Origin of the sequence: Methylobacterium sp. Leaf113 (genome assembly GCF_001423325.1) — a bacterium.
Taxonomy (GTDB): domain Bacteria; phylum Pseudomonadota; class Alphaproteobacteria; order Rhizobiales; family Beijerinckiaceae; genus Methylobacterium.
The window spans coordinates 1-115,091 of the sequence record NZ_LMNJ01000009.1; the positions used below are offsets into that span (position 1 = coordinate 1).

Annotated in this window: 94 protein-coding genes, 1 tRNA gene, 1 other RNA gene, 2 pseudogenes and 1 riboswitch; of the genes and pseudogenes, 55 read left to right on the forward strand and 43 right to left on the reverse strand. The window is 67.8% G+C overall.

Translation table 11 applies throughout. From position 1 onward, the window contains the following. Positions 1-333: 333 nt before the first annotated feature. The 7 genes from parE to ASF60_RS07845 all read right to left on the reverse strand — a co-directional run bounded on the left by parE (position 334) and on the right by ASF60_RS07845 (position 12,072). A complete protein-coding gene (gene parE, locus ASF60_RS07815) occupies positions 334-2,394 on the reverse strand; it encodes a DNA topoisomerase IV subunit B (RefSeq protein WP_056183017.1) in 2,061 nt (686 codons plus the stop codon). A gap of 254 nt (positions 2,395-2,648) precedes the next feature. Then, a complete protein-coding gene (locus ASF60_RS07820; RefSeq protein WP_056183019.1) occupies positions 2,649-4,616 on the reverse strand; it encodes a PhoX family protein in 1,968 nt (655 codons plus the stop codon). 92 nt (positions 4,617-4,708) lie between these two features. Continuing rightward, positions 4,709-5,827 carry an alpha/beta hydrolase family protein gene (locus ASF60_RS07825; protein ID WP_244478365.1) on the reverse strand — a complete coding sequence of 373 codons (1,119 nt, stop codon included), beginning with the start codon at positions 5,825-5,827 and terminating at the stop codon, positions 4,709-4,711. Positions 5,828-6,273: 446 nt separating this feature from the next. Continuing rightward, positions 6,274-9,066, reverse strand: a complete 2,793-nt coding sequence (gene topA / locus ASF60_RS07830) for a type I DNA topoisomerase (protein WP_056183023.1) — start codon at positions 9,064-9,066, stop codon at positions 6,274-6,276. A gap of 158 nt (positions 9,067-9,224) precedes the next feature. After that, complete coding sequence (locus tag ASF60_RS07835; RefSeq protein ID WP_056183026.1) at positions 9,225-11,132, reverse strand: AI-2E family transporter; 1,908 nt, start codon at positions 11,130-11,132, stop codon at positions 9,225-9,227. Between the two features lie 124 nt (positions 11,133-11,256). Further along, complete coding sequence (locus ASF60_RS07840) at positions 11,257-11,640, reverse strand: response regulator (protein ID WP_056183028.1); 384 nt, start codon at positions 11,638-11,640, stop codon at positions 11,257-11,259. A gap of 204 nt (positions 11,641-11,844) precedes the next feature. Beyond that, positions 11,845-12,072 (reverse strand): hypothetical protein, encoded by a 228-nt coding sequence (locus ASF60_RS07845; protein WP_056183242.1) that lies wholly within the window; start codon positions 12,070-12,072, stop codon positions 11,845-11,847. Between the two features lie 257 nt (positions 12,073-12,329). Between ASF60_RS07845 and ASF60_RS07850 the strand changes: the two genes are divergently transcribed. The 4 genes from ASF60_RS07850 (at position 12,330) to ssrA (ending at position 14,391) form a co-directional block, all read left to right on the forward strand. Beyond that, a complete protein-coding gene (locus tag ASF60_RS07850) occupies positions 12,330-13,502 on the forward strand; it encodes a zinc-dependent alcohol dehydrogenase (RefSeq protein ID WP_056183031.1) in 1,173 nt (390 codons plus the stop codon). Positions 13,503-13,684: 182 nt separating this feature from the next. Continuing rightward, complete coding sequence (locus tag ASF60_RS07855) at positions 13,685-13,876, forward strand: hypothetical protein (RefSeq protein ID WP_056183034.1); 192 nt, start codon at positions 13,685-13,687, stop codon at positions 13,874-13,876. Beyond that, on the forward strand, positions 13,857-14,207 hold the full coding sequence (locus tag ASF60_RS07860; RefSeq protein ID WP_200935904.1) for a hypothetical protein: 351 nt from the start codon (positions 13,857-13,859) through the stop codon (positions 14,205-14,207). Before ASF60_RS07855 ends, ASF60_RS07860 begins: the two co-directional genes overlap by 20 nt. A gap of 56 nt (positions 14,208-14,263) precedes the next feature. After that, positions 14,264-14,391, forward strand: a transfer-messenger RNA (tmRNA) gene (gene ssrA, locus ASF60_RS26145). A 372-nt stretch (positions 14,392-14,763) separates the two neighbouring features. Here the strand turns inward: ssrA and ASF60_RS07865 are convergent. Further along, positions 14,764-15,447 (reverse strand): hypothetical protein, encoded by a 684-nt coding sequence (locus tag ASF60_RS07865; RefSeq protein WP_056183038.1) that lies wholly within the window; start codon positions 15,445-15,447, stop codon positions 14,764-14,766. Positions 15,448-15,527: 80 nt separating this feature from the next. Next, positions 15,528-15,914: a hypothetical protein gene (locus tag ASF60_RS07870; RefSeq protein WP_056183249.1), complete on the reverse strand. Its 387-nt coding sequence runs from the start codon at positions 15,912-15,914 to the stop codon at positions 15,528-15,530. A 468-nt stretch (positions 15,915-16,382) separates the two neighbouring features. On the opposite strand from ASF60_RS07870, the gene ASF60_RS07875 reads away from it, so the two are divergent. Next, positions 16,383-16,459 (forward strand) — tRNA-Arg (locus tag ASF60_RS07875). A 462-nt stretch (positions 16,460-16,921) separates the two neighbouring features. Here the strand turns inward: ASF60_RS07875 and ASF60_RS07880 are convergent. From ASF60_RS07880 to ASF60_RS07900, 5 genes are all read right to left on the reverse strand, one after another. Continuing rightward, positions 16,922-17,176, reverse strand: coding sequence for a hypothetical protein (locus tag ASF60_RS07880; RefSeq protein WP_056183041.1), 255 nt, complete (start codon positions 17,174-17,176; stop codon positions 16,922-16,924). 163 nt (positions 17,177-17,339) lie between these two features. Then, positions 17,340-17,705 (reverse strand): hypothetical protein, encoded by a 366-nt coding sequence (locus ASF60_RS07885; RefSeq protein WP_056183045.1) that lies wholly within the window; start codon positions 17,703-17,705, stop codon positions 17,340-17,342. A 98-nt stretch (positions 17,706-17,803) separates the two neighbouring features. Continuing rightward, positions 17,804-20,950: an efflux RND transporter permease subunit gene (locus tag ASF60_RS07890; RefSeq protein ID WP_056183048.1), complete on the reverse strand. Its 3,147-nt coding sequence runs from the start codon at positions 20,948-20,950 to the stop codon at positions 17,804-17,806. Between the two features lie 25 nt (positions 20,951-20,975). Then, positions 20,976-22,697, reverse strand: coding sequence for an efflux RND transporter periplasmic adaptor subunit (locus tag ASF60_RS07895; RefSeq protein WP_056183054.1), 1,722 nt, complete (start codon positions 22,695-22,697; stop codon positions 20,976-20,978). 90 nt (positions 22,698-22,787) lie between these two features. Next, on the reverse strand, positions 22,788-23,294 hold the full coding sequence (locus ASF60_RS07900; RefSeq protein ID WP_443136744.1) for a hypothetical protein: 507 nt from the start codon (positions 23,292-23,294) through the stop codon (positions 22,788-22,790). Between the two features lie 354 nt (positions 23,295-23,648). On the opposite strand from ASF60_RS07900, the gene ASF60_RS07905 reads away from it, so the two are divergent. After that, complete coding sequence (locus tag ASF60_RS07905; RefSeq protein WP_056183061.1) at positions 23,649-25,229, forward strand: multicopper oxidase family protein; 1,581 nt, start codon at positions 23,649-23,651, stop codon at positions 25,227-25,229. Between the two features lie 83 nt (positions 25,230-25,312). On the opposite strand, the gene ASF60_RS07910 is transcribed toward ASF60_RS07905, so the two are convergent. After that, entirely contained in the window at positions 25,313-25,516 is a 204-nt protein-coding gene (locus tag ASF60_RS07910; protein ID WP_056183064.1) for a DUF2934 domain-containing protein, read from the reverse strand. 108 nt (positions 25,517-25,624) lie between these two features. Continuing rightward, a riboswitch (cobalamin riboswitch) is annotated at positions 25,625-25,828 on the forward strand. Positions 25,829-26,296: 468 nt separating this feature from the next. Between ASF60_RS07910 and ASF60_RS07915 the strand changes: the two genes are divergently transcribed. From ASF60_RS07915 to ASF60_RS24305, 6 genes and pseudogenes are all read left to right on the forward strand, one after another. Further along, positions 26,297-28,411 carry a TonB-dependent receptor gene (locus ASF60_RS07915; RefSeq protein WP_056183250.1) on the forward strand — a complete coding sequence of 705 codons (2,115 nt, stop codon included), beginning with the start codon at positions 26,297-26,299 and terminating at the stop codon, positions 28,409-28,411. Further along, on the forward strand, positions 28,411-29,874 hold the full coding sequence (locus ASF60_RS07920; protein ID WP_056183068.1) for a PepSY domain-containing protein: 1,464 nt from the start codon (positions 28,411-28,413) through the stop codon (positions 29,872-29,874). The genes ASF60_RS07915 and ASF60_RS07920 overlap by 1 nt, the downstream gene beginning before the upstream one ends. Before the next feature lie 332 nt (positions 29,875-30,206). Next, positions 30,207-30,641: a transposase gene (locus tag ASF60_RS25120; protein ID WP_200940929.1), complete on the forward strand. Its 435-nt coding sequence runs from the start codon at positions 30,207-30,209 to the stop codon at positions 30,639-30,641. Positions 30,642-30,659: 18 nt separating this feature from the next. After that, positions 30,660-31,121: pseudogene (locus ASF60_RS25125) on the forward strand (IS1595 family transposase); the annotation flags it as partial. Continuing rightward, entirely contained in the window at positions 31,118-31,342 is a 225-nt protein-coding gene (locus ASF60_RS24300) for a hypothetical protein (protein ID WP_156633938.1), read from the forward strand. The pseudogene ASF60_RS25125 and the gene ASF60_RS24300, both read left to right, overlap by 4 nt. Before the next feature lie 408 nt (positions 31,343-31,750). Beyond that, positions 31,751-32,332 (forward strand): hypothetical protein, encoded by a 582-nt coding sequence (locus tag ASF60_RS24305; protein WP_156633940.1) that lies wholly within the window; start codon positions 31,751-31,753, stop codon positions 32,330-32,332. Between the two features lie 65 nt (positions 32,333-32,397). Here the strand turns inward: ASF60_RS24305 and ASF60_RS24310 are convergent, their stop codons facing one another. Further along, positions 32,398-32,721: a hypothetical protein gene (locus ASF60_RS24310; RefSeq protein WP_156633941.1), complete on the reverse strand. Its 324-nt coding sequence runs from the start codon at positions 32,719-32,721 to the stop codon at positions 32,398-32,400. A gap of 336 nt (positions 32,722-33,057) precedes the next feature. On the opposite strand from ASF60_RS24310, the gene ASF60_RS07930 reads away from it, so the two are divergent. Further along, positions 33,058-33,405, forward strand: coding sequence for a hypothetical protein (locus ASF60_RS07930; protein WP_056183073.1), 348 nt, complete (start codon positions 33,058-33,060; stop codon positions 33,403-33,405). Positions 33,406-33,599: 194 nt separating this feature from the next. On the opposite strand, the gene ASF60_RS07935 is transcribed toward ASF60_RS07930, so the two are convergent. The 4 genes from ASF60_RS07935 to ASF60_RS07950 all read right to left on the reverse strand — a co-directional run bounded on the left by ASF60_RS07935 (position 33,600) and on the right by ASF60_RS07950 (position 35,780). Then, positions 33,600-33,851 (reverse strand): hypothetical protein, encoded by a 252-nt coding sequence (locus tag ASF60_RS07935; RefSeq protein WP_056183076.1) that lies wholly within the window; start codon positions 33,849-33,851, stop codon positions 33,600-33,602. Further along, positions 33,841-34,116, reverse strand: coding sequence for a hypothetical protein (locus tag ASF60_RS07940; protein WP_244477045.1), 276 nt, complete (start codon positions 34,114-34,116; stop codon positions 33,841-33,843). The genes ASF60_RS07935 and ASF60_RS07940 overlap by 11 nt, the downstream gene beginning before the upstream one ends. A gap of 106 nt (positions 34,117-34,222) precedes the next feature. Next, positions 34,223-35,098: an SDR family oxidoreductase gene (locus ASF60_RS07945; protein WP_056183079.1), complete on the reverse strand. Its 876-nt coding sequence runs from the start codon at positions 35,096-35,098 to the stop codon at positions 34,223-34,225. 88 nt (positions 35,099-35,186) lie between these two features. Continuing rightward, positions 35,187-35,780, reverse strand: a complete 594-nt coding sequence (locus ASF60_RS07950) for a phosphatase PAP2 family protein (RefSeq protein WP_244478367.1) — start codon at positions 35,778-35,780, stop codon at positions 35,187-35,189. A 551-nt stretch (positions 35,781-36,331) separates the two neighbouring features. Between ASF60_RS07950 and ASF60_RS07955 the strand changes: the two genes are divergently transcribed. Then, positions 36,332-36,994, forward strand: a complete 663-nt coding sequence (locus ASF60_RS07955) for a DUF2147 domain-containing protein (RefSeq protein ID WP_056183086.1) — start codon at positions 36,332-36,334, stop codon at positions 36,992-36,994. 84 nt (positions 36,995-37,078) lie between these two features. Here ASF60_RS07955 and ASF60_RS07960 read toward each other — a convergent pair whose 3' ends face one another. Then, a complete protein-coding gene (locus tag ASF60_RS07960; RefSeq protein WP_056183090.1) occupies positions 37,079-38,305 on the reverse strand; it encodes a serine hydrolase domain-containing protein in 1,227 nt (408 codons plus the stop codon). 72 nt (positions 38,306-38,377) lie between these two features. Then, positions 38,378-38,872 carry a DUF427 domain-containing protein gene (locus tag ASF60_RS07965; RefSeq protein WP_056183094.1) on the reverse strand — a complete coding sequence of 165 codons (495 nt, stop codon included), beginning with the start codon at positions 38,870-38,872 and terminating at the stop codon, positions 38,378-38,380. Between the two features lie 125 nt (positions 38,873-38,997). On the opposite strand from ASF60_RS07965, the gene otsB reads away from it, so the two are divergent. The 11 genes from otsB to ASF60_RS23490 all read left to right on the forward strand — a co-directional run bounded on the left by otsB (position 38,998) and on the right by ASF60_RS23490 (position 49,806). After that, entirely contained in the window at positions 38,998-39,753 is a 756-nt protein-coding gene (gene otsB, locus ASF60_RS07970; RefSeq protein ID WP_056183098.1) for a trehalose-phosphatase, read from the forward strand. A gap of 66 nt (positions 39,754-39,819) precedes the next feature. Then, positions 39,820-40,830, forward strand: coding sequence for a glucokinase (locus ASF60_RS07975; protein WP_056183101.1), 1,011 nt, complete (start codon positions 39,820-39,822; stop codon positions 40,828-40,830). 65 nt (positions 40,831-40,895) lie between these two features. Then, entirely contained in the window at positions 40,896-41,609 is a 714-nt protein-coding gene (locus ASF60_RS07980) for a DUF2459 domain-containing protein (RefSeq protein WP_200940936.1), read from the forward strand. Positions 41,610-41,695: 86 nt separating this feature from the next. Continuing rightward, positions 41,696-43,222 carry a Do family serine endopeptidase gene (locus ASF60_RS07985; protein WP_056183253.1) on the forward strand — a complete coding sequence of 509 codons (1,527 nt, stop codon included), beginning with the start codon at positions 41,696-41,698 and terminating at the stop codon, positions 43,220-43,222. A gap of 159 nt (positions 43,223-43,381) precedes the next feature. After that, complete coding sequence (locus ASF60_RS26080) at positions 43,382-43,696, forward strand: aldo/keto reductase (protein ID WP_338011500.1); 315 nt, start codon at positions 43,382-43,384, stop codon at positions 43,694-43,696. 102 nt (positions 43,697-43,798) lie between these two features. Continuing rightward, on the forward strand, positions 43,799-45,094 hold the full coding sequence (locus ASF60_RS07990) for an aminotransferase class I/II-fold pyridoxal phosphate-dependent enzyme (protein ID WP_056183107.1): 1,296 nt from the start codon (positions 43,799-43,801) through the stop codon (positions 45,092-45,094). A gap of 193 nt (positions 45,095-45,287) precedes the next feature. Beyond that, complete coding sequence (locus ASF60_RS07995) at positions 45,288-45,698, forward strand: hypothetical protein (RefSeq protein WP_156633945.1); 411 nt, start codon at positions 45,288-45,290, stop codon at positions 45,696-45,698. Positions 45,699-45,750: 52 nt separating this feature from the next. After that, entirely contained in the window at positions 45,751-46,278 is a 528-nt protein-coding gene (locus ASF60_RS08000) for a hypothetical protein (protein ID WP_056183112.1), read from the forward strand. Between the two features lie 9 nt (positions 46,279-46,287). After that, positions 46,288-47,157 (forward strand): 3-deoxy-8-phosphooctulonate synthase, encoded by an 870-nt coding sequence (kdsA, locus tag ASF60_RS08005; RefSeq protein WP_056183115.1) that lies wholly within the window; start codon positions 46,288-46,290, stop codon positions 47,155-47,157. Between the two features lie 178 nt (positions 47,158-47,335). Next, positions 47,336-47,665 carry a hypothetical protein gene (locus ASF60_RS08010; RefSeq protein WP_082504229.1) on the forward strand — a complete coding sequence of 110 codons (330 nt, stop codon included), beginning with the start codon at positions 47,336-47,338 and terminating at the stop codon, positions 47,663-47,665. Positions 47,666-47,880: 215 nt separating this feature from the next. Beyond that, on the forward strand, positions 47,881-49,806 hold the full coding sequence (locus tag ASF60_RS23490) for a Hint domain-containing protein (RefSeq protein WP_244478369.1): 1,926 nt from the start codon (positions 47,881-47,883) through the stop codon (positions 49,804-49,806). A gap of 29 nt (positions 49,807-49,835) precedes the next feature. On the opposite strand, the gene queF is transcribed toward ASF60_RS23490, so the two are convergent. Continuing rightward, positions 49,836-50,300 (reverse strand): preQ(1) synthase, encoded by a 465-nt coding sequence (gene queF, locus ASF60_RS08020; RefSeq protein ID WP_056183122.1) that lies wholly within the window; start codon positions 50,298-50,300, stop codon positions 49,836-49,838. Positions 50,301-50,433: 133 nt separating this feature from the next. Between queF and ASF60_RS08025 the strand changes: the two genes are divergently transcribed. From ASF60_RS08025 to ASF60_RS08035, 4 genes are all read left to right on the forward strand, one after another. Continuing rightward, complete coding sequence (locus ASF60_RS08025) at positions 50,434-50,637, forward strand: hypothetical protein (protein ID WP_056183260.1); 204 nt, start codon at positions 50,434-50,436, stop codon at positions 50,635-50,637. Between the two features lie 244 nt (positions 50,638-50,881). Then, complete coding sequence (eno, locus tag ASF60_RS08030) at positions 50,882-52,171, forward strand: phosphopyruvate hydratase (RefSeq protein WP_056183125.1); 1,290 nt, start codon at positions 50,882-50,884, stop codon at positions 52,169-52,171. Positions 52,172-52,263: 92 nt separating this feature from the next. After that, positions 52,264-52,704, forward strand: a complete 441-nt coding sequence (locus tag ASF60_RS23495; RefSeq protein ID WP_082504231.1) for a thiol-disulfide oxidoreductase DCC family protein — start codon at positions 52,264-52,266, stop codon at positions 52,702-52,704. A 54-nt stretch (positions 52,705-52,758) separates the two neighbouring features. Continuing rightward, positions 52,759-53,412, forward strand: a complete 654-nt coding sequence (locus ASF60_RS08035) for a DUF1345 domain-containing protein (protein WP_056183128.1) — start codon at positions 52,759-52,761, stop codon at positions 53,410-53,412. A gap of 6 nt (positions 53,413-53,418) precedes the next feature. Here ASF60_RS08035 and ASF60_RS08040 read toward each other — a convergent pair whose 3' ends face one another. Then, on the reverse strand, positions 53,419-54,468 hold the full coding sequence (locus ASF60_RS08040; protein WP_082507812.1) for an endonuclease/exonuclease/phosphatase family protein: 1,050 nt from the start codon (positions 54,466-54,468) through the stop codon (positions 53,419-53,421). Positions 54,469-54,575: 107 nt separating this feature from the next. Between ASF60_RS08040 and ASF60_RS08045 the strand changes: the two genes are divergently transcribed. The 4 genes from ASF60_RS08045 to ASF60_RS08060 all read left to right on the forward strand — a co-directional run bounded on the left by ASF60_RS08045 (position 54,576) and on the right by ASF60_RS08060 (position 61,059). After that, positions 54,576-55,955, forward strand: coding sequence for a pentapeptide repeat-containing protein (locus tag ASF60_RS08045; RefSeq protein WP_056183131.1), 1,380 nt, complete (start codon positions 54,576-54,578; stop codon positions 55,953-55,955). A 35-nt stretch (positions 55,956-55,990) separates the two neighbouring features. Continuing rightward, complete coding sequence (locus ASF60_RS08050) at positions 55,991-56,761, forward strand: potassium channel family protein (protein ID WP_056183135.1); 771 nt, start codon at positions 55,991-55,993, stop codon at positions 56,759-56,761. Positions 56,762-57,058: 297 nt separating this feature from the next. Further along, complete coding sequence (locus ASF60_RS08055) at positions 57,059-60,043, forward strand: response regulator (RefSeq protein WP_056183138.1); 2,985 nt, start codon at positions 57,059-57,061, stop codon at positions 60,041-60,043. A 71-nt stretch (positions 60,044-60,114) separates the two neighbouring features. Next, positions 60,115-61,059, forward strand: a complete 945-nt coding sequence (locus ASF60_RS08060; protein ID WP_056183141.1) for an aspartate carbamoyltransferase catalytic subunit — start codon at positions 60,115-60,117, stop codon at positions 61,057-61,059. Between the two features lie 18 nt (positions 61,060-61,077). Here ASF60_RS08060 and purN read toward each other — a convergent pair whose 3' ends face one another. Next, the gene (gene purN, locus ASF60_RS08065) at positions 61,078-61,734 is read right to left on the reverse strand and encodes a phosphoribosylglycinamide formyltransferase (RefSeq protein ID WP_200940933.1); all 657 of its coding nucleotides are present in this window, start codon (positions 61,732-61,734) and stop codon (positions 61,078-61,080) included. Next, a complete protein-coding gene (gene purM / locus ASF60_RS08070) occupies positions 61,734-62,801 on the reverse strand; it encodes a phosphoribosylformylglycinamidine cyclo-ligase (RefSeq protein WP_056183146.1) in 1,068 nt (355 codons plus the stop codon). The genes purN and purM overlap by 1 nt, the downstream gene beginning before the upstream one ends. Positions 62,802-63,030: 229 nt before the next feature. Here purM and ASF60_RS08075 point away from each other — a divergent pair, with 229 nt between their 5' ends. The 4 genes from ASF60_RS08075 to ppx all read left to right on the forward strand — a co-directional run bounded on the left by ASF60_RS08075 (position 63,031) and on the right by ppx (position 69,053). After that, positions 63,031-64,122, forward strand: a complete 1,092-nt coding sequence (locus ASF60_RS08075; protein ID WP_056183147.1) for an AI-2E family transporter — start codon at positions 63,031-63,033, stop codon at positions 64,120-64,122. 6 nt (positions 64,123-64,128) lie between these two features. Then, complete coding sequence (locus ASF60_RS08080; RefSeq protein ID WP_056183266.1) at positions 64,129-64,893, forward strand: hypothetical protein; 765 nt, start codon at positions 64,129-64,131, stop codon at positions 64,891-64,893. A gap of 139 nt (positions 64,894-65,032) precedes the next feature. Then, entirely contained in the window at positions 65,033-67,468 is a 2,436-nt protein-coding gene (locus ASF60_RS08085; protein ID WP_056183150.1) for an RNA degradosome polyphosphate kinase, read from the forward strand. Between the two features lie 37 nt (positions 67,469-67,505). Then, complete coding sequence (ppx, locus tag ASF60_RS08090; RefSeq protein WP_082504239.1) at positions 67,506-69,053, forward strand: exopolyphosphatase; 1,548 nt, start codon at positions 67,506-67,508, stop codon at positions 69,051-69,053. A 58-nt stretch (positions 69,054-69,111) separates the two neighbouring features. Here ppx and ASF60_RS26085 read toward each other — a convergent pair whose 3' ends face one another. Continuing rightward, positions 69,112-69,390 (reverse strand): hypothetical protein, encoded by a 279-nt coding sequence (locus tag ASF60_RS26085; protein ID WP_156633947.1) that lies wholly within the window; start codon positions 69,388-69,390, stop codon positions 69,112-69,114. Between the two features lie 449 nt (positions 69,391-69,839). Between ASF60_RS26085 and ASF60_RS08100 the strand changes: the two genes are divergently transcribed. After that, positions 69,840-70,595 (forward strand): class I SAM-dependent methyltransferase, encoded by a 756-nt coding sequence (locus ASF60_RS08100; protein ID WP_056183155.1) that lies wholly within the window; start codon positions 69,840-69,842, stop codon positions 70,593-70,595. A 19-nt stretch (positions 70,596-70,614) separates the two neighbouring features. Here the strand turns inward: ASF60_RS08100 and ASF60_RS08105 are convergent, their stop codons facing one another. Then, positions 70,615-72,060, reverse strand: a complete 1,446-nt coding sequence (locus ASF60_RS08105) for an acetamidase/formamidase family protein (RefSeq protein WP_056183158.1) — start codon at positions 72,058-72,060, stop codon at positions 70,615-70,617. 200 nt (positions 72,061-72,260) lie between these two features. On the opposite strand from ASF60_RS08105, the gene ASF60_RS08110 reads away from it, so the two are divergent. Continuing rightward, positions 72,261-73,706, forward strand: a complete 1,446-nt coding sequence (locus ASF60_RS08110; protein WP_056183162.1) for a helix-turn-helix transcriptional regulator — start codon at positions 72,261-72,263, stop codon at positions 73,704-73,706. 131 nt (positions 73,707-73,837) lie between these two features. Here ASF60_RS08110 and ASF60_RS08115 read toward each other — a convergent pair whose 3' ends face one another. The 4 genes from ASF60_RS08115 to ASF60_RS08130 all read right to left on the reverse strand — a co-directional run bounded on the left by ASF60_RS08115 (position 73,838) and on the right by ASF60_RS08130 (position 81,708). Next, positions 73,838-76,660 carry a bifunctional transaldolase/phosoglucose isomerase gene (locus ASF60_RS08115; RefSeq protein WP_056183273.1) on the reverse strand — a complete coding sequence of 941 codons (2,823 nt, stop codon included), beginning with the start codon at positions 76,658-76,660 and terminating at the stop codon, positions 73,838-73,840. 223 nt (positions 76,661-76,883) lie between these two features. Continuing rightward, entirely contained in the window at positions 76,884-78,959 is a 2,076-nt protein-coding gene (gene tkt, locus ASF60_RS08120; RefSeq protein ID WP_056183165.1) for a transketolase, read from the reverse strand. A gap of 53 nt (positions 78,960-79,012) precedes the next feature. Then, the gene (locus ASF60_RS08125) at positions 79,013-80,929 is read right to left on the reverse strand and encodes a glycoside hydrolase family 15 protein (RefSeq protein WP_056183276.1); all 1,917 of its coding nucleotides are present in this window, start codon (positions 80,927-80,929) and stop codon (positions 79,013-79,015) included. Between the two features lie 164 nt (positions 80,930-81,093). After that, the gene (locus ASF60_RS08130) at positions 81,094-81,708 is read right to left on the reverse strand and encodes a hypothetical protein (protein WP_156633949.1); all 615 of its coding nucleotides are present in this window, start codon (positions 81,706-81,708) and stop codon (positions 81,094-81,096) included. Positions 81,709-81,942: 234 nt separating this feature from the next. Between ASF60_RS08130 and ASF60_RS08135 the strand changes: the two genes are divergently transcribed. The 10 genes from ASF60_RS08135 (at position 81,943) to cysG (ending at position 95,919) form a co-directional block, all read left to right on the forward strand. After that, positions 81,943-82,530: an ANTAR domain-containing response regulator gene (locus tag ASF60_RS08135; protein WP_056183170.1), complete on the forward strand. Its 588-nt coding sequence runs from the start codon at positions 81,943-81,945 to the stop codon at positions 82,528-82,530. 13 nt (positions 82,531-82,543) lie between these two features. After that, positions 82,544-83,554 (forward strand): ABC transporter substrate-binding protein, encoded by a 1,011-nt coding sequence (locus ASF60_RS08140; protein ID WP_056183173.1) that lies wholly within the window; start codon positions 82,544-82,546, stop codon positions 83,552-83,554. A gap of 409 nt (positions 83,555-83,963) precedes the next feature. Next, positions 83,964-85,253 (forward strand): CmpA/NrtA family ABC transporter substrate-binding protein, encoded by a 1,290-nt coding sequence (locus ASF60_RS08145; protein WP_056183176.1) that lies wholly within the window; start codon positions 83,964-83,966, stop codon positions 85,251-85,253. Beyond that, positions 85,253-86,134, forward strand: a complete 882-nt coding sequence (gene ntrB / locus ASF60_RS08150; RefSeq protein WP_056183178.1) for a nitrate ABC transporter permease — start codon at positions 85,253-85,255, stop codon at positions 86,132-86,134. The genes ASF60_RS08145 and ntrB overlap by 1 nt, the downstream gene beginning before the upstream one ends. 10 nt (positions 86,135-86,144) lie before the next feature. Next, the gene (locus ASF60_RS08155) at positions 86,145-86,939 is read left to right on the forward strand and encodes an ABC transporter ATP-binding protein (protein ID WP_056183181.1); all 795 of its coding nucleotides are present in this window, start codon (positions 86,145-86,147) and stop codon (positions 86,937-86,939) included. Between the two features lie 17 nt (positions 86,940-86,956). Next, the gene (locus tag ASF60_RS08160; protein WP_056183184.1) at positions 86,957-88,177 is read left to right on the forward strand and encodes an NAD(P)/FAD-dependent oxidoreductase; all 1,221 of its coding nucleotides are present in this window, start codon (positions 86,957-86,959) and stop codon (positions 88,175-88,177) included. 10 nt (positions 88,178-88,187) lie between these two features. Further along, a complete protein-coding gene (locus ASF60_RS08165) occupies positions 88,188-89,978 on the forward strand; it encodes a NirA family protein (RefSeq protein WP_056183187.1) in 1,791 nt (596 codons plus the stop codon). Then, complete coding sequence (locus tag ASF60_RS08170; RefSeq protein WP_056183189.1) at positions 89,975-91,576, forward strand: sulfite reductase subunit alpha; 1,602 nt, start codon at positions 89,975-89,977, stop codon at positions 91,574-91,576. The genes ASF60_RS08165 and ASF60_RS08170 overlap by 4 nt, the downstream gene beginning before the upstream one ends. 137 nt (positions 91,577-91,713) lie before the next feature. Further along, positions 91,714-94,386 carry a nitrate reductase gene (locus ASF60_RS08175; protein ID WP_056183192.1) on the forward strand — a complete coding sequence of 891 codons (2,673 nt, stop codon included), beginning with the start codon at positions 91,714-91,716 and terminating at the stop codon, positions 94,384-94,386. Between the two features lie 39 nt (positions 94,387-94,425). Further along, positions 94,426-95,919, forward strand: coding sequence for a siroheme synthase CysG (gene cysG / locus ASF60_RS08180; protein WP_056183195.1), 1,494 nt, complete (start codon positions 94,426-94,428; stop codon positions 95,917-95,919). Between the two features lie 55 nt (positions 95,920-95,974). Here cysG and ASF60_RS08185 read toward each other — a convergent pair whose 3' ends face one another. Further along, complete coding sequence (locus tag ASF60_RS08185) at positions 95,975-96,934, reverse strand: hypothetical protein (protein WP_056183198.1); 960 nt, start codon at positions 96,932-96,934, stop codon at positions 95,975-95,977. A gap of 124 nt (positions 96,935-97,058) precedes the next feature. On the opposite strand from ASF60_RS08185, the gene ASF60_RS08190 reads away from it, so the two are divergent. From ASF60_RS08190 to ASF60_RS08200, 3 genes are all read left to right on the forward strand, one after another. Then, positions 97,059-97,418, forward strand: coding sequence for a metalloregulator ArsR/SmtB family transcription factor (locus ASF60_RS08190; protein ID WP_056183201.1), 360 nt, complete (start codon positions 97,059-97,061; stop codon positions 97,416-97,418). 140 nt (positions 97,419-97,558) lie between these two features. Continuing rightward, positions 97,559-98,140 carry an SCO family protein gene (locus ASF60_RS08195; protein WP_056183204.1) on the forward strand — a complete coding sequence of 194 codons (582 nt, stop codon included), beginning with the start codon at positions 97,559-97,561 and terminating at the stop codon, positions 98,138-98,140. A gap of 68 nt (positions 98,141-98,208) precedes the next feature. After that, on the forward strand, positions 98,209-99,093 hold the full coding sequence (locus ASF60_RS08200; protein ID WP_056183207.1) for a dihydrodipicolinate synthase family protein: 885 nt from the start codon (positions 98,209-98,211) through the stop codon (positions 99,091-99,093). A gap of 12 nt (positions 99,094-99,105) precedes the next feature. On the opposite strand, the gene ASF60_RS08205 is transcribed toward ASF60_RS08200, so the two are convergent. Beyond that, the gene (locus ASF60_RS08205) at positions 99,106-100,968 is read right to left on the reverse strand and encodes a glycosyltransferase family 2 protein (RefSeq protein ID WP_338011501.1); all 1,863 of its coding nucleotides are present in this window, start codon (positions 100,966-100,968) and stop codon (positions 99,106-99,108) included. Positions 100,969-101,115: 147 nt separating this feature from the next. Between ASF60_RS08205 and ASF60_RS08210 the strand changes: the two genes are divergently transcribed. Next, a complete protein-coding gene (locus ASF60_RS08210; protein ID WP_443136745.1) occupies positions 101,116-101,934 on the forward strand; it encodes a transporter substrate-binding domain-containing protein in 819 nt (272 codons plus the stop codon). Here ASF60_RS08210 and ASF60_RS08215 read toward each other — a convergent pair. Then, entirely contained in the window at positions 101,931-102,770 is an 840-nt protein-coding gene (locus ASF60_RS08215) for a LytTR family DNA-binding domain-containing protein (RefSeq protein ID WP_200940934.1), read from the reverse strand. The genes ASF60_RS08210 and ASF60_RS08215 overlap by 4 nt on opposite strands. Positions 102,771-102,907: 137 nt before the next feature. Here ASF60_RS08215 and ASF60_RS08220 point away from each other — a divergent pair, with 137 nt between their 5' ends. Next, entirely contained in the window at positions 102,908-103,930 is a 1,023-nt protein-coding gene (locus ASF60_RS08220; protein WP_056183213.1) for an alpha/beta hydrolase family protein, read from the forward strand. A gap of 243 nt (positions 103,931-104,173) precedes the next feature. Here the strand turns inward: ASF60_RS08220 and ASF60_RS08225 are convergent, their stop codons facing one another. Further along, a complete protein-coding gene (locus ASF60_RS08225; protein WP_244478370.1) occupies positions 104,174-105,295 on the reverse strand; it encodes an MFS transporter in 1,122 nt (373 codons plus the stop codon). A gap of 406 nt (positions 105,296-105,701) precedes the next feature. On the opposite strand from ASF60_RS08225, the gene ASF60_RS08230 reads away from it, so the two are divergent. Further along, a complete protein-coding gene (locus ASF60_RS08230) occupies positions 105,702-107,375 on the forward strand; it encodes a lysine--tRNA ligase (RefSeq protein WP_056183219.1) in 1,674 nt (557 codons plus the stop codon). Between the two features lie 310 nt (positions 107,376-107,685). On the opposite strand, the gene ASF60_RS08235 is transcribed toward ASF60_RS08230, so the two are convergent. The 7 genes and pseudogenes from ASF60_RS08235 to ASF60_RS08265 all read right to left on the reverse strand — a co-directional run. Next, positions 107,686-108,549, reverse strand: a complete 864-nt coding sequence (locus tag ASF60_RS08235; protein ID WP_056183222.1) for an SDR family NAD(P)-dependent oxidoreductase — start codon at positions 108,547-108,549, stop codon at positions 107,686-107,688. Between the two features lie 13 nt (positions 108,550-108,562). Then, a complete protein-coding gene (locus ASF60_RS08240) occupies positions 108,563-108,742 on the reverse strand; it encodes a DUF1328 domain-containing protein (protein WP_056183226.1) in 180 nt (59 codons plus the stop codon). Between the two features lie 74 nt (positions 108,743-108,816). Beyond that, the gene (locus tag ASF60_RS08245) at positions 108,817-110,136 is read right to left on the reverse strand and encodes a chloride channel protein (protein ID WP_056183285.1); all 1,320 of its coding nucleotides are present in this window, start codon (positions 110,134-110,136) and stop codon (positions 108,817-108,819) included. A gap of 157 nt (positions 110,137-110,293) precedes the next feature. Next, the gene (locus ASF60_RS08250; protein WP_082507817.1) at positions 110,294-111,754 is read right to left on the reverse strand and encodes a deoxyribodipyrimidine photo-lyase; all 1,461 of its coding nucleotides are present in this window, start codon (positions 111,752-111,754) and stop codon (positions 110,294-110,296) included. Between the two features lie 418 nt (positions 111,755-112,172). Next, a complete protein-coding gene (locus ASF60_RS08255) occupies positions 112,173-113,285 on the reverse strand; it encodes a TRAP transporter substrate-binding protein (RefSeq protein ID WP_056183229.1) in 1,113 nt (370 codons plus the stop codon). Positions 113,286-113,495: 210 nt separating this feature from the next. Continuing rightward, the gene (locus ASF60_RS08260; protein WP_244477060.1) at positions 113,496-114,554 is read right to left on the reverse strand and encodes a branched-chain amino acid ABC transporter substrate-binding protein; all 1,059 of its coding nucleotides are present in this window, start codon (positions 114,552-114,554) and stop codon (positions 113,496-113,498) included. Between the two features lie 287 nt (positions 114,555-114,841). Beyond that, a pseudogene (locus tag ASF60_RS08265) lies at positions 114,842-115,091 on the reverse strand (polysaccharide biosynthesis/export family protein); the annotation flags it as partial.

The window sequence follows — 115,091 nt, forward strand, 5'->3', positions numbered from 1 at the left end:
AACAACAACCGCAACGCCGGCGTCTACGCCTACGACACCAACAACGTCCTCTACCGCCAGCCCGGCTTCTCCAACCGCAACAGCGGCACCGAGTTCGCCGTCGTCCGCGCCGGCCTGAACTACAAGTTCGGCTCGTACTAGGACCCGATCCGGCGGCATCTCGCGCGACCCATTCGGGTCGCGCGAGACTTCCTCCAACAAGAAAGCCCGGCCTCGCGGCCGGGCTTTCTTGCGTCTAGCCTCTTCTTCCGTCTGAACCCCAGCGAACGAAGGCGCCGACCGATCACCGGCCGCGCCCCTCCGGAGGTCCGGACGGGCGGGCACAATCCATCCTCAGATGTCGAGTTCCGCCCCGTCGGCGAAGGCGGCACGTTCGGAAATGAAGGTGAAGCGGGCCTCGGGCTTGTTGCCCATCAGGCGCTCGACCGCATCGCCGGTGGAATCGCGCGCCTCGTCCAGGACCTCGACCCGCAGCAGCGTACGCTTCTTCGGGTCCATGGTGGTCTCCTTCAGCTGCGCCGGCATCATCTCGCCGAGGCCCTTGAAGCGGCCGATCTCGACCTTGCCGTTCTTGAACACCGTCTTGATCAGCTGGACCTTGTGATCGTCGTCGCGGGCATAGGCGGTCTTGGCGCCCTGGCTGATCCGGTAGAGCGGCGGGATCGCCAGGTAGAGGTGTCCGCGATCGATGAGCTTGGGCATCTGCCGGTAGAAGAACGTGATCAGCAGCGAGGCGATGTGGGCGCCGTCGACGTCGGCGTCCGTCATGATGATCACCTTCTCGTAGCGAAGGTCTTCCGAGCGGTAGCCGGTGCCGGTGCCGCAGCCGAGCGCCTGGGTCAGGTCGGAAATCAGCTGGTTGGCGCCGAGTTTGTCGCGGCTGGCCGAGGCCACGTTCAGGATCTTGCCGCGTAAGGGCAGGATCGCCTGGGTGGCGCGGTCGCGCGCCTGCTTGGCCGAACCGCCGGCCGAGTCACCCTCGACGATGAAGATCTCCGAGCCGGCCATGCCGGCCTTGGAGCAGTCGGCGAGCTTGCCCGGCAGCCGCAGCTTGCGGGTGGCGGACTTGCGCGCAACCTCCTTCTCCTGCCGCCGGCGCAGGCGCTCCTCCGCCCGGTCGATCACCCAGTCGAGGAGCTTGTTGGCCTGGGCCGGGGAGGCGGCGAGCCAATGGTCGAAGGCGTCGCGGATCGCGGTCTCGACGATGCGCGAGGCCTCGACGGTGGCGAGCTTGTCCTTGGTCTGGCCCTGGAACTCGGGTTCGCGGATGAACACCGAGAGCATCGAGGCGCAGGTCGCCATCACGTCGTCGGTGGTCACCGCAGTCATGCGCTTGGCCTGGCCGACGCGCTCGGCATGCTCGCGCAGGGCCCGCAGCAGGGCGACGCGCAGGCCGCTCTCGTGGGTGCCGCCCTCGGCGGTCGGAATGGTGTTGCAGTAGGAGGCCGAGACACCGTCGTCGGTGACCATCCAGGCGACGGCCCATTCGAGGGAGCCGTGCCCGCCCGGCTTGGTGATCTTGCCCGAGAAGATCGCGTCGGTGACGAGTTCCTTGCCCTCCAGATCGCGGGCGAGATAGTCGCGCAAGCCCCCGGGGAAGCGGTGCACGGTCTCGGCCGGCACGTCGTCCAGGCCCTCCAGCAGGGCAGGAGCGCAGCGCCAGCGGATCTCGACTCCGCCGAACAGGTAGGCCTTGGAGCGCGCCATCTTGAAGAGGCGGCGCGGGTCGAACTTGAGAGCGCCGAAGATCTCGGCGTCGGGATGGAAGCGGACCCGCGTCCCGCGCCGATTCTGCACCCGGCCGACGGTTTCCAGCGGCCCCTGCACATGTCCGCGCGAAAAGGTCTGGCGATAGAGGGTCTGGCTGCGGGCGACCTCGACCTCGAGTTCGTCCGAGAGGGCGTTGACCACCGAGATGCCGACGCCGTGCAGACCTCCGGATGTCTCGTAGACCTTCGAGTCGAACTTACCGCCCGCGTGCAGGATGGTCATGATGACCTCCAGGGCGGACTTGGTGGGGTATTTCGGATGCGGATCGACCGGGATGCCGCGGCCGTTATCGGTGACCACGAGGTGGCCGCTCTCCTCCAGCTCCACCTCGATGAAGCTGGCATGGCCCGCCACCGCCTCGTCCATCGAATTGTCGATCACCTCGGCGAAGAGGTGGTGCAGGGCGCGCTCGTCGGTGCCGCCGATATACATGCCGGGGCGGCGGCGCACCGGCTCCAGCCCCTCCAGCACCTCGATGTCGGAGGCGTCGTAGCCGGCTTCCGCCGAGACGGGCGGAAGCGGCGCCACGGCGTCGAGCTTGCGTCGCTCGGCGGGTTTCGAGGCAGGGGGCTTCGGCACGGGAGGCTTGCCGCCGGCGAAGAGATCGCGTGCGGGGTCGCTCACCGGAGCGCCTCGCGCCGGGGATGGTGCGGCCGCGGGCTTCGCGGACCGGATCGCAGAGGGAGACCGTGCAGCATTCGCCTTCATCCTCTCACCATACCGGAACAAACCGGAAACAGAAAGGGGTTCCCGTCTCGCAGGGGCTGGGGCTCGGAGCCTCCGCCGCACGAAACGTACCACCCCATGACATGGTATGGGGGTGGTTAAGAAGGCCTCACCGTGGCGGAGCCGCCTTACGGGCGGGACAGCCCGATCTTTCAGGTCCCGACGCGGCCACCGCCCCGCTTCGTGATCGCCACCACGGCGGGGCGCGGCGGCATCGCCGGGTCGAAGTCGGGCCAGCGGGTGGCGGGCGCCTCGAAGGTGGCGGGCACCGCCTTCGGGTCCTCCTCGTCGGCCTCGCCGGGATGCTGCACGGCCACGAAGAAGGTGGTGTCGTCGGGGGTGAAATAGGGGCCGCACATCTCGGCGCCGTTGGGCACGCGGAAGAAGTGCTTGCCCGTGCCGCGGCCCGCCCCTTCGGTCTCCATCGCCCAGATGCCGTCGTTGCGGCCGGTGCGCGAGGGGGCATTGCCGTCGGTGGCGACCCAGAGCCGGCCGAGCCCGTCGACGGCGCAATTGTCCGGCATGCCGAACCAGCCGTTCGTCGTGGTGGCGGACGAGAAGGTGGCGCCCACCGCAGCGATACCGGGGTCGCCGCAGCGGACCAGGATTTCCCAGGTGAAGCCCGTGGCGGCGTGGTCGCCGTCGTCGGGGGTGAGTTCGACGATGTGGCCGAAACGGTTATCGGCGCGGGGATTGGCGGCGTCCGTCTGGTCGGCCTTGCGCTTCCCGTTGTTGGTCAGCATCACGTAGACCTTGCCGGTCTTGGCGCTGGCCTCGACATCCTCGGGCCGGTCCATCTTGGTGGCCCCGAGCCGGTCGGCGGCGAGCCGGGCGCCGATCACCACGTCGGCTTGGGAGGCAAAGCCGTTCTCGGGCGTCAGCGGCCCTTCGCCGAACACCAGCGGCATCCAGGTGCCGCGCCCGTCGGCCTCGAAGCGGGCAACGTGGAGCGTGCCCGCATCGAGGAGATCGCGGTCGCCGCTGTCGGCCCGCCCGGCGGTGACGAACTTGTAGACGTAGTCGAAGCGCTCGTCGTCGCCCTGGTAGATGACGTAGCGGCCGTCCCGGGCGACGATGCCGGCGGCGCCCTCGTGCTTGAAGCGGCCGAGCGCCGTACGCTTCTTCGGGGTCGATTGGGGATCGAATGGGTCGATCTCCACCACCCAGCCGAAGCGGTTGGGCTCGTTGGGCGCGCGCGAGACGTCGAAGCGCTCGTGGAATCGGCCCCACGCATAGGCGCCGGCCGGCAGGTTGAAACGCTTGTGGTTGGGGGCCTCGGGCGAGGCCTCCGGCAGCGTGCCGGAGAAGTAGTAGTTGATGTTCTCCTCGCAGGTCAGCCAGGTGCCCCAGGGCGTCGTGCCGCCGGCGCAGTTGTTGATCATGCCGAGAACCGCCCGCCCGCCGGGGTCGGCCGCCGTCTTCATCCGCTCCGTGCCGGCGGCGGGGCCGGTCAGCATCATCGGAGTCTGCGCCGTGATGCGGCGGGCGTAGGGCGAATCCGGCACCACCGCCCACCGGCCATCGGTGCGGCGGATCTCGATGACCGAGCCGCCATGGGCCGCCATCTCGATGTCGACGAGGTCCCGGGTCATGCCCTTGAACGCGGCCGCCCGAGTGTCCTGGCGCCCCAGGCCGGGGAACATCAGTTCCTCGTTGGTGTATTCGTGGTTGACCACGAGGAGGCCGTGCGCCGCCGGGTCGGCCGCCCCCGGCATCGGAAAGTAGCCGACGAAGTCGTTGTTGTAGCCGAACTGCTGGGCCTGGGCCGCCGCCGATTGCTGGTGCGGGTCGAAGGTCGGCGCACCGGGCAGCACCGGGTCACCCCAGCGGATCAGGATGTCGGCATCGTGCCCGGCGGCGACGTGATGGTGCGCGTCCGACCCGGCCTCGATTTCTTCGAACGGAAAGCGCGCGCTGGCCGCCTGGGCCGCACCGGCGGCCAGTGCACGCGGCGTCACCACCGCCGCGATGGCGCCGACGCCGAGCAGCCCGCGCAGGAGGTCGCGCCGGTCGAAGCGCGCCGCCACCACGTCGCCGAAGGTCGGGTTGGCGCTGGCGTTGGAGCCGCGATCCTCGGCGGCCTCGGCGGCCTGCGAGCGGGTTCGCGTCGGTTCGGTCATGGGGCGGTCCGTAGAGGCTGGCGGCAACCTCGCCCGTTAACCCGATCGCATGGCACAGGTGTGACGGCCCGGATCGTGACGGGCGTCCGGGTTCATGGATCGACCACATAGGCGTCGTCGACGGCATGGAGCCGGCAGATCGTGCCGGTGGCACGCGCACAATTCGCGAGGGCGCCGTCGCGCGCCTCAAGAGCCGAAACGCGTCCGGTGCGCCAGCCATATCCGCCCGTGGCGGACACGGCAAAGGCCCTGCTGCCGGGGCTGTCGAGATAAGTCCCGAAAGCGGCCTGCCCGGCAGCGCCGAGGGATTTCGGAGGCTTCAGCGACGAGGGTGTCGAAGGACGGACCGCCGGAAGATGAAGACCCTGCCGGACTAGGAACGCCTCGACGATGGGCATCCAGATGTCCCGACCGTTCGGAGCCGAGAACAGGGCGTGACCATCTGACCCGAAGGCCGGAGCGGCGACGAAGCTGACCTGCCCGCCAGAGTCCTGAAAGGCCGCACGGAACCGCCGCGCCAGAGCCGGCCCGAAATAGCGGTCGTTCTCGGTATAGATCCACAGCATCGGTACGTGAGACCGTCGTCCGAAGGTCCCGAAGGCGCGAACCAGCGCGTCCTCGTCACAGACCGAGTCGGGTGGGCGCGAGCCGCGGCCGCCGGCGAAGCTGATCGCTGCCACGAGACCGGAGGGTGGATCGGCCGTGAGCGCCACGGTGGCGAAGCCTCCGGCCGATTGCCCCACCGCGACGATCCTGGTGATATCGACATCATCGCGGCGGGTCATGAACGCGATCGCCGTCCGGATATCGGCCGCGCCCGCCCGAGCCGATCGGGCGTAATCGGCCTTCTCGCAGGGCCCGGAGCCTTCTGCCCAGGGTCCGACCGAGGTGCCGTAACCCCGACGCAGGACACTCACGGCGACGAAGCCGCGCCGGGCGAACGCCACCAGTTGCGGCATCATCCCGCGCGCGCTCATGCCGGGGCGGTCGCGCGCCTCACGGGGTGATCCGTGGCTGAGGATGACGAGAGGATGCCGGCCGCCGCCGAGCGGGAGCACCATGACGGCCTCGAGGCTGCCGCCCTCCTGCGCCGCAATCGGTATCCGTAGATCGACGCCGGCATAGTCCGCGGCCCGAAGCGGCACGCCTGCAACCCAAAGCGCGGCGAGTCCCCCAAGACCCACCAACCGGAACATCACCCAAACGTGCATGGGGCATTCCGCCGTCGATCGGAGGACAGGATGGCTGGACGAAGGGCTTTGGCCCAAGCTCGGGCAGCCTGGCCTCACCCCGTCCGGAACGCAACCGTTCCGGGTCTTCCGTCCTCCACCGAACGTGTCCCTGCGACGGGGGCGGTCCGTGAAGGCGCCCGGCGACCGTCGCCGACCATCAAACTCACCCGGCAGAGCGATGACGCGCGTGGATCGCCCCGGAAGCGGCAGGGCGCGCGGGCGGCACGCCAGGACGGCTCTGCGTGCGGATCGGCGCCGCCATCGACCTCCACGACCGCCAGCCCCCGACGGGTACGGCCCGGAATCAGCCAGGAACCGAAGCGGACCGTTGCCGTTCGGGAGAGCGCCCCGGCCCGCGACCGAGAGGTTTGTCAGGAAACCTCAGCGGTCGCGGGGTGGGACGCAGCCGATGCCAGAGCGGGCGCTCACGCCTTCTTGCGGGCCGCCGCCGTGGGCGTGTCGGCGGCGCTTTTCGCTGGCTTTTTGGCCGCAACCGCCTTCGCCGTCGACTTCGCGGCCGGTTCATCGCCGTCCGCCGCCTTCTTCGCCGGCGCCTTCTCGGCGGCCGCTTTCTTGGCCGGCGCCTTCTTGGCCGCAGCCTTCTTTGCCGGCGCCTTCTTGGCCGGCGCCTTCGCACCCGCAGCCTTGCGCGCCGGAGCCTTCTTCTTGCCCCCGCCGGCGGCTTCCCGCGCGGCGATCAGCTCCAGCGCCTGGGCGAGCCCGATCTCCTCGGCCGCTAGGGTCTTGGGCAGCGTCGCGTTGGTGCTGCCGTCGGTGACGTAGGGGCCGTACTTGCCCGACTTGACCACGATCGGCTTGCCGGTCTCCGGGTGCTCGCCGAGCGCGCGACCGGGATCGGAGGCCGGACCGCGCCGGCCGCCGCCCTGCTCCTTGGCCACGATGAGGTCGATGGCCCGGTTGGCGCCGATCTCCAGCACGTCGTCGTCGCGCCCGAGATTGGCGTACATCTTGCCGTGCTGCACGTAAGGTCCGAAGCGGCCGAGATTGGCCAGGATCGGTTCGCCGGTCTCCGGGTGCCTCGCCACCTCACGGGGAAGCGACAGCAGCTTCAGGGCCATGTCCAGGTCGACCGAGGACGGGCTGGTGCCCTTCGGGATCGAGGAGCGCTTGGGCTTCGGGGCCTCCTTCTCCGTCGAGGCCTCGCCGAGCTGGACGAAGGGACCGAAGCGGCCGTCCCGCACCGTCACGGGCAGGCCGGACGCGGGATCGTTGCCGAGCACGCGGGTGCCCGGCTGGCCGCCGTTCTCCGAGGAGCCCTCACCGTCGCCCTCGACGCCGGAGGCGGCGAGCTGACGGGTGTACTTGCACTCCGGGTAGTTCGAGCAGCCCACGAAGGCGCCGAACTTGCCGAGCTTGAGGGAGAGCTGGCCCGAGCCGCAGGTCGGGCAGGTCCGTGGGTTCGAGCCGTCGGCCTTCTCGGGGAAGATGTGGGCGCCGAGCAGGTCGTTGAGGGCATCGAGCACCTCGGTGACGCGCAGTTCCTTTGTGCCCAGGATCGCGGCGGAAAAATCACGCCAGAAATCGCGCAGCACCTCGCGCCAGTCGATCTCGGCGTTGGAGACCCGGTCGAGCTGGGTTTCGAGCTCGGCGGTGAAGTCGTACTCCACGTAGCGCTTGAAGAAGCTCTCGAGGAAGCCGGTGACGAGGCGGCCCTTGTCCTCCGCCACCAGGCGCTTCTTCTCGATCCGCACGTATTCGCGGTCGCGCAGGGTCTGCAGCACGGCGGCGTAGGTCGAGGGCCGGCCGATGCCGAGCTCCTCCATGCGCTTGACGAGGCTGGCCTCGGAGTAGCGCGGCGGCGGCTCGGTGAAATGCTGGGTCGAGGCGATGCGCTCGCGCTTGAGCGGATCGCCCGCGCTCATCGGCGGCAGGCGCCGGCCGTCCTCGTCCTCCTCGTCGTCCTTGCCCTCCTGGTAGAGGGTGAGGAAGCCGTCGAACTTCACCACCTGGCCGGTGGCGCGCAGCTCCAGCTTGCGCGGGCCGACCTGGGCGACGATGTCGACCGTGGTGCGCTCCAACTCGGCCGATTCCATCTGGCTCGCCACCGTGCGGGTCCAGATCAGCTCGTAGAGCCGGGCCTGCTCGGCATCGACGGTGCGGGCCACCGTCTTCGGCAGGCGGCTCATGTCGGTGGGGCGCACGGCCTCGTGCGCCTCCTGGGCGTTCTTGGCCTTGACGCTGTATTTCCGCGGCGCACCCGGCAGATAGCGCTCGCCGTATTCCTTGCCGATCACCCGGCGCACGTCGGCGATGGCTTCGGGCGCCATGTCGACGCCGTCGGTCCGCATATAGGTGATCAGGCCGACCGTCTCGCCGTCGATCTCGACGCCCTCGTAGAGCTTCTGGGCGGCCCGCATGGTCTGGGCCGGCGCCATTCCGAGCTTGCGCGAGGCTTCCTGCTGCAGGGTCGACGTCGTGAAGGGGGGTGCGGGGTGGCGCTTGGCGGGCTTGGCCTCGACGCTGGCAACCTGGAAGGTCGCCAGTTCGAGGTCGCGCTTGAACGCCGCCGCCTCGTCGCCGGTGCCGACATCGAGGCGCTGGATGCGCTTGCCGTCGGCGCCGGTGAGCCGGGCCTCGAAGCTGGCGCCGGTCTCCGTCGTCAGGGTCGCCACCAGCGACCAGTACTCGCGGGGGCGGAAGACCTCGATCTCGCGCTCGCGCTCGCAGACGAGGCGGAGCGCCACCGATTGCACGCGGCCGGCCGAGCGGGCGCCAGGGAGCTTGCGCCACAGCACCGGCGAGAGGTTGAAGCCCACGAGGTAATCGAGCGCCCGGCGGGCCAGGTAGGCGTCGACCAGGGCCTGGTCGATCTGCCGAGGCTGGCGCATGGCGGTCTCGACCGCCGCCTTGGTGATGGCGTTGAAGGTCACCCGCTCCACCGGCATGCCCTTGAGGGCGCGCCGGGCGGTGAGCGCCTCGACCACGTGCCAGGAGATCGCTTCGCCCTCGCGATCCGGATCAGTGGCGAGAATCAGGCCGTCGGCGCCCTTGAGCGCCCTGACGATATCGGAGACGCGCTTCGATCCCCGGTCGTCGAGCTCCCACAGCATGTGGAAGTCGGCCTCGGGATCGACGGAACCGTCCTTGGCCGGAAGGTCACGGATGTGGCCGAACGAGGCGAGAACCTCGTAATCGCGACCGAGATACTTGTTGATCGTCTTGGCCTTGGCCGGCGACTCGACGACGACGACTTTCATGTGCTGGTACTAGCCTCTCGTCAGGGCCTGACCCACAGCAACGACCGTTCGCAGATTGTGCGGGGGGCGTCGCCACCCGTCCGGAGAGGGGGTCGGCGCCGGGGAGAAGTGGGTCAACCCCGGGGGGAAGTCAAATGATCGGTCCCGCCGCACCGGTCTCACCCTCGTTTGGCGAAGGTCAGGGCTGCATCGAGGGCACCGTTCAGGGTCGTCACCAGCACGTCGGCCGAGAGGGTCCGCCGCAGGCGATCGAGGGAGGCGGGATCGCGCTCGCGCCAGAAGCCGACCAGTACCCGCACGCCGGGAATCGCCCGCCGCGCCTGGCGGACGTTGAGCCGGATCTGCGACAGGCTGACGGGCTCCAGGTAGGAGAAGCACACCAGGGCGATGCCCCCGAGGTCGTCCGGCACCGCCCCGCGGCGCAGGTCCGCCATCGACATCACCTGCGCGGCGAGGCCGTGGCGGTCGAGGATCTGGCCGAGCATGGACGTCGCCGCCTCGTCGAAGGGGCCGCGGCTCGAGACGCAGAGCACGGGCCGGGCCGCCCGCCAACGCGGCGGGAGTTCGTCCGGGCGCAGCACCATGGCGGCGACCTGCCGGTCCGGCCCGATGGCCGCGAAGGCCGCCGACGTCTCCGAATTGCCCGCCGCCTTGGTGGCGGAGCCGCCCTTCCGGCCCGCCGGCACGGTCCCGAGCCGGGTGACCACCGCCCGCAGAGCGGTGCCGACCTCGTCCTGCCGGGTCCGGTCGAGGGTCCCGCGCGAAAGATCCTCCTGCGCCATCAGCAGGCCGGCCAGCACCACCTCGTCGTAGTAGGTGACGAGGGCGCGCGCCTTCAGGAACATCCGGCCCTGGTCGATCGCCTCCTCGGGATCGCCCGCCAGCATGCGCTGGTAGAAGATCTCGGGCGGCGCCAGGGCCGGCCGGTCGCCCAGGATCACGTCCAGGAACCACAGGCGCTCGATGTGCCGGCCCAGAACCACGAGGCAGACGGTGATCGGCGTGGCCAGCACCAGGCCGATCGGCCCCCACAGGAACGCCCACAGGGTGGCGGCCAGGATCACGGCGATCGGCGAGAGGCCGGTGGAATGGCCGTAGAGCAGAGGCTCGATCACGTGGCCGGCGATGGGCTCGACCACAACGAAGAGGGCTGCCGTGGCGATGACCATGCTCCAGCCGGGATCGACGGCGGCGGCCACGATCAGCGGCAGCAGGGCGCTGATCGCGGCGCCGATATAGGGCACGAAGCGCATGATCGCGGCGAGCACCCCGAACAGGATCGGGTTCGGAACCCCGATCCACCACAGCCCGACGCCGATGACGATGCCGAAGGCGATGTTGAGGATGAGCTGGGCCAGAAAGAACCGGCTGAGACGAGCCGCCGCGTCGTCGATGGCCGCCGTGGTCCGCCGCAGATCGCCCGAGCCGGCCAGGCGGATCGCGCGGTTCCGCAGATCCTCCCGCTGCAGCAGGATGAAGATCGTGAAGATCAGGATCAGGCCGGTGGTGGCGAGCGGATGCAGGATCGGCCCCACCACGGCGCCGAGGGTTCCCAGGAGCCCCGCCTTGGCGGAGGCGATCTGCACGTGAAGAGGATGGGCGAGACTGCCGGCGCTGCCCTCGGGGGTCGTGTTCTTCAGGTCCGGCTGTAGCTCGGCGCTGAGGTCCTGCACCATGTCGACCATGCGCGAGAGCGTGCCACTCCCGGCCGTCGCCTCCTTCAGGGAGGCGATCTTCTCCCGCATGGTGACCTGATAGCGGGGCAGGTCCGAGGCGAGCTGCGCCGTCTCGTTGGCGATCAGGAGGGCGACACCGAGGAGCGCCCCGAAGGCGGTGAGCACCACGACCAGTACGGCGAGCGCCCGCGGGACCCGGATGCGGCGCAGGAGCCTCACCCCCGGCACCAGGACGAAGCTGAGCAGGATCGCCAGCGTCACCGGCACGAAGATGTCGCGCCCCAGATAGAGCGCCGCCGCGATGGTGATCACGAGGAGGCAGGAGGCCAGGGTCGTGAAGACCGGCATCGCCTGCCGCAGCAGGCGGGCGGTGATGGGATCGTCGCTCATGGATGGGCCGGGTCTCGTGGGGGTGAGCGACGCTGGCGCCGACGATCGGATGTCGGGCGGGACGGGCGACGAAGGGGCGGATGAGGGTCGGGCGAAGCCTGGGACGGGACGGGAGCGGCCGCCCTCAGGGCACCGCGGGCGCCTGCGGTCCGACGGCGGCGTTGATCTGCGTCAGCAGCTTGGAGAAATCCACGGGCTTCGGGTGGTAGTCGTTGCAGCCGGCCTGAATCGCCTTGTCGCGGTCGCCCGACATGGCATGGGCGGTCAGCGCGATGATCGGGATGCCCTTGGTGTCGCTGCCGGATTTCAGCACCCGGGCCGCCGACCAGCCGTCGAGAATCGGCAGGTTCATGTCGAGGAGGATGACGTCGGGCTGTCCGGTGCGCGCCTGCTGCACGCCGGACTCGCCGTCATGGGCGAGGATCACGTCGTAGCCGCGCCGCTTCAGCCGGCGGGACAGGAAGTCCCAGATCTCCTCGTGATCTTCCACCAGCAGGATTTTCGCCATTGCCCCTGAACCCCTCGAACGTCGCCGGCATCATCACCGCGCAGCCCATCGCACGCCGGACACGCGCCCGGATACCGGTGCCCGAGCAAGACATCAGCCCGGGCCGTCGTGTGAACGCACGATGCGCCGGAACGGTCCATGGCATGCCACGCGATCGAGCGACACAGGGTCCGCGCCGTACCGGCCTGCCTCGGTGCGACGCGATCAGGGGAGGGTGGGCGCCGGCGCCGGGCGATCGAGGCTCGTCTGGGGGCGACGATCGCTCAACGGCCCCTGGGTGCCCGGCAGGAGGCCGCTGTCCTGCAGCCAGATCATCAGGATGATCGAGGCCAGCAGGGTCGCGAACGAGGTCAGGCGGCCGATGTAGCGGCGGCGGACGACCATCAGCACCAGGGTCGCGAGCAGCACGAGGGACAGGACGAGGATCAGCATGAGGCCTTCCCGGGCACGCATTCCGGCGCGAATCCGGAGGCCAACGGGACGCAGGCGCCACCCGTTCCCCCGGCCGATCCCGCATAGAAGACCGGGATATCGCAACAAGCCGCCGGAGAACCGAAAAAATCCCCGGGGAACAAGGCCGCCGGGCCGGACCTTCTCGCGAAGGGCAGCCCCTTTCAAGGCTCCCCCTCTCCCCACAACCAGCCCTGCCCACGCGCAGGAACCCGGTATCGGCCGGATGGAGATCCGCGATGAAGGCATTGTGCTGGCACGGCAAGGGCGACATCCGCTGCGATACGGTCCCGGACCCGCAGATCGAGGATGCGCGCGATGTCATCATCAAGGTGACGAGCTGCGCGATCTGCGGTTCGGACCTCCACCTGATGGACGGCCAGATGCCCACCATGGAGTCCGGCGACGTGCTCGGCCATGAGTTCATGGGCGAGGTGGTCGAGGTCGGGACCGGCTTCACCAAGTTCCGCAAGGGCGACCGCATCGTGGTGCCCTTCAACATCAATTGCGGCGCGTGCCGGCAGTGCCGGCTCGGCAACTGGTCGGTCTGCGAGCGCTCCAACCGCAATGCCCAAATGGCGGCGGCCCAGTTCGGCTACACCACCGCGGGCCTGTTCGGATACTCGCACATCACCGGCGGCTACGCGGGCGGACAGGCGGAATACGTCCGCGTGCCGATGGCCGACGTCGCCCCCATGAAGGTGCCGGACGGCATGGACGACGAGTCGGTCCTGTTCCTCACCGACATCCTGCCGACCGGCTGGCAGGCCGCCGAGCATTGCGAGATCAAGGGCGGCGAGATCATCGCGGTCTGGGGCGCCGGCCCCGTTGGTCTGTTCGCGATCCAGTCGGCCAAGATCATGGGCGCCGAGCGCATCATCGCCATCGAGACCGTGCCCGAGCGCATCGCGCTGGCCCGCCGCTACGGCGCCACCGACGTGATCGACTTCATGCAGGAGGACGTGTTCGAGCGCATCCAGGAGATCAGCAAGGGGCAGGGCGCCGACGGCGTCATCGATTGCGTCGGCATGGAGGCCACCGCCGGCCACGGCATCGCCGGGATGCTCAGCACCCTGCAGGAGAAGCTGACCTCGACCGAGCGTCCCTACGTGCTGGCGGAGGCGATCAAGGCGGTGCGGCCCTGCGGCATCGTCTCGGTGCCGGGCGTCTATGGCGGGCCGGTGCCGATCAACATGGGCTCGATCGTCCAGAAGGGCCTGACCCTGAAGAGCGGCCAGACCCACGTGAAGCGCTACCTCGAGACGCTGACGAAGCTGATCCAGGAGGGCCGGTTCGACATGACCGCGATGATCACGCACCGCTCCGCCGACCTCGCCGACGGCCCCGACCTCTACAAGACGTTCCGCGATAAGAAGGACGGCTGCGTGAAGGTGGTCTTCCACCCCAACTGAGTCGCATCGGACCGGAACCGCGGCTCGATCGTATCGATCCCGCTCTAACCCGGTGCCGGCAAAGATCGGAACCGGGTCGCACGCGAATCTCGGCGCGCGATCCGAGGACACGACAGGATATCTCCGTCGTTCTGCTCCCCTGTGCATTGCCGGTCGGCCCCGGCATCCGCTAAAGCCCAGTCATGTCAGACTTGGATTCTCTCCTCGAACGCCTCAAGGACGCTCAGAGGACGCTCATCCTCGAAGCCGCGAAGATCGCCATGCTGCCGCCCGACAGCATGCTGCGGCGCATCGCCGACCTCGAGAACACCATCGCGGCGGTCGAGGCCCTCATCGAGGAACAGGCGCATCGCCGTGGCCGCGCGGCCGAATAGGGCCGGCCCACCGCTGGAAACCCCGGACGGGCGCTACATCGTGGTGCGCGGCCGCCTCTGGCGCCGGACGCGGCCCGACCTCGACCCTGCGCGCCGAGAGGCGCTGGTGGCGGCCCTGATGGACGGGCGCCGGGCCGTGAAGACCGCCAAGGCCGCAGGGGATGGCGGTGCCCTCGCGCAGGCGCGGGCCGCCGTCGATGCCGCCAAGCACGGCCTCGGCGAGCGCGGCCCGGTCTGGTGGACCGACGGGACGCCCGACCTCAACCGGCACATGGCCCGCAACACCCCCTATGCCGACTGGTACGCCGAGGCCGTGGGTGCGGCGGGATAACGCAGCATCTGGACCCGCCGGGTGATCGCGCGTATATCGGACCTGCGGTTGATGACCGGTTCGTAATAACGTTTCAGGACCCGGAGGGCAGTACTCCGGCGCCTCCACCATAAGCCCACGAGCGCCAGCGCCGGTGGGTTTCTGATGGGGGCGAAATAGGATCGACTGGGCGGTAAAGGGATCGCGAGTTCGCTTGCACTTCGGTGCAGGACGATGCGGCTGTCGGTAAGGACTCGACCGGTTCGACGCAGGCAACCCCTGTTTCGGGCATTTGGCCAAAACTCTAAATGCCAACGATAACGTTGTCATGGATGCCCGCCTCGCGGCGTAAGCATCTTGCGGTAGGGTAACCGTCGAAACAGAACCCGGGGCTTCGGCTCCGGGACCCACCTTTTCCCGGACGTCGCGCATCGCGCGACGGGGCGTATGCCACCGGACCTGAAAAAGCCCCGACGCCGATCCGGCGCGGGGCTTTTTCTTGGGCTCGATGGTCTTGCGACCCGAGGCCGGGTCGAACGACCACCCCAGAGAGAGGGTGGCCGTCCGGATCAGCCGATCAGACCGGCGTGGTCGGGTAGGCACGCACGCGATTGCGACCCTCGACGGTGCCGCCGAGCGCATTGCCCGGAATCGCGTCCGGCGAGGTCGCAGCGGCGGCCTGCGGCGCGGTCCAGCCATCGGCGCGCCAGTTCTGCGCGCGCTCGTCCACGTCGATCGAGCCGTGCTCCTCCAGGATGTCCATCACGCGGGTGGCGTGCGCCTGATCGGCCCGGACCGTCACCAGGGTGCCGCCGCGGCGCACGCCCTCGCTGTAGGTGTGGGCATCCGTCTCGCTCAAGCCGGCCCCGGTCAAGCCGCCCGCGAGACCGCCGGCGGCCGCACCGATGCCGGCGCCGGTCAGCGTCGCCACCAGCCATCCGGCGGCCACCACCGGGCCGACGCCCGGGATCGCCAGGAGGCCGAGGCCGGTCAGGAGGCCGGCGGCCCCGCCCAGGACCGTGCCCACGGTCGCGCCCGCGCCCGCGCCGGTGCTGGCCTTCTCGGGGGTGTCCCCATGCGTATGCGGATCGAGGTCGGTGGTAGTGGTGGTAGTGCCGAGACGGCCGGCGTGGCGGTCGCCCTCGTTGTTGCTCACGATGCTGATGTCGGAATGCGAGACGCCGGCGGCCTCCAGCTTGGAGACGGCGGTGCTGGCGTCATCGTAATTGTCGTACAGGGCGGTGATGGTCTGCTGGGCCATGGGATGAATTCCTCTGGGAAAGCCGATCGGGGAGAGCCGCGCGGAGCGGGAGACGTGCTCCGGTCGCGCGGCGCGATGCGCTACTGCGCGGCGACGTTGCCCTTGAAGTCGACACCGACCTTGACGGGCTTGCCGTCCAGCATCGCCTGGCCGCGCCAGATGCCCTTGTCGTCCTTGGTCAGGCCCTTGACGTCCTTGTAGCCCGCCTCGGTGAGACGGTGATGGGTCTGGGCCTCGGTGAAGCTGTTGGCGCCTTCCTCGAGCTTGGCGTTGGCGGCGGCCTTGGTGGTGGCGGGCTTGGTCGCGTCGGGCTTGTCGGTGTTGGGCCGGGTCACGGCCTCCTGGCCGCCCGACGTGGCGCTCGACTTGGCGTCCGGAGCGGGGGTGCCGGTGACGGTGGTCTGCGCGAATGCCGGCCCCGCGCCGAGGACCGACAGAAGGGCGAGGGTGGTCAGGGAGCGTTTCACGGCATTCTCCTTGGAAGGCATCTGAGAACCGCCGATCCGGTACGGAAGTCCGAAGCGGCGAAAGTCCCTCTCAATCCCGCGAGACCGCAAAGCGTTCCCGGGCGCGCATCAAGAATAGCAGCCCGAATGGCCGACACGTTTCGATCGGAAAAAGGTTCCGTCATGATCTGACACGATACATCGGATGAAACGGCAAGCTGATCCTGCGCCGGCGAAAGTCCTTCCTGCAACAAAGATCGCTCGTGAACCCTCAAGCTCTCTGTTCGCCCGCCGGGAACACGCCTATCCGCTGCGAAGATCTGGACCCGGACGCTGCCGGAGCCCAAGCGCGAAGCGCCGCTGCCCACGCCCCGGGTCCCGAAATCCGGCCGGCGCGAAAAACTTGTCCGGCCAGGGTTGCCAGCGCAAAACGGAGCCTCTAAACACCCGCTCACACCGGGGCGGCGCCTACCAGCCACCCGGTCGCAGGCGCCCGTAGCTCAGCTGGATAGAGCACCAGACTACGAATCTGGGGGTCAGAGGTTCGAATCCTTTCGGGCGCGCCATTTACCTTATCCAATACATCTCACAGTCGTAACGATCTGGCTGGGTCGCTGGTGCGCGTAGGCGCTCCACCGCCGCGTCGGGCGTTGACGTCAATCCGGTGCGGATCGTGGGAGCCGAGATCGCGAAGTTTCGGTTGCTGGCGACAGATCGGCAGGACCGTCCGGTACAGACCCGGGTGATGCGGTCGGGCAGGGGCGCAGGCCTGCGGCGGCGCGGAACCAGGCCTGATATTCGGTATGACCCGATATCGAACATGCTCCACCGTCCTGCCGGCGGGCTCGGACGGATGACGCCCGGGATCGCGTCGGGACGGCGTATCGCCGGTCCATCTCTCACATATTCAGGCGCGTCCTCGCGAGGGCGGGTGGCCGGCGCGGATGACCGCGCCGGCGAAGGCTTTTGCCTGCCAGATCCGACCTGAGTCCCTAGGCCTGGGTCTGCGGGCAGGGCGGGGGCTGGTTTCAGTGGCTGTGCTTGCTCGCCGGCGCAGTGTCCTTGGGATGGTGGTGATGCCCCTCCTTGGCCGCGGGCGCCTCGGCCGACGTCTTCATGGCGTCCGGGGCGGTGGGCCTATGCCCCGGTCCGCCCGCGGTGCCGCCGCGGTTCGGCGTCGGCTGGGTCTGCTGCTCGGCATTCGCGTTGCCCTGGTCGTCGGCCAGAGCCGGGGAGGCGGCGGCGAGAGCGACCAGCAGCGGGAGCACGGTGGTGAACTTCATGAGGTGACTGCCTTGGTTGTTCGCGTTGGCGTGATCAGGGCCGTCTCGGCCGCCTGACCGGTGGTTCGCAAACGGGAGACGCGCCTGCGCGCGGGTCCCTCTGCATCCCTGTGCGGGATCGTCCGGCGCCGTCCGACCGCGCGTGCGGCGGAGGCGCGAAGCCTCAATGCAATTTGCCGTTGGCGGTCGCGCCGTCGGGTCCGGTGAGCTGGACCGCGCCCTTCGGCCGCTCCCCGAGCGCCATCGGCGCCGTGCCGGAGAGACGATTGCCCTCGGCCGGCGCGAGGGGGATGCGGGTGGCCTTGCCGCCGAGGACGAGGATCGCCGCGCCCTTGAAGCCGCCCGCCGACACCGGTTCCTGCTTGGCGTTCGTGACGAAGAGGTCGACGGTCTCGCCCTTGGCGACCAGTTCGACGTGATACGCGCCGACATCCGTCGTCCGGCCGCCATGCTGGCCGGCCGCCTCGTGCGCGTCGGCCGCCACGGCCGTCAGCAGGCCGGCGAGCAGGGTCATCATCCATCGCATCATCGGTTCTTTCCTCGTCGGGTGGCCGTGTCAGATGGCCGTCTCGGGTAGCTTGGTCGGGGGGGGGTGGCTTGGTCGGGTGGCTTGGTCGGGTGGCTGGATCAGAACGCCTCGACCTGTCGGGGCTTGGCGCCCTCCGGAAGAGGGGCCTCGGCGGCTTCGGCCTGGGCCGCCCGCAGGCGCTCCAACGGCGCCCGCCCGAAGCGCAGGAACAGGACCGGCGTCAGCACCGTGTCGAGGAGGGTCGCGCTGATCAGGCCGCCGAAGATGGTCACCGCGACCGGGTGCAGGATCTCCTTGCCCGGGGTCGCGGCGTCGTAGAGCAGCGGCACCAGGGCCACGCCGGCCGACAGGGCGGTCATCAGCACCGGCGTCAGGCGCTCCAGGCTGCCCCGCACCACGAGGTCGCGCCCGAACGGCATGCCCTCGTGCAGCGACAGGTTCAGGTAGTGGCTGATCTTCAGGATGCCGTTGCGGGCGCTGATGCCCGTCAGGGTGATGAACCCGATCATCGACGCCACCGAGAGCGGCTGCCCCACCAGCCACAGCGCGAGCACGCTGCCGATGAGGGCGAGCGGCACGTTGCCCATGATGATCAGCGCCAGCACGGCCGAACGGTAGCGGCTGTAGAGGATGGCGAAGACCAGGGCGAGGGACAGGGTGGACAGGGCCGCGATGGTCCGGCTCGCCTCCTCCTGCGCCTGGAAGGTCCCCTCGAGCTTGGCGAAGAATCCCGGGGGAAGCTTGGCCTCGGCCACCTGCTCGCGAATGGCCGCCACGATGGTGCCCATGTCGCTGTCCCCGTTGGTGTTGGCCTGCACCACGACACGGCGCCGGCTGTTCTCCCGCAGGATCTGGTTGGGGCCGTCCGTCTCCCGGATGTCGGCGATCTGGCGCGCCGGCACCCAGCCGGACGGCGTCTCGATCAGGAGGTCCTTGAGCCCTTGCGTCGTGCGCTGCCCTTCGGGCAGGCGCAGGAGCACGTCGAAGCGCTTGTAGCCGTCGGCTACGGTCGAGACGACGCGCCCGTTGGAGAGGCGGCTGAGCTGGTCCACCACGGCCGAGGGCTGGACCCCGTAGAGGGCGGCCCGGGTGTAGTCGACCCGGATCTCCAGCTGCGGAATGCGAACCTGCTTCTCCACCTGAAGGTCGACGAGCCCGGGAATCCTGGCCATGCGTTCGCGCAGATCGTTGGCCACGCTGCGCAGGGCATCGAGATCCTCGCCGAAGATCTTCAGGGCCAGCTCGGCCCGCACGCCGGAGAGCATGTGGTCGAGGCGGTGCGAGATCGGCTGCCCGACATTGATCGACACGGGAAGCTGGGCCAGGCGCTGGCGGATGTCGGCGATCACCGCATCCTTGGAGCGACCGCCCCCCTTCAGCTCCACCTCGATCTCGGAGGAATGGACGCCCTCGGCATGCTCGTCGAGTTCGGCCCGGCCGGTGCGGCGGCCGACCGCGCGGACCTCGGGGATATCCAGGAGCAGGCGTTCGGCGATCAGGCCGACGCGGTTGCTCTCGGACAGCGAGATCCCCGGGTTGAACGTCGTGTTGACGGTGAACGAGCCCTCGTTGAAGGGCGGCAGGAAGGCGCGCGGCAGGTTCCAGGCGACGATGCCGGCCACCGTGACGGAGACCGCCACCGTGGCGACCAGCACGCCCTGGTGCCGGAAGGCGACGTCGAGCAGGCGGGCATTGCCGCGCTTGAGCCACCGCAGCAGGGCGCTGTCGTGCTCCGTCAGGCTCTTGAGGCCCGGCAGCAGGTAATAGGCCAGCACCGGCGTCAGGGTCAGCGACACCACGAGGCTCGCCAGGATCGAGATGATGTAGGCCTGGCCCAGGGGCGCGAACAGCCGGCCCTCGATGCCCGACAGGGCGAACAGCGGCACGAACACGAGCACGATGATCATCGTCGCGTAGACGATGCCGGAGCGCACCTCCGAGGACGCCGCCACCACCACGTCGAAGGTCGAGCGCGGCGAGCCGGCCGCCCGGTTCTCGCCGAGCCTGCGGAAGATGTTCTCGACGTCGACCACCGCGTCGTCGACGAGTTCGCCGATGGCGATGGCGAGCCCGCCGAGGGTCATCGTGTTGATCGACAGGCCGGCGAGGTGGAAGGCCACCGCCGTCGCCAGGATCGAAACCGGGATGGCGGTGAGCGAGATGGCCGTGGTGCGCACGTTGAGCAGGAACGCGAACAGCACGATGGCCACCACCACGATGGCCTCGACGAGCACGCGCTCGACATTGGCGATCGAGGCCTCGATGAAGTTCGCCTGACGGAACAGGATCTGGTCGGCCTTGATGCCGTTCGGCAGGGTTGCGGTGATCTCCTTCAGGGCGGACTCGATCTCGCGCGTCAGCTTGACCGTGTCGACGTCGGGCTGCTTCTCGACGGAGACGATGACGCCGGGCTTGCCCATGTAGCCGGCATCGCCGCGCTTCACCTTCGCCGCGAAGGAGACGTCGGCCACCTGGCGCAGGTAGACCGGGGTATCGCCGACATTGGCGACCACGACGCTGCGCAGGTCGTCGAGGCTCATGGTCCGGCCGATGTTCCGGATCAGGAATTCGCGGGCGTACTGATCGGTGAAGCCGCCGCCCGCATTGGTGCCGAACTGCGCCAGGGACGACTCGAGCTGGGCATTGGTCACGCCGAGCGCCCGCATCACCGCCACGTTCGGACTGACCCGGAACTGGCGCACCTCCCCGCCGATGGGAATGACCTGGGCCACGCCCGGGATGGTGAGGAGCCGGGGACGCAGGATGAAGTCGGCGACTTCGCGCATCTCCATGGGGGTGGCCGTCTCGCTGGTGACGCCCACCAGCAGGATCTGCCCCATGATGGAGGAGATCGGCCCCATCTGCGGGGTCACGTTCGGCGGCAGCTGATCACGCACCAGGGTGAGGCGTTCGGCGAGCTGCTGCCGGTTGCGGTAGATGTCGGTGCCCCAGTCGAATTCGACGTAGACGATCGAGAGACCGACGCCGGAAACCGAGCGCACCCGGCTGACGCCGGGCAGGCCGTTCATCCGGGTCTCGATCGGATAGGTGACGAGCTGCTCGACCTCCGGCGGGGCGAACCCCTCGGCCTCGGTCATGATCGTGACCGTCGGTTTGTTCAGGTCGGGAAACACGTCCACCGGCAGCCGCGTCGCCGTGAAGGCCCCGTACAGGATCAGGACGGCGGCGACCGCGAGGACGAGGAGGCGATTGCGCAGGGACTGCGTGACGAGAAAGTTGAACATGGCCTTGCCTCCTCAGCGGACTTGCTCAGCGGACCTGATCGAGGAGTTCGGCACCTTCGGTGACGATGCGCCTGCCCGCGCCGACCCCTTCGGCGACGAGCACGTTGGTCCCGTCGAGGGGCTCGACCCGGACCGGACGGGCCTCGAAACGCTCGGCGGCGACGTGCTCGTAGACGATCGCCTGCCCGTTCCCGGAGCGGATGACGGCGGCGCGCGGAAGGGCGAGGCCGGACTGTTCGGTATCGGTGCCCGCCAGCACGGTGAGGAACTGCCCGACCCGCAGCCCGCTGGTGCTGCCCTGCACGGCGAACTGGACCGGAAGGGCCTGGTTTCGGTCGGCGAGGCCCGCGCCCTTGTAGACCAGGGACAGGGTGCGCCCGTCGGCGAAGCGGGCCGTGGCGTTCTGGGCCGTGGTCAGGGCGTCGAAGCTGAGCGCCTCGACCCACAGGCGGTCGGGGTCCACGATCTGGAACACCATGGCGCCGGCCGCCGCCATCTGGCCCGCCACCGCGGAGGCCTGCGCGATCACCCCGTCGACGGGCGCGACCAGGGCCTCCGGTTGATGGCGCACCTTGTCGAGGGCCAGGCGGCGGTCCCGCGCTCCCTGCAGTTCGGAGAGGGCGTCGTCGAGCTGGGTCTGGGCGACGGCCCCGGTGGTCGCGAGCTTGCGGTAGCGATCCACCCGCCGCGCGAGGACGTCGATCTGCTGGTCGAGCTCGCCCTGGCGCTGGCGCATGTCCGAGACGTCGATGGCCTGGACCGGGGGCGTCACGTAGGCGAGCACGTCCCCCTTCTTCACGATCGTGCCGAGCCGCGGGAAGAGCCCGGAGGGCGGCGGCGACAGGCGGCCGCCCACAGAGGATTGCACGACGCCGCTGGCGTTCGGGTCCGGAATGACGCGGGCCGGCAATTCGACGGTGCGGTGGAAGGTGCCCTGCTTCGTCAGAGTGGTGCGCAGGTCGAGGAGGCGCTGGGTCGGCTTGGGTACGAACACGGAGCCGTCGGGCAGGCGCTGGGCGAGGTCCGTCGCGGCTTTTCCGGGACCCGGCAGGGCGGCCCCCGTCACCGGCGCGCCGTGATCCTCGTCGCCATGGGCGAAGGCGAGCGTGCCCAGGGCCAAGATGACGGCCAGGGCCGCGGCCAGCACGGCCCCCAGCCTCAGGCTGCGCCGGACCCGCGTCAGTCCGGTGACCAGCACCCCGAGGAGGAAGGCGCCCGCTGCGATCAGCATCGGGTTCTGTGCGCCGAGGCGCGCCTTCAGTTCGGCGACCGGAGAGGCCATCCCCTCGGACATCGGCCCGCCGGTGGCCGGCGCGGTCGCCGAAGACGCCCCCGCCTTCGGCATGGACAGCGGCACGGTGAGGATGTCGACCACGTCCCCCGCGCTGACGGTCACCAGCAAGTAGTGCAGGCCCGACTTGGCGAGCCACGGCACGGGCAGAGCGTAGGCCCCGTCCGCCGTCTTCTCGGCCGTCTGCTGGCCGTCCGGCGTCTCCACCGTCAGGACCGCGTCCCGGACGGGCTGGTTCGTCCGGAAGTGGTCGAGGTAGAACGTCACCGAGGCATCCCGCAGGATGGCGGTCAACTCGAAGGCATCCGAGACGGCCTCGCCGCGCGGGGCGACGGACGTCAGCACCAGCGCGGGCGTGGCCCCGTCGTCGTGCCCCTCATGAGCCTGCGCGGGACCCGCCAGCGTACCGACCAGCAGCCACACCGCGCCCAGGGCGGCGGCAATTCGAAAAACCATGGGAGAAGCTTCCTCGCGTTCAAATCCCGGGCGTGCCCCCGCCTTTGGCGGGCACGATCCGACCGTCGAGCGCCTCGGGGGCGCCGTTCGTTACGCGCGGAGTCTGGGGGGCCTGGAGAGCGTCTCGGGTCCGAGACCGCGGCGGCGATCGACCTGCCGGGAGACGCGGACCACCCGTCCGTAGGCGAGCGTCGGCAAGGTGGCCGTGGCCGACAGGATGCCCGACGCGCAGCAGATCGGGGTTCCGCAGCGGGTGCCCGTGCACGGACCGGAGCAGCAGCCCCGCCCCGTGTCGTCGGAGATCAGCACCGCCACACGGACCACGGCCGCAGCGCCGAGCAAGACCTCTTCACTGAGGAGGGCTTTCTCACCAAGCAGGGCTTGTTTGCTGAGAAAGGCTTGGTCGCCGAGCACGGCGGGCATTCCCGAACCGACGGTCACCGCCGTGGCGATGTCGGGCGTTGCGGACGCGCCCGCCGGCGCGCTGGGCGCCTCCGCCGTCGTCAGGGCGGCCGTATCCGCAGGGTGATGGCCCTCGTGAGCCCGAGCAGCGGACGGCGCGACGTAGGCGATGATCATCACGATCACCGCCGCCATCAGGCGCACGAATTGCTGCTCGAATCTCATAGGGGCTGGTTACACCATTTCCTGACACCGAGAAATAGGTGGAATTCAGTATGACGGATCGGCAGACGATTTTTATCCTTAAAGATCTCATCACGCCGCGAATGTCATGGGCTCTGCTCTATCAATAGCCGGGAGGATGAGGCTAAAAGATTCGGTCAGAGGCCCATCTGAAGGCATCGCCGTCGAAACGACGGCCCCGTTACCAGGGCAGCGCCGATCGGTCCGCTACGTCCGCGATCGAGACCCGGTTCGTTCGCGCAACGAACGGCCGCTGGATTGAATTCCAGCCGTCATGGGCGACCGCTTTATCGAAAGACCACCGACATGCAGCGGCGCACATTCCTGGCAGGTCTTGCGGGGGTCCTCGGAACCGGACCGGCATGGGCTCAGATGAAGCACGACATGGGGACCATGGGGGACATGGGGACCATGGGAGCCGGGGCCGGGCCGGGCGGCCCGATGGCACCGATGGCCGGCACCGCGCCGGTCCTGCCGCAGGGGCAGCCGTTGAAGGAGCTGCCCCGGCTCCGCAACCGGTCCACCCGACCCGGTCGATTCGAGGCCACGATCGCGGCGCGCCCCGGCGTGGTTCGCTACGCGGAGGGCCTCGACACGCCGGTGCTGCTCTATGACGGCGGCCATCCGGTGATCGAGGCGCAGGAGGGCGACCGGGTCGCGATCACGTTCCAGAACGGCATTCCAGGGCAACCCTCCACGATCCACTGGCATGGGATGCCGGTGCCGTCCGACCAGGACGGCAACCCGATGAACCCCGTCGCGTCCGGGGCCGAACACGGCTACGCCTTCGACCTGCCCGAGGGCAGTGCGGCGACCTACTGGTTTCATCCGCATCCGCACGGCCTCACCGCCGAACAGGTCTATCGCGGCCTCGCCGGGCTCTTCCTGGTCAAGCCGAAATCCGATCCGATTCCGGCCGCCTATGGCGACACGGTCCTGATGCTGACCGATCTCCGGATCGCGGCGGACGGGACGATGCCGCCCAGCACGATGGTCGACCTGATGAACGGTCGCGTCGGCGACCACGTGCTCGTCAACGGCCAGAGCAATCCGGTGATGACGGTGGCGCCGGGCGAGAAGCGCCGCCTCCGGCTCGTCAACGCGACCAACGCGCGCTACCTGCGCCTGCGCTTCGCGGGCGCCCGCATGACCCTGATCGGCACCGATGGCGGCCTTGTCGAGGCGCCGGTCGCCGTCGACGAGGTGCTGCTCACCCCGGCCGAGCGGGTGGAACTCATCGTCTCCTTCGATCAGCCCGGCCCGGCCAAACTGACCACGCTCGCCTACGAGCGCGGCTGGATGGGACCGGGGGAGCCAAAGGAGGCGGGTAAGGTCCTGCTGACCGCGAACGTGGCGGGACGACCGGCGACGCCGCCACCGCCGCTGCCGAAGATGCTGCGGGCGATCGCCCCGCTCCAGGCCCCGGTCGTCACCCGCCGCTTCGTGCTGACGGAGGACATGGGCTCCATGGATCACGGTGCCATGCCGGGCATGGATCACGGCGGAACCGCGAAAGGCGGTGCCGCCGCCAAGCCGCCCGGCAGCCACGACATGAAGTTCCTGATCAACAACAAGAGCTTCGACATGACCCGCATCGACGAGGTCTCGAAGGTCGGTCAGGTCGAACAATGGGACATCGTCAACCAGTCGGACATGGATCACCCGTTCCATGTCCACGGAACCCAGTTCCAGATCGTCGCCTACGAGAAGGACGGACAGGTCAGGACCCCGGGCTATCGCGCCTGGAAGGACACCGTGAACGTCGTGCCCGGCGAGACGGTCCGGCTCCTGCTGCGCCAGGACCAGCCGGGGCCGCGCATGTACCATTGCCACATTCTCGAGCACGAGGAACTCGGCATGATGGGCGTGCTCGACGTCCGATCCTGACGGTTTTCCGTCTCGGCAGGCGGCACGCGCCTCACCGCGGGCCTCGTCGGCCTAACCTCGCCCGAAGGCGAGCCATGCCGGCCTCACCGGGTGGTCGTGTCGGCCCCCGGCGGCGTCTCCGAGGCGGTCCGGTCGGCGGCCGGCTTGCGGCGGGCCTGCTCGGCGCGGAGTTCCCGCTCGGCCATCAGCCAGAACTCGACCTCGAAGCCTTCGGGACGGTGGTTGCGCTCCCAGATCTCGTGGGCGCGCTCGCGGACCCGTTCGAACGTGATCCCATCCTCGGACATCGTGCTTCTGCTCCTTCGTGACCGGCGATCGCAGGTGCGACCCCCGCCGCGGGGCCAACGCTCCCGGGGGCGAATCGTCCCCGTCGATTGACGCCGGCGCCGGAAACCGCCTAGCTTCGGCGCGACGGTTCCTCGGATCGAGGATCAAAAGGGAACGCGGTGCGGGGCTCTGCCCCAACGCCGCGGCTGCCCCCGCAACTGTAAGCGGCGAGCCCATCATCAACACGTCACTGGGGGTTGCAAGCCTCTGGGAAGACGATGAGAGGGCGGTGACCCGCGAGCCAGGAGACCTGCCGTCAGTCGTGGTCACACGCGAAACGCATCGGGCGGGGTGTCCTGGTGGGTGTCGGGGCGTTCGCATGCGGCGAACGGACCGACCTCGTCGCGGTGACGTGCCACTCCGCGCGACCCGTCGCGTCAGCCGTCCCGTCGATGCCCGTCTGCGCCCGCGCGTCCCGCTCCCGTCCGCCTCGTCCGATCGCCCCGCGCGGTCCGGAGACGGCTGGCTTGCGGACAACGTCGCGTCCGGCACCACTCAGCGATTGTAACATTATAACATTCGCTTTAGCAGAGGTGGCTCGTCGGCCCTGGCCGATGCCCGCGCCCCTTCCCGGTTGTTCCATGTCCCTCGCCCAAATCCCGTCCCGATCCCCACGCGCCCGACGCGCTCGGCAGGGCCACGTCTTGCCCCTGATATCCTTGCCCCCGATATCCCGGCCTCCGATATTCCGGCCCCTCACATCCTGGCCGCTCGCGGCCCTGCTCGGCGGCCTGCTGCCGATGCCGGCCGACGCCGCGCCCGGCGAATCCCACTCGGCCGTCACCCTGGAGACCCTGGAGGTCGCGGGCTCCGGGCGCGGCGGCCCGCCGCCCGCCGAGGGGCTGAACCTGCGCAGCTCGAGCCGCAGCGCCAGCCGCCTCGGCCTGACGCCCCTGGAAACCCCCGCCAGCGTCGACGTGATCGCGGGGGAGACCACGCGCCTGCGCGGCCAGAACACGGTGGCGGAGGCCGTCACCCAGAACGCCACCGGCATCACCACGGTGGCGGCCCCCGGCAACGGCAACGGCGCCTTCACGGCCCGGGGCTTCGCCGGCCCGAACTCGATCCAGCAGCTCTACGACGGCACCCGCCTGTTCGTCGGGGCGGGCACCGTCACCTTCCCGTTCGACACCTGGAACGTCGAGCGCATCGAGGTGCTGCGTGGGCCGGCCTCCGTGCTCTACGGCGACGGCGCCATCGGCGGCGTGATCAACGTCGTGACCAAGAAGCCGGTCTTCACGCCCCTCAACGTGGCGCGCGCGGCCGTCGGCTCGGACGGTTTGGCGCGCTTGGCCCTCGATTCCGGCGGTCCCATCGGGGAGGCGCTCGCCTACCGCCTCAACATCAGCGGCAACCGCGCCGCAGGCTGGATCGCGCCGGACGGCGACTTCCGCAATCTCGCGGTCTCGGGCGCCCTGACCCTGCAGGCGAATCCGGACCTCGCCATCACCCTGAGCCATGATTTCGGCTACCAGGAGCCGGCCCGCTACTGGGGCACGCCGCTCATCGACGGGCGCATCCGCGACGCCATCCGGTTCAACAACTACAACGTCAGCGACGCCCAGATCCTCTGGACCGACAACTGGACGCAGCTGCGAGCGGAGTGGACGCCGAGCGCCGACATCACGATCCGCAACACCGCCTACCGGCTCCAGAGCCGGCGCCAGTGGCGGGACGTCGAGCAATACGCCTTCAACCGCGACACCGGGCGGATCGACCGCTCGGACTATCTCGAAATCTACCACAGCCAGGAGCAGATCGGGAATCGCCTCGACGCGACGATCCGGGGCACAGTGTTCGGATTCCGCAACGAATTCCTGGCCGGGTTCGACGTCAACGCCATCGCGTTCCGGCACACCAACAACTTCAGCTCCGAGGGCGGCGGCCTCACCACCAGCGTCGATCCCTTCGCCTATGACCCGGGTCTGTTCCCGGCCAATGGCCGCGCCACTCCGGCCTACGCCACCAACACGCGCCAGGCCTCGGTCTTCGCCGAGAACCGCCTGATCCTGTCCGATCAGCTCTCGCTGCTGGCCGGCATGCGCTACGACGCGCCGGTGCTGCACCGGACCAACCTCGTCACGGGCGCCGCCTTCGAGCAGGATTTCCAGGCGCTCAGCTACCGCTTCGGCGCCGTCTACAACCCGACCCCCCTGCTGGCGCTCTACGCCCAATACGCCACCGCCACCGATCCGGTCGGCAGCCTGATCTCGCTGTCGCAGAATCTGTCCGGTTTGAAGCTCTCCACCGGCGAGCAGGTGGAGGTCGGCGCCAAGGGCGTCGCCTGGAACGGCCGGGCCGAGTGGACCCTGGCCGGCTACCGCATCGTCAAGGACAATCCGATCACGCGGGTGCCGGGCGAGGCGGCGCTCGCGACCCAGGTCGGGCAGCAATCCTCCCTCGGCGTCGAGGCGGCCCTGAGCCTGCACCTGTTCGAGGCCTGGCGCATCGACGCCAACGTGGCCCTGCTTCACGCCCAGTACGACGCCTTCAACCAAAGGGTCGGGAGCGCAGTGGTCTCCTATGCCGGACGCCAGCCCATCGACGTGCCGGAGCGCGTCGGCAATCTCTGGGTCAATTGGGCCTTCGCCCCCGCCTGGGAGGCCCGGATCGGCCTGCAGCACGTGGGCGAGACCTTCAGCGACTTCGGCAACCAGGCGCAGCGCCCGGCCTACACCCTGGTCAATGCCGGTCTCGACCATCAGGTCACGCCGTCCTCGCGGCTGTCCCTGCGAGCCTACAACCTCTTCGACGAGATCTACGCGATCAGCGGCAACGCGGTGAACGGGGTCGGCACCAACTGGCTGCTCGGCCGCCCGCGCTCCTTCGAGGTGGCCTACAGCGTGCGGTTCTGATGCGGGCGCCTTCGACGCGGGCGCTCCTGAAGCCCGTCAAGCGCTGGCTGATCCTCGGCCATCGCTGGCTCGGCATCGTCACCGGGCTGTTCCTCGCCGCCTGGGTGCTGTCGGGGCTGGTGATGCTCTACGTGGCGTTCCCGGCCCTCACCGAGGCCGAGCGCCTGTCCCATCTCACGCCCATCGCCTGGGACCGGGTGCATCTCGGCCCCGACGCGGCCCTGGCCCGGGCCGGGCTCGACCCGCCCCCCGGCGGCCTCAGCCTGTCGATGCGGGGCGGGGCGCCGGTCTATCAGGTCACCACCCGCGACGGCGCGCGCCACGCGGTCTCGGCCGAGACCGGGCAGACCCTCGGCCCCATCGACGCGGCGGCGGCCGTGGCGTCGTTCGGGCCGGGCGCCACCGTGCGGGCGGTGCGGCGCGACCAATGGACGGTGCGGGACCGCTACGACCCTCTGCGCCCCTTCCACGTGGTGGCGCCGGGCGACGCGTCCGGCACCGAGCTCTACGTCTCGGCCCGCACCGGCGCGGTCGTGCTCGATACCACCCGCCGGGAGCGCCTGTGGAACTGGCTCGGGGCGATCCCGCACTGGCTCTACCCGACGCCCCTGCGGGCCCGGGCCGAGCTGTGGCGCGGCACGGTGCTGTGGGTGTCGGGGATCGCCATCGCGGGGGTGCTCAGCGGCCTCGTCCTGGGGATCTGGCGCCTCCGGCTGCGCCGGCCCTACGCCTCGGGGGTGACGCCCTATCGCGGCCTCGCGCGCTGGCACCACCTCCTCGGCACCCTCGGGGGCCTGAGCCTCCTCACCTTCGTGGCGAGCGGCTGGCTCTCGATGAACCCCAACCACTGGTTCTCGCCCCGCTCCCCGCCGGCACCGATGCGCGAGGCCTATGCCGGGCCTGTCCATCCCGTCGACCGCGCCGCCCTCGACGGCCTTGCTCTCGACGACCTTGACCGCGACGATAGGGCCCGACTCCACACCGTCGAGGTCCGGTTCACCCAGGTCGACGGTCGGCCCGTGCTGATCGCCGCCGACGCGCGGGGTGGGCGGCGCGTGGTTCCGCCGCCGAGCCCGGAGGCCCTGCGGGCGGCCGCCGCCCGCGTCCTGCCGGAGGCCCGCATCGCCGAGATCGAGACGCTGACCGCCTACGACGCCTACTGGTATCCCCACCACGACACCCGGCCCCTGCCGGTGCTGCGGGTGCGCTTCGACGATGCCGCCGCGACCTGGCTCCACCTCGACCCGGAGACCGGCGCGCTCCTCGACCGCCTCGACGCCAGCGGCCGCCTCCAGCGCTGGCTGTTCGAGGCGCCGCACCGCCTCGATTTCGCGATCCTGTTCCAGGCGCGCCCGGCCTGGGACCTCGTGATGTGGCTCCTCAACGGCCTCGGCGCCGGCATCGCCGTCTCGGGCGTGATCCTGGGCTGGCGCCGCCTGCGCCGCACCGCGCGGGTGGGGTAGGGCCGGGCGGAACACGGCATCACCCTGCCGCCGCGCTCCGTCGGCAGCGACAAGCCCGGCACCCCGCCGCCCGAAGGGAGTCCGTGGCGCCAGCGGACGGCGGACCACGCGGCGCCCGGCCGCTCGGCATCCGGAGACGACCGCTTCTCGACCCGGTAGCGGCGGTATCGCCCTGCGCCGGGGCGGGCGGCGCGCGGGCGCTCCGGTTCTGGACGACAGCTGCGCAGAATCCCGGTGCCGCAGGATTTCGGGGCCATAAAATTGGGACTTATATACGTGATTGACCCAAGTTGCTCAGCCGAGTAACGTCTCCTGACTGAGGGAGACAGCCCGTGTTCGCTTCGTTCGACAGCCTTTTTCACCTGATGGCGGCGTTCCCCGACGAGCAAACCTGCGTTGACCATTTCCGCTCGATCCGATGGCGTGACGGCGAGTTCTGCCCCCACTGCAACGGGGGTCGTATCTACTCGTTCTCCGACCGCAAGACATTCAAGTGCCGCGACTGCCGCAAGCGGTTCTCCATTAAGGTCGGGACGATCTTTAAGGACACCAAACTCCCGCTCAGGAAATGGTTCATGGCCATCTGGCTCATCACGAACCACCCTAAGGGCATCGCCAGCACGACGCTCGCCAAGGATCTCAAGATCACGCAGAAGTCCGCTTGGTTCGTCCTGCACCGTCTCCGTCACGCCGCCCGCACGAAGTCGTTCAATGCGCCTTTGCATGGCACCGTTGAGGCGGACGAGACGTTTGTTGGCGGCAAATAGAAGAACAAACACGCCAAGGACCGCAAGGGCGGCACACAAGGCGGCGCCGGCAAGGCCATCGTGCTTGGCATGATCGAACGTGACGGCGAACTTCGTACCGTTGTCGTAAACGACCTCAAGGCCAAGACCGTTCAGGCCATTATTCGCGAGAACGTCGCCGCCGGCTCGAAACTCATGACCGACGAGGCGGGTTCGTATCGTGGTCTAGGACGTGACTACCAACATCACACCGTGAACCACGGTGCCGGCGAGTACGTCCGGCACTACGTTCTGCACACGAACTCCATCGAGTCTGTTTGGGCGATCCTGAAGCGTCAGATCATCGACGTACACCATTGGGTGTCGCCCAAGCACCTAAGCCGTTACGCCAACGAGATGACGTGGCGCTTCAACCGTCGCGCCCTAAGCGCTACGGACAGAATGAACGATATCTTTGCGGGGATGGAGGGGCGTCTGCGCTACAAGGCACTGATCTCATGACCGGCGACGACCGCAAAACGGAGCCGCCATTCGGCCTTGATATGGATTTTGGAGAGGCGCTCGAACGGTTCATCGCGACGAAGCCGCGTGAGATAGAAGAGGGCGTTGAGCGCTCAAAACAAAAAAAGCCGCCGGGGGGCGATGCCCCTCGACGGCCAGGACGGATGAGCCGCCAAAATCCTTCTACGGTTCGAAAAGGCGAACCTAACGAAGGCTGTTAGATATGCTGACCGCAGCAGCGAGGATGGCGGCGGACAGTCTCAATCCGTCCGTAACGGATGCGGCGGTACTCACGAACAATGTGGCAGCAACGATTGCGCTTATTCATCGGCATTCTCCGATGGCCGTTGAAAGGGCAGCGCGCAGGTGCTATAAGAACTTCGCTTGTTAGGCACCTTCACGCCTAGAGAACCGGACGGCGGGGGGCCAACCCACCGTCCGGGCGCAGTCCCGAAAGGTCCGTTTCAGGGGTTCAGCCTGACTCGGGCCTTTCGTTCGTTATGGACAACCCAAGCCTTGTCGCATGAGTCGTGAGCCGACGCAACACGAACAACACGTCTGTTTGTTTTTTGTGTTCGACCTCCAGAAATTTGTGGTAGCGTCTCCGCCGGACAGGACGGAGGTCTGCCATGGATCGCGCTTATGCGAATGCGTTGAAACGCAAACAGGATCTAGCGAGCGAGTTGGCTGAGGTTGATACGTTCTTGAAACTGTACGCGCGTTTTCAAGGGGACGGGGCTGCGGAGAGCGCTGGGATTGAGGGCGAACAACAAGCCGATGCTTCAGCGAGCGCGGGCCAGAATATCACGCGGAACCGGCTCAAGAAGTTTTCACACGCCGCCAGAAAGCGTGCCTACGGCGGCAGGGGAACGCCGCCGGTGCTTGTTGCAGACGCGGCAGTTGAGGCCATCCTTAGCGCAGGCCATCCCTTAGAACGGGAGGAACTCGTAGAGGTGGTTGAGGCCAAAGGGTACACAATCGCGAGCACCGACAAGCCAAGCTACATTAACATCATTATGCTGCGTCATGCAGGAGATCGTGCCGTCAAGATCGGTGGAAAGTGGGGGGCACCAGACATGGAGTCCCAAGCGAACACAGAACACGAACAGCCTAAAATGGAGGAGCCGTTAGGTCCCTCATTCCCCGGCATGACATCACAAGACAAGCTGTTCCAGGGCCCTCCGCTTCCGCATGATACGGATCGTCACTAGCTCTCCGGTGAAACGCAAAAAGCCCGGCGCTAGGCCGGGCTTTTTCGTGCCTGTTTGGGTCTGGACTACTCGCTCTCGTAGTTCAGGTCGCCACCTAATGCTGGCGCCTTATAGGCCGAGTCCGTGGTGCCAGACCTTTTCAGCCAGTCCTCGCGAATAGCCTTGGCTACAGCTTTGATGCCTTTGGCCAGATCGTCGAGCGTGTCTGGGTCTGCCGGCACGTATATCTCACCAATTTGAACGCCGTCTTCTCCCGTGTAATGTAGCCAGACGCGGTCAGGCTTCGCATACTCGATGAATAGATCAGTTATTGACTTACCACCCGATCTCAGCCGCCTGCGATCTTTGATTTCAACTACCCAGCCGGAGGGTAGGGCTTTCACTGCCATGTCCGCGTCTCCTGTTAGAGCACAGGATGTCGCCATCAGAACAGCGGGTCAAGCACGTATATAGGTCCCTAAAATTTCGAGCCCACAGAATCTCCGTGCCGCAGGACCTCGGTGTCGCAGGACCTCGGTGTCGCAGGACCTCGGTGTCGCAGGACCTCGGCGACACGGCGACAGTGGAAGCGAGGCGGGTGTTCGTGGCACAATCGGTTCGGGGTTGCGCGGTTTCCGTCGAAGGCCGGCGGGCCGTGACGGGTTCGGTGACGCCGATTGCGGCGTGCCGCCGCCGTCCGTCCGGCACGCCCGCATCCCCCCGTTCGCACGCAGGAGCCCGACGCCATGATCCGCCCACGGACGACCGTGCTGTCCCATGCGGCTCCCCCGGGACCGGCCGCGCCCTCCGCACCGCCCTGGCAGGAAGCGATCGTGCCGATCGCCGAGGCCCTGCTGAGCCTGGTGGCGGCCGTGGAGAGCGGGCCGACCGCCGGCCCCGCCGTCAAGGCCTTCCAGGCCGCGATCCGGCGCAAGGGCGAGGAGGCGTCCGCCGCCGGCGGGCGCGAGGCGATGGAGGCCGCCCTGCGGCAGGTGGCCGATGCCGCCGGCGACCGCGCCGCGCGCCGGGACCGCATCATCGACACGGCCTGGGCCGGCCTGCCGGGCTGGCGCCCGGACGAGTCCCGCCCCTGACCGCCTGCCGCCCCCGCCGCGCGGGTTCCTCCCCGGACGGAAAGGGCGCTCCGGGGCGACTCACGCCCCCGCCCGGATCGCCGCAACCCACGAATCCTGCAATCGACGATCCTGCATCCCACGGCGCGGGATCGTGCCCGACCCCGCCGGCGCCGTGCGAACCCGGGCGCCCGGCGCGCCGGACGGTCGGCCCCTCAGTGCGGCGCGGCCGGCGTCGTGTCCCGCTGCAGGGCGGCGGCTTCGGCCAAAGCCGCCCGGCCCTGGACCCAGGCGGCCTCGGCATCGGGCAGCGCGTAGGGCGCCGTCCGCACGGGGTGCAGGCCCGCCCGCAGGGTCCAGCGATAGCGGCCGGCATCCTCGGGGCAGGGCTCGACCTGGAGGGTGAGGGGCCCGCCCGTCTCCTCGGCCGGAGGGGTGTTCTGTGCCGGGGTGGGGTCACGCGTCATGGTGGTCGCCTCCGCTGCCGTACCGGTGGATCTCGGATTCGGGCGGACGCGCCGGTCCGGGCGGACGGTCGGGAAACTCCATCCAATCCGTGAAGGCGTCGGCCGGGTAGCTGTGCTGGCAGGAAGCGACGTGCCAGGGCCGGGGATCGACCGCGTTCTCCGGGTCCCAGCGGATCACCGCCCGCCGGTCCGGGTCGTCCCGGTGGATCGCGATAATCCAGCGCCCGTCCTGCGGCGCCCGGTCCATGGCCCTCCAGGTCCGCATCGTGCCGTCCCCCCTGTTCGAGGCGACAGGAACGCACGAAGGGCCGGAACCGTTCGGTCCCGGCGCTTCGGTTTCTGGGATAGGCGCTTCGGTTTGTCGGGTCGGGTCAGAGGACCGGCATGGCTCCGGCCACGGTGACGAGGGCGCCAGAGGTGTAGCTGCTCTCCGGCGAGGCCAGCATCACGTAGGCGGAGGCGAGTTCGGCCGGCTGGCCCGGACGCCCGAACGGGACCTGGCTGCCGAAGGACTTGACCGAATCCTCGCTCATCCCCGAGGGAATGAACGGCGTCCAGATCGGTCCCGGCAGCACGCCGTTCACCCGGATGCCCTTCTCGGCCAGGAGCTGCGACAGGCTCAGCACCATGTTGCTCAGGGCGCCCTTGGTGGCGCTGTAGGCCATCAGCGAGGGCATCGGGTGCTTGGAGTTCACCGAGGAGGTGAAGATCACCGAGGCGCCGGGCTTCAGGTGGGGCAGGGCGGCCTTGGTCAGGTAGAACGGTCCGAACACGTTGGTGCGGAAATGGTCCTCGAAGACCGTGTCCTCGATGGCGTCGAGCCCCTGGTTCGGCTGCTGGAAGGCGCCGTTGTTCACCAGGACGTCGAGGCGGCCGAAGGCGGCGACGGTCCGCTCCACCAGGTCGCGGCCGTGGGCCGGGTCCTTGAGGTCGCCCGGCAGCAGGAGGGCGCGGCGCCCGGCCTTCTCGATCCAGCCGGCCACGGCCTCGGCATCCGCCTGCTCCTCCGGCAGGTAGGCGATCGCCACGTCGGCCCCTTCGCGGGCGAAGGCGATGGCCACGGCCCGGCCGATGCCGCTGTCGCCACCGGTGATCAGGGCGGCCTGGCCCGTCAGCTTGCCCGAGCCCCGGTAGCTCGCCTCGCCGTGATCCGGCTCGGGGGCCATCCTGCCGGTCTTGCCGGGAAAGCTCTGCGGCTGGCCCTCGAACGGGGGCCGGGGGTACTGCGTCAAGGGATTGGTGGTCACGCGGAGTCTCCGTTGGAATACCGCGTCAACCGGAGGCTGCGTCGCCCCGTTCCTGCTGCCCGATGCCGCGTGACCGCGACGCGACCTTTCAGAATACCACGCCGGCGATGACATCCCGCCCGAGGGCGATCCGGTGCTCGGCGGCCTCGGCCGAGAGACCGATCAGCGCCCCCGCCGCCACGTCGGACGGGAAGTGCGCGCCGCGCAGAACCTGGACCCCGACGACGCCCAGGGCCGCCGCCGTGGCCACCCCGCGGATCTCCGGATAGGCCCGCCCGGCGGCACTCGCCACCGCCACGCTCAGAGCCGAATGCCCCGACGGAAACGACTGCCACGGCCCGACATTCGGCCCGAACCAGCCGGTCTCGTAGAGGCCTTCGTCCATCAGCACGTTGGGCCGGGTGCGGTGGACGATCCGCTTCACGGTCGTCTTCGTCATCGCCGCCATGACCCCGGAGACGAGCATGTGCCGCCCGGCCTCCGCCAGACGCCGGTCCCGCCGCAGCACCCCCACGGCGAGGGTCCCGGCCGAGAGAGCGAGCAGCCATTTCCAGCCCCCCGCCTCGCTGGCCGCTGCCAGGCCCCGCACCCCGCGGGTGTCCTTCGCACGGGCGAGCGACACACCGAGACGGATGTCCGCCGCCTCCAGGCGCCGCCGCAGCCCCGCCGATTCATCACGCATCAACGGGTCCGCCATTCGGGGTGAAGCACGGCCATAAACGCGGAGCGCCCCGGATCGTTCGATGCCGCGTTCGGCCGGTGCCCCCCCGGCCCGAAACGACCGCGTCGCAGGTCGGATCGTCCTCCCGAGAGCGGCCTGCGAGACCTGCCGCGTCTTCGACGACCACGTGCCGGACGGCCCGGGGCCGTGGCCGGTCGCAGTCGGCGAGAACCGATGCGATCACCTCACCGCCGCGAAGACCCTCGTCGAATTGGGTACCGCCCGGCGTTTTCGCGATCGACCCCACATCTTCGGGATAAGGCTTCGCAACAGGTCTTCGCGAAGTCAGGACAGGCCGGTCCGGCCGATCGTCCGTCCGCATACGACCTGGGAGGTCTGCCCGAAGCTTGTTCGTCGAGCCTGTCGGTGCGCCAAATCTTCGGGACTCACCCATACCGGCCATGATCCCGTCACCTTCGCAGCGGATGGCGAGGCATCAGGTGACGGGCGCTGACCGTCCTTCGGATAGGGGCGGGTCGCCGCGGGGCGAGCGCATGAGGGTTGTTGGAAGCATGATGAATCGTTCGACCATCGCGGGCGCCGCACGCCGGCTGGTGCCCCTGGCCGGCCTCGCGGCCGCTCTTCTGCCGGGCCTTGCTCTGGCCGCTGCCCCGAACGATGCCAGTGGAACCTGGCTCACAGAGGATGGACGCGCCCGGATTCGCACCGAGAAGTGCGGCCCGCAGAACACCAACCTGTGCGGCTATGTGGTCTGGCTGAAGGTGCCCCTGAACGATCAGGGCCAACCCCGCATCGACTTCAAGAATCCCGACCCGAAGAAGCAGGCCCGGCCCTCCCTCGGCCTGCAGCTCATCATGGGGCTGAAGCCGCAGCCCGACGGCCATTACGGCGGCAAGATCTACAATGCCGACGAGGGCAAGTTCTACGACGTGACGATGTGGTCGGACCAGCCGACCGAACTGTCGGTGCGCGGCTGCCTCCTCGGCTTCCTCTGCGGGTCCCAGACCTGGAACCGGGTCAACGATGTGCTGCCGGGACAGCTTACCGGCCCGACCAACGGCCCCGGCGGGCCGCGCTCCGATGCCGAGTGGGCTCCCAAGGCCCCGGCCGCCGCGTCCGGCGCTCCTGCCGGCGGCGCCGGAACCGCCAAGCCGGCGCCGAAGGCTGCCCCGAAGGCGGGTGCGGCGCCGGCGGCCGCCCCGGCCGCGGAATAGACGGCCCATCCTGTCGACGACCGACTGAACCCAGAAAACGCCGCTCCCGACCCGGGGCGGCGTTTCGCGTTCGCCCCCGAGGACTCAATCCACCAGGGCCGCGTAGGTCAGCACCCGCAATTCGCGCCGGAGCGGCAGCGCCGACGAGGGAGTGAGCTGGGTCAGCAATACCACGGCGAGATCCTCGGCTGGATCGACCCAGAAGGCGGTGCTGGCGAGCCCGCCCCAGGCCACCTCGCCCGGTGTACCGACGATCTGAGCGCGAGCCGGATCGAGCATGACCGAGAAGCCGAGGCCGAAGCCGATGCCCGTGTAGGCCGTCTCGGAGAAGCGCGGCTGGCCCATGGCGGCCAGGTCCCCGTCGAGATGGTTCATGAGCATGAGGTCGACGGTCTTGCGCCCGAGGAGGCGGGCGCCATCGAGTTCGCCACGCCCGAGAAGGAAGCGGCAGAAGCGCATGTAGTCGGACGCCGTCGAAACGAGGCCGCCGCCCCCGGAGGGGCAGGCCGGGGGTGTCGCGAAGCGGCTCCCCACCGCGTCGTCGTAGAGCTTCAGGGTGCGATCCCGGAACAGGCTGTAATTGGCCGCGAGGCGCGGCAGCTTGTCGGCGGGCACGAAGAAGTCGGTATCGACCATGCCCAGCGGCCGGATCACCCGTTCGCGCAGGAAGTCCGCGAAATCCTGGCCCGAGACCACCGCCACGAGATGCCCGAGGACGTCGGTGGCCACCGAGTAGTTCCATTCGGCGCCGGGCTGGGCGAGCAGCGGCTGCCGCGCGAGCCGTCCGACCACGTCGGCCAGGCTCGCCTCCTGGGCCTCTCCGAAATCGACGCCGTTCTGACGGTATAGCGCATCGACGAGGGTCGCCTCCATGAAACCATAGGTCAGGCCGGAGGTGTGGGTGAGCAGGTCGCGGATGGTGATCGGGCGTTGGGCCGGCTCGCTGTCGAACTTCGCTCGGTTGCCGCCGGTGAGAATCCGCATGTCTGTGAATTCGGGCAGGAAGCGGGTGACGGGATCGTCGAGTTGAAAGCGCCCCTCCTCGTAGAGCATCATCACCGCCACCGAGGTCAGCGGCTTGGTCATCGAGTAGATGCGCGCGATGGTGTCAGGCTTGAAGGCTGCGTCGCGGGCGATGTCGGCGCGGCCATGGGCGCGAAAGAACGCGGTCTGTCCGCCACGCGCCAGCATCACGGACAGACCAGCGACCTTGCTATCGCCGACCAGGCGCTGCATCCAGCCGTCGATGCGCTCCAGGCGATCCGGACAGAAGCCCAGAGCCCGTGGCTCGCATCCGATCTCACCCTGCATCCGCACGCTCCATTCCGTGATCACCCTGTCCCGGCATAGCGCGGGAGCGGTCCTGCGCAAGGCCTCGGCCAATCACCAGCCCATGCTTCCGGGACCGCCCTTGAAGGGGCCGATGATGCCCGGGCTGATCCAGCCGCCGTAGAAACCGCCCGGCTGCGGTGTCACCTGCGCATCGCCGACGAAGCATCCATCCATCGGTCCGGCATAGAAGGCGATGTAGCCGGCGATCGCGGAAAACCCAGGTGTCGGAGCGGGGTAGGCCCAGGCAGCGCCCTCGGCACGGGCCAAGCCCGCCACCACGTCGTACAGAACGGCGTGGCCCTTCCACTCGCAGATCCCCGCGCGGCGGGCGGGTCCGAGCACGCCGGCCACCACATCACCAGGCGGAAAGTAATAGGTTGGTGGATGGCTCGTCTCCAGCACGCGATACCCGGCCCGGGTCTCGGCGATGGTCTGACCGGCCAAGGCAACCCGCAGGCGCGCGTCGACGGCCTCCAGCCGTGGTGGCCGCGGATAGTCCCACACGCTCTCCTGGTTCGGGCCGGGCGGGATCGGGGTGGGCCACATGGGTCGGAACCTTGCCTCGGTGGATCGGAAGCCCTGACAGATAGGGCAGGGCGGTGCGGCCGCCCGTTTTCCCCCGGCGCAGGGCATGGTAGCGCAGGCCCGGATCAGACGAAGGGACATCCCGCGTGACCGAGCCGACCGCGTTCGCCGTGTACCTCGACTTCGACGGCACTCTGGTGGAGATCGCCCCCAAGCCCGATCAGGTGCGGGTTGATCCGGCACTCGCCCCGGCCCTGGAGCGCCTGCGCACCCGGCTCGGCGGCGCGCTCGCCATCGTCACCGGGCGGCCGATTGCGGTGATCGACGGCTTCCTCGTACCGGCGCGGTTCGACGTCGCCGGCCTGCACGGCGTCGAGAGCCGGGTGGACGGCGTGGTCTCGGGCGGGCGAGCGGAGGACCATCCCGAGTTGCGCGCCCAGGTTCCGGCCCTGCATGCGGCCGTGGCGGCGCTGGAGCATGTGCTGATCGAGGACAAGGGCGCTTCCGTGGCAGTCCATTGGCGCCTCGCCACGCCAACCGATGCCGCCGCGGCCGAAGACGCGGTCAAGGCCGCTGCGGCCCATCTCGGGAGCGCCTACCGCCTCCAGCTTGGCAAAGCGGTCGGCGAGATCGTGCCCGCCTCCGCCACCAAGGGGCACGCCATCCGGGCGCTCGCCGGGAACCCGCCCTATGCGGGCCGCCGGGCGATCTTTCTTGGAGACGATCTCACCGACGAGAAGGCCTTCGCGGTGGTCAATGAGCTCGGTGGCATTAGCATCCGCATCGGGGGCGCCGAAACCATCGCATCGCGTCGCCTGATCGATCCTGAAGATGTCCGGCGCCTGATCTATGGATGGGCCGATGGCGCCCCCATCGATCCCGACGCCTTGCCGCCAGCCTAGAACCGCATTTCCGGCCCCCAATTTCCCGCCCAGCCCGGTCCCGGGCACCCGATGGAAGAGGCGCGCATGTTCGAGTTCCCCGTTCTCGTCGGTGATATCGGCGGCACCAACGCGCGCTTCGCTGTGGTGCCGGAGGCGGGCGCGAAGCCCATCCTGCTCTCCCACGAGGCGACGGCCGGCCATCCCGATCCCAGCGCCGCCATCCGGGCTTCGCTGGCCCAGGGTGACGGTCCCGCCCCGCGCTCGGCAATCCTCGCGGTGGCGGCCCGGGTCGATGGACCGGCGGTGCAGCTCACCAACGCCCATTGGGTGATCGAGGGTGCCCGGATCGGTCGGGATTTCGGCCTCTCGCGCTCCGTCGTCGTCAACGACTACGTGCCGGTCGCGGCAGGCGCGGCGGGGATCAGCCCCTCCGAGCTCACGCCGATCGGTCCTCATCGCGAGGAAGGCCGGGAGGGCGATCAGGGTGCCCGGCTGGTGCTCGGTCCTGGCACCGGCTTCGGCGCGGCGGCGCTGCTGCCGGTCGGCAAGCGGCTCGTCATCGTCTCCACCGAAGCGGGACACACGGATTTCGGACCGAGCAATGCCGCCGAGCACGCGCTGTGGCCGCACCTGGAGCGCGTCGAGGGTCGCGTGACCGTGGAGACTCTGCTCTCCGGCCCCGGCCTGACGCGGCTCCATGGGGGGCTGCACCGTCTGCGCACCGGCACAGACGGCCCTCGGCGCGATCCGGCATCCGTGACCGAAGCCGGACTCTCGGGCACCGATCCGGATGCGGCAGCGTCCCTGAACCTTTTCGCGAAGCTTCTCGGCAGGGTCTGCGGCGATCTCGCCCTGACCTTCCTGGCGACCGGTGGCGTCTATATCGGCGGCGGGATCGCGCCCCGGATCATCGACGTGCTGCAGCGCGGAGCATTTCGCGAAGGCTTCGAGCGCAAGCCGCCCTTCATCGCACAGATGCAGGTAATCCCCACCAGCGTCATCGCCGTGCACGATCCGGCCCTGACCGGCCTCGCCGCCCTGGCGAGCCAACCCGATCTGTTCGATTATCACGGTCAGGTCTGGCAGCCCGACTGATCGTCCGAAATCCGATGTGCACGCGCCGTACCGCCTTGTACCGGACCGGTCGCCTCTTCGCAGCCATGATGGCCGTCGTGGCGATCACCATCGGCGTGCTGGTCCTGGCGGCGCTGATGACGGCGCACCCGGGCGATCCCGACCTTTATCCCGCTCGTGCAGAGGACGGCGAGACCATCAGCCTCGTCTCGCATGGCTGGCACTCCGGCCTGATCCTGCCCCGCGCGGCCTTGATCGGGCCCGGCGGGGGGCCGGCGCTTGCCAGCATCGCCACCCGGTTTCGCGCCTATCCGCAGATCGAATTCGGCTGGGGCGAAGCCCGTTTCTACCGGGCGACGCCGACCCTGGCGCAATTCGATGCTCGCCTCGCCCTTGAGGCCCTCTTCACGCCGGGGGGTCGCGCAGGCGTCATCCAGGTGGTCGGTCTGGAGCGTCCGGTGCGCGAGAGCTTTCCCGGTTCCGATATCATGCCCGTGCGGGTCTCGCGCGCCGGCCTCGCGCGCCTTCTCACCCGGTTAGAGGCAGGATTCGGCCTCGTGGAGGGACAGCCGATCGCCGGCGGACCAGGCCTCTACGGCCCAAGCCTGTTCTACGAGGGGACGGGACGCTTTTCCTACGCGAATGTCTGCAATCATTGGGCCGCACGGCTGCTGAATGCGGCCGGCCTCCCGATCACGCCAATCCTCGACACGTATCCGGCGGGCTTGCTCCTCGACCTGCGCTGGCGCGCCGGCCTCACGGCCCTTCCTGCCGCGACCGCGAACCTGTCCAAACCGTAATCCTGGCGCCACGCGGGGGTCAGGCGGCACGCCTTACAAACCGGATCACGGCGTGCCGCTGCGCGCCACCCGATCCGGAGTCCATGATGATCGCTCAGCCCAACCGCCTGCGCCGCAATGCTCTCGCCTCGGTCGCCGTTGCATCCCTCGTCGCGACGGGCGCCGCCGGCTTCGGCCTGACCCAACCGTCGACGCCGGCCTATGCCCAGTCCCTGTCCAAGAACCCGATCGAGACGCCCGACCATCCGCCGGGCTCCTTTGCCAGCGTCGTCGACAAGGTGAAGCCGGGCGTCGTCGCCGTGAAGGTGAAACTCGACGATAGCGCCACGTCCGACGATGACGACGGCCCCGGTCAGGGCCAGGGTCAGCAGGTTCCGCCTCAGCTCCGGGAGTTCTTCAAGCGCTTCGGCCAGGGTGGTCCGGGCCAGGGCCAGGGTTTCGGCGCGCCCAAGCGCCAGGGCCAACGCGGCGCCATGGGCTCCGGCTTCATCATCTCGGCCGATGGCTACGTGGTGACCAACAACCACGTCGTCGACAAGGCCAAGTCCGTGCAGGTGACGCTCGACGACAACCGCACCCTCGACGCGAAGGTCATCGGCAAGGACCCCAAGACCGACCTCGCTCTCCTGAAGATCACCGAGGGCGGGACCTTTCCATACGTCTCGCTCAGCAAGTCGGCCCCCCGGGTCGGCGACTGGGTGGTGGCCATCGGCAACCCGTTCGGCCTGGGTGGCACCGTCACTGCCGGCATCGTCTCGGCCCGCGGCCGCGACATCGGTGCCGGGCCTTACGACGACTTCCTGCAGATCGATGCGCCGATCAACAAGGGCAATTCCGGCGGCCCGACCTTCAACGTCGGCGGCGAAGTGGTGGGCGTGAACACCGCCATCGCGTCGCCTTCAGGCGGCAGCGTCGGTCTCGCCTTCGCGATTCCTGCGGAGACCGTTCAGGCGGTGGTCGACCAGCTCCGGGCCGACGGCAAGGTGGCGCGCGGCTATCTCGGGGTTCAGGTCCAGCCGGTGACGAAGGACATCGCCGACGGCCTCGGCCTCGACAAGGCCAAGGGCGCCCTCGTGGACCACGCCGAGGCCGGGACCCCCGCGGCCAAGGCCGGTCTGAAATCCGGTGACGTCATCGAAACCGTCAACGGCACGCCGATCAACGATGCCAGGGAGCTGTCCCGCAAGATCGCCGGCATCAAGCCGGGTGCCAAGGTCGAGCTGACCTACCTGCGCGGCGGCAAGTCCGATACCGCGACCGTGGAACTCGGTGTCCTGCCGAACGACACCCGGGTGGCGAACAACGATCGCGGTTCGTCGGCAAACGGGCAGCCGCGTCTGGGCCTCAGCCTCGCTCCGGCCTCCGAAGTCGGTGCCGGCTCCGAAGGTGTGGCGGTGATGGAGGTCGATCCGGATGGTCCGGCAGCGGCCAAGGGTATCGAGCAGGGCGACATCATCCTCGATGTCGCAGGTTCGAGCGTCTCGCAGCCCTCCGAGGTCGCCGAGCGGATTCGCTCCGCCGAGACAAGCGGCCGGAAGGCGGTCCTGATGCGCGTCAAGAGCCAGAAGGGCGTCACCCGCTTCGTGGCGGTGGCCCTGAACAAGGCAGGCTGATCCCGAGCGGGCTGATCCCAACCCGCCTCGCATCGCGATAAACGAACCCGGCGCCGGCTCATTCCATGGGCCGGCGCCGCCCGTCGTCCGGGCGCCGATGACGTCAGGTCTTTGGCGGGTTCAAGCCTTCGAATGCGTCCGGGGACGCACTGTCAGGTTATGTCAGGCGGCATACGTGACTGTCTCGCAGGTTTCCTTCGCAGAATCTGCGACTCAAGCCCTCGTGCAGCCTCATACGGAGTCCCGTATGGCTCGGTCCTGACCGAGCTTGCCCGGGAATACGGGGTCAAGGATGGCGCGGTGGTGCTGGCTTGGCTTCTCAGGCGCTCGCCCGTGCTGCTTCCGATTGCCGGCACCGGCGATCGGCAGCATCTGGCCGACAACATGGCGGGCGCAGGCCTCGATTGGAGTGAGGCCAAGTACAACGCCCTCGACGCCCAGGGGTGCGCGGCCTGGCAGACCACGCAACCCTGATCCGTCGCGGGCTGCATTTCAAACGGGGTGACGCAGGCGGCGCGAGGCGTCATGGTGCGCCGCGCTTGCCGCTCGCGCGGCCTCACTCGGACTCGAGACATCATGACGACGATCGCCGACCGCAGCCCGGCCGAACTCGCGGATCTGCGCGCCCAGGCTCAAGCGGCCTATGACGCCTTCAAGGCGCGGGGCCTCAAGCTCGACATGACGCGTGGCAAACCGGCGCCCGAGCAGCTCGACCTGTCGTCCGGTATGCTCGCGCTGCCCGGCAACGGCGACTACACCACTGCAGCCGGGGAGGATGCCCGCAATTATGGCGGCCAGCAGGGCCTGCCCGAGTTGCGCGCGCTGTTCTCGCACCTCATCGACGCGCCGGCGGACCAGATCGTGGTCGGAGGCAATTCGAGCCTCGCCCTGATGCACGACACCATCGCGTGGGCGCTGCTGAAGGGCGTACCGGGGTCCGAGCGGCCCTGGTCGAAGGAGGACGCTCCGGTCTTCCTCTGCCCGGTCCCGGGTTACGACCGCCACTTCGCCCTGTGCGAGGAATACGGCATCCGCATGATCCCCGTGCCGATGACGGGACAGGGACCGGACATGGACGTGGTCGAGGGTCTCGTCGCCGACCCGGCCGTCAAGGGCATGTGGTGCGTCCCGAAATACGCCAATCCGTCCGGAGAGATCTTCTCGGACGAAACTGTGCGGCGCCTCGCCGCGATGAAGACCGGCGCTCCCGACTTTCGCCTGTTCTGGGACAACGCCTACGCGGTGCATCACCTGACGTCGGATCGCCATCCGGTGCAGGATATTCTCACCGCCTGCACCGAGGCCGGCAACCCGAACCGTCCCTTCCTCTACGCCTCGACCTCGAAAATCACGCTTGCGGGCGCCGGTCTTGCGGTCTTCGCCGGCTCGCCCGAGAACACGCGCTGGTTCCTGGCTCGATCCGCGAAGCAGACCATCGGTCCGGATAAGCTCAACCAACTGCGCCACGTGCGCTTCTTGCGGGATGGCGCTGGCCTTCAGGCCCACATGGACGCCCACCGCGCCCTGATCGCGCCCAAATTCGCTGCCGTGCAGGCGGCGCTTGACCGGCACCTCAGCGGCACGGGTGCCGCACGCTGGACGCGGCCGGAGGGAGGCTACTTCATTACCGTGGAAGCCCGTGAGGGCACGGCCACCGAGGTGGTGCGGTTGGCCAAGGATGCCGGCATCGCCCTCACGCCGGCCGGAGCGACCTCGCCCTACGGCCGTGATCCGAAGGACAGCGTCCTGCGTCTCGCGCCCACCTATCCCAGCCTCGACGACGTCACGAAGGCAGCCGAGGGCATCGCGCTGTGCATCCTTCTTGCATCCCTCGACGCCGAACACAGGACCCGTGAACGAGCGGCGGCCTGAGACCTGCCTCGGCATCCGGGTCACAGATCGGATGCCGAGGCGTGGGGCCGGGAGGCGCCAGGATGACGACGGTGAGGACGTGACGACGGTGAGGACGTGACGAGGGTGAGGACGTGACGAGGGTGAGGACGTGACGACGATCAGAACATGGCGCTGGGACGGTCCGCCGTGCCGGGCGGTCGTGACGGTCGTCATGCTCCTCAGCGCCGCAACGCAGGCGCAGGCACGCTCCGCCTGGATCACCGGCACCTTCGTCTATGCCGATCTCTGCACCGTTCGGGACAATGGCGCACGCAACGGACACCGGGTCATGCTGCGGCGCTCGCCAAACGGCAATGCCGTGACCTTCGAGGGCGCGGACCACATCGGCCCCGTTGCGGTTGAAGCCATGAGCCTCGACGATTCCACCAGGGCGCTTACCTTCGCGGTCTCGACCGAGGCGGGCGCGATTCGTTTCCAGGGCGTCGTCGAACCCGGCGCTCTGACGGGCACCATCGAGGACGAGGCGGGGCTGCATGCAGTTCATCTGCCCCGTGTGTTGCGCTCTCACACCCATGAAACTTGCTCCGATGAGATCACCGGGGCGATCGGCCAACACCAATAAGTGTGGGACTTGGAGTGTGGGCCTTGAGCCGGGCGTGCGTTAAATCAACACGATGACGATTTCTGTTCGCCTTTCCTTGATTCTTGCCGCGAGCACTTTGGTCTCCCTGGCTCCGGCCCAGGCAGCGGATACCTGTGATACCCTTACCGTCCGCATGATCCGTGCAACGGGAGCATCGCTGGCCGGACGCGTCGGCTCCCGGGCCGTCTTCCGGGCGGCCGATGCGGAACGCATGAGCCTGGATTGCCGGGCGCCGCGCCGGATGGTCCTCATCGCCCGTGAACGCGAACCAAGCCGCCGGTTCTACGAACTGATCGGTGACGCCGCGCAGGCCTTGACCGGCGCGAGCGCCGAAGCGGCAGAGACGCTGGCGCTGGTCCTGCAGCAGGAGGCCCTGGCGACAGGACGTCCACAGCAGGGGACGACCAGGCGGGTCGCCATTCGATGCGAAACCGCTTCGGATGCAGACCCCTTCGACGGTTTGCGTACCCGTTGCATCCTGGCCCCCCTCCCGGTTCCTCATGCGAAGCCCGTGCTTCGACGCCGGGCCGGCCTTTTCGTTGGGACCGCAGCGGGCTAGACCGACGTCATGCCTGAGATCACCCCCTCCACCGCTCCCGTGGTCACCGCTGGTTCGGTCGCCTTCGCCAACCATCTGCCCTTTGCGCTGATCGCCGGCCCCTGCCAACTCGAGAGCCGTGACCACGCCATCGAGATCGCCGACGCCTTGAAGGCGATGACCGACCGCCTCGGGATCGGCCTGGTGTTCAAGGCCTCGTTCGACAAGGCCAACAGGACCTCCGGCAGCACCGCTCGCGGGCTCGGCCTGGAAGGGGCGCTGCCGATCTTTTCCGAGATCAAGGACCGTTTCGGCCTGCCCGTGCTCACGGACGTACACGAGGCGGCGCAGTGTGGCCCCGCCGCCGAGGTCATCGACATCCTCCAGATTCCGGCCTTCCTATGCCGGCAAACCGACCTGTTGCTCGCGGCCGCCGCCACCGGACGCGTGGTGAATGTGAAGAAGGGCCAGTTCCTCGCACCCTGGGACATGGCCCACGTGGCCGCGAAGGTAACGGGGGCCGGCAATCCCAACGTGCTGGTGACCGAGCGCGGCGCCTCGTTCGGATACAACACCCTCGTCTCCGACATGCGCAGCCTGCCGATCATGGCGCAGGTCACGCATGGTGCCCCTGTGGTGTTCGACGCCACCCACTCGGTGCAGCAGCCCGGCGGGCAGGGCGCGACCTCGGGCGGTCAGCGCGAATTCGTCGCCGTGCTCGCCCGCGCGGCCGTCGCCGTCGGCGTGGCCGGGCTTTTCATCGAGACGCATCCCGACCCGGACCATGCCCCCTCGGATGGCCCGAACATGGTGCCGCTGAAAGCGATGCCGGCCTTATTGGCCGAGCTCCAGGCGTTCGACCGGCTGGCAAAGGCGCGAACGGTCCATCAAGACCACTGAAACCGGCAACCCAGATGGAGCAAGTCCAGGCGCAGGCATCACGGGTGCGGCCGATTGGAGCGATTCACCATGATCAATGAACCAAGTCGTACAGTGTCCGTCTGCGGAAGGTGACGGGAACGATCACGGCATCCTGACGTTAGAATTTCCAATTCGTTCTCGAACGCTAAAGGATACCATGCGCAAGCTTGCTTTGATTTCCGCTCTCACCCTTTCGCTCGGCGGCCTTGCCACTGTGACCTCCGCCGAGGCTGGCCCGCGTGGCCATGGGTACGGTCATGGTGGCTATGGTCATGGCCATGCTTACGGCCATCGTGGTTATGGTCGCGGATACGCGTATGGCGGTCGTCGTCGCGGAATCGGAACCGGCGCGGCGGTCGGCCTCGGCATTGCCGGTCTTGCGGCAGGTGCCATCGCTGCTGGCGCTGCTCGCGACTCCTATTATCGCGATGGTTATGCCCGTCCTGCCTATGGGTACGGCGCGCCAGCCTACGGTTATGGCTACTGAGTCCCACCTCGTCTGATACAAACGACCTGTAGCGAAAGCGATCGAGGACGGCCCACGAAGGTTGGCCGTCCTCGATCCCATTTGGGCTCCAAGCGTCACTCTTGGACCGGCATAGTCCGCCCCCTCCGGGCGTGGCCGTATCGATTTTCGCGCCTCGTCCCACAAGCTTCGCACAGGGGCTCGCGTCCGATCCCCACAGCTGCGGGGAATGCGGAATGGCCAACCTGACGGACCTGAACGCGGAACAGCGCGACGAGGTTACTTACCTGTCGGGCCTCGATGAGGATGGTCGGATCGCTAAGGATACGTGGTTTACTTGGAAGTATGCTGACTTCAGTACCACAAAAACATGGATAAACAAGTTCTACAATGACAGCGAGGGCGTACCTCGTGCAGCCACGAGTGAAGCGGGCACACCAGGGGTAACAGTTACCTACTCTTTCTACCCCGGTCTGTCAGCAGAGGCCAAAGCTGCCTTTAACTCTGCTCTGACGCTGTGGTCCGATATTGCAGACGTCACATTTAAGTATGTTCCAACGACGGAAACGGCCTCTGCGTTGCTCGGGAACCAAACGCCCGCAACCGGCGCTCCGTTTTTCCCGAACAATGGTCCCCAGCCGATCGGAGGCTCGGAGATTGCTTCACAGGCTGCCCCCAATGGTCTGGGGGGACCGGCGCAGGTCTACGTCTCCGGTATCGCGAATTTAGGACAGTCGAACAATTTCAGCTTCGAGAACTCTGCCATCATGGGAACCGTAGCCCATGAGACTGGCCACCTCTTAGGCCTTGGACATACCGGACCGGTCAACGGCGACACCGTGGAGGGTGTCCGAGGCCCGTACGACCAGAATCTCTGGAGTTTGATGTCCTACTACGGAAACAGTGATCCGGCTTCGCCCTTCACCTCGAAGGGCCCCGTCGTGGCGGACTGGCAGGGAGGGTGGGCCCAGACACCCATGCCCATCGACATTCTGGCCGTCCAGCGCTTCTACGGCGAATCGAAAACCAGCACCTTCGCCGGTGGTCAGACCTACGGCTTCAATACGAACATCGCCGGGTCGTCCCGAGATTATTTCGATTTCACCAAGAACAGTACGCCCTTCGTGACCCTCTACAATCGCGGGGGCGACAACACCCTCGACGTCTCCGGCTTCAACACGAGCAGCCGGATCAATCTGAATCCCGGCACCTTCAGCACGGCCAGCGCCAACAGCGCCGTCACGAACAACATCGGCATCTCTTTTGGCACACGAATCGACAAGGTCGTCACTGGTGCCGGCGACGACGTGATCATCGGCAATGGCAACAGCAACGTGGTCAACGGCGGAGGTGGTTCTGATACTTTCATTGTCACAGGCTTGCGCACGAACTTCGCAATCGACAGGACCAGCACGGTCACCACCGTCACCGATAAGACCACCGGCGCCGTCGATACATTGACGGGCATCGAACAGATCCGGTTCGCCGCGCCCGTCTGCTTCACCACCGGAACACGCCTCGGCGTCGTGCGAGACGGTGCTGCCTGCACGGTACCGATCGAGGATCTGCGCCTGACCGACGTGGCGGTAACCGCCACGGGCGGTCACCGTTCGATCCGTTGGATTGGCCAGCGGGACGTCCGGCCTGACACGTATGGCGATCCATCCACGCAATGGCCCGTGCGCATCCTGGCGGGGGCCTTCGGCCGGGACGGCTCCGGTCAAGCCGTCCCGGCCCGGGACCTGCGCCTGTCGCCCGGCCACCCTGTCCTGATCGGTGCCGACGCGGGGAATGCGGGCGGTGTGCTGACTCCTATCAAGAACCTCATTGATGGGATCGCGATCTGCCGAGAGCCCGTGGACCGGGTCACCTACTGGCACGTGGAGCTCGACCAGCACGACATCCTGCTGGCGGAAGGCCTGCCGGCCGAATCGTATTTCGAGAGCGGCTCGCGCGCCTGGTTCGGCAGTGACACCGTGCAGGGCTGGTGGAGGGACGTCGATGGAATCGCCAGTCCACTGCCCGGCCGCTGCCGCCCTGTGGCGTTCGACGGACCGATCGTCGAGGCCGAGCGCGACCGGATCGTCAGCGGCTTGCGCCTGCGTCTGGCTGCACAGGCAGCCTGGCCCGACATCGAGACGCAACTCATGGCGGCGGCTTGAGCCGAAGCCGCTTTCAAGGGGAACGGATCTCAGCGGGCCCGGTAGGGGGGCACGCCGGGATCCGGGAGCCAGACGGATTTCAGCGGCTCGCCGGTCTGCCAGAACACGTCGATGGGAATGCCGCCGCGTGGGTACCAGAAGCCCCCGATGCGCAGGTAGCGGGGCGCCAGCAACTCCGTGAGCCGCAAACCGATCCCCACCGTGCAATCCTCGTGGAAGGCCCCGTGATTGCGGAAGGCTGTCAGGTAGAGCTTGAGCGACTTCGATTCGACGAGCCATTGATCCGGCACGTAGTCGATCACCAGGATGGCGAAGTCCGGCTGGCCGGTGACGGGGCAGAGCGAAGTGAACTCAGGTACGGTGAAGCGGGCGAGATAGTCAGTGCCCGGATGCGGGTTCGGCACCCGGTCCAGGCGGGCCTCGTCGGGACTGGTCGGCAGGGGCGTCGTCTGTCCGAGTTGCAAGCTCTCGGCGCCTGAAGGTGGCTGCGTCATGGGCAAAATCTTCCGGTGACGGGGGCGACACGCTTGTCGCACAGGTCACGCCTTATGCTGAAATCCAACCAATTTGCCGCCCAAGTGGCGACGGTGAGTGGCAGGCGCGATGTCCGCGTGCCATATGGGAACCATGAGCGACGAAAACACGGCCACCTATCCCTACACTCTGGAGATCCAGCCGCCCAAGGCGCCCGGCAGTCCATACCAATGGGCCATCCGCCGGAAGGGCAAGCTGATCCAGCGATCCGACCGCAATCACCCGACCGAAGCCAAGGCGCGTGAGAACGGAATGGCGCAGATCGAACTGCTTCTGTCCGGAGCCGGTGACCGGTAGGCCACTTCCGTTCGATTCAGGCGCAACGATCAATCCCCTGCGGCCGACGGGCTGGAATACCAGTTCCAGCGCGCCGGCAGTCTTGCAGGAGGCGACAGGACGCTTGCCGGACGCGAAGCGTTGACGGATAAGCCTCGGCGAAATCGTCCGGTCCCGGGGCATGTCATCCGGACATCCTTGGGCATCGGACCCGGCCTCGCGTGACGAGGCCTCGATAAGCCGCACCGTCCGCAAAGGCGCTTCCATGACCGCGATCACGAACATCGCCGCCCGTGAGATCCTCGACAGCCGAGGCAACCCGACCATCGAGGTCGACGTGTTGCTCGAAGACGGCTCCTTCGGGCGCGCGGCTGTTCCCTCGGGCGCCTCCACCGGCGCGCACGAGGCCATGGAACTGCGCGACGGGGATAAGGGTCGGTACGGCGGCAAGGGTGTCCGCAAGGCGGTCAACGCGGTGCAGTCGGACATCCTCGACGCCATCGGCGGCATGGATGCCGAGGATCAGATCGCCATCGACGAGGCGATGATCGAGCTCGACGGCACGCCCAACAAGAGCCGCCTCGGCGCCAACGCAATCCTGGGCGTGTCACTCGCCGTCGCCAAAGCCGCCGCCGAGACGGCAGGCCTGCCGCTCTACCGCTACATCGGTGGAACCCAGGGCCGGGTACTGCCTGTGCCGATGATGAACATCATCAACGGCGGTGCCCATGCCGACAACCCGATCGACTTCCAGGAATTCATGATCATGCCGGTGGGCGCGTCCTCGCTTGCCGAAGCCGTGCGCATGGGTGCCGAGGTGTTCCACACCCTCAAGGGTGCATTGAAGAAGGCCGGCCACAACACCAACGTGGGCGACGAGGGCGGTTTTGCCCCGAACCTGCCCTCGGCTGAGGCCGCTCTCGATTTCGTGATGCAATCGATCCAGGCCGCTGGTTTCAAGCCCGGCACCGACATGGTGCTGGCTCTCGACTGCGCAGCGACCGAGTTCTTCAAGGATGGCGCCTACCACTACGAGGGTGAGGGCCAGACCCGCGATATCGAGGCGCAGGTCGCCTATCTGGCGGGGCTCGTCGACGCCTACCCGATCCTGTCGATCGAGGATGGTATGTCGGAGGACGATTGGGAGGGCTGGAAGCTTCTCACCGAGCGTGTCGGCGACCGTTGCCAGCTGGTCGGCGACGACCTGTTCGTCACCAACGTGACACGCCTGTCGCGCGGCATCGCCGAGCAGACGGCCAACTCGATCTTGGTGAAGGTGAACCAGATCGGTTCGCTCACAGAAACGCTGGCCGCCGTCGATATGGCCCAGCGGGCCGGCTACACGGCCGTGATGTCCCATCGCTCCGGCGAGACCGAGGATTCGACCATCGCTGACCTCGCGGTTGCGACGAACTGCGGACAGATCAAGACCGGCTCGCTGGCGCGCTCCGACAGATTGGCCAAGTACAATCAGCTCATCCGCATCGAGGAAGGCCTTGGTTCACAGGCCCTCTATGCCGGTCGTAATGCCCTGAAGGCGCTGGCCCGTCGCTGAACCCGGTCTGAGAGACCCATGCGGGACAATGACACGGTCGCGAAGCGATTCACGACCGTGTCACGGGGGCTCGTCACCCTATCTTCCAAGGCATGACTCCGACCGCGCCATCGTCGCCGACCCTGACCGTCTATTATGACGGGGCCTGTCCTCTTTGCGCTGCTGAGATCCGGCTCTACCGGCGCTCGCCGGGCGGAGAGCGGGTCGCTTGGATCGACGTCGCCGCCGAAGACCCCGCGGATCTCGGTCCCGACCTGACCCGAAGCGCAGCCCGTGCCCGCTTCCATGTCCGCCGCCCGGATGGTGCGCTGGCATCGGGAGCGAGAGGTTTCGCTGCGCTCTGGGCCGTGCTGCCGCGCTGGCGTATCCTTGCCCATCTCGCTCGCCTGCCTGGGCTGATCAGCCTCGGCGAGGTCGCCTATCGCTTGTTCCTACCGCTGCGACCGTGGATCGCCCGCTTCCTCCCAGGCCGCAGAGCAAGCTGTGACAAGGCTTGTGGAGACAAGGCTTGCGGAGACAAGGCTTGCGGATAAGGCATCTCCGCGCGAGAGCAGGATCGAATCGCGAATGGTCGAGACGATCCTCACATGCTGAATCCCTTTCAGGCCTTCTGGCTCCGTCCGCGCCTTCTCGCCTCCGTAGGGCTCACCCTCGTCCTCGCGTTGATTCTTCCCTTCGCAGACCTGTCGGTTCGGCTGCTGCTCGGCTGGTGCCTCGGCGTTCTCGCCTATTGCGGGTTGATCGTCGGGAAAGCAGCGCGTCAGTCGCAGGACTCGCTGCGGAGGGAGTCGTCGCGCCTGGACGACAGTGCTCTTACCGTAACGCTCTTCGCGATTCTGGCGGCCGCCGCGAGCTTCGGCGCCGTGGCGATGCTGGTACTCGGCGGCAATGGAAGCGAAGCGTACCGTTTGAGCCACCTCGCGCTCGCCGCAGCGACCATGATCTGCGCTTGGCTCTTCGTGCAGGTGGTCTTCACGGTGCACTACGCGCACCTGTACTACGGGACCGAAGCGGACACATCGCGCCGCGGACTCGACTTCAATGGCGACGAGAACCCGGATTTCTGGGACTTCTTCTATTTCTCCGTGACCATCGGGGCGACGTCGCAGACATCGGATACCGATATCACCAGCAAGGCGATGCGCCGTGTTGCGACAGTGCAGACCATCTACGCCTATATCTTCAATACCAGCGTGCTGGCCCTCGCCATCAATATGGCGGCCGGTGTTGCCCAGCGTTGATCCCCATCATCGGGCCGCCTCTACCGCCTCCTGTGCATCCTCGTGATCCTGCGCCGTGGCTTGCGGGGCATCCTGCAGGCGTGGCGCCCGATCCGTGCGGCAGAGGCTGATCAGGATTGGAAAGTGGTCCGACTGGATATGAGGCAATCGCTCGATCCGGCCGAGGAGAAAATCGTCGCTGAAGAACACATGGTCGAGGGGCCAGCGCAGCAGCGGCCATTTGGCGTTGAAGGTCGGATAGAGACCACGGCCGATCCGCGGATCGAGGAGACCGCTGATACGCTGAAACAGGTCGTTGGTCTTCGACCAGGCGACGTCGTTCAGGTCGCCTGCCACCACTGCCGGGCCTCCCTCCGCCGCAACCTCGCGCGCCACCATCACGAGTTCGGCGTCACGCGGCGCGCTGCTCTGACCCGGATGAGGCGGCCTGGGATGCACGCCGAAGAAGGTAAAGCGCTCTCCCGAGCGGAGCGTCACACCGGTGCGCACGGAGGGGACGTCGTCCTGCAGCAGGAAACGCACCTCCGGGTTATCTAAAGCGAGCTTGGAATAGAACATCAGCCCGTAGGTGTTGTGCTGCGGCTGGGCCACTCCGTATGGATACCGCGTCCGCAGGGGTTCCAGAGCCTCCGCCCAGAGTTCGTCGGTCTCGACGAGCAGCAACAGGTCGGGATCCTGCTGGGTGACGAGGTCGAGCAGGGGCGCGTAGGCGCGGTTCGATTCCAGCACGTTCGCGATCATGATCGAGAAGCCCGCCTCCGAGCGGCAGGATTCCGGCTCTGCCGCGGCCGCCTGCGGCGAGACCAATCGGGTGAACGGGTAGATGCACACCAGTTGGTAGGCTAGGGCTGCGGCGAGCGCGGCAACAAGTGTGAGACCCGAAGTGTCGCGGGCAGCGATCAGCAATCCCAGGATCACGGCCACGATCAGGGCCGCAATCTGCAATCGCGGGAAGTCGAAGGTGCGGATGAAGCCGGAATTGCTGGGAATGAAGGGCAGCAGGGTCGCGACCACAAGGATCCCCCCGGCGGCCTTCAGGCCGATCTCCACCCACATCACACCCACACCGCGCTCCCCGTGCCGTCGCCGGCACGCCGTGGCCAAGCACTTCGAAACGTCCGAGGCCCGGAATGGTGCCCACGCGACAGGTCTGGAGCCCCGCCATGAACCCTGAGGCGGATCCGATCACCGCCGCGCAGGCTCGTGCCGACCGGGTCCTGGAACGCCTCGCAGCTCTCGCCGGCACGGCCTTCGCGGCGGGCGACGACACCCGTGCCCTTGCGGGACTCCCCCTCGGACGCGAGGCGTTGGCAGCTCGTCTCGGTGTGGATACGGAACCGCCTGCCTGGTGGGACGCCAAGCAGGCCGGCTTGGCCCTGGCTGGAGCGGATCTCACCGACGCACACCTCGAGGACGTGGATCTCTCCGGAGCGAACCTCTCAGGTGCGACGCTGGCCGGCGTGCTCGGCCGGTCCGCCGATTTTACCGGTGCCACCGTGGAGGAGGCGAACTTCGCCAATGCCGACCTCAGCGGCGCCCGCTTCACTGGCATTGCCGGGGGCGAGGCAAACTTCGACGATGCGATGCTGGAGGATGCGCGTTTCGACGGTGCGGCGATGCGCTTCGCCAAGCTGCGTCGTGCGCTCCTCGATGGAGCCAACTTCGAGGGCGCCGACCTCTGGGGCGCCGATTTCACCGGGGCCGACGCCGACTACACCCATTTTCGCGGCGCTCGCCTGGACGAGGTCAAGCTCGTGGGCGTCAACCTGACCTACGCCGATTTCGAGGGCGCCAGCCTCAAGAAGACGCAGCTGACCGGCTCGCGCCTGCGGGGCGCCAACCTCACCGGCGTGAAGTTGGACGGGGCCAACCTGTCGGAGGCGGACCTCTCCGAGACCAGCCTCGTACGCCTCAACCTCTCCACCTGCGACCTGCGCCACGCGCGCTTCGCCGGCGCCTGGCTCAACGGCACCCGGATGCGGGTGGACCAGCTTGGCGGCGCGGTGGGCGAGGAGGTCGCTCGAGATTACCCCGCGGCTCAGGCGAGCTACCTGGCGCTCGAGCAGAATTTCAAGAGTATCGGCAGCCAGGACGCGGCAAGCTGGGCCTATAAGCGCGGTCGCCGGATGGGTCGTCTCCATGCGGGCGCTCAGGCGCGGGCAGCCTGGGACGCGCGTTCAGGCCCGGACCTGCTCCGCCACGGTTATCAATGGGTCGCGGATCGCTTCGTGGAGTGGCTTTGCGACTATGGCGAAAGCCTGTCGCGGATCGCCCGCGCGTTCGTCATCCTCATCGGCGTCTTCGCAGCGCTCTACGGTCTGACCGGTGGATTGATTCCCGAGGGTAGCGACGGCCGGCCGACCTACAACCCTCTGGACCTGGTGAGCTACAGCGCTCTCAACATGATGACCGCCAATCCTCCCGAGATCGGCGTCAAACCGGTGGGACGCGTCACCAATCTTCTCGTCGGCATCGAGGGCGCGGCTGGCATCATCCTGATGGGCCTGTTCGGCTTCGTGCTCGGCAATCGCCTGCGGCGCTGAGCGCACTCCTTCCCCCGACAGGCAACTTCGCATCAATGGCTCAGCAGAACGCGCTTCTCGCGGAACTCTACGAGGGCGATACGGGCCGCGCCCATCGCTTCCGCTATGGCCTCCTCCTCTTCGATGCGGCGACCGTGGTCTACGTCGTGGGGACCTCGTTCCTGCCGCGTCACGCCTGGATCGAGCGGATCGATATCGCCTTCGGCCTCGTGGTCCTCCTGGACTTCCTGGCCCGGCTCGCCATCAGCCGGAATCGATCGCGGGAGTTCCTGCATCTCTCGACCTGGGCCGACATCGCCGCTTTGGTCTCGTTTCTGGCACCGGTGATTGGCGAGGGCGTGGGCTTCCTGCGCATCCTCCGCACCCTCCGCCTTCTGCGCACCTACCAGCTCCTCGACCGGTTGCGGGCCGACAGCGCGGTCTTCCGCGCCAACGAGGACGCGATCCTGGCGGCCACCAACCTCGCGGTCTTCGTGTTCGTGATGACCGGGATCGTCTACGCAACCCAGCACGGCACCAATCCGGCGATCGGCAATGCCATCGACGCGCTCTATTTCACCGTGACCTCGCTGACGACTACCGGATACGGGGACATCACCCTGCCGGGTCCAACGGGGCGCCTGATCTCGGTCGCGGTGATGATCTTTGGTGTGACCCTGTTCCTGCGCCTTGCCCAGGTGCTGTTCCGGCCACCCAAAATCCGATTTCCTTGCCCGACCTGTGGTCTGCAGCGCCATGATACGGATGCCGTCCACTGCAAGGCCTGTGGCACCCGCCTCGCCATTCCCGACGAGGGCAGCGACTGACGATCCGGTGGGACACGCAGCCTGCGCAACCCGGCGCGTTGACCAAAGACAGGTTGGCGATGAACGGACGGACCGGCGGCGCGTTTGCGAGCGTCGATGCAATCTCCTTGCTCGCGTCCCCCCTGCTCGTGTCCCGCCTTGCTCGTGTCCACGGCTCATTGACGTAAGTCCGCCTCCATCGCTTCCGGCCTCTGCAAGGGCGCCCTGTCCGGGCACGCAGACCGGCAGCAAAGCGCCATCGCGATGTTCCGTTCGTCCCTTCGCCCACCGGGTCACCCACCGCATGAAGTCCACCACATGAGCAATGCCTCGCCTCCGCGTTCCGATCGAGCCTGGCGCAAGCCCCGCCTTCTCGCGGGTCTACCCAGCTCGCCGCTCGCCCTGGTGCTGATCGGCCTGGCGGTCGCGGCTGGAATCGGGAACTACCTGGCCGGCGAGGCGAGCCGCGCACAGGGCGCTCGCCAGCATGCCATCCTCAGCCAGAGCGAGCGCCTGCTCTCAAACATGGTTGAGCTTGAGACCGGCATGCGGGGCTACGTGCTGTTCGGGGACGAGGCCTATCTCGAGCCTTATCAGGCGGCGCAGGACACCATCGACGGTCAGTTGAACGCCATCGAGACGCTGTCCACGCAAACGGATGATCAAGGGCCGCAGCACATCCGCGACCTGCGCCGCTTCGTCGAGACGAAGCGCGCCTACGCAGCCCGGGTGATCGCGCTGCGTCGGGAGCAGGGCTACGACGCCGCCGTGGGGCTCGCCCGGATGGGCGAGGGCAAGCGCTCGATGGACGAAGTGCGGGCCGCGGTGAAGGCGGTTCAGAACCACGCCAATGCGGTCCTGGCGACGAGCGAGGCACGGGACCGGGTACTCTCCCTTGTCCTGTCCCTGGTTTCGATTGCGGCCGCCCTCGGTGCCGTCGCGTTGCTCGGACGACTCGCACTGGTGCGCCGGCGCGACGAGCAGCGCACGGCGGCTCTCCTCGACGGCGTATTTGCCAACGCGCCCGTCGGGCTCGGCTTCCTCGATCGCGACCTGACGATCCAGCACATGAACCGGGCGCTCGCCACCATGAATGAGCGCGGTTTCGGGGCCGATCTCGGGGCGCCGATCTGGGCCCATGTGCCGACCCTGCAGGAGCAGCTGATTCCGAAGCTCAAGGCCGCTCGCGACGAGGGCCTCGTCACCACCAATGTCGACGTGGCGGTCTCGACGCCAAGCGCCCCCCGCGGGGTGCGCCATTTCCAGATGAGCTTCTATCCCCTGCGGGGGCGGGGCGGTTCGTCCGGCGCTGGCAAATCCCAAGCCGACGGCGTCGGATTGGTGGTTTCGGACGAGACCCTGCGCAAGCTCTCCGAAGAGCGCATGCGCCACAGCGAAGAGCGCTTCCGGTCTCTTACCGAGGCCACGAGCGCCATCGTCTGGACCACGACGCCCGAGGGCGGCTTCGAGGTGACGCCCTCCGAATGGACCCGCTTTACCGGTCAGACACCCCAGGAGGCCGCGGGAGCCGGATGGCTGAAGGCCATCCACCCGGATGATCAGAGCCGCACCAACGAGACCTGGGTGCAGGCCGTAGAGAGCCTTTCACCCTACGAGATCGAACATCGGATCCGCCGTCACGACGGCGTCTGGCGGATCATGTCCGCCCGGGCGGTCCCCATCCTGGAGGAAAATGGCAGCATTCGCGAATGGGTCGGCACCCATTCGGATGTGACGGCACGGAAAGAGGCCGAACTGGCCCTGGAAGCGGCCAAGGAGGCAGCCGAGGAGGCCAATCGCGCCAAGAGCCAGTTCCTCGCCAACATGAGTCACGAACTGCGCACCCCGCTCTCGGCGGTAATCGGCTACTCAGAGATGCTGCAGGAGGAAATCGAGGATCTAGGCGAGGAAGGACTCCTCGCCGACATGCGCAAGATCGAGTCGAATGCCCGCCACCTTCTGGGCCTGATCAACGATGTGCTCGATCTGTCAAAAATCGAGGCCGAGCGCATGGAGGTCTACGCCGAAACCTTCTCCGTCTCGGAGACCGTGCGTGACGTCGCCTCCACGGTAGAATCGCTCATCGAGAAGAAGGGCAACACCCTCGCCCTCGAAATCGCGGACGACCTCGGCGAGGCGCAGACCGACCAGACCAAGCTGCGCCAATGCCTGATCAACCTCCTGAGCAACGCCGCAAAGTTCACCGAGGGCGGACGGATCGTGCTGGCGGTTTCGCGCATGACGCGCGACGAGGCTGCTTGGCTCAACTTCCGCGTCACCGACACGGGCATTGGTATGAACGCCGAGCAGCAGGCCAAGCTGTTCCAGCGCTTCACCCAGGCTGACGCTTCCACCACCCGGCGTTTCGGCGGAACGGGCCTCGGCCTCGCCATCACCCGCGCCTTCGCAGAGATGCTGGGCGGCCGGATCGAGGTCGAGAGCGAGGAAGGGTCCGGCACCACCTTCACCCTGGTGGTGCCCGCAATCTATGTCCCCGCAAGCCCCGAGGCAGCCGTCGCGCACGACCACGGCGCCCTGCACCTGACGCACGAGGCACGGCCGATCCCCGGCGGACACGTCCTCATCATCGATGACGACGCCTCGACCCGCGACCTTCTCGCGCGTTTCTTGCAAAAAGACGGCTTCACCGTTGCCACAGCCCGCGACGGGCGCGAAGGCATCGAGCGGGCCCGCGAACTGAAGCCTCGCGTCATCCTCCTCGACGTGACGATGCCGCGCATGGATGGCTGGTCGGTGCTGCGCACCCTGAGAGCGGATCCGGAACTCGGCACGACACCGATCATCATGGTGACGGTGCTCGACGAGCAGAACCTCGCCTTCTCCCTCGGGGCCACCGACTATCTGCAGAAACCGATCGAGTGGACGCAGCTCAAATCCGCGATGGATCGGTTCAAACCCTCCGAGCACAAGGGACCGGTACTCATCATCGACGACGATCCCGATGCCCGGGAACGGCTGTCGGCGATGCTGACGCGCGAAGGCTGGCGGGTCGCCTCGGCGGAGAACGGCGTCGCGGGACTCGAGGCGACGGCGGCCAAGAAGCCCTGCCTCATCCTCCTCGACCTGATGATGCCGGAGATGGACGGCTTCGGATTCCTGCGGGCACTGCGCGAACGCGCGGAGTGGCGCGACATTCCGGTGGTGGTGCTGACCGCCAAGGACATCACCGCGGAAGATCGGCGCCGCCTCGCAGGACGCGCCGACCGCGTCTTGCAGAAGGGTGGTCTGAGCCTCACCGACCTCGCAGCATCCCTCCGCCCGCTGGTGGCTCCGGGGGTGTAGGCGCGGGGGCGGCCGGGCGCCTCACGTGCCTTGCCGCCCTTGCCGGCCCGGCCTATAGCCCTGGACCCAGCATGACAGCCGCGCCTCAAAGTTTCCCCCACCGGCACCTGCTCGGTATCGAAGGGCTCTCGCGGCCCGATATCGAGATCCTCCTTGATCGGGCGGAGGAGGCGGTGGCACTCTCCCGCCAAGTCGAGAAGAAGCGCGCCACATTGCGGGGCCGCACCCAGATCAACCTGTTCTTCGAGCCCTCGACGCGGACGCAGAGTTCGTTCGAGCTGGCCGGCAAGCGCCTCGGCGCGGACGTCATGAACATGTCCGTGGCCTCGTCCTCGGTGAAGAAGGGCGAGACCCTCATCGACACCGCCGCTACCCTGAATGCCATGCGGCCCGACATCATCGTGGTGCGCCACCATGCGGCGGGCGCCGTGCATCTCCTCGCCCGCAAGGTCGATTGTGCCGTGGTCAATGCCGGGGATGGCGCGCACGAGCATCCGACCCAGGCCCTTCTCGATGCCCTGACCATTCGGCGCAACAAGGGTCGGATCGAGGGCCTTCGGGTCGCCATCTGCGGCGATGTCCTGCACAGCCGCGTCGCACGCTCCAACCTGATCCTGCTCCAGGCGATGGGTGCCCGGGTGCGCATCATCGGGCCCTCGACCCTGCTACCCGCCGGCATCGAGCGCTTCGGCGTCGAGGTCTTCACGGACATGCGCAGGGGCCTGGAGGGCTGTGACATCGTCATGATGCTGCGCCTGCAGCGCGAGCGCATGAACGGCTCGTTCGTGCCCTCCGTGAAGGAGTATTTCCGTTATTTCGGGCTCGATGCCGACAAACTGCGGCTGGCCGCCCCCGACGCCCTGGTGATGCATCCGGGTCCGATGAACCGGGGCGTCGAAATCTCGTCCGAGATCGCCGATGGGGCGCAGTCGCTGATCCGAGAGCAGGTCGAGATGGGCGTCGCCGTCCGCATGGCGGTTCTGGAGGCGCTGGCGACGCACCTCCCGAACGCATAAGCGGCCCACGGCTCTGTGCTACAGGCTGAGTAGCGCCCCGTCCGTCCCCTGCACGCCCCCCGAAAACATCACCCGGTCACCGTCCAGGCTCACTTGGCCGGCCGCGACCAGCGCCAGGGCCTGCGGGTAGAGCCGGTGCTCCTGTACCAGAATGCGTGCCGCGAGGGTCTCGGCATCGTCTCCGGGCCGGACCGGCACGGCGGCCTGGGCGATGATCGGACCGGCATCGAGTTCGGGCACGACGTAATGCACGGTGCAGCCGTGAAGGCGGACACCGGCGGCCAGCGCCTGTTCGTGGGTGTGCACGCCCTTGAACAGCGGCAGCAGGGAGGGGTGGATGTTGATCATCCGACCCGCCCAGGACTCGACGAAGCCGGCGGAGAAGATCCGCATGAAGCCAGCGAGGCAGACGAGATCGATGCCGGCGTACTTCAATTCGGTATGGAGCGCGGCGTCGAAGGCCTCCCTGCTCAGGTAGGCCCGGTGATCGAGGGCACGGGTCGGGATGCCGCGCTCTGCCGCGAAGGCAAGGCCCGGTGCCTCGGGGCGGTTGGCCGCCACCAGCACGATCTCGGCGGGATAATCCGACGCCTCGGCCGCCGCGATCAGCGAGGCCATGTTCGAGCCGCGCCCTGAGATCAGGATCGCGACGCGGGTTTTCGCAAGGGCCGCCATCAGAAGGCGAGCCGGCCTTCGAAGGTCACGGGCTCGGGGCCGCGCGGGGTGATCCGGCCAAGGCGGACCGGGGAGGCGCCGCCGAGGTCGAGGGCTTTCGACACGCTGCTGACGCTCTCGGGCGCCACTACCACAACCATGCCGATGCCGCAGTTGAAGGTGCGCAGCATCTCGGATTCAACGACTCCGCCAACCTCCGAAAGCCACCCGAAGACCGGCGGCGGGATGATCGCGTCGAGGTCGATGCTGATGCCGACGCCGTCGGGCAGCACGCGAGGCAGGTTGTCGGGGAAGCCGCCACCCGTGATGTGGGCCAGCGCCTTGATGCCATCCGTGGTCCGCAGGGCCGCCAGCAGCGGCTTCACGTAGATCTGGGTCGGCTCCAGCAGCGCCTCGCCCAGCGTCCGGGTGGGCTCGAAGGGGGCGGGATCGTCGTAGGACAGGCCGCTCTTCTCGACGATGCGGCGCACCAGCGAGAAACCGTTGGAATGCACGCCCGAGGAGGGCAGGCCCAGTACCACGTCGCCCGGAACGATGTTGCCGCGCGGCAGCAGGGTTCCGCGTTCGGCCGCGCCTACGCTGAAGCCTGCGAGATCGTAGTCGGCGCCGTCGTAGAGACCCGGCATTTCCGCGGTCTCGCCGCCGATCAGGGCGCAGCCGGCAATCCGGCAGCCGGCCGCGATGCCACGCACGATGTCGGCGCCCACTCCCGGCACCAGCTTGGCGGTTGCGAAATAGTCGAGGAAGAACAGCGGTTCGGCACCCTGCACGATGATGTCGTTGACGCACATCGCCACAAGGTCGATGCCGATGGTGTCGTGCCGATTGGTCTCGATGGCGATCTTCACCTTGGTGCCGACGCCGTCATTGGCCGCCACAAGAATCGGGTCCTTGAAGCCGGCGGCCTTGAGGTCGAACAGGCCACCGAAGCCGCCGATCTCGGCATCCGCCCCCGGCCGGCGGGTAGCGCGTACCAGCGGCTTGATCGTCTCGACCATGGCGTTGCCGGCGTCGATATCGACGCCGGCTGCCGCGTAGGTCATTCCGTTACTGGGCTCGCCGGTCATCCGCACCGCTCTCTGCAAATCCGTGTTGGGCGACCTCTAACCGCTCGCGCGCGGGTTCGCGAGTCCATCGTATCCCAGGACAGCCGTGCCGCTGGTATACCACTCGCGGGTTCTGTCGTGCGTCGCCCATGGGCGTACAAGGTTTCCATCCCTTTCGCACCACAGCCTTGACCGTGTTGCCCCGGGTTCCCACTGTTGAGCATGGAACGACGTGAACGGGGAACGGCCGATGCGCGGCAGGGCGATGATCGGGCTGACGGCCCTCGTGGGCCTCGCCCTGCTGCTGTACCTGCTGGCCGACGTGATGCTGCCGTTCGTGGCCGGTCTGGCGCTGGCCTATCTTCTCGATCCGATCGCTGATCGACTGGAGCGCCTGGGACTTGGCCGGCTCTCCGCCTCCCTCCTCATCCTGGCGATGTTCGTGGTCGGCCTCGTCGTCGTACTGCTCCTCGTCGTGCCGCTTGCCGCCAACCAGGTCTCCGCCCTCGTGGCGACCCTGCCCGGCATGGTCTCGCGCCTTCAGGGCATTCTGGCCGAGCGGGCCGGCCCACTCCTGCAGCGGGTCGGTGGCGCCGACGTGCTGAGCGACCTACAATCGCAGGTCGGCACCCTGGTGGGGCAGGGGGGGACTTGGTTCCTGACCTTCCTGAAATCGTTGTGGTCGGGCAGCCAGGCGCTGATTTCAATCGCGTCGCTCCTGGTGGTGACCCCGGTGGTGGCCTTCTACCTTCTCGTTGACTGGGACCGCATGGTGGCGTCCGTCGACGGCTGGGTGCCCCCGCGCCACCGTCCAGTCGTGCGACGCCTCGGACGCGAGATCGACGGGGCGGTGACGGGCTTCGTGCGCGGACAGACCCTGGTCTGTCTCATCCTCGGCACATTCTACGCCGTCGGCCTGTTCGCCGTTGGATTGAATTTCGGTGTCCTGATCGGGCTGATCGCGGGCTTCCTGACCTTCATCCCGTATGTGGGGACGCTGACCGGCTTCCTTCTCTCCGTCGGCGTCGCCCTGGCTCAGTTCTGGCCGGGTTCCGACTGGCTTCATATCGGCCTCACCATCGGGGTGTTCGTGGTGGGTCAGTTCCTCGAGGGCAACATCATCTCGCCGAAGCTGGTGGGGGAATCGGTTGGCCTGCATCCGGTCTGGCTGATGTTCGCGCTGCTTGCCTTCGGCTCGCTGTTCGGCTTCCTCGGGCTCCTGCTGGCGGTCCCTGTCGCGGCTTCCATCGGAGTTCTGGTCCGGTTCGTTCTGGAGCGTTACCTCCAGAGCCCGCTCTACTATGCCGACGCTCCTGCGCTCCTGTCCAAACCCGATCACTAGATGGCAATCCGCGAAAACGTCCCCCCGAAGCAACTCGCCTTCGACCTGCCGGCAGACCCGCGCTACGGCCGTGAAGACTTCCTCGTCGGTCCGGCCAACGAGGCCGCCTATGCGCTGGTCGAGGCCTGGCCGAACTGGCCCCACCCTGTATGCTTGCTCACCGGACCGCCGGGCAGCGGCAAGAGCCATCTCGCCTCGATTTGGGCGACCCGCTCGCATGCCTGGACGGCACAGGCCTCCGAGATCACTGCGGAGACGGTCCCACGCTTCCTGTCCAACGGCGCCCTGGTGGTCGAAGACATCGACCGGGCCGGCCCGCGCGACGAAGCGGCCCTGTTCCACCTGCTCAATCTCGCCCGCGAAAGAGCCTGTCCGGTCCTGATCACCTCCGCGACCTCGGTGGAGGCCCTGGGGCTGACCACGGCGGATCTGCGCTCACGGCTGCGCCTTGCGCCCAGCGCCATGATCCTGCCTCCCGACGACGCCCTCCTGCGAGCGGTTCTGGTCAAGCTGTTCGTAGACCGCCAACTCGTCGTTGACCTTGCGATCGTCGAGGCTCTCGCGCTCCGCATCGACCGCTCCCTCGGCCGCGCCCGGGAAGTCGTCACCGCCCTGGATCGCGACGCCCTGAGCCGGGGCCGGCGCATCACCAAGCCCCTGGCCCTGGCCGTGCTGGAGCGCCTCGGCTACGGCGCGGGTGAAGCCGACGACGACGAGGTATACGACAATCCAGCCGCCGAAGGCGAAGCCGACAGCGAAGCCCCCATCTGAATGCGAGAACACGGCTCCCATCGACAGGAGCGACGGTCCTGATGCCCTCCTGGCAGCACCAGTGATTGTCATTGAACTGTCAAAAACGGCAGCCTTGCCCATGCTAGGAAGCCGATCCCGCGACGAAGGAGAAAGACTCTTGGGCGACATGGACTCGGACGCAACCGCACGGGACACCGGCATCCCGGACGCCGAAATCCCGCGGGGCACCGAGAGCCGCGCGCGACCGGCCCGCCCTGCTGCTCGGCGAAGCGCCCCCGCTTCGGCAGCCAGACCACCTCAGGAGAAGATGACCCCCAAAGAGACGCGGGTCGCGCCGGCGCCCGCCCCGGAGGCATTGCCGGATGCGGACCTCGATCTCCCGGCTGCCGAGGCAGGGACGGCCTCCGCCAAGGCAATCCCGGGCTCCGAGGCCCGCGATTCCGTGCGTGAAGCCGGCCTCGCTCTGCGCCACTCGCCCGAGCGTTTCGTCAATCGCGAACTCTCGTGGCTGCAGTTCAATCGCCGTGTGCTCGAGGAGGCTTCGAACACCAACCACCCGTTGCTGGAGCAGGTGCGCTTCCTGTCGATCTCGGCCAACAATCTGGACGAGTTCTTCATGGTGCGCGTCGCCGGCCTGCATGATCAGGTCCGCGCGGGACTGGTGCTGCCCTCGCAGGATGGGCTGACGCCGTCGGAGCAACTGGCCCGTGTCGGTTCCGAAGTCTCGCGCCTCGCCCTCGATCAGCAGACCCGATGGCGCGAACTGCGCCGCGACCTGCTCGGCGTCGGCATCGAATTGGTGGAGCCCGCCGGTCTGACGCAGGAACATAAAGCGTGGCTGGAAGACTACTTCCTCAATCACGTCTTTCCGGTGCTGACGCCCCTCGCCATCGATCCGGCCCATCCGTTCCCGTTCATCCCGAATCTCGGCTCCACCATCGCGTTGATGCTGGTGCGTCCCCGCGATGGCCGGACCCTGCGGGCTCTCATTCGTCTCCCGGCGGTGCTCGACCGCTTCGTGCGCCTCCCTGACGCGGAGAACGATGCCACCGCGCGCTTCATCGCCATCGAGCAGGTCATCGTCCTGTTCACCGGACGGCTGTTCCCGGGCTATTCGCTGCGGGGACAGGGCGCTTTCCGGGTGATCCGCGATTCGGACCTCGAGATCGAGGAGGAGGCAGAGGATCTCGTCCTGCATTTCGAAACCGCGCTGAAGCAGCGCCGCCGCGGCGTGGTCATCCGTCTCGAGGTCGAGGCCGGCATGCCCGAGGACCTGCGGGCTTTCGTCGCCGACGAGTTGGAGATCAGCACCGATGCGGTAATCTTCGTGGAGGGTATGCTGGCCCTCAACGAGCTGTCCCAGATCGTCGGGATCGACCGGCCGGACCTGAAGTTCAAGTCCTACAATCCGCGCTTTCCCGAGCGCATTCGCGAGAGCGGAGGCGACGTCTTTGCGGCGATCCGACAGAAGGACTTCATCGTCCATCACCCCTACGAATCCTTCGACGCGGTGGTGCAGTTCCTGGCCCAGGCGGCTCGTGACCCGAACGTGGTGGCGATCAAGCAGACGCTCTATCGCACCTCCTCGAACTCACCGATTGTCGCCGCTCTGGCCGAGGCCGCCGAACTCGGCAAATCGGTGACTGCCCTCGTCGAGCTGAAGGCCCGCTTCGACGAAGAGGCCAACATCCGTTGGGCGCGCAACTTGGAGAAGGCCGGTGCTCAGGTGGTGTTCGGCTTCATCGAGCTGAAGACCCACGCCAAGCTGTCGATGGTGGTGCGGCGCGAGGGGGATCGCCTCGTGACCTACTGCCATGTCGGCACCGGCAACTATCACCCCATCACGGCGCGCATCTACACCGACCTGTCCTTCTTCACGGCAGACCCGGCAGTGGCTCGCGATGTCAGCCGCATCTTCAATTTCATCACCGGCTACGCCGAGCCCGCGGAACTCGAGCGGATGTCGGTTTCACCGCTGACTCTGAAACCGCGCCTTCTCGAGAACATCGAGGCGGAGGTGGCCCACGCCAAGGCGGGTCGCCCGGCCGCGATCTGGATAAAGTGCAACTCGCTGGTCGACCAACAGATCATCGACGCGCTCTACGATGCCTCCCAGGCCGGCGTGCAGATCGACTGCGTGGTGCGCGGCATCTGCTGCTTGCGGCCCGGCATCCCGGGCCTGTCGGACACGATCCGGGTGAAGTCGATCGTCGGACGCTTCCTGGAGCATGGGCGCATCTACTGCTTCGGCAACGGCGTCGGGCTGCCCCATCCAAAGGCGACCGTCTACATCTCGTCCGCCGATCTGATGAGCCGGAATCTGGACCGTCGCGTCGAGGCCCTGTTGCCGATCACCAATCCGACCGTGCATCAGCAGGTCCTCGATCAGATCATGCTGGCCAACCTCCTCGACAACCGCCAGAGCTGGCGTGTACTGGCGTCGGGTGCCAGTGAGCGGATCCTACCTGCCGAAGGGGAGGAGCCGTTCAATGCGCACAAGTACTTCATGACGAATCCGAGCCTGTCCGGGCGCGGCAAGTCGTCGAAAAAGTCGAGCCCGCGCGCCTTGAGCCGACGCGCGCAGCGTGGCTGACGGCAGCGTGGCCGACGGATTGTCCAGAGGAGCCCGCATGGGCCTCGACCCTGCCCGCCCTACACCTGTCCGAGGGCCCCCCTTCCAGGGGACGGGAGGTCACAACGCGCCGGTAGCGATCATCGACATTGGCTCGAACTCGGTACGGCTGGTCGCCTATGACGGGCTGACACGGGCACCGACACCGCTCTACAACGAGAAAGTTCTGTGCGGCCTCGGCCGCAACGTACTGACTACGGGCCGTCTCAATGAGGATGCGGTGCGCCGGGCCCTCATCGCCCTCGCGCGCTTCCGCGTGCTGTGCGAAACCATGCAGATCGGCCGGGTCTTCGTGCTAGCCACGGCCGCGGCGCGCGATGCCGAGAACGGACCCGACTTCCTGGCCGCCGCGGAAGCCGCCTGCGGCCAGCGCATCGAGCTTCTCTCCGGGCGTCGCGAGGCCGAACTCTCGGCGTTCGGTGTCATCTCGGGCTTCCACGCTCCCGATGGCGTCGTTGGCGATCTCGGCGGCGGCTCCCTCGAACTCGTCGATGTGCGCGGCGCCACGGTCGGTACGGGTGTGACGATGCCGCTCGGGGGCCTCGCGCTGCAGGATCTCTCCGGCGGGTCGGTGAAGAAGGCGCTCAAGATCGTCCGCGAGAACCTGAAGAAGGCAGCGCCGCAACTGGAGACTCTGCGCGGACGTAGCTTCTACGCCGTGGGAGGGACGTGGCGCGCGCTGGCGCGGCTGCACCAATCGGCCCGCGGATACCCGCTCCACGTCATGCACGGCTACAGTGTCGAGCCGTCCGACGAATTGAACTTCCTCGAAGTGGTGGAGCGCACCGACGCGGCCCTGCTCCAGGATGTCGAAAGCGTCTCAGAAGCGCGCCGCCCCTTGCTTGCCTATGGGGCCGTGGTGCTGGAGGAAATCATCCGCATCGGACGTCCGCGCGAGCTTGCCGTCTCCGCCAGCGGTGTGCGCGAGGGTCTGCTCTACGAGCAGCTCGACCGCGATTCACGCCTGGCCGACCCGTTGCTCGCGGCAGCTGCCGAGTTGAACGCACTCCGGGCCCGCTCGCCGGGGCATGCTGCCGATCTGATCGGCTGGAGCGACCGCTTCATCGCAAGTCTCGATGCTCCCGAAACCGCCGACGAGCGCCGCCTGCGGCACGCGGGCTGCCTTCTGTCCGACATCGGGTGGCGGGCCCATCCAGACTACCGCGGAGAGCAGAGCGTCAACGTCATCACGCATGCGGCCTTCGTAGGCATCGACCATCCGGGCCGGGCCTACCTCGCGCTCGCCATCTACTTCCGCCATGAGGGGATCGCGCCCGAGAAGGCGAGCCCGATGCTGCGCAATCTGGCAGGTCCTCGCCTGTTTGAGCGCGCGCGCCTTCTCGGCGCTCTTCTGCGCCTCGCCTTTCCGCTCTCGGCCGGCATGGAGGGCGCCCTCGGGCGGCTCCCGGTCCTTGTCCAGGACGGCCGGGTGACCCTGACACTCGCGCCCGGTCAAGGTTCATTGCCGGGCGACCGTATCCTCAACCGGGTGCGCGGCCTCAGCCGTCTGTTCGGCCTCGAAGGCCGGATCGTCGGGTCCGATTGAACCAAATCCCAAGCGGAACTGTTTCTAGCGTCCGGCAAGGAGAATCTCGGACATGAAGTCACTCTGTGCAGCAGCGGTTCTGGGACTGACGGTCCTCGGCTCGATCAGCCCTGTCCTCGCCGAGCCCTATCGTGGATACGAAGACGGCTATCGCAGCCGCGACGACGGATATCGAGGTCGGGACGACGGATACCGTGATCGCGACGGGGATTACCGGGAGCGTGGACGGGGTTACGGCCGGCGAGACAGCGGCTTCGACGAGGCGGAGTATCTTCGCTGCAATCCCGATGTCCGCCGAGCGGTCAACCGGGGCCAGATGGAATCCGGCGCCGCTCACTTCCGTGTCTTCGGTCGTCGTGAGGGCCGTCGCCTGAGTTGCTGATCTCCGGGTCCGAACCAGCCGCGATTAGGGGCCAGCCAATGCGATCCTCGAGAGAATCGCATTGGCTGGCCCCAGGATGCTTCAGCCCCAACGCAACCCGTTGGGGCAATGCTTCGATGTGGCTTTCTCCGTCACCGTCGAGCCGGGAACGTACGACGCCACGACGGTGATTTTGGACAGGGCCGCATCACTCGACATGGCCATCGCCTGACGGTTGGACTGATCGATTTCCCATCGATCCGAACGACGATATCACCACCTTCTGAAAGGAATGGTCTTCCTCACACCACGCTGATCCCAGCTCTTGCGGGTGTTGCAGCAGCCTGCACAATCCATGATGTGCAGCGCTCCGGAAGCAGATCGATGCGGTCGCGATCTGGGCATGTTTCCGATACCCGGGGCCGATGGCCGTGACGCGTTTCAAGGACCATTTTTCGACCCATGCGTCCGAGTACGCGGCACATCGGCCGACCTACCCGCGGGCGCTGATCGATGTCCTTGCGGAGGCCGCGCCAGGGCAATCCGTCGCCCTCGATTGCGCCTGCGGCACCGGGCAGCTCTCGGTCCTACTCGCCGACCGATTCCAGCATGTCGTGGCCACCGACGCGAGTGCGCAGCAGATCGCCCATGCGACGCCGCATGACCGCGTCGCATACAGTATCGCGCCTGCCGAGCGCAGCGGCCTTCCGGACGCCAGTACCGATCTCGTCACCGTCGCCCAGGCGGCGCATTGGCTGGACCTCCCGACATTCTACGTCGAAGTGCGGCGGGTCGCACGGCCGGGCGCGATCCTGGCGCTGATCACCTACGGCGTTCTGCACGTGGACGATGCGACGGTCGACGCCGTGATACAGCGCTTCTACGGCGGAACTCTCCAGCCCCATTGGCCGCCGGAGCGCCGCCATGTCGAGGACGGATATCAAATGCTTCCGTTCCCATTTCCGGAGATCGCAGTGCCGGAACTCGCCATCACACTGTCCTGGGGCTTGTCGGACCTGATTGGCTATACGGAAACTTGGTCGGCAGTCCGAGCGGCGGAGAAGGCCATCGGCCGCGCGCCGATCGTGGCGTTTCAGGAAGCCCTGGCGGAAGCCTGGGGCTCGCCCATGGAGCAGCGGGATATCCGTTGGCCCCTGTCGGTGCGCGCCGGTCGGCTCTAGCCAACACGAAGGCGGCGGCTCAGGTCGTCCGCACCGGGAAGATCGACTTCTTGACAATGGCGTGGACGCCCCAGTTGCCGTCCACCACCTGGGTGATTCCGAAATCCACCGCAACGGACATGAGCGAAATCGTCTCGTCCTCGGTCAGCCCGTGCCCGTGCATGAGGAACTGGCGCATTTTGCGGAAGGCGTCGCGCATGGCGAGGTCGATGGAGGATTTGGCGAAGATCGCGTTCTGTGCGTCTGGCCCGAGATCGGCGAGGTAGTTCGGGTAACTGAAGCCGGAGAGCACCCAGTCATCGGCCGTCTCGATCATCGGGAAGTCGAGGGTCTCCAGGGCGGTGCCGGGAAGATCACGCTTCTTGTGCAAAATGAACTGGAAGGTGCCGGTCAGCGAGCACTCGATGGCCGTGCCGCAGAGTTCGGAATCGCCCTGGCTCGCATGTGGGTCACCCACCGAGAACAGCGCGCCCGGCACCGCGACGGGATAGTACAGGGTCGCACCCTTGCCGATGCGCCAATTGTCGATGTTGCCGCCGGTGTAGCTCGGTGGGATCGAGTTCACCATTTCGGCCTCCTTGGGCGCCAAGCCCATGGTGCCGAAATGCGGGCGGATCGGGATCCGGAAGCCCTTGAGCACATCGACGTTGCGAATGGTCCTGGTGTGATCGACGGGCAGACCCGGATAATCGATGGTCGGATGGGCGACGCCGTTGGGATCAATGACACCCGGCCAGCGAAAACTATAGACCGCCTGCGCCCAGTCGCGGGCGCCGGAGGCATCGACCTCGTAGATCGTCACCACCTCCCGGGGTCGGTCCCCGGTGATCATGTCCTTGTAGTGGTAGCCCCAGTTCGCGGCGGCATTGCTGCCGAAAGTGCGGCCCTTGAAGGCTGGGTTGGCGCAGGGGCGGGGCGCCACGTCGAGGATGCGGACCTCGAGCACGTCGCCGGGCTCGGCGCCGCGAATTGCCACCGGGCCGGTGCAGATATGCACGCCGAGGCCTCCGCCCGGTCCGAATTTGGTCTCCTCCGGACCAGCCCCGCGCCGGACGACGCCCTTTCTGTCCTTGGTCCAGAGGAAGACGCTCTCTGCGCCGGGATCCCCCGTCACCATGCGCTCGGCGTCGTCGTTGGCGTGGTGGGTCAACGTCTCGATGGTGACGTAGTCGCCGGATTCGATCTCGACCTGGGGCTTGAGACTGCGGCTGAAATAGCCCCAATGCACCGTTTCGGCCGTGGCCGGCAGATGGTAATGCGCCGTCTGCTTCAAGCCGCCGCGGGCGCTTGCCTGCGCCAGCGTGGGCCCGGGCAGGCTGAGACCACCGGCCATCAGGGTCGCGGCCGCGCCAGACGCCACGAATCCGCTCTTCAGAAAGGATCTCCGCTCCGGCGCCAGATCGTCGAGCATACGGGCCCGATGCTCGACGAAATGAACGCAATTCGGATCGTCACCCTGGCACATCGCAAATCCTCGGTTTTAGAATCAGCAAGAATTTTGCATGCAAAGCTGCGGCCACGCTTTCCCCCTATGCACGTGTCGGCAACGAGTCCCGCTGCGCCGCGTTTGTTCCCAGGCGAACAGGTCCGTTTGCGAGGCGTGACGACCTACTCAGGTGCCTTCGCTCACGCGAGCGTCGCTTTGCACGCAGGATGCCAAAACCTTTGACGACGGGCGTCGACCGTTCCCAGCTTCACCAGATCATCGCCGGCCTCACCGAGGGCGTCATCTTGATCGAGCCCGACCAGCGGATCGCCTGGGCCAATACGGCCGCCCTCGCCATGCACGGGGCTTCCGAACTCGCCGAACTCGGGGGGACCGTCGAAGCCTATCGCGAGAGGTTCGTACTACGCTATCGCAATCACCACGTCCTGACGCGCACGCCGATTGAGCGGGTGTTGGCGGGCGAGACCTTTGACGAGGTGATCGTCAACGTCCGGCGGACGGACCGCCCTGATTTCGACGTGATGCAGCGCATTCGCAGCCTCGTCATCACGGACGCGGCCGGGGAACCCGACTGCCTCGTGCTGATCCTGACCGACGTGACATCGCAGTTCGAAGCCGAGGATCGCTTCGAGAAGACCTTCCACGCCAATCCGGCTCCCGCCGTCATCTGCCGCCTATCGGACCTTCGCCACGTCAAGGTCAATCTCGGTTTCCTGGAAATGACCGGCTATCGCAGCGCCGACATCGTTGGGAGCAGCGTCTACGAGATCGATGTGCTCAACGAGGCCCGCAACCGGTCGCTGGCCATCGCGCGCCTCAATGCGGGCGAGACCATCCCGCAGATGGAGGCCTGCCTGCGCCTGCCGGATGGCGGCACGCGCTTCGTCATCGTGGCCGGGCAACCGATCGCCATGGGCGACGAGCCCTGCATGCTCTTCACCTTCGCCGACCTCGAACTGCGAAAGAAGGCGGAAACGGCGCTCCGGCACAGCGAGGAGCGATTCGCGACGGCCTTCCGCCTCACGCCGGTGCCGACTCTGCTGTGCCGGGCGGATGACCTTTCCGTCATTGGGATCAATCAGGCCTTCACCCGAATTTTCGGCCACCCCGACGACACGGTGGTGGGGCAGGGGCTCGATGCCATGGGCTTGTGGGCCAACAGCGTCCAGCGCGAGCGCTTCGGAACCGACCTCGCTGCGCAGGGAAGCATTCTCGGCTTCGAAGCCTGCCTGCGGACCTGCGACGGTGTCGAACTCGACTGCCTCGTCTCCGCCGAACGCGTCACCATCGGCGACGAGGCCTGCCTACTCGCGGTGCTGCAGGACATCAGCGATCGCAAGCGTTCCGAGCGCGAATTGTTCGATGCGATCGAGGCCGTAATGGCCGACACGTCCTGGTTCAGCCGCGGATTGATCGAGAAGCTCGGGAGCCTGCGCCATCCGGGCGCGACCGAAGTTGCCCCCACCCGGCCCGATCTGACCCGGCGCGAAGGTGAAGTGCTCCGCCTGATCTGTCAGGGCCTGGGAGACAGCGCCATCGCCAAGCGATTGGGTCTGACCCCCAACACAGTCCGCAACCACGCCGCCGCGCTCTACCGCAAGCTCGGCATCCATCGCCGTGGCGAGGCGATCATCTGGGGACGAGACAACGGGTTCGCGTCGTAGGCCAGGGCCGGCTCTCCCCGCTTCGGCCGCCAAAAACGTCCAAACGGCTCAGTGAGCACGAAACCTGAACCGCCCATCCCCGGTCGGGAACAGGCGGTTCTCGCCTCGGTCGCCGTCCGCTCCGACAGGCGCTACAGCGCGGCCTTGATCGCGGCCGCGATGCGCTTCAGGCCAGCCTCAACCTGACCGCCCTTGATGTGGACGCGCAGGGCCCGGCGCTTTCGCTCGGCCAGGACCGCGAAATCCCCTCGTGCCTGGGCTGCCACCACCGTGCCGAAGCCGAGGCTGCGGCCGGGAATCGCGAGGTCGGCCGAAGGGTCGGCGGTGATCTGCAGGAACACCCCGGTATCAGGACCGCCCTTATAAGCTTGGCCGGTGGAGTGCAGGAAGCGCGGCCCGAACTCGAGGCAGGTCGCGAGGCGTCGCTTGTCGCGGAGGGCCACCCGGGCCTCCTGGAGGATCGCGTGATGGCCCGGATTGCGCGCCACGTAGGCCAGCAACGCCACGTAGTCGCCGTCCTTCGCCCGGGCGAGATGGGCGGCGACGGCAGCCTCCAACCCTTCGACGGCCTGGGGAAGGGCGCCGACATTGCCCGCATCCGCGTAGAGCGCAATCGTCTCATCGGCGAAGATCGCCGTTTCCCCCGGCAGGGCACCGCTCTTCTCGGCCGCGTCGAACAGCTTCTTCGTCTCGATCTTGCTCGCCTCGACGTCGGGCTGGTCGAAGGGATTGATCCCGAGCATCGCCCCCGCCACCGCCGTGGCGATCTCGAAGCGGAAGAATTCCTGGGGCAACTGCTCGGCGTTGGCGAGGGTGATGTGCACCACGGGGTGCCCCTCACGCTCAAGGTTGCGCACGGCTTCGTCCTGATGGGGATCGGCACGGCTGTCGAGGCGCAGATAGACGAAGAAGCGGTCCCGGCCGTAGACGGCAGGCACGTCGACGGGCTCGCCGTCGATCGGGATCAGGCCCTTGCCCTCCTTGCCGGTGGATTCCGCGATGAGCTGCTCGGCCCACGCCCCGAAGGTGTCGATACCGGGTGAAGCAATGATCGTGATCTTGTCGCGCCCCTCGGTAAGAGCGGCAGCCCCCATGGCGGTGCCGAGGAGCACGCCCGGGTTCTGGGCTGGCGGCACGGCCGGGCCGCAGGAGCGGACCATGATCCGGGCGGTGTCGAGGAAGGCCTTCACGTCGATGCCCGAGGCCGCCGCCGGCACGAGGCCGAACGCCGAGAGGACGGAGTAGCGTCCGCCGATCTGCGGCACCCCGTAGAAGATCTTTCGGAAGCCGTCGGACTGGGCAGCCTTCTCCATGGCTGAGCCCGGATCGGTGACAGCGACGAAGTGCGATCCCGCCTTGTCGGCGCCGACCGTGTCCTTCATCCGGCCGAGGAAGTAGTCACGGAACACGTTGGGCTCGAGGGTCGAGCCGGACTTGCTCGCCACGATGAAGAGCGTGGTGGGCAGGCTGATGGCGGCTTCCGTCTCGCGGACCTGATCCGGGTCGGTGGAATCGAGGATGCGCAGGGTCGGGAAGCCATCGTGCACACCGTAGGTCTCGGCCAGGACCTCCGGACCGAGGCTCGACCCGCCCATGCCCAGAACGACGACATCGGAGAAGCCGCCCGCCCGGACCTCCTCGGCGAAAGCCTCGTAGTCGGCGACGTGCTCCAGTTCATCCTCGACGATGCGCAGCCAGCCGAGCCAGCGATCCTCGTCGGCATTGCTCCACACGGTCTTGTCGTGAGCCCAGAGCCGGCGGATCTTGCCCGACGCACGCCATTCCTCGACCGCCTTCTTGGCAGCCGTGGTCAGGGCTTCCCCAAGCACGAGGGTCTGTGAGTCGAGCTTCGTCCCGAGGAAATCAATGCGCTTGCCGGCCACCGCACCCAGCAGCTTGTCGGCGGCATCGATGAAAAGTTGCACACCCTCGTCGACCAGGGTGTCGGCGACACGCTCAATGTCGATCCCGGCCTCGGCGAGGCGCGTCATCACGCTCTGCGCACCCGCCACGTCGTTCTCGATGGCGGCCTTGACGGTACCATGGTCGCGAAAGGCGTCCATGGTGGCCGGCGGCATGGTGTTGACCGTGTCGGGTCCGATGAGTTCCTCGACGTAGAGCACGTCGGAATAGGCCTTGTTCTTGACGCCCGTAGATGCCCAGAGCAGGCGCTGCGCCTTGGCCCCCTCGGCAGCAAGCGCCTGCCATTGCGGCTCGGCGTGAACAGCCTTGTAGCGCTGATAGGCGAGCTTGGCGTTGGCGATGGCGCCCTTGCCCTTCAGGTCGTCGAAGCCGCCCTTCTCATCGAGCGCCTTATCGATGGCGACGTCGATGCGGCTGATGAAGAAGCTCGCCACGCTTGCGACCTTCGAGACGTCGCCGCCCTTAGCGGCGAATGCCTCCAGACCGGCAATGAAGGCGCGGGCCACCGCCTCGTAGGTGTCAACCGAGAACAGCAGAGTGACGTTGATGCTGATGCCGTCCGCCGTCAGGGCCTGGATCGCCGGAATGCCTTCGCGAGTGGCGGGCACCTTCACCATCAGGTTGTCGCGGGCCACCATCCTGTGCAGGCGACGCGCTTCCGCCAGGGTCTCCTCCGTGTCGAGGGCGAGGTAGGGCGACACCTCCAGGCTGACATAACCGTCGGCGCCGTCGCTCTCATCGTAGACCGGGCGCAGTACGTCGGCGGCAGCCTGGATGTCGGCCACCGCGCAGCCCTCGTAGAGGTCGATGACACGGGCATCGCCCTGGTTCATCACGGATTTGAGTGCGTCGTCGTACTCGGACGAGCCGCCAATGGCCTTCTCGAAGATCGAGGGATTCGAGGTGACGCCGCGCAGGCCGTCCTCGTCCACCAGCGCCTTGAGCTTGCCCTGCGCAACGAAGCCGCGGGCGACGAAATCGAGCCACACGGCCTGACCCTGTTCGGGGAAGAGAGCCTTGAGCGGGTTCATGGAAAACTCCTCGTCGTCCGTCATCGTGGCGTCGCGCACAAAAATCAGCGTCGCCTCATTCGTCATTGATCATGCGTCTCTCCTCGCCCTTGCGGAGAGAAGCTCGAGGTGGGGGCGGCTCCGCCAGCCACAGATGCCGGAGAGTCACTCAGCCAACCTCCCTCCTAGCCTCTCTTCACACGGACGGGGGACGCGTTCCGGATAGGGTTAGAACCCGCGTCGCCTACCTCTTGTGCCGGGCGATCTGGTCGCGGGCGGCCTGAAGCACCTTTTCGGGGGTGAAGCCGAACTTCGTCTGCAAATCCTTGATCGGCGCTGAGGAGCCGAAGGTGTGCATGCCGATGATGGTGCCGGCCGAACCCGCATAGCGGTCCCAGCCGATGACCGAGCCCTGCTCCACGGCGACGCGGGCCAGCACTTCCGGGATGAGCACGCTGTTGCGGTAGGCTTCATCCTGACGTTCGAACAGGTCCCAGGACGGCATCGAGACGACGCGGGCCTTGATGCCCTCGGCCTTCAGGGTCTCGTAGGCCGAGATGCAGAGCTGCACTTCGGAGCCTGTGCCGATCAGGATCACCTCAGGCGCCCCGTCGCAATCGGCGAGGACATAGGCGCCCTTGGCGGTGCCGGATGCGGCGGCGTAGGCCGAGCGGTCTAGGGTCGGCAGTGGCTGGCGGCTCAGCGCCAGCACCGCCGGCTGGTCCTTGAGGCTCATGATCACCCGATAAGATTCTGCGACCTCGTTGGCATCCGCCGGGCGCAGGGTCACCAAGCCGGGGATCGCCCGCAGCGTCAGCAATTGCTCCACCGGCTGGTGGGTCGGGCCATCCTCGCCGACGCCGATCGAATCGTGCGTGAAGACATGGAATACCGGCACCTCCATCAGCGCTGCGAGGCGGATCGGTGGGCGCATGTAATCGGCGAAGACCAGGAAGGTGGCACCGTAGGCGCGTAGGCCCACAAGGCCGAGGCCGTTCACGATGGAGCCCATCGCGTGCTCGCGCACGCCGAAGTGGATGTTGCGCCCACCCGGCTCGAAGGGGGTCAGCGAGCCGGCACCCTCGAAGGTCAGGTTGGTCTTGTTGGAGGGCGCGAGATCGGCTGATCCGCCGAGCATGAACGGCACGTGCTGCGCGATGGCATTCAGGACCTTGCCGGAGGATTCACGCGTGGCAAGGCCCTTGGCGTCGGCCTCGAAGACCGGGATATCCTTGTCCCAGCCCTCGGGGAGACGGCCTTCGAGGTAAGCGTCGAGTTCCTCGGCATGGGTCGCATCGGCGGCCCTGGCTTCCTGAAAGAAACCCTCCCAGGTCGCATAGAGTTCGGCACCACGCTTGCCGATGCCGTTGCGGAAGTTGTCGTAGACACCGTCCGGTACCAGGAACTGCGCGTCCTCGGGCCAGCCATAGGCGCGCTTGGCACCCTTGACCTCGTCCTCGCCAAGGGCGTCCGAGTGGGCCTTGGCGGTGTTCTGCTTTTTCGGGGCGCCGAAGCCGATGATCGAGTTCACGACGATCAGGGTCGGGCGGTCGCTGGACTGAAGGAAGGTTTCGAGAGCGGACGCGATTGCGTGCACGTCGTTGGCGTCGGCCACGCGCAGAACCTGCCAGCCATAGGCGAGGAAGCGGGCCGCGACCTCTTCCGAGAAGGCCAATTCCGTATGGCCCTCGATCGTGATGGTGTTGTTGTCGTAAATCCAGCACAGGTTCGACAGGCGCAGGTGCCCGGCGATGGAGGCGGCCTCCGAGGCGACGCCCTCCATCAGGTCGCCATCCGAGCAGATGGCGTAGACATTATAGTCGAACAGCGGCAGTTCGGGCCGATTCAGGCGCTCGCCGAGGAAGCGACCGCCCATCGCCATGCCGACGGAGTTCGCGACGCCCTGGCCGAGCGGCCCGGTGGTGGTCTCGACGCCGGTGGTGAAGTGGTATTCCGGATGGCCCGGCGTGCGGCTGTCGAGTTGGCGGAAGTTCTTGAGGTCGTCGAGGGTGAGGGCGGGGGCGTTGCCGCCGTCCTTCTCAGCGACGCCGGCTAGATGGATCAGGCCATAGAGGAGCATCGAGGCGTGGCCGGCCGACAGCACGAAGCGGTCGCGGTTCGGCCAGTGCGGATGCGCCGGGTCGTAGCGCAGGTAACGGTTCCACAGGGTGTAGGCCACCGGCGCCAGCGCCATCGGGGCGCCGGCATGGCCGGAATTGGCCTTCTGCACCGCGTCGATGGCGAGGGTCCGGAGCGTGTCGATGCTGAGCTTGTCGATCTCGCTCAGGACCGCATTCGGCTTGGTCTCTGCTCCGCTCATCTCTCGTCGTCCTTCAAATCTCTGAGCTTGTTCGCCTTCAGCGTCCGGAACGCTCAGGCGTCGCGCCGTTGGGCCGCGGAGACAACCGCAACCGGTGATCGGGCCGGGGATCTGACGTCCACGGAGCCACTGCTCCGCTCCCGCGCGGGCCCCTTGGCTCGGCTGTAATTGAGAATGGTGTTCACCAGTGTGACGTGGCTGAACGCCTGCGGGAAGTTACCCACCAAGCGCCGAGCCTTCACATCATACTCCTCCGCCACCAATCCGACATCGTTGCAGACGCCGATCAGCCTCTCGATCAGCGCACGCGCCTCGTCGCAGCGGCCGAGGCCGATGAGATTGTCGGCGTACCAGAACGAACAGGGCAGGAAGGCACCCTCGTCGCCGGGCAGCCCGTCTGTGGTCTGGTTCTCGGTGTCGTAGCGCAGAACGAAGCCATCGCGCATGAGCGTGCGCCCGATCGCCTCCACCGTACCGACCACCCGGGGGTCGTGCTGGGGCAGGAAACCCATATGGGCGATCAGCAGCAGACTCGCGTCGAGGCGCTTCGAGCCGTAGGATTGCACGAAGCTGTTCAGCTCAGGGTCGAAGCCCTTGGCGCAAACCTCGGCGTGGATCTGATCGCGGATCTCGCGCCAGCGTGCCACCGGCACGTCACGGGCCTCCTTGGGGCGATGGCTCAAGCCGGTGGTACGAATCTCATCCTGCTCGCGAGTCTCGGCCTCCTCGAAGGAGCGGATGGCCCGGTCGAAGGCAACCCACGCCATGACCTTCGAATGCACGAAGTGCCGGCGTCCGCCGCGCACCTCCCAGATACCCTCGTCGGGGGTGCACCAGACCTTCTCGAGGTGGCGCAGCAACGCCTCGCCGACTCGCCAACCGTCGGCATCGCCCTGGAGGCCGCGCTGGCGCGCCTGATAGAGCGCGTCGAAGATCTCGCCGTAGACATCGAGTTGAAACTGCTCCACCGCCGCGTTTCCGATGCGCACGGGCTTCGAGTTCTCGTAGCCCGGAAGCCAGTCGAGCTCGATCTCGGGCAGCATGCGCTCGCCGGCGATGCCATAGAGAATATGCGCCTGCTCCGGGTTGCCGGCCACCGCCCGGACGAGCCAGTCGCGCCAGGCACGCGCCTCGTCGAGGTAGCCGCCGTCCATCAGAGCGATCAGCGTGAAGGTTGAATCACGCAGCCAGCAGAATCGGTAATCCCAGTTGCGGACGCCGCCGAGATCCTCCGGCAGCGAGGTCGTGGGGGCGGCCACGATGCCACCCGTCGGCTGGTAGATCAGCGCCTTCAGGGTGAGCAGGGAGCGCTTCAGGATCGCGTCCCAGGGCGTGCCTGAGGCAGCTCGGCCCGACCAGTCGCGCCAGTAGCGATCGGTCTCGAACAGAACCTTGCGTGGCTGGATCGGCGCTGGATCGTCCTCGTGAGAGGCACCGTAGCTCAGGGTGAAGGCCACGCTGCGGCCGGCCTCGACCGTGAAGTCCGCGACGGTGGTCTGGTCCTGGCCGTGCGTCGGCACGAGGGTGCGCAGCACCACCTTGTGAGGCCCCGAGATCGCGCGCAGGTCTCCGAGTTCGTTGTGCGAGACCCACGGCACCGCCAACCCGTAGTCGAAGCGCACGCGCATCTGCATCCGCATGGGCACAGCGCCCTCGAGCCCCTCGACGATCCGCACAAGGTGCGACCCGTCATTGGCGGGCATGTAGTCCGTCACCCGCACCGAACCGGACGCGGTCTCATGCCGGGTCTCCAGCACGAGGCTCCCCTCGCGGTACTGGCGTGTGGTGGTGGCGGGCTCGGCGGGACCGAGCTTCCAGTAGCCGTGATCTTCCGTGCCGAGCAGGGCGGCGAAGCAGGCGGCGGAGTCGAAGCGGGGCCAGCACAGCCAGTCGACGCTGCCGTCACGGGCGATCAGCGCAGCGGTACGTCCATCACCGACAAGCGCGTAATCCTCGATCCGTCCGGCCATCCAAGTCCTCGTGTCCGCGAAGCCGACCGTCACCACGGCCTGCGGCAGCGCCTCACTGCTCGCGTCCACCTAGTCTCCGAAGCCGGCAGGGTCCAGGGTCGGCGCAGCGATTGCGCGTTGCTTTCCGTCTGGATTTTCCGGTCGCCCGGAAAACCGGGCCGGCTTCAGCGCAGGCGCCCGACCAAGCCGGAGACAGCAGCACCGAGAGTCGCGGTCTCGGCGCTGAGCACCGCTCCCTTGGCCCCCATGAACGCACCGGCGGCCTCGCCGGCTTCGCTCACGGCGCGGATCGTCGGCGCGAAGGGCAGGGCGATCTCGGGTAGGATGCCTTCGTCCGAGGTCGAAACCGCTCTCTCGACGATCGGGGATTCTTCGGCCTCCGGCGCGAATGGCATCGGCTTGCTCGGCGCCGGGAGGGCCTTGGTCGCAAGACGCGGCGGATCGGCCCGGCGTGGGGCGGCGAGACGTGTGGGGCGAGGCATGGCCTTGTGAGCCTGAACGGCGGCGGGTTCGGCCTGAGCCACCACGACCATCGGGAACTGGGTCCGGAAGGCGAGGGGAGCCGGGATGTAGGGCGTCTCCACCACCGTCTCGGGTGCGGCGGCGACCGCCGTCGCCGGGACCGAGGGCGGAGGCGGTGCAGCAGCGGGCTCGTGGCAGAGATAAGAAGCCGCTCCGAGGATCACCGCCATCATCAGGGTTGGCAGGAAAGGCGGGGTCACGCCGCGCCCGGTGCCCGCTTCGAACGCCGATTGAGCGGGGGACGTGCACGCTGACATCCGGGTCACCTCGTTGCGCGGTTCGGCAATCGGTTCGAAGGCCAACGACATTAGTCGGTTCGTTTGCGGCGGAACCTGGGCTGTTTCCTGTCCGAGCGGTAACGACCGTGCGGGCATGCCGCTTGCGTGGAGACCATCCGTTCAGGTTTTGCTGTCGCCCGCCGATGGAACATGGCAATCCCTAGGCAGAAGCGATCCGCCGGATTCCCCCTTTCGATCCATTCTCAATCTCCGATGACCGAGCCGACCCTCACCGTCGCCGTGATCGATCCGAGCCGGGCACGCGCCGCGATCCTCGAGGAAGGCCTTACGGCGGCCGGCTTCACCCACGTCGTGGTCCTGCCTGACACCGCCGATCTGTCGGCCCGTGTGGCCGCACTGAATCCAGACGTCGTCGTGATCCACCTGGAGAGCCCGAGCCGGGACATTCTGGAGCAGATGTCGGGCCTCTCCCGTCACGTGGAGCGGCCGGTGGCGATGTTCGTCGACCGCTCGGACGTGCCGATGATGCAGGCGGCAATGGATGCGGGAATCTCGGCTTATGTGGTGGACGGATTGCAGCCGCAGCGCATCCGCTCGATCTTGGACGTGGCGATTCTACGCTTCAACGCCTTCGCGCGGCTGCAACGCGAATTGTCTGAGGCACGAGGCGAACTGGCCGACCGCAAGCTCATCGAGCGCGCCAAAGGCATCCTGATGACAGCCAGGGGTCTGTCCGAGGAGGAGGCCTACCGGATGATGCGGCGCAAGGCCATGAACGAGAAGCGAAAGATCGCCGACATCGCACGCGCCATCGTGACTGCGGCGGATCTCCTCGGATGAGAAGTCTGCTTGGATGAGACTCGCCCTCGGATATGTCCCGCTCATCGACGCGGCCCCGCTGATCGCCGCCGTCGAGGGAGGCTTTGCCGCTGCCGAAGGACTGGCGATCGACCTCATCAGCGAACCCTCGTGGGCGACCCTGCGTGACAAGCTGGCCCTGGGCCACCTCGACGGAGCCCACATGTTGGCGCCCCTTGCCCTGGCCAGTGCGCTGGGCATCAGCGGGCCGCAGACCGACCTGGCGGTTCCTCTCGGGCTGAATCTCAACGGCAATGCGATCACGGTCTCGCGGCCGCTCTGGGCCGAGATGGCGCCGGAGGCCGACGATCTCGACACGATTGCACGCGCGTTCTCACGGGTCGCACGCGTGCGGGTCACGCAGAATCGGCCGCTGACCCTGGGCACAGTGCATCCGTATTCCAGTCACACATACCAACTCCGGATGTTCGCAGCCCGCGGCGGCCTCGACCTCGACGGGGCCGCCCGCATGGTGGTGATCCCGCCGCCCTGGATCGCCGAAGCCCTCAGGACCGGACAGATCGACGGCTTCTGCGTCGGCAGCCCCTGGAACAGCGTGGCAGTGGCGGAGGGCTACGGCCGCATCGCCGCTCTCGGCTGCGAGCTCGCGCCCGATTGTCCGGAAAAGGTGCTGGCCCTGCCGGCCTATGCGGCGGCGGCGAGCGCTCCGCTGGTGCGGGCGGTACGCCGGGCCGGACGCTGGTGCGCGGCGCCCGAGAACCAGCGCGAGCTGGCGGGCCTGCTCGCCCGCCCGGGTCATCTCGGAACAGACGCGAGCCTCGTCCGACGGGCCCTCGCGGGCACCGTGGTGGTCGATCCGGACGGGACCGAGCGGCACGCGCCGCGCTTCGTCGTGTTCGGCGCCGAGGCCGAGCGGCCGCTTCCCGCTCATGCCGACTGGATTCTCGCCGAGATGGAGCGAGCCGGCCAGATCACGCCCACGCCCGCCCTGGTTGCCCGCGCCCGGGCGATGTACCGGACCAACGTGTACGACGCTGCCGGCTGAGGAGCCGCTGCCGCTCGCGCCGGCAGAGTGCCTGCAGATTGTGCAGCGCACCAGGCGACGCGGAAGCAGGCACCGGCCGCGTCCGCCCGCGTGACGAGGCCCGTACGCGCTCGGTCGGATTCGCACCGAATCCGCCGGCGACCGGTGAGACGTTTTTGATAAATCGCTTCTGCCGGAACAGTTTGGAACGATTCCGGAATTCTTGACATCGCCTGGATCGAGCCTCGATGCCGAACTTGGCACGCCTCGTGCAGATGCCCAGGGGCTCGTCAACGATGACGAGCCCTATCCGTCGGCAAAGCCGCTGACCCGAGTCCCCCACGGAACGCAGATCCTGCGTTCGATGGATGTGCTTGGTCGGCGGTTTTTTCTTTGGCGGGTGTCCATGATTTCGAGGGTTTCGGGTTCGATGACTGACGGTGTCCGCAACAACCGCCGTGACCTCCTGAAGGGTGCCGCCGCGACGCTGTCCCTCGCGGCACTGGCCCGCACCGCCCTGCCGGGAGGCGCCTTCGCGCAGGGCGCCGGCCCCGAAGTGAAGGGGGCGAAGCTCGGGTTCATCGCACTCACCGACGCGAGCCCGCTCTTCGTCGCCAAGGAGAAGGGCTTCTTTGCCAAGCACGGCATGCCCGATGTCGAGGTGCTCAAGCAGGCGAGCTGGGGCACCACCCGCGATAACCTAGTGCTCGGATCGGAAGGCAACGGCATCGACGGCGCCCACATTCTCTCGCCAATGCCCTACCTGATCTCGGCCGGCCGCGTGACGCAGAACAACGTCCCCGTGCCGATGCAGATCCTGGCCCGGCTCAACACCAACGGCCAGTGCATCTCGGTGGCCAAGGAATATCTCGACCAGAAGGTCGCCCTCGACGCGAAGGTCTTCAAGGCCGCCATCGAGAAGAAGAAGGCCGCCGGCAAGTCGGTGAAAGCCGCCATGACCTTCCCGGGCGGCACCCACGACCTGTGGATTCGCTACTGGATGGCGGCCGGCGGCATCGACCCGGACAAGGATATCGAGACCATCGTGGTGCCGCCGCCCCAGATGGTGGCGAACATGAAGGTCGGCACGATGGACTGCTTCTGCGTCGGTGAGCCGTGGAACGCGCAGCTCGTGCAGCAGGGCCTTGGCTACACCGCGCTGACCACCGGCGAATTGTGGAAGGACCACCCCGAGAAGGCCTTCGCCATGCGGTCCTCCTTCACGGAGAAGTACCCGAACGCCACCAAGGCGCTTCTGATGGCGGTGCTGGAGGCGCAGCAATGGTGCGACACCCCTGCGAACAAGGATGAGGTCGCCGCCATCGCGGCCAAGCGCCAGTGGATGAACGTCCCGGTCTCGGACGTCGCCGGCCGCATGAAGGGCACGATCGATTACGGCGACGGCCGCGTGGTCGAGAACAGCCCCTTCGTGATGAAGTTCTGGGCCGACAACGCCTCGTATCCTTACCAGTCCCACGACCTCTGGTTCCTGACCGAGGATATCCGCTGGGGCAAGTTCGACGCGCAGACCGACACCAAGGCCCTCATCGCCAAGGTGAACCGGGAGGATCTCTGGCGCGAGGCCGCGAAAGCCCTCGGCGTCAGCGCGATCCCGAGCTCCACGTCGCGTGGAAAAGAGACCTTCTTCGACGGCAAGGTCTTCGATCCCGCAGATCCCGCCGCCTACCTGTCCAGCCTCGGCATCAAGAGGATCGCGTGATGGCCAATACCTCCACCATCGCCGCCGCCCCCATCGCCGCGAAAGCGGCGGCCAAGGCAGACGCCAAGCCCAAGCGGGCGCCCCGGATCACGATGGCGACCCTGAACACCATCGCAAAAAATCTGATCCCGCCCGTGGTGGTGCTGATCGCCTTCCTGGTGATCTGGGAATTGCTGTGCTCGCGCCCGGGTGCCGGCCTGCCGCCACCCTCGCGTGTGGTCACCGAGGCCTGGGACATCATCGCCCACCCGTTCTACGACAACGGCGGCACCGACAAGGGATTGTTCTGGCACATCTCCGCCAGCATCCAGCGGGTCGCCCTCGGCTTCGCCCTGGCGACCATCGTGGGCATCCTCACCGGCACCCTGATCGGCCAGTCCGAATGGGCCATGCGCGGCCTCGACCCGATCTTCCAGGTCCTGCGCACCATTCCGCCGCTGGCCTGGCTGCCGCTGTCGCTCGCCGCCTTCCGCGACGGCCAGCCCTCCGCGATCTTCGTGATCTTCATCACGTCGATCTGGCCGATCATCATCAACACGGCGGTGGGCATCCGCAACATCCCGCAGGATTACCGCAACGTGGCGGCGGTACTGCGCCTCAACCCGCTGGAATTCTTCTCCAAGATCATGCTGCCCTCGGCAGCTCCCTACATCTTCACGGGCCTGCGCATCGGCATCGGCCTGTCGTGGCTCGCGATCGTGGCAGCCGAGATGCTCATCGGCGGCGTCGGCATCGGCTTCTTCATCTGGGACGCCTGGAACTCCTCCCACATCTCCGAGATCATCGTCGCCCTCGTCTATGTCGGCATCATCGGCTTCATCCTCGACCGCTTCGTCGCCTTCGTCGGCACCCTCGTCACCCGCGGCACCGCGACGGCCTGAGGATCATTCCATGACGTATCTCAGCATCGAGAATATCGGCATCTCCTTCACCCGTTCGGGCCGCACCAACGAGGTGCTGCGCGACGTCAGCGTGAAGATCGACAAGGGCGAGTTCGTCTCGCTGATCGGGCATTCGGGCTGCGGCAAGTCGACGGTGCTCAACATCGTCGCCGGCCTGCTCAAGGCCTCCACCGGCGGCGTCCTCCTCGAGGACAAGGAGGTCAACAGCCCCGGCCCCGACCGGGCCGTGGTGTTCCAGAACCACTCGCTGCTGCCCTGGCTGACGGTGCGCGAGAACGTGGCGCTCGCCGTCGACAAGGTCTTCAAGGGCAAGAAGTCGAAGGCCGAGCGCAACGCCTGGATCGACCACAACCTGTCGCTGGTGAACATGACCCACGCGGCCGACCGGCGCCCGAGCGAGATTTCGGGCGGCATGAAGCAGCGCGTCGGCATCGCCCGGGCGCTGGCCATGGAACCGAAGGTCCTGCTCCTCGACGAGCCCTTCGGGGCGCTCGATGCGCTCACCCGCGCCCATCTCCAGGACTCGCTCATGGATATCCATGCGCGGCTGAAGAACGCCGTGATCATGATCACCCACGACGTCGACGAGGCAGTGCTGCTCTCGGACCGCATCGTGATGATGACCAACGGCCCCTCGGCCACGGTGGGCGAGATCCTGACTGTCGACCTCGAGCGGCCGCGCCGCCGCCTCGATCTCGTAGAGGACGCGACCTACACCCACGCCCGCGCCGAGGTGCTGGAGTTCCTCTACGCGCGCCACGCCAAGCCCGCTATCGCGGCCTGACGGGCGGATCGCGAGTCATGCGGGAACGGTTGGTGGTCATCGGCAACGGCATGGCGTCGCTGCGCTTTCTGGAACGCCTCACAGAGCGGGCGCCGGGCCGGTACGACGTCACCGTCGTCGGGGCCGAGCCACAGGCGGCCTACAACCGCGTCCTGCTCTCCTCGCTGCTCGGCGGCGAGGTGGACGAGGCCGGCTGCGCCTTCCGAGGCCTCGACTGGTACGAGGGCCACGGCATTCGTCTCATCACCGGCGCGCCGGTCACCGAGATCGACCGCGAGAACGCCCTCGTGATGGTGGGGCAGACCCATGTCCTGCCTTTCGACAAGCTCGTGCTCGCGGTCGGCTCCCTGCCGATCCGGCTGGCCAAGCCCGGCATGGACCTGCCCGGCGTGCTGACCTTCCGCGATCTCGCGGACGTTGCCGCCATCCGCAGGGCGGCCGTCGCGCAGGCCCGCGCCATCGTGATCGGTGGCGGGCTTCTCGGCCTCGAAGCCGCCGTCGGACTCGCGCGCCTCGGCGTCGACACCACGCTCCTGCACGTCATGGACCGGCTGATGGAACGCCAGCTCGACCACGCCGCCGCCGGCCTCGTGAAGCGTGCCATGGAGGCGCGCGGCGTGAAGGTGCTGCTGAAAGCCGACACCGCGTCGGTCGAGGGGGAAGGCCGGGTCGAGAGCCTGGTCCTGTCCGACGGCACCGTGCTGCCGGCCGATCTCGTGGTGATGTCGGTGGGGGTGCGCCCCAACGTGGCCCTGGCCCAGAACGCCGGGATCGAGACCGCCCGCGGCATCATGGTCGACGACCGGATGCAGTCCTCGGATGCCCGCATCTTCGCGCTCGGCGAATGCGCCGAGCACCGGGGTCAGGTCTACGGCCTCGTGGAGCCGGCCTACGAGCAGGCCGAGGCCCTGAGCCGCCACCTCATCGGCGAGGAGGCGGCCTATCTGGGCACGTCGCTGGCCACTAGCCTCAAGGTCTCGGGGCTGCCGGTGTTCTCCGCCGGGCAGATCGAGGCGCCGGAGGGCGCCGAGACCGTGCTGATGTCGGATCCCGGCCTCGGCCTCTACCGCAAGCTCATCGTGGCCGAGGACCGGCTCCTCGGCGCGGTCTTCGTCGGCGACATCGCTGAGCAGGGCTGGTGCAAGGAGCTGATCCGCACCGGCGCCTCGATCGCCGACCATCGCGACGACCTCATGTTCGGGCGCCCCGCGCCCGCATCCCAACCCCTCGCAGCGTGAGGAGGCCCTGATGGCTGACGCATTCAACGCCGAGCAGACGCGCTACCTCGAAGGCTTCGCCTCCGGCATCGCCGCGGCCCGGATGACCGGTGGCCTCGCAGCCGGGCAGGGGGCTTCGGCCCCGCCCGCCGAGCCGACCGGTCCCGACGCGATCCACATCAAGGCACAGGACGCCACCATCAAGGCCGGCGGCAAGCTGTGCGAGCAGGAGAAGTGGAAGCGGGCGGAGAACCCCTTCGACGGCCACAACCGCCTCATCGCCGAAGCGTCGACGGGCAAGGCCCCGAAGCCGGAGGATAATTTCCGCTGGCGCTACCATGGCCTGTTCTGGGTCGCCCCGGCCCAGAACTCCTACATGTGCCGCCTCCGCATCCCCAACGGCATCGTGCAGCACTGGCAGTTCGCCGGCATCGCCGATCTGGCCGACGCGCATGGCGGCGGCTATGCCCATGTCACCACCCGCGCCAACCTGCAGGTCCGCGAGATCACGCCCGAGCACGGCCAGCCCTTCCTCGACGGGCTGATCGACCTCGGCCTCACCGCGCGGGGGGCCGGTGCCGACAACATCCGCAACGTCACCGGCTCGCCGGTGGCCGGCATCGACGCGCAGGAATTGCTCGACACCCGCCCCCTCGCCAAGTCCTGGCACAATCACATCCTCAACGACCGCTCGCTGTTCGGTCTGCCGCGCAAGTTCAACGTCGCCTTCGACGGCGGCGGCGTGATGCCGGTGCTGGAGGAGACCAACGACATCGGCTTCCAGGCCGTGCGGGTGCTGGAGGATGCGAGCGTCGCGCCGGGCATCTGGATGCGCCTCGTGCTCGGCGGCATCTCGGGGCACCGGGACCTGGCCCGTGACACCGGCGTGGTTCTCAGGCCGGAGGATTGCAACAAGGTCGCCGACGCCATCCTGCGCGTCTTCATCCAGAACGGCGACCGGACCAACCGCAACAAGAGCCGGATGAAGTACGTCCTCGACGCCTGGGGCTTCGACAAGTACCTCGCGGCCGTCGAGGCGGTGCTGGGCACCAAGCTCGACCGGGTCGACCCGGCCCACATCGCCCCGCGCGGGCCGATGGACCGCTTCGCCCATGTGGGCGTCCACCCGCAGGTGCAGCCCGGTCTGAACTGGATCGGCGTGATCCTGCCCGTCGGCAAACTCACCACCGACCAGATGCGGGATCTGGCCAGGATCGCCGTGGAATGCGGCGACGGCGCCATCCGCATGACCGTCTGGCAGAATTTTTTGTTTTCCGGGGTTCCGGATGCAAAGATCGCGGAAGTGCAGGAGCGCGTCGCCGCGCTTGGGCTCACCACCGAGGCCTCGAGCATCCGCGCCGGACTCGTCGCCTGCACCGGTAGTCGCGGCTGCAAGTTCGCCGCCTCCGACACGAAGGGCCACGCCCTCGTCATCGCCGACTATATCGAGGCGAACCTGAAGGAGCTCGACGTTCCAGTGAACGTCCATCTCACCGGGTGCCATCACTCTTGCGCCCAGCACTACATCGGCGACATCGGTCTCATCGGCGCCAAGGTCGTGGTCTCGGAGGAGGGCGACACCGTCGAAGGCTACGACATCGTGGTCGGCGGTGGCTTCGGCGACAGCCCAAAGATCGGCACCGAGATCTGGAAGGCCGTGAAGGCCGAAGATTGCCCGACCCGGATCGAGGCGCTGCTGCGCAGCTATCTCGCCCGGCGCACCGGCCCGGAGGAGAGCTTCCAGGCCTTCACCGCCCGCACCGGCCCCGAGTCGCTGCGCCACATCGCCGAAGAGCAACCCGTCCTGAAGGCCGCCGCATGAGCGAGCACGTCACCCCCCCGCTGGTCCTCATTCCCGAGACCGCCCCGTTCGACCCGGACCAGCGTGCCTGGCTCTCGGGCTACTTCGCAGCGCTCCTCGGCCCTGCCGTGGAGGGAGCCACCGCACTTGCCTCCGGCGAGATGCCCGGCGGTGGCCAGACGCTGGCCGACAACGACGACGCGCCCTGGCACGACCCGTCGATGCCACTGCCCGACCGGATGGCGCTCGCCCAGGAACGGCCCGAGCCGCAGAAGCTGATGGCCGCCATGGCGCAGCAGGATTGCGGCCAGTGCGGCTACAATTGCGCCGACTACGCCAACGCCATCTTCCTCAAGAACGAGGAGCGCCTGAACCTGTGCCAGCCCGGCGGCAAGGACACGCTCCGGATGCTGAAGAAGCTCGAGGAGGAATTCGGGGCCGCCGGCGGGGCCGCCCCGAAGAAGGCCGAGGGCACCGCCCCCAAAACGGCGCCCGAACTCGGGCCGCTGGGCTTCTGCCGCGAGAACCCCGTGGAGGCGACCTTCGTGTCGCGCACCCGGCTCAATGCGCCGGGCGGCGAGAAGGAGACCTGGCACGTCGAGATCGATCTCACCGGTACGCCCATCGACTACGTGGTCGGCGATTCGCTTGGCCTGTTCCCCGCCAACGCCCCGGCCCTGGTCGACGCGGTCATCGCCGAACTCGGGGCCCGCCCCGAGCGCAAGATCGGCCGCAAGACCCTGCGGGATTGCCTGCTCACCGACTATGCCCTCGGTGGCGCGCCGGACGGGCTCTATCAGCTTCTCTCGCTCCTGACTTCGGGCGAAGCCCGCAAGAAGGCCCAGGCGCTCGCCGCCGGCGAGGACCCGGACGGCGACGCCGCCCATCTCGACGTGCTCGGTGCGCTCCACAAGTTCCCCGGTGCGCGGCCCGACGCCGAGGTGTTCCTGGAGGCGCTGGACGAGCTGCAGCCGCGGCTCTACTCGATCTCGTCGTCGCCGAAAGCCGATCCGGGCCGGGTCTCGCTCACCGTCGACGCCGTGCGCTACAGTCACCGCTCGCGCCTGCGCCTCGGTGTCGCCTCGACCCATCTCGGCGAGCGCATCCCCGAGGGGATGAAGGTCAGGGTCTACCTCCAGAAGGCCCACGGGTTCGCCCTGCCGGAGGACCTGTCGCAGGACGTCATCATGGTCGGTCCCGGCACCGGCATCGCGCCGTTCCGCGCGTTCCTGCGCGAACGCGACGCCACCGCGGCGCCGGGGCGCAATTGGTTGTTCTACGGTCACCAGCGCCAAGCCAGCGACTTCTTCTACAAGGACGAGCTAAACGCCCTGAAGGACCGGAAGGTGCTGACCCGTTTGTCGCTGGCCTGGTCCCGCGACGGCACCGAGAAGACCTACGTCCAGGACCGCATGCGCGAGACCGGCGCGGAGCTGTGGACTTGGCTCGAGGGCGGCGCGCATTTCTACGTCTGCGGGGATGCCAAGCGCATGGCCAAGGACGTCGAGCGGGCGATCATCGACGTCGCTGGCCAATACGGGGGGAAGAACCCCGACGAGGCCGTGGCGTACCTCGCCCACCTCAAGAAGACCGGGCGGTATCAGGCCGACGTGTACTAGCACACCATCTCAGCCTCCCCCCCGGTGCGAGGGAGGGCGGCCCGCGCATGCGGGTCGGGAGAGGGGGGGGTGGGCTTTCGCCTCGGCCCGACTCTTGCTGCAAACGGCACCATCAAAAATACGCCGAGGATCCTGCCATGAACGCGCACGTCCAGGCGCCGCCCTCTCCCGTGAAGACCACCTGCCCCTATTGCGGTGTCGGCTGCGGCGTGCTTGCCACGCCGGACGGGCAGGGCGGCGCGGACATTGCCGGCGACACCGGACACCCGGCGAATTTCGGCCGCCTCTGCTCCAAGGGCTCGGCGCTCGGCGAGACGCTCTCCCTCGACAATCGCCTGCTGTACCCGCAGGTGGACGGCATCCGCGCGAGCTGGGAATCCGCCCTCGGCACGGTCGCGGGATCTTTGCGCAGGATCGCCGAGCAGCACGGGCCGGATTCGATCGCGTTCTATCTCTCGGGCCAGCTGCTCACGGAAGATTACTACGTCGCCAACAAGCTCGCGAAGGGTTTCCTCGGCACCCCGCACGTCGACACCAACTCGCGCCTGTGCATGTCGAGCGCGGTGGCGGCCCACCGGCGCGCCTTCGGCTCGGACACCGTGCCGGGCTGCTACGAGGACCTCGACGAGGCCGACCTCATCGTCCTGGTCGGCTCGAACACCGCCTGGTGCCACCCGATCCTGTTCCGCCGCATGGTGGATGCCCGCGCCAAGCGCGGCACCAAGCTGGTGGTGATCGACCCCCGCCGCACCCAGACGGGCGAGGAGGCCGACCTCTTCCTCGGGCTGAAGCCCGGCACCGACACGGCGCTGTTTTCCGGCCTGCTGGTCCATCTCGCCAGCACCGGCTCCCTCGATTACCGCTTCGTCCTCGACCACACGACGGGCCTCGACGGCACCCTGGAGCGGGCGCGCACCATCGCGCCGACGGTGGCCGCCACTGCGGCCGCCACCGGCCTGTCCGAGACCGACGTAGCGCGCTTCTTCGAGCTGTTCGCCCGCACGAAGCGGGTCGTCACCGCCTTCTCGCAGGGGGTGAACCAGTCGGCGCAGGGCACCGACAAGGGCAACGCGATCATCAACTGCCATCTCGCCACCGGCCGCATCGGCCTGCCCGGCGCCGGCCCGTTCTCCCTCACCGGCCAGCCCAATGCCATGGGCGGGCGCGAGGTCGGGGGCCTCGCCAACATGCTGGCCGCCCACATGCACTTCACCCCCGAGGAGGTGGACCGGGTCCGCCGCTTCTGGTCGGCCCCCAACATCATCACGGGCGAGGGCATGAAGGCGGTCGCCCTGTTCGAGGCGATCGAGCGCGGCAAGATCAAGGCCCTGTGGGTGATGGGCACCAACCCCATCGTGTCGATGCCGCGCGCCGACCTCATCCGCGAAAGCCTGAAGTCCCTCGACCTCTACGTCGTCTCGGAAGCGGTGGCCGACAGCGACAGCGCACGGGCGACGGGGAAGAAGACCGTGCTGCTGCCCGCCCTCGCCTGGGGCGAGAAGGACGGTACGGTGACGAATTCGGAGCGTCGGATTTCACGCCAGCGCAGCTTCCTGAAAGCCCCCGGCGAGGCTCGAGCCGATTGGCAGATCGTCTGCGACGTCGCCAAGCGCCTCGGCCACGCGCAGGCCTTCGCCTATTCGGGGGCCGCGGCGATTTTCCGCGAGCATGCCAGCCTTTCGGCCTTCGAGAACAACGGCAGCCGGGATTTCGACATCGGAGGCCTGAGCGAGCTGGCCGATACCGCCTATGCGGCCGCGACGCCGCTGCAATGGCCGCTGCCGAAGCGCGGCAAGGCCCGCGCCCGACTCTTCGCCGACGGCCAGTTCTACACCTTCGACAAGCGCGCCCGGTTCGTCGCCGTTCAGCCCCCGGCCCTCGCACAGGCGGTGAGCGAAGATTACCCCCTCGTCCTCAACACCGGCCGCGTGCGCGATCACTGGCATACCATGACCCGCACGGGGAAGAGCCAGCGCCTCTCAGCCCATCGCTCGCTGCCCTTCGTGGAGATCCACCCCGACGACGCCGTACCGCTCGGGCTGAGGGAGGGCGACCTCGCCCGGATCGCCACGCCGCACGGCACGGTGACCCTGGAGACGATGATCACCGATGCCGTGCGGCCGGGCAACCTGTTCGCGACCTTCCACTGGAGCGCCGCCACCGCCTCGGATGCCCGCGTCGGCGCCCTGGTGCGGGGCATTCCCGATCCGGTCTCCGGCCAGCCGGAACTGAAGGCGACACCGGCCGGCATCGCGCTGGTGCCCTACCGCAACCGCGGCTTCCTGCTGACGCGCGGGGAGCAGGCGCTGCCCGAGGGCTGGTGGTGGGCCCGAGCCACGATTGCGGGCGGCTCGGGGTTGCAATTCGCCACGCAGGAAAGTTCGCGCGCCGTGGCGCTGATGATGCGGGGCCTGTTCCAGGGCCACGAGCTCGCCGAATATGCCGACCATGCGCGCGGGCGCTACCGCTGCGCCGTCTACGAGGCCGGGCGCCTCGTCGCCTGCCTCGCCCTCGCGCCCGCCGAGGCCCGTCCGAGTTGGGAGGAGGCCAAGGCCCTTTTCGCGGAGACCGAACCGGACCCTGCCGCCCGACGCTCCCTCCTGTCGGGACGCGCCGAGACCGCCTCGGCCGGCCCGACCGTCTGTGCCTGTCACGGCGTCGGGCTCGACGTCATCGCCGGGGTCATCGCGGCGGGGGCGGGCACCGTGGAGGCCGTGGGCGCAGCCTGCAAGGCCGGCACGAATTGCGGCTCGTGCATCCCCGAGATCCGCAAGCTGCTGCCCGAGGCGCTTGCGCGCAACGCCGCATAGGCTCACTTTCGGCCGAATCGACACCCATCTCCGAGCCTCATGAGCACGCCCCGTATTCCCCGTGAAACCCGGCCCGCCGGTAATGAATCGACTCGCGGCGGCAGCCCTGCCGGCCTGGAGCCGCTTGCGGTGCTGCCGGTCTTCGTGCCGCTTCAGGGCAAGCGGGCCGTGCTGGCCGGCTCGAACGGGGGTGCGCCCTGGAAGGTGAAGCTGCTCGCCGCCGCCGGGGCCCACGTGGACGTCTATGCGCCGGAGCCGAGCGACGAGCTGCGCGCCGTGCCAGGCGAGATCGTCGCGGGCTCCGTGACCCTGCATGAGCGCCCATGGCATCCGGACGACCTCGCTGGGTCCGCTTTCTGCATCGGCGCCATGGAGGACGAGGCGGACTGTGTCGCCTTCGTCACCGCCGCCCGGAAGACCGGCGCCATCGTCAACGCAGTCGACCGGCCACATCTCTGCGACGTGAAGTTCGGCGCCATCGTCAACCGCTCGCCCATGGTGGTGGGCATCTCCACGGAGGGTGCCGCCCCGGTCTTCGGCCAGACTGTGCGCGCTCGGATCGAGGGCATGCTGCCGCGCGGGTTCAAGGCCTGGATCGGCGCCGCCCGCGACTGGCGCGAGGAGGTGACGAGCCGCTTCCATGGCTTCTCGGACCGCCGCGCTTTCTGGGAGCGCTTTACCGATCGCGCCTTCGCGGAGCCCGATCGCACGCCGACCGCAACCGATCTCGCCGAGTTGCTGGGCGAGACCGAGGCCGCGCCGAAGGGTGGCGCGGTAACCCTGGTGGGCGCCGGACCCGGCGATGCTGAACTCCTCACCCTCAAGGCGCTGCGCGCGCTGCGCAACGCCGACGTGATCCTCTACGACGATCTCGTGGCGCCTGAGATCCTCGACTATGCCCGCCGCGAGGCCCGCACCATGCTGGTGGGCAAGACCGGGCATGGCCCCTCCTGCCGCCAGGACGACATCAACGCGCTGATGGTGCAGTTGGCCAAATCCGGCAAACAGGTGGTACGCCTGAAATCCGGCGACCCTCTGGTGTTCGGGCGGGCCGGCGAAGAGATCGATGCCTGCCGCGCCGCCGGCATTCCCGTCAGCGTGGTGCCGGGCATCTCGGCCGCGCAGGGGGCCGCGGCTTCCCTCTGCGTCTCGCTGACGAACCGCGACGCGGCGCGGCGCCTGCAATACGTCACCGGACATGACCGGCGCGGGGCGCTGCCCGAGGATCTGAACTGGGGTGCACTCGCCGATCCGAGCGTCACCACCGTAGTCTACATGCCGAAGAAGACGCTGGGTGTCCTGCTGGAGCGGGCGATCGCCGAGGGGCTCGCACCGACGACCCCGGCCCTCCTCGTCTTCAACGCCACCCGTCCGAACCAGCAGGTGGTGGAAGCCAGCGCGGCCGACCTCGCCGACCGGGTCGAGGCCTCGGGCCATGAAGGGCCAGCCCTGCTCATGGTTGGCGAGGCCCTGCGGCGGATGGGTGCGGCGGCAGCGATCGCCGCGATCGAACCGGGCAAGCTCGCGATCTGAGGGCGGGGACTCGGTCGGGGCTGGATCAGGTCGTCGGCCGTGAGGGAGCGTCCTGCTAGGCCGACACGGCCCGACAGGCGCCGTCGGCGTCGCGGCGAGCATGCGGCATGATCTCCGGTGCGACCCGCCGCAGCCCGGCACGCGGTTCCAGGGCGCCTGGCTGCTTGAGGCCCCAGACCAGCCCCAGCCGGCGAAGAGCCAGAAGGAGCCACCAGCCCGGATCGTGCTGACCGGGCTCCAGCCCGAGGCGGGCCGAGTCCGGCCAGGCGTGGTGATTGCCGTGCCAAGCCTCGCCGAAGGTGACGAGTGAGGCCGCCGGCAGGTCATGGCCTTGGACTGCCGCGCCGTCGACGACCCAGCCCTGTCGACCCCGGCCATGGGTGAAATGGCCGACGAGCCAATGCCCGGTAAGGCTCGCGGCGATCCGGACCGGCACGCCCCAGAGCAGCCACGGCATTCCGCCAATCCAGAAGAACAGGAGCGCCCAGGGTAACTGCTGAGCCATCCATGTCGCCTCCAGGAAGGCCAGAGTGCGGTCCCGGGACAATCGGTCCTCCGGCACGAAGCGCGGAGGATGCATCAGTACGAGGCGGCAATGCATCTGCCACCAGGCATCGCGCAGGAGGGTGGCTCGATGCGCATGGAGCGGATGGCAAGCGGCTTGGCGTTGCGCCCAGTCTCGGGTGTCGTGAAGCTGCACCATGCCGAGTGGACCGGCCATGCCCACCAGCGTGCCGAGATAGATGAGCGTGCGCTCGACCCAGAGAGGCGCCGAGAAGCTGCGGTGGATCAGCAGTCGGTGCAGCCCGATGGAATGCCCGGCGCAGAGCGTGACGGCGCTGGTGACAAGAAACAGCACTACCGAGCCGGGTGTGACGTGGAGCGGGGCGAGGACGAGTGCCGCCAGGGTCATGCCACCGACCCAGAGGGAACGCGCAGGCGCCCAGGCGACGCGTCCTTCGGTGGCCGAGGTCGTGGAATCTGCGAGGAGCCGCGGGGTGGAGAGACATGCCATGGTGCCTACCTATTGTATTTCGTAAATTACCTAATCAATTAATCGTGCGCTTGTCAATAATTAGTTTATCGCTTAAATGCCGGGAGCCCGGTGATCCGGTGCGCTTTCAGCCCTCTGAGAAACCATGCAGCGCGTCTTCGAAGCCCTGTCCTCCTCCGTGCGACGGCAGATCCTCGCTTATCTCGCCCATACCGAGCTCAGCGCGGGGGAAATCGCCGGGCGCTTCTCCATGTCGAAGCCCTCGATCTCGCAGCACCTCTCGGTGCTCGAATCGGCAGGGCTGATCGTGGGTGAGAAGCGCGGGCAGTTCGTGTTCTACCGGCAAGTTGAGGACAGCCTTCTCAACACGCTCAACGGCTTCGTGCAGGAGGCCTGTCCGATCGCCCGCCCGATCCGGCGGGAGAGCGCGACCCTGGCCGAGAGTCGGGCCGCAGAAAGTCGGATCAAGACGAAGCCCGGCGCGGACGAGCCGCCGCCGGGCTGAGGAGTCGGTTGAGGGTTCCGGCGTCTTGGCGGTGCCGTGTCGGCGCTGTCCCGGCACCAACCGGCGACGGTTTAGCGGATTGCCCGGGGGCAGCGCCTGTGGTCTGAAGCCGCCATCTCCCTCGACTGCAAGGCCGTCCCATGCGTCGCACGCTCCTGCCCCTCCTCGCCTTCGTGGTCGGCCTCGTGGGGCTCTGCGTCGCTGCCTTCGTGGTCTTGGCGCCGCGGACCCAGGAGGCCGGGACGAGCAGCGTCGGCGGCCCCTTCACCCTGACCAACCAGGACGGGCAGCGCGTCACAGAGCGTGACTATGCGGGCCGGACGCACCTCGTGTTCTTCGGCTTCACCCACTGTCCGGACGTGTGCCCGACGACGCTGCAGCAGATCGGCGACGTGCTCCAGGCCCTCGGGCCGAAGGGGAAGGACACCCGCGCCCTGTTCATCGCCGTCGACCCCGAGCGCGATACCCCGGAGGCCCTGAAGACCTACCTGGCGAGCTTCGATCCGCGCATCGTCGGCCTGACCGGCTCGCCCGAGGAGGTGAACGCGGCGGTGAAGGCCTACCGGGCCTATGTCCGCAAGGTGCCGACCAAGGATGGCGACTACACCATGGAGCACACCGCCCTCGTCTACGTGATGAATGGCCAGAACCGCTTCCTTAACGCCCTCAATCTCGCCCGCCCACCCCAGGAGGCGGCGGCCGAACTCGCCAAGATGCTGTGAGCGCCTTGGCCTCACGCTGACGCGGAACGGCGCACGCGCCGGCCTTCTCTCTCTGCCCCGGAGCGACCATGACCGTCCTGTCGGCCTTCCCGATCACCCCCTCGAACGCCGATGGCCAAGTCGACCTCGGTGCCCTGCGGACCATCCTGCAGCCCCTGGTGGAGGCGGGCGTCGGCTCGATCGGCCTTCTCGGCAGCACCGGCACCTATCCCTTCCTGGCGCGCCACCAGCGCCGCCGGGCCGTGGAGGCTGCCGTCGAGGCGGTGGCGGGCCGGGTGCCGGTCCTCGTCGGGGTCGGCGCCCTGCGCACCGACGAGGCGGTGCGGATGGCCCAGGACGCGAAGGGCGCCGGAGCCCAGGCCGGCCTCCTCGCGGCCATGTCCTATACGCCCCTGACCGAGGACGAGGTCTTCGAGCATTGTGCGACCGTGGCGCGGGAGTCCGGCCTGCCGCTCTGCCTCTACGACAATCCGGGTACCACCCATTTCCGGTTCACCCCGGAACTCGTCGGCCGCCTCGCCCGTGTTCCGGGCATCGTCGCGGTGAAGAGCCCGTCCCCCGAGCCGGAAGCCGCGGCGGAACACGTTCGGGTGCTGCGCGCCGCGGTGCCGGCCGAATTCACCCTCGGTTACAGCGGCGACTGGAACGCGGTCGAGGCGCTGCTGGCAGGGGGCGAGGCCTGGTACAGCGTCTTTGCCGGGCTGTTCCCGAGGTCCGCTCTGGCGATCACTCGCGCGGTCGAGGTCGGGGATGCGGCCGAGGCGCGACGCCTCAACGCCCGGCTGGCACCGCTCTGGGAGCTGTTCCGGACGTTTTCGAGCCTGCGGGTCGCTTATGCCTGTGCCGATCTTCTCGGACTCTGCCGAGCGGAGCCGCCGCGCCCGATCCTCCCCGTGACCGAGGAGGTCCGGCGGCGGATCGCGGACACGCTGGCGACCCTCGAGCTGAGCTGACCGCGCTCCTCTTCAACGCGGATGCAGGGCACCGGAGCGGGAGGTGCGGGCGAGGCCGTGCTCGGTCTTGTTCCAGCGATTCGGCGCGCGGATGAGTTCGATCAGGCCCGCCCAGGCGGCGAGGCTGACGAGCAGGAAGTACACCGGCATCCAGGGCACGACCGCCAGGAGGTCGAACCACTCGCGCCGGACGCAGCCGAGGGCGGCGGGCAGCAGCATGGCCAGCAATCCGGCGATGAACAGCGTGACCGACGCCCCGGCGGGAAGGTTCGCCCAGAAGCCGCCTGGCGCCGGGAATCCGCTCCATACGAACAGCGCGAAGTCGTAGGCGGCCCGGCCCATGAGGAACGGATAGACCAGACCGGAGATCACGGTTCCGGGAACCAGCGCGATGGCGCCGAGGGTACCGAGGATGCCGAGCTGGCGGGCCGTGTCGCGCGGCGCCCGCGCATGGGTGAGGCTGGTCTGCAGGAAGCCCTTCATCCAGCGGGTGCGCTGGTGCAGCCAGGGCCGGAATGCCCGAGGCGCCTCCTCCAGCGTATCGCTGGGCAGGTCCGCCACGTGGTAGCCTGCCCGGGCGAGGCGGATTCCGAGATCGGCATCCTCGGTGACGTTCCACGCATCCCAGCCGTGCAGACTTCGGAGAATGTCGGTCCGGAAATGGGTCGAGGTGCCTCCGAGCGGAATCGGAATGCACCAGGAGGCGAGGGCCGGAATCAGGACGTCGAACAGCGCCGCATACTCGATGGCGAAGCACTGGGTGAGGCGGCCGTCATCCATGTTGTCGATGACGAGGCGGCCCTGCAGGCAGGCGACCTTGTGGGACGCCTGGGCGAAGCGGGCCGCCGCGGCACGGAGCTGATTCGGATCGGGAACATCCTCTGCGTCGTAAACCACCAGGCAGGCTCCGCGCGCCAGCGGAAGAGCGGCGTTGAGGGCACGCGGCTTGGTGCGGGGCAGTCCCCCCGGCACCCGGATGATCTCGAACCGGGCCGGCAGCGCGGCCGCCGCCAGGGCGTCGCCGGTCTCCGTGTCGTCGGCCTCGATCACGAGCTTGATGTCGAGCTTCGCCACCGGATAATCGAACCGCGCCAGGGCTGCGACGAGGCGCGGCACAACCCGCGCTTCGCGATGGAGCGCCACCAGCACGGTGTAGACCGGCAATGCCGTATCCGGCAGCCGCGCCTCGGGGACCGGATCGGGCTCGACGGCGGCGGCGGCGATGCGGAACGTCACCATGACGAGAAAGCCGAGCTGCACCACGGTCCAGGTGCCGATCAGGATCGCGCCGGGGATGAACTCGGCTCCGAGATACGCCGCCCCGAACATCAGCCCCACGAGGGCGAGGCGCGGCCCCTGCGTCTCGGACTCGAAGGCCCAGTCGGGGCGATGCCGCTGGAGGCTGTCGGCGGCGTAGGTCGCGATCCCGGCAGGGTTGGCGGCAAAGACTGCATCGCGCAGGGCACGCGGCGTCGTGATGGCATAGCCTTCGCCGCTGGCGGTGCCATCGCATAGGAGCGCCGCGATGGCGGGTCCGCGCGGCGCGCGCACGAAGGCCGCCGGCCCTGGCCGCGCCAGGGGGGCGAGGCCAGCCACGAGGCTGTCGGGATAGCAGGTCCCATCCCCGAGCCGCAGGAGGTCGCCGACGAGGAACGGAACGCCGAGGGCCAGGGCGAGTCGGCGGTAATAGGTCTCCTCGCCGATCAGCTCCGCGTGGATCAGCGCGGTGGCGGCGTCGGTGCCGCAGGCCCGAGCCAGGGCGGCGGCCTCGGCCAGGCGTTCCGGGTCAAATCCCTGCCGGGCCAGGAACGCGATCTCCGGCGGAAGCGCAGCATTCCCGCCGCTGGGAGCGCTGAAGCCGAGCAGCGACACCACGCGCGACCTCCCGAGAGCCCGAGGATGTGCTAGGGAGACGCGGTGAGCCAGACCGCATCCACGCACAACCCGTGCGCCACATTTACAACTTCCGCGCGCGATGACCGGAAGGCAAGGCGTCGGCGGAGCCGAGTCACTGCTTTCATCCTGGGTGCAGCGCTGATCTGCGGCGGGGACGCCCCGACCGCACGAGCCGACGGCGTCACGATCCCGAACTTCTGGAACCCGCGCTCACGCCAGGAACGGATGGAATCCCAGCCGGGTACGCGCACGGTCCGCTTCCTCACCGACGACGACTTCCCGCCGCTGCATTTCGCCGGACCGGACGGCACTCCCACCGGCTTCGTCGTGGAACTCGCCCGGGCCGTCTGCGAGCGGCTCGCGATGTCCTGCACGGTCCAGGCCCGCCGCTTCGACACCCTCCTCGACGCCCTGGCCGACCGGCAGGGGGACGTCGTCGCCGCCGCGATCCCACTGACTCCGACCCTGCGCGCGCGCTTCCTTGCCACCCGTCCGTACTTCCGCTGGCCGGCCCGCTTCGTCGCGCGCACCGACAAGGGCCTGCCGGTTCCCTCCGCCGCGGCCCTCGCCGAGAAGAGCGTCGGCGTGGTCGGCGGCAGCGCACACGCGGCCTACCTGACGGCCTTCTTCCCCAAGGCGGTCGCGAAGCCCTTCACCGACCTCGCCACCGCCGAGGCGGCTCTGCGTCGGGGCGAGGTCGACTACGTTTTCGCCGATGGGCTCAACCTCGCCCTCTGGATCGGCGGCGTCGAAGCCGCGGGCTGCTGCGCCTTCCTAGGCGGCGACTACCTGGAGAACCGCTATTTCGGCGAGGGCATCGGCCTCGTCACCCGCTCCGACGACCCCGTCCTGTCCCGGGCGCTGGATGACGCGCTCCAGCGACTGTGGGACGAAGGCAAGTATGCGGAGCTGTATCTGCGGTTCTTCCCGGTGAGCCCGTTCTAGAGAGGGGTGGACCTCCCACCCCCAACGTCTTTCTCGGACGCTGCGCGAATTCGGGTCGGATCATTCCTCGATAGCCAACCCGCGTCCTTGAGATGAATCACGGCGGAGCGGGCGACGGGGGCAACAACACCGTTTGAGAGATGCAGTCGCATCGCCCGTGAGGTGCCCTCGATGGACACGACGGCGTCACGTGCCACCCACCACGAACGGTGAATCCGCAACCCGGGGATGTCGACACTCTCCATGGCGCGGGTCAGCGGCATCAGGACCAGATCCGAACCCTGAGGCGTGTGGACGCGGACATAATGATCCTCCATCTGCAAGGCCAGAACGTTGCCCGCCAGGAGGCGGCGGGGCGGAGCAACGATGGACGGATCCCCTGGAGAAGTGGTCTCGGATGGCCCGATACGGCGCCGATATGCGCTTTCGGCTATCCCCATCGCGATCAGCCCGAATGCGCTGACCTGTGCGAACCATAGGGACCAGGGCAGTTCCAGCATCTTCAGGTCGGGCCATAACCAGAATGCCAACGCGCGGGTGATCGCTGTTTCTGCAATGCCGGCGAGCAACGTCACGATGAGGAGAACGGGCCATCTGTAGCGACGCTCCGGCGGCGCAAGGAGTCCGACAGCCGCGAAGGCCGCGCCGTAGAGAACAAAGCCGATCAGCATCGCTGCGATCCAATAGGCAGCCCGCGCGATCAATCCAGGGTTGAGATAAGTACCAAAGGGACCGAGCACGGCGAGCAGGGCACCCGCACCGGCAGCGACGCCAACACCCTTCAGCAGCCGTGCGTGCGGCAGGCTCATCGCGCCGAGAAAGACGGGACCAGTCATGAGAACCTCCAGCCCGATGCAGTCGTGGACCAAAGCCTGGACGCCCATCGGCGAACCCGCTGGCCTACTCGCGAAAACCGGCTTTGAGGACCGATCCTGACATCGTCACGGTGCGGTGCCCATACCGGAGTCCAACGATGCCACTGCACTTCATCCTGACTGCCCTCCTCGCCACCACCTCACTGCACTTTGCCCTGGCGGCCCTGATCGCCGGCGCCACCTTGATATCCTCCGCCCGCGCCCAAGGGACTGGAGCCGGCTTTGAACGTCAGGTCTCTAGCGACGGCGTCGAGATTGGCATCTGGTATCCTGCGGCCGGCCGGGACTCGCCCCAGCGGCTCGGCCTCTTCACCCACGAGGTGGTCCAGGGAAGCTCCCCACTCCCGGGTCCTTATCCGATGATCGTCATGTCGCACGGAACGGGAGGTGACTTCACGGGTCACGCCGACACCGCGGTGGCGCTGGCACGTGCCGGCTTCATCGTTGCAGCCCTCACGCATCCCGGCGACAACTGGCGGGATAACAGTCGCGCCACGCACATCGAAGAACGCCCAAGGGCACTCAGCCGCCTGATTACCTACATGCTCGCGGACTGGCCGGGCCATGCCGGCATCGATCCCGAAAGGATCGGTGCATTCGGCTTTTCCTCGGGCGGGTTCACGGTTCTGGCCGCTGTCGGCGGTCGCCCCGATCTCACGCGCTTGACGGAGCATTGCGCAGCCAATCCCACCTTCTTCGACTGCAACCTGGTTAAGGCTCAACCGCACGTCTCAATTGGGGCATGGCCCGACATGCGGGATCCGAGGATCAAGGCAATTGTGATTGCGGCACCGGCATTGGGTTTTACCTTCGATCGCGCAGGTGCCGCCGCAATCCGGATTCCCGTGCAGCTGTGGCGAGCGGACGACGATACAATCCTGCCGCCACGCATTTATGCGGATGCGGTACGCGCCGCACTGCCCATTCCGCCTGAGTTTCACGCTGTCCCGGGCGCCGGCCACTTCGATTTTCTGGCGCCTTGCACCGTCCCCTCCGTGATGCCGATGATCTGCAGCAGCCGGCCCGCCTTCGATCGGGCTGCATTCCACCGCGGGTTCAACACGAACGTGGTTCGATTTTTTCGGCGGACCATCGGCATCGATGCAGGGAGCGCCCCTTAGCGCCAGATTCTGATTGAGCGGGATCGTTTCCTGTTCCAGGCAGCATAAGCCTCCAGGACATCGAAGAACGCTGACGAGACCCGTCACTCCCATTGCGCATTCCTGCGGGCAGGGCCGGCGGTCAGATCACCACGATTGTCTTCGACACCCCCTATCGAGGCTGCAAGCCGGGATTCAGCGTGGTCAGGATGCCAATCGCCGCGAAGGCCGATTGCAATACTCTTCGCGCCTCGTCCGTGAGCCTCAGTCGCGCAGCCGCCCCGCCCCGGACGCGACGCCGAGGAGGAGGACGGCTACCGCGAGGAAAGCCCAGGTCAGGCTGGTCGCGTGGGCCAGGATTCCGATGGCGGCCGGGCCGGCGAGCACGCCGGCATAGCCCAGGGTGGTCACAGCGGGAATCGCCAGGGCGGCGGGCATCGAGGCTTGCCGCCCGGCGGCGGTGAACAGCACCGGCACGATGTTGGCGCACCCCGCCCCCACTAGGACATAGCCCAGGAGCGTCACCGGCCAGAGCGGCACGGTCGTCACCAGGACGAGCCCGGCGGCTGCCAGCAGGGCGCCCAGGACCACGATTCGGCGGCGGCCGAGCCGGTGCACGAGACCGTCGCCGGTAAGCCGGCCGAGGGTCATGGTCAACGAGAAGGCCGCGTAGCCGAGGCCGGCCTGGGCTGGCGCAAGGCCCCGCTCCTGGATCAGGAAGATGCCGCTCCAGTCCAAGGCCGACCCCTCCGTGAGAAAGACCACGAAGCACAGGAGGCCGATCACCAGCACCTGGCCGCGCGGCACCGCGAAGGCCGGGCCGCGTGATCCGCCTTCGCTGGGCAGAAGTCCCGGCAGGGCGGCAAGGAAGGCAACCGCGATGCCGGCGACCACCGCCAGAGTCGCGGCCGGCGGTGTCAGGCCGAGGCTCAAGAGGGCGCCGAAGCCGGCGGCGCCCACGATGCAGCCGAGGCTGTAGAGCCCGTGGAAGCCCGACATCATCGGCCGCCCGGCGCGGCGCTCCACCACCACCGCTTGAAGATTCATCAGGCAATCGAGCAGGCCGAGCCCGATCCCGAGCCCAATCAAGGCGACGGCGAGGACCGCGAGATCGGTGGCGCGGGACAACGCCAACAGCGCCGAACCGGTGGTGACGACGGCGAGCGTCAGAACCGGGCGGACACCGAAGCTTTGTGCGAGAGCGCCCGCCATCGGCATCGTGGCGAGGGAGCCGATGCCGAGACAGAGGAGAAGCAGCCCGAGGGTCGCGTCGTCCAGGCCGGCCCCGGCCTTCACGAGGGGGACCAGAGGCGCCCAGGCCGCAACCCCGAACCCCACGATGAGGAACAGCAGGCGCGTGGCACGAATTTCGGGGGCGCCGTTCATCCGCATATGCGGACGGGCGATCGCGGATCGGGGGTTCGACGTCATAAAGCCTTGGGGGCTGGGCAGCCTGAGCGCATCGTGATGCGAGACGACGTTTCGCAGGTCGACGCGGCAAAGGTGTGAAGCCGACCCGCCGTCGAGACGGAGCCAGGATCGCCAAGATCGTTAGGCTCGTTAGGATCGTTAGGCTCGGCTACCGACGCAGATCCGCGACCAAGACCTGAGTCGCCCTGTGTCCGCCCGCGACGCGCGACATAGATGCGGCGAGGCTGAGTCGGATCGAAAGCGCCGGCCTCGGCGCGACCAGAACCCTGCGCGTCGCGAGACCACTCCGCGTTGACCCTCCGGGTCACCCTCCCTACGGTGCCGACCTTCCTGATCATCCTTGCAGAACTGACGCTGTCTCATGTCGTCCCCGTTCCACCTCGACCCGGATCTCATCGCGGCGGCGGCCACCGCCGCCGCCTGGCCCTTCGAGGAGGCGCGCAAGCTCGTGGCGCGGCTGGAGCGTCGTCCGAAATCCGAAATCCTGTTCGAGACCGGCTACGGGCCGTCGGGCCTGCCGCATATCGGCACCTTCGGCGAGGTGGCACGGACCTCCATGGTCCGGCACGCCTTCCGGGTGCTCACCCAGGACAGCGTACCGACGCGGCTGATCGCGTTTTCGGACGACATGGACGGCCTTCGCAAAGTGCCGGACAACGTGCCGAACAAGGAGATGCTGATCGGCGCCCTGAATCAGCCGCTGACCCGCGTGCCCGACCCGTTCGGCACTCATGACAGCTTCGGCGCACACAACAACGCCGAGTTGCGCCGCTTCCTCGACGCCTTCGGCTTCGACTATGAATTCCGCTCGGCGACCGAATGCTACAAGGCCGGTCTGTTCGATGCGGCGTTGATGACGGTGCTGGAGCGCTACGAGGCCGTGATGGCGATCATGTTGCCGTCGCTGCGGGCCGAACGCTCAGCGAGCTACTCCCCGTTCCTGCCCATCCACCCGGTGACGGGCGAGGTGATGCAGGTGGCCATCGACGAAGTGCGGGTGAACGCCGGCACCCTGGTGTGGCGTGACCCGAAGACGGGCGAGGCCTACGAGACCCCGGTGACCGGCGGGCATGCCAAGCTGCAGTGGAAGCCCGACTGGGCCATGCGCTGGATGGCGCTCGGCATCGACTACGAGATGGCCGGCAAGGACCTCATCGATTCGGTGAAGCTTTCGGGCGAGATCGCCCGAGCGCTGGGCGGCGAACCGCCGGAGGGCTTCAACTACGAGCTTTTCCTCGACAAGGACGGCAAGAAAATCTCGAAGTCGAAGGGCAACGGCCTCTCGATCGACGACTGGCTGGTCTACGGCACCGCCGACAGCCTTGCACTGTTCATGTACAACAAGCCCCGCGAGGCCAAGCGTCTGTTCGTGGAGATGATCCCACGTCAGGTCGACGACTACCTCGGCTTCCTGGAAAAGTATCCGGCCCAGGGGGCGGCCCAGAAGCTCGGCAACCCGGTTTGGCACCTGCATGGCGGCCATCCGCCAGCGGCCGAGGCCGTGGGCAAGGGCGGCGCCCTGAACTTCGCCATGCTGCTGAACCTCGCGGCGGTGGCCAACACCGAGGATCCGGCCGTGCTCTGGGGCTTCATCCGCCGCTACGACCCGGAGGTGGGCCCCGAGACCCACCCGGTGCTGAACCGACTCGTCGGCCATGCGCTCGCGTATTTCCGGGATCTGGTGCGACCGGCCAAGACCTACCGGGCCGCGACAGACGCGGAACGGGCCGCCCTGGAGGACCTCTCCGAGACGCTGGCCGCACATGGGGGTTCGGGTGATCCGGAGGGGCTGCAGGGGGTGGTCTACGAGGTCGGCCGCCGACATTTCCCCGACCTGTCGGGCAAGGCCAAGAGCCCGGATGGGCGCCCCGGCGTATCGCAGGCTTGGTTTAGCACGATCTATAACGTGCTGTTCGGAGAGGCACGCGGCCCACGCTTTGGCTCGTTCATCGCCCTCTACGGCGTCACCGAGACCCGGGCGTTGATCGCCACGGCGCTGACAGGAGCCTTCCTGCCCGAAGCACCGGCGGCTTGATGAACCGCCTTGCGCCGGCGCCCCCGGGCGCCTGCGCAGGATAATGTGTGCGGCATGACGTGCGCTTTCGCACAATTGTGCTTGTCTCCGCGGCATCCGAAGGATAAACCGCCATCGCCTGGACAGAAAAAAGGCCGCCCCGGTGAGGGAGCGGCCCGAAGTCTAGGGAGGAAACGCCCAAGAAGGGCACACCGCGGCGACGCCATCGCCGCGGTGCATGGCCACCACATGCCATCCCGCACCGCACCATGCAATTGTCTCCTTGAGGGAGCGGCTATGCGTGCAGTGCATGAAATCCGCATCCCTTGCGCTAACAGGTCGCTCCAGGGCCAATGTCCGACCGGCCGAGCTGGCTCAGGCTCATAGCCCAGACCCGTTCCTGCAACGCCACGTCCCGGCCCCGGGCGGAGGTCGCCACCGGTTGGCTGCGAACGAAGTAGAGCCCCGTCGTGTCCGCCGTCTCCGGTGCGGTCGCGACATGGATGGACGTCGCGGCTCCTGAAGCCGGATCGGCCATGAAAGGCCGGATCAGGCGCCAGCCGAGGCCGAACCAGCCGCCGGTCCCCGCGGCGAACCCGCTGGCGATGACGCCGGGATGCAGGGCGTTGCTGGTGACACCGGTCCCGGCCAGACGGCGCACGAGGGCGGCACTGAACAGCACATTGCCGAGCTTGGCTTGGGAATAGACCGTGATAGGGCTGTAGCCTTGGGTATGGCCGATGTCATCGAAGGCGATGCGACCGCGCCGATGCGCCGCCGAGGCGACATTGACGATGCGGGCCGGCGCACTGACCTTCAGAAGATCCAGAAGTTCGAGGCTGAGCTGCATGTAGGCGAGATGATCGAGCGCCCAGGTGCGCTCGATGCCATCTTCTGTCACGGCGTAGCGGTCGAAGATCGCACCGGCATTGTTCACGAGCACGTCGAGGCGCGGGTACCTTACCCGGACCTCCGCTGCGAGGCGACGGATCTCGGATTGGGACGAGAGGTCGGCCGTGAAGCCGTCGACCTCTCCACGCGATACCTCTTCGCGAAACCGCTTGATGGTCTCACGGACGCGCCCGGCGTCCCGGCCGACGATGCCGACCCGGTACCCAGCCCGGGCGAGGCCGAGCGCCGTTTCGGTGCCGATGCCGGAGGTGGCACCGGTGACGAGAGCGATCCGGTCCGGCATCGGCGCGTACGGACTAGAACACCGCCTGCCCGATGGCGAAGGCGACGATCACGATGATGATGGCCACCACCAGGAACAGACCGAACAGGATGCGGGCCAGGGAGCCGGCGCCCGAGGCAATGCCGGTGAAGCCGAGACCACCCGCGAGCAGGGAGATCACGAAACAGATGAGGGCCCATTTCAAAAGGGTCATGCGCAATACTCCAGCTCGCGAAACCGAGCGATAACCGCCCTGAGCCGCAAGCGTTCCGCCCAAGCTCGGCTGTTTTACGACGGCATCGGAGATGCGGGCGCGCTCGGGCGCCCCTCCGTGCCGTGCCGCTCGAGAAGGATGTGCGCCAGGGCGTGGTAGAGTCCCTCGCGGCAGACTGCCTTCGAGACCGCGTCGGCGATCAGAGCCGCCACCATGAGGGGGATCATCAGGGCATGGTCCTGGGTCATCTCGGTGACGATGACGAAGGCGGTGATCGGCGCCTGCAGAGCCCCGGTGAGGTAGGCGACCATGCCGATCAGGACGAGGGCAGCCACCGGCACCCCCGAGAACCACCCCTGGAAGGCGGCGCCGAGGCCGGCCCCGATGCTGAGGGAGGGGGCGAACAGCCCGCCGGGTATACCGCTGATCGCCGAGAACAGGGTCGCCAGGAACTTCAGCGGGGCGAAATCGACGTGGCTCGCCGCGGTGCCGTGCAGGAGGGCGCGGGCCTCCTCGTAGCCGGTGCCGTAGACCGCGCCGCCCGAGATGAGGCCGCACAGGGCGACTCCGAGGCCGCAGGCCGCCGCGAAGGCGATCGGGTGTCTGGCGATGGCCGCCCCAAGGCGTCCCGGCAGGCCGCGCGCGAACAGGATGACGATGCGGGCGAACCCACCGCCGGCAAGGCCGCCGAGAGCGCCGATCACCGGGATGGCGATCCAGCCCGGACTGAAGGGCAAGGCGGCGTCGGAGGTGCCGAAGTAGGTGTAGTTGCCGGTGAGCGCCATGGCGGTCAGCCCCGCCGCCACGATGGCGGCGACGATGAGTCCGCCGGTGCGCGCCTCGTAAGCCCGGCCGAGTTCCTCGATGCCGAAGACGATGCCGGCGAGCGGCGTGTTGAAGGCAGCCGCAACGCCGGCCGCGCCACCCGCCAGGATCAGGCCCGGAACCCGCTCCGGCGTCAGGTGACCGGCCGCCGCCATGATCGCGGCCCCGACCTGCACCGTCGGGCCCTCGCGCCCGGTGGAGGCACCGAACAGCAGCCCGAGGCTCATCACCACGATCTTGCCGATCGCGACCTTGAGCGAGACAAGGGAGCGGCGCAGGGCGACCTGCCGGGTCTGGCGCGCAGCGATCACCTGCGGGATGCCCGACCCCTGCGCGTTCGGAAACACGTCGCGGGCGAGCCAGGCACAGAGCGCGAAGCCGAGCGGGGTGAGGCCGAGGGCCACCAGCGGCGAGAGCGCCAGCACCTGCCGAAAGCCTCCCTGGGCCGCATCGGCCAGCCAGGCCATGAGCACCGCCGCCAGCCCGACGCCGACGCCGCCGGCAAGGAACAGCAGTCGATGGCGCCACACCCCGAAGGCGTCCTGCGTCGCGCCACGCAACCGCTGCATCCCGGGCAGGAGTTTGGCAGGCAGGACTTTGGCAGCCAGGACCTTGGCAGGCAGGACCTTTCCGCGAATGAGTTTGGCGCGCCGGAGCTTTGCGCGCCGGGGGGTCGGAATTCGGAGCATTCGGTCCCGGAAGTGAAACGAGGACGGACGGCGAGGCTCAGGACGAGCCCTTGGCGCGGCGAGCGGAGCGCTCAGGCAAGGGCTGTACCTTCGCGTGCTCGTCCTTTCCCTCCGCCTCCGCCCGACAGAGGGCCTCGACGGTCTTGAGATACGCCTTGGCGTCGAACTTCCGAAGAGAATTCTCGCTCTGGTATCGCACGGTCCCGAAGATCTTGCGGCGGGCCCAGGGCCGATCGTGCAGGCCGTAGACCCAGGCGACGTTGGTGAAGGAATTCGCGTCGCGGCCGTCGAGGAAGTAGCGGTTGTTGAGTCGCAATGTGCGGGCGAAGCCCTCCTCGGGTGAGGGCGACCATTCGAGGATCTTCTTGCCCCAATACATGCGCAGATGGTTGTGCATGTAGCCGGTCTCGCGCATCTCGGCCTGAGCCGCATTCCAGTAGACGTCGTGCGTTTTGCCCTCGGCGAGTTCCGTCTCGGTATAGGTCCTGGGACGCGGGTCAGCCGCGTGCTCGGCCAGCACCTTCCGGGCCCATTCGGGGACGGCGCGGGCATAGTCGTCGTAGCCCTCCGTATGATGGACGTGATTCATCGCCAGTTCGCGACGGACCACGACCTCCTCGACATAGGCCGTCTTGTCCTCTCGGCCGCCGGTCTTCGCCGCGCGCACCGCCAGCACGATCTCGACGGGTGAGATCTGCCCGAAATGCAGGTAGGGGCTCATGTGCGAGGCCGCCCCGGCTTCCGGGCGGTTGCGGTCGCTTCCGTACTGCGCGAACGGGCCGTCGAGATAGGCCGCGAGCCGCCGGCGGGCCTCGGTCTCGCCACCGGTGAAGCGGCGCACCGGACCCACCACGCGGTCGAGGCTCATGCCCGCCAGCACCGCGTCGGGATCGGCGATGTCGACCTCGGAACGGGGCAGACCCGCCCCGGCCCTGTGCTTCACCGTGCGGGCAGCGAGGGGCGCCACGTAGTCGTCGAGATGCTTGTGCAGCTTCGGGCGCAAGGTGCGGGCCGCGTATTCGTGCTTGCTCGAGACGACGTCCACGGGGACGACCACGTCACCCTCCACCTGTACGACTCGGGTCTCGACGGCGGCGGCGATCTCATCGTACCAGCGCTTCTGGATGGCGAGATAACCCCGGTCCAGAACCAGAACGGCCGCCTGCTTCGCGAGGCCAATGGCGATCGCGGCGGGCGAGGCCTTGCGCAGGCAGAAGCCGATGCCGCGTGCCTCGAAGCCCAAGGCCGCATCGGCGAGACCCTGGAGCAGGAAGGCGTAGTGCCGGGCATTGGCCTCGGGAAACCCATTGGCGCCGTCGAGCAGTCCGAAGCAGGCGAGCACGGGAAGACCGAGCCGGTTCCCCTCCTCGACGGCCCATTCCAGAGCCGGGTTGTGGTGGGCGCGGTTTGCCTGTTGCAGCAGATAGAGCACGTAGCGCCCGTCGCCGCGGGGCTCGACATCGTTGAGAATTCGAACCCGTCCCGCCTGTATCGCCATCGGCCGACACCCATTTCCGAATCATGCTGAAAGATCGAGCGCCAAGTTCATCCGGCGCCGGAGGCAGAAAGGCCCACTCGCGCGGAGGGCCGTTCTACGGAGAAGAACAGACGGAACGACGAAAGCTGAATTCGAACAACCTGTTATCGTGTCTTCACTTCAGATCGTACCCGATCCAGGAAGCGAGCATTTGCGGCTGCTCAGATGCGACATTTTGGATACAGAAATGGAGCAACCGATCGCGCCTCGCGAAAAGAGACACGAGTGCTGCCCTATTCACCTTGCAATTCTCCACAGGAGGATCAGATTGTGCATTGCGGGAACGCGATGGCGTCGCGGTCCCGCTGCCCTCCTTGGGCGTTTCCTCCCTAGACTTCGGGCCGCTCTTCGGAGCGGCCTTTTTTCTGTCGCGCCCCCGTCACCCACGGGCGCGCGCCCGGATCATGAAGTTGTCGTAGGTGTATTCCGCCACCTGGAACCAGAGATATTCCTCGTTCCGGAACACCTTCATTGCCTCGTAGATCCGCTTGAAGTCGGCATTCTTGGCGCCGATGTCGCCATAGACGTCGTTGGCGGCCTTCAGGGCTGCCTCCATCACGTCCTGGGGGAAGGGACGCAACTGCGCACCGCCGGCCACGAGGCGACGCAGGGCCCGCGGATTGCGCGCGTCGTACTTCGCCTGCACGTCGGCATAGACCTGGGCGGAGGCAGCCTGCAGGATGGCGCGGTACGCCTTCGGCAGTCCCTTCCACGCCTCGGCGTTGAACCAGAGGTGAAGCATCGACGCCCCTTCCCAGAAACCGGGATAATGGTAGGTCGGGGCCACCTTCTGCAGTCCGAGCTTCTCGTCATCGTAGGGTCCGATCCACTCGGCCGCATCGATCGTTTTGGCTTCCAGGGCGGCGTAGAGGTCCGACCCCGGCGTGGTCTGCGGCACGACACCGAGCTTGACCAACACTTGGCCGCCAAGCCCACCGATCCGCAGCTTCAGCCCCTGGAGATCCGCCAGCGTCTTCACCTCGCGGCGGAACCATCCGCCCATCTGCGCACCGGTGTTGCCGGCCGGCAGAGCCACCAGACCGTGCTTGGCGAAGATCTCGCCGAACAGGTCGGCGGCTCCACCCTGGAGCCACCAGGCGCCCTGGCCGCGCGCGTTGAGGCCGAAGGGCAGGGCGGTGGCGAGGGCGAAGGTCGGGTCCTTGGACGCCCCCAGGGTCGCCGACGCGTAGCCCATCTCGACCGTACCCGCGCTCACCGCGTCGAGGACCCCTTCGGCAGGTATGGGCTCGCCGGGCCCCGAGGGTTGGATCTGGAAGCGCCCGTCGGTGGCCTCGCTGACGAGCCGGGCCAGCATTTCCGTCGCACCGAACAAGATATCGAGATTCTTCTGAAACGCGCAGGCGAGACGCCAGCGCAGTTCCGGCGCAGCCTCGGCGCGCGCAGGCGCCCCCAGGAGGGATGCCGCGCCGCTAAGCCCTGCGGAGAGGAGAGCACGGCGCCCGGTGGAGGGACCTGCGGAGGATGGAGGCATGACGTCTCGCTGAAAGTTCTCGAATCGTCCCGTCGCGGCGCGTCCAGGCCGAGCGATGGCCTGAAGATTCGCCGTTCACGAACCGATGAAAGGCCGGAAACGATCCCGAAACGTCAGAATGTCAGTTCCCGCCGACCCAAATGGCATCCTCACAGGGACGTTTCGACGCCATCAATCACGCCAGCGGACACGAGCTGATGTCCGTGAACACTATTTGGCGTACGTGAAGGTGCCGTCGTTCCAGACGTAGAGGACGTATCCCTGGGCGGTGACGTCGCCCTTGCTGTCGAAACCGACCGAACCGAGGACGAGGTCGAAGCGCTCCACGTGCAGGGTGGCGGCGATCCGCTTCGAGTCGGTCGTGTGGGCAAAATTGCCGGCCGCCACGAGGGCCTGCAGCGCGGCGTAGCCATAGATCGTCGATCCCTCGGGCTCGACACCTTCGGCCTTGAAGGCCGCGACCACGGCAGCGGCCTCGGGCTTCCGGCGCGGGTCGAGATAGAAGGTCATCAGCACGCCGTTGCTCGCTGGCCCCGCGATGGTGGCGAATTCCTGGGTGGCGATGGCGGAAGTCCCGAACCATTGCGGCTTGAAGCCACGCTCGGCCGAAATCCGCACGAGACGCCCCATCTCGCGGGCATCCCCGCCGTAATACGCGACAGCGATCCCGGCCTCTTTCAGGCGATCGGCGAGGGCGGCATCATCGGCATCGCCCGCCGCGAAGGCAGTGGCGATGGCCTCGTTGATGCCGATGCGATTGAGGTTTTCCTTGGTGGCGGCGGCGAGGTTGCGCGAGCCGGGCGTCAGGTCGTTGAGAATGGCGATCTTCTTGTCGCGGAACCGCTCGGCGAGGACGGTGGCCGAGAGCTTGGCCTGATCGTCATCGCGCCCGCACACGCGGAAGATCGTCGGCAGACCCCGGTCGGTGAGCTTGGCGGCGACGGAGGCCGCGGTGATCATCAGCGTGCCGTTGGCGGCATAGACCTCAGAGGCGGCAAGCGACGCGTTCGAACAGACGTGGCCGACCACGAGGCGCACCCCCTGGGTGGCGTAGTGGTTGGCCACCGCCACGGCCTTGTTGGAGTCGCAGGCATCGTCCTGCACGTCGAGAACGATGGTCTGGCCATCAAGGCCGCCCTTGGCATTGGCATCGCGGGCCGCGGCCTGGACACCGCGCAGGACCTGTTCGCCGACCGCAACGTAGGCGCCGGAGCGCGGAACGGCGACGCCAATAACCACGTCGGCCCGGGCCGGGGTGGCTCCGACCATCGAGCCGGCGACGAGGAACAGGCTGCCAGCCAAGCCGCCCGCAAGCCCGAAGCGCCGGGCCGCGCGTCTGAACCTCATCCCGCCCCGTCTCACGCCTCGGTCGACCTCGCTGAAAGATAGAGGCGGATCGGCCTGCCGCCAAGGTTCGGCGTGCACCGGGTCCACGACCCGTTGCCTTCCGGCATCGAACCGGGCCTGTGCGACCCGTGCGCGATGCTGCACGAGAACGCAAGAGGGAGCTTCGGCGCGGGCGTCAGGCGGCGATGCCAGATGCCCGCAGCGCCACCTTACCGGGTGGTCGCGTAGAGGGAAGCGCCGGCCGAGACCGGCGCGGTGACGGTGGAGAAGACGGAGAGGACCTTCTGAACCTCGGTGAAGGGGGCGTTGGAGACGTAGACGAGATCGCGATTGCGCATGCGGAAGGCCTGGGTCAGGAACAGGCTGTTGGGGTCGCGCATGTTGATGCGGTAGACCACCGGCACCAGGGGCGTGCCCAGCAGCGGGCTGCCCGGCTTGAGGCGGCGCACCACCGCGGCC

What these genes read in the sequence shown, in the direction of transcription:
- ASF60_RS07820 (WP_056183019.1), bottom strand. Translation starts at nt 4,616, where the DNA reads ATGACCGAACCGACGCGAACCCGCTCGCAGGCCGCCGAGGCCGCCGAG.
- ASF60_RS07825 (WP_244478365.1), bottom strand. Translation starts at nt 5,827, where the DNA reads ATGCACGTTTGGGTGATGTTCCGGTTGGTGGGTCTTGGGGGACTCGCC.
- topA (WP_056183023.1), bottom strand. Translation starts at nt 9,066, where the DNA reads ATGAAAGTCGTCGTCGTCGAGTCGCCGGCCAAGGCCAAGACGATCAAC.
- ASF60_RS07835 (WP_056183026.1), bottom strand. Translation starts at nt 11,132, where the DNA reads ATGAGCGACGATCCCATCACCGCCCGCCTGCTGCGGCAGGCGATGCCG.
- ASF60_RS07840 (WP_056183028.1), bottom strand. Translation starts at nt 11,640, where the DNA reads ATGGCGAAAATCCTGCTGGTGGAAGATCACGAGGAGATCTGGGACTTC.
- ASF60_RS07845 (WP_056183242.1), bottom strand. Translation starts at nt 12,072, where the DNA reads ATGCTGATCCTCGTCCTGTCCCTCGTGCTGCTCGCGACCCTGGTGCTG.
- ASF60_RS07850 (WP_056183031.1), top strand. Translation starts at nt 12,330, where the DNA reads ATGAAGGCATTGTGCTGGCACGGCAAGGGCGACATCCGCTGCGATACG.
- ASF60_RS07855 (WP_056183034.1), top strand. Translation starts at nt 13,685, where the DNA reads ATGTCAGACTTGGATTCTCTCCTCGAACGCCTCAAGGACGCTCAGAGG.
- ASF60_RS07865 (WP_056183038.1), bottom strand. Translation starts at nt 15,447, where the DNA reads ATGGCCCAGCAGACCATCACCGCCCTGTACGACAATTACGATGACGCC.
- ASF60_RS07880 (WP_056183041.1), bottom strand. Translation starts at nt 17,176, where the DNA reads ATGAAGTTCACCACCGTGCTCCCGCTGCTGGTCGCTCTCGCCGCCGCC.
- ASF60_RS07885 (WP_056183045.1), bottom strand. Translation starts at nt 17,705, where the DNA reads ATGATGCGATGGATGATGACCCTGCTCGCCGGCCTGCTGACGGCCGTG.
- ASF60_RS07890 (WP_056183048.1), bottom strand. Translation starts at nt 20,950, where the DNA reads ATGTTCAACTTTCTCGTCACGCAGTCCCTGCGCAATCGCCTCCTCGTC.
- ASF60_RS07895 (WP_056183054.1), bottom strand. Translation starts at nt 22,697, where the DNA reads ATGGTTTTTCGAATTGCCGCCGCCCTGGGCGCGGTGTGGCTGCTGGTC.
- ASF60_RS07900 (WP_443136744.1), bottom strand. Translation starts at nt 23,294, where the DNA reads ATGGCGGCGGTGATCGTGATGATCATCGCCTACGTCGCGCCGTCCGCT.
- ASF60_RS07905 (WP_056183061.1), top strand. Translation starts at nt 23,649, where the DNA reads ATGCAGCGGCGCACATTCCTGGCAGGTCTTGCGGGGGTCCTCGGAACC.
- ASF60_RS07910 (WP_056183064.1), bottom strand. Translation starts at nt 25,516, where the DNA reads ATGTCCGAGGATGGGATCACGTTCGAACGGGTCCGCGAGCGCGCCCAC.
- ASF60_RS07915 (WP_056183250.1), top strand. Translation starts at nt 26,297, where the DNA reads ATGCCGGCCGACGCCGCGCCCGGCGAATCCCACTCGGCCGTCACCCTG.
- ASF60_RS07920 (WP_056183068.1), top strand. Translation starts at nt 28,411, where the DNA reads ATGCGGGCGCCTTCGACGCGGGCGCTCCTGAAGCCCGTCAAGCGCTGG.
- ASF60_RS24300 (WP_156633938.1), top strand. Translation starts at nt 31,118, where the DNA reads ATGACCGGCGACGACCGCAAAACGGAGCCGCCATTCGGCCTTGATATG.
- ASF60_RS24305 (WP_156633940.1), top strand. Translation starts at nt 31,751, where the DNA reads ATGGATCGCGCTTATGCGAATGCGTTGAAACGCAAACAGGATCTAGCG.
- ASF60_RS24310 (WP_156633941.1), bottom strand. Translation starts at nt 32,721, where the DNA reads ATGGCAGTGAAAGCCCTACCCTCCGGCTGGGTAGTTGAAATCAAAGAT.
- ASF60_RS07930 (WP_056183073.1), top strand. Translation starts at nt 33,058, where the DNA reads ATGATCCGCCCACGGACGACCGTGCTGTCCCATGCGGCTCCCCCGGGA.
- ASF60_RS07935 (WP_056183076.1), bottom strand. Translation starts at nt 33,851, where the DNA reads ATGACGCGTGACCCCACCCCGGCACAGAACACCCCTCCGGCCGAGGAG.
- ASF60_RS07940 (WP_244477045.1), bottom strand. Translation starts at nt 34,116, where the DNA reads ATGCGGACCTGGAGGGCCATGGACCGGGCGCCGCAGGACGGGCGCTGG.
- ASF60_RS07950 (WP_244478367.1), bottom strand. Translation starts at nt 35,780, where the DNA reads ATGCGTGATGAATCGGCGGGGCTGCGGCGGCGCCTGGAGGCGGCGGAC.
- ASF60_RS07955 (WP_056183086.1), top strand. Translation starts at nt 36,332, where the DNA reads ATGATGAATCGTTCGACCATCGCGGGCGCCGCACGCCGGCTGGTGCCC.
- ASF60_RS07960 (WP_056183090.1), bottom strand. Translation starts at nt 38,305, where the DNA reads ATGCAGGGTGAGATCGGATGCGAGCCACGGGCTCTGGGCTTCTGTCCG.
- ASF60_RS07965 (WP_056183094.1), bottom strand. Translation starts at nt 38,872, where the DNA reads ATGTGGCCCACCCCGATCCCGCCCGGCCCGAACCAGGAGAGCGTGTGG.
- ASF60_RS07975 (WP_056183101.1), top strand. Translation starts at nt 39,820, where the DNA reads ATGTTCGAGTTCCCCGTTCTCGTCGGTGATATCGGCGGCACCAACGCG.
- ASF60_RS07980 (WP_200940936.1), top strand. Translation starts at nt 40,896, where the DNA reads ATGATGGCCGTCGTGGCGATCACCATCGGCGTGCTGGTCCTGGCGGCG.
- ASF60_RS07985 (WP_056183253.1), top strand. Translation starts at nt 41,696, where the DNA reads ATGATCGCTCAGCCCAACCGCCTGCGCCGCAATGCTCTCGCCTCGGTC.
- ASF60_RS26080 (WP_338011500.1), top strand. Translation starts at nt 43,382, where the DNA reads ATGTCAGGCGGCATACGTGACTGTCTCGCAGGTTTCCTTCGCAGAATC.
- ASF60_RS07990 (WP_056183107.1), top strand. Translation starts at nt 43,799, where the DNA reads ATGACGACGATCGCCGACCGCAGCCCGGCCGAACTCGCGGATCTGCGC.
- ASF60_RS07995 (WP_156633945.1), top strand. Translation starts at nt 45,288, where the DNA reads ATGCTCCTCAGCGCCGCAACGCAGGCGCAGGCACGCTCCGCCTGGATC.
- ASF60_RS08000 (WP_056183112.1), top strand. Translation starts at nt 45,751, where the DNA reads ATGACGATTTCTGTTCGCCTTTCCTTGATTCTTGCCGCGAGCACTTTG.
- kdsA (WP_056183115.1), top strand. Translation starts at nt 46,288, where the DNA reads ATGCCTGAGATCACCCCCTCCACCGCTCCCGTGGTCACCGCTGGTTCG.
- ASF60_RS08010 (WP_082504229.1), top strand. Translation starts at nt 47,336, where the DNA reads ATGCGCAAGCTTGCTTTGATTTCCGCTCTCACCCTTTCGCTCGGCGGC.
- ASF60_RS23490 (WP_244478369.1), top strand. Translation starts at nt 47,881, where the DNA reads ATGGCCAACCTGACGGACCTGAACGCGGAACAGCGCGACGAGGTTACT.
- queF (WP_056183122.1), bottom strand. Translation starts at nt 50,300, where the DNA reads ATGACGCAGCCACCTTCAGGCGCCGAGAGCTTGCAACTCGGACAGACG.
- ASF60_RS08025 (WP_056183260.1), top strand. Translation starts at nt 50,434, where the DNA reads ATGAGCGACGAAAACACGGCCACCTATCCCTACACTCTGGAGATCCAG.
- eno (WP_056183125.1), top strand. Translation starts at nt 50,882, where the DNA reads ATGACCGCGATCACGAACATCGCCGCCCGTGAGATCCTCGACAGCCGA.
- ASF60_RS23495 (WP_082504231.1), top strand. Translation starts at nt 52,264, where the DNA reads ATGACTCCGACCGCGCCATCGTCGCCGACCCTGACCGTCTATTATGAC.
- ASF60_RS08035 (WP_056183128.1), top strand. Translation starts at nt 52,759, where the DNA reads ATGCTGAATCCCTTTCAGGCCTTCTGGCTCCGTCCGCGCCTTCTCGCC.
- ASF60_RS08040 (WP_082507812.1), bottom strand. Translation starts at nt 54,468, where the DNA reads ATGTGGGTGGAGATCGGCCTGAAGGCCGCCGGGGGGATCCTTGTGGTC.
- ASF60_RS08045 (WP_056183131.1), top strand. Translation starts at nt 54,576, where the DNA reads ATGAACCCTGAGGCGGATCCGATCACCGCCGCGCAGGCTCGTGCCGAC.
- ASF60_RS08050 (WP_056183135.1), top strand. Translation starts at nt 55,991, where the DNA reads ATGGCTCAGCAGAACGCGCTTCTCGCGGAACTCTACGAGGGCGATACG.
- ASF60_RS08055 (WP_056183138.1), top strand. Translation starts at nt 57,059, where the DNA reads ATGAGCAATGCCTCGCCTCCGCGTTCCGATCGAGCCTGGCGCAAGCCC.
- ASF60_RS08060 (WP_056183141.1), top strand. Translation starts at nt 60,115, where the DNA reads ATGACAGCCGCGCCTCAAAGTTTCCCCCACCGGCACCTGCTCGGTATC.
- purN (WP_200940933.1), bottom strand. Translation starts at nt 61,734, where the DNA reads ATGGCGGCCCTTGCGAAAACCCGCGTCGCGATCCTGATCTCAGGGCGC.
- purM (WP_056183146.1), bottom strand. Translation starts at nt 62,801, where the DNA reads ATGACCGGCGAGCCCAGTAACGGAATGACCTACGCGGCAGCCGGCGTC.
- ASF60_RS08075 (WP_056183147.1), top strand. Translation starts at nt 63,031, where the DNA reads ATGCGCGGCAGGGCGATGATCGGGCTGACGGCCCTCGTGGGCCTCGCC.
- ppx (WP_082504239.1), top strand. Translation starts at nt 67,506, where the DNA reads ATGGGCCTCGACCCTGCCCGCCCTACACCTGTCCGAGGGCCCCCCTTC.
- ASF60_RS08100 (WP_056183155.1), top strand. Translation starts at nt 69,840, where the DNA reads ATGGCCGTGACGCGTTTCAAGGACCATTTTTCGACCCATGCGTCCGAG.
- ASF60_RS08105 (WP_056183158.1), bottom strand. Translation starts at nt 72,060, where the DNA reads ATGTGCCAGGGTGACGATCCGAATTGCGTTCATTTCGTCGAGCATCGG.
- ASF60_RS08115 (WP_056183273.1), bottom strand. Translation starts at nt 76,660, where the DNA reads ATGAACCCGCTCAAGGCTCTCTTCCCCGAACAGGGTCAGGCCGTGTGG.
- tkt (WP_056183165.1), bottom strand. Translation starts at nt 78,959, where the DNA reads ATGAGCGGAGCAGAGACCAAGCCGAATGCGGTCCTGAGCGAGATCGAC.
- ASF60_RS08125 (WP_056183276.1), bottom strand. Translation starts at nt 80,929, where the DNA reads ATGGCCGGACGGATCGAGGATTACGCGCTTGTCGGTGATGGACGTACC.
- ASF60_RS08130 (WP_156633949.1), bottom strand. Translation starts at nt 81,708, where the DNA reads ATGTCAGCGTGCACGTCCCCCGCTCAATCGGCGTTCGAAGCGGGCACC.
- ASF60_RS08135 (WP_056183170.1), top strand. Translation starts at nt 81,943, where the DNA reads ATGACCGAGCCGACCCTCACCGTCGCCGTGATCGATCCGAGCCGGGCA.
- ASF60_RS08140 (WP_056183173.1), top strand. Translation starts at nt 82,544, where the DNA reads ATGAGACTCGCCCTCGGATATGTCCCGCTCATCGACGCGGCCCCGCTG.
- ASF60_RS08145 (WP_056183176.1), top strand. Translation starts at nt 83,964, where the DNA reads ATGACTGACGGTGTCCGCAACAACCGCCGTGACCTCCTGAAGGGTGCC.
- ntrB (WP_056183178.1), top strand. Translation starts at nt 85,253, where the DNA reads ATGGCCAATACCTCCACCATCGCCGCCGCCCCCATCGCCGCGAAAGCG.
- ASF60_RS08155 (WP_056183181.1), top strand. Translation starts at nt 86,145, where the DNA reads ATGACGTATCTCAGCATCGAGAATATCGGCATCTCCTTCACCCGTTCG.
- ASF60_RS08160 (WP_056183184.1), top strand. Translation starts at nt 86,957, where the DNA reads ATGCGGGAACGGTTGGTGGTCATCGGCAACGGCATGGCGTCGCTGCGC.
- ASF60_RS08165 (WP_056183187.1), top strand. Translation starts at nt 88,188, where the DNA reads ATGGCTGACGCATTCAACGCCGAGCAGACGCGCTACCTCGAAGGCTTC.
- ASF60_RS08170 (WP_056183189.1), top strand. Translation starts at nt 89,975, where the DNA reads ATGAGCGAGCACGTCACCCCCCCGCTGGTCCTCATTCCCGAGACCGCC.
- ASF60_RS08175 (WP_056183192.1), top strand. Translation starts at nt 91,714, where the DNA reads ATGAACGCGCACGTCCAGGCGCCGCCCTCTCCCGTGAAGACCACCTGC.
- cysG (WP_056183195.1), top strand. Translation starts at nt 94,426, where the DNA reads ATGAGCACGCCCCGTATTCCCCGTGAAACCCGGCCCGCCGGTAATGAA.
- ASF60_RS08185 (WP_056183198.1), bottom strand. Translation starts at nt 96,934, where the DNA reads ATGGCATGTCTCTCCACCCCGCGGCTCCTCGCAGATTCCACGACCTCG.
- ASF60_RS08190 (WP_056183201.1), top strand. Translation starts at nt 97,059, where the DNA reads ATGCAGCGCGTCTTCGAAGCCCTGTCCTCCTCCGTGCGACGGCAGATC.
- ASF60_RS08195 (WP_056183204.1), top strand. Translation starts at nt 97,559, where the DNA reads ATGCGTCGCACGCTCCTGCCCCTCCTCGCCTTCGTGGTCGGCCTCGTG.
- ASF60_RS08200 (WP_056183207.1), top strand. Translation starts at nt 98,209, where the DNA reads ATGACCGTCCTGTCGGCCTTCCCGATCACCCCCTCGAACGCCGATGGC.
- ASF60_RS08215 (WP_200940934.1), bottom strand. Translation starts at nt 102,770, where the DNA reads ATGACTGGTCCCGTCTTTCTCGGCGCGATGAGCCTGCCGCACGCACGG.
- ASF60_RS08220 (WP_056183213.1), top strand. Translation starts at nt 102,908, where the DNA reads ATGCCACTGCACTTCATCCTGACTGCCCTCCTCGCCACCACCTCACTG.
- ASF60_RS08225 (WP_244478370.1), bottom strand. Translation starts at nt 105,295, where the DNA reads ATGAACGGCGCCCCCGAAATTCGTGCCACGCGCCTGCTGTTCCTCATC.
- ASF60_RS08230 (WP_056183219.1), top strand. Translation starts at nt 105,702, where the DNA reads ATGTCGTCCCCGTTCCACCTCGACCCGGATCTCATCGCGGCGGCGGCC.
- ASF60_RS08235 (WP_056183222.1), bottom strand. Translation starts at nt 108,549, where the DNA reads ATGCCGGACCGGATCGCTCTCGTCACCGGTGCCACCTCCGGCATCGGC.
- ASF60_RS08240 (WP_056183226.1), bottom strand. Translation starts at nt 108,742, where the DNA reads ATGACCCTTTTGAAATGGGCCCTCATCTGTTTCGTGATCTCCCTGCTC.
- ASF60_RS08245 (WP_056183285.1), bottom strand. Translation starts at nt 110,136, where the DNA reads ATGCAGCGGTTGCGTGGCGCGACGCAGGACGCCTTCGGGGTGTGGCGC.
- ASF60_RS08250 (WP_082507817.1), bottom strand. Translation starts at nt 111,754, where the DNA reads ATGGCGATACAGGCGGGACGGGTTCGAATTCTCAACGATGTCGAGCCC.
- ASF60_RS08255 (WP_056183229.1), bottom strand. Translation starts at nt 113,285, where the DNA reads ATGCCTCCATCCTCCGCAGGTCCCTCCACCGGGCGCCGTGCTCTCCTC.
- ASF60_RS08260 (WP_244477060.1), bottom strand. Translation starts at nt 114,554, where the DNA reads ATGGTCGGAGCCACCCCGGCCCGGGCCGACGTGGTTATTGGCGTCGCC.